The organism is uncultured Dechloromonas sp., from assembly GCF_945957265.1.
GTDB lineage: Bacteria > Pseudomonadota > Gammaproteobacteria > Burkholderiales > Rhodocyclaceae > Azonexus.
The window spans coordinates 1-108884 of the sequence record NZ_CAMFKO010000010.1 but is presented as its reverse complement, the minus strand read 5'-3'; the positions used below and the strand labels follow the sequence as shown (position 1 = coordinate 108884).

Sequence of the window (108884 nt, the reverse complement as noted above, 5' to 3'; positions counted from 1 at the left end):
GAACTACACACTGCATATCGTCGGCAGCGTCAGATGTGTATAAGAGACAGCGAGGGAACTGGTCAGCGCCATCTTCAAGAACGTGCCGGTGCTCGATTCCGGCGCCCGCGGCTCGACCACGACCTTCGTCGAACGCGGCCTGGGCGACGTGCTGATCGCCTGGGAGAACGAAGGCATCCTGGCGGTCAACGAACTGGGCAAGGACAAGTTCGAGATCGTCTATCCCAGCCTCTCCATCCTCGCCGAGCCGCCGGTGGCGGTAGTCGATAAAGTGGTCGAGAAGCGCGGCACCCGGCTGACGGCGCAGGCCTACCTCGACTACCTGTATTCCGAGGAGGGCCAGCAGATCGCCGCCAAGCACTATTACCGCCCGACCCATCCCAAGGTGGCGGCACAGACCGCCAGGCAGTTCCCGAAACTGAAGCTGGTGACCATCGACGATACCTTCGGCGGCTGGCAGAAGGCGCAGAAGACGCACTTCGCCGACGGCGGCACCTTCGACCAGATCTACCTGAAGAAATAGGCCGCGCCATGCCCGTCGAAGACCTGATCCGCTACTTCAATGCCGCCGACGCCAGCGGCGACAGCACCCTGTACGTCGCCGGCGACCGCGTCGAGGCCTGGCATGGCGGCCTGCACCTCGGTTCGCTGTTCCAGCCGATCGCCGACTTGCGCAGCGAACGCGTGCTCGGGCATCGGGCCAGCCTGACCGTGCGCCGCAGCGACGGCGCCGGCCTGCCGCCCGAAGCGCCTTTCGATGCCTGCGAGAGCGGACCGGCCATCGTCCATCTCGACCGCCTGTGCCGCACGCTGCACGCCCTCAACTTCCTCGCCCAGCGCCAGCACGCCGGCGGCTATCTGCAGGTCGCCATCCATCCGCACCACCTGCAGGCCGTCAGCAACCAGCACGGCCTGGTCTATGAAGCCATCCTCAAGCGCTGCGGCCTGGGGCCGGCCGATATCGTGCTCGACATCGACGCCGATGCCAGCGAGCTGGGCAGCCACGGCGCGCACGCCCTGGCCAGCTACCGCCAGCGCGGCTACCGGCTGGCCCTGCACGGACCGGAACAGCCCCCGGCCCTGCCCGCCGTACTGGCGCTGGAACCCGACATCCTGCGCATCGCCGCGGCCGATCCTTCCGCCTGCGCCGCGGTGCCGTGCTCGGCGACACGCATCGAGATCGCCGGCATCGACGACGGCGACGCGCTGCGCCAGGCGCTGGCCAGCGGAGCGGACCTCGGCACCGGGGACCTGTTCGGCGAACCGGCCCGCGCCTGCCGCCCCACACACACCGGGGCGAGAAACCCCTACAATCCCCCTTCTTCGTACGGAACCCGTCCATGAAAATCGCCAACAACGTCACCGAACTGGTCGGCAACACGCCGCTCGTCAAGCTCAACCGCGTTACCGCCGGCAGCGGCGCCACCGTCGTCGCCAAGCTGGAATTCTTCAACCCCGGCCACAGCGTCAAGGACCGCATCGCCGTCGCCATGCTCGACGCCGCCATCGCCGCCGGCAAGATCGGCCCGGACACCGTGGTCCTCGAACCGACGTCCGGCAACACCGGCATCGGCCTGGCCATGGTCTGCGCCGCGCGCGGCATCAAGTGCGCCTTCACGATGCCCGAGACGATGAGCCGCGAGCGCAAGCTGCTGCTCAAGGCCTACGGCGCCGACCTGATCCTGACCCCGGGCCCCGAAGGCATGGGCGGCGCCATCGCCAGGGCCAAGGCACTGGCCGACGGCGATGCCAAGTATTTCATCCCGCAGCAGTTCGAGAACCCGGCCAACCCGGAAATCCACCGCAACACCACGGCCGAGGAAATCTGGCGCGATACCGACGGCCAGGTCGACATCTTCGTGTCGGGCGTCGGCACCGGCGGCACGGTGACCGGCGTCGGCGAAGTGTTGAAGGCGCGCAAGCCGGGCGTCCGGATCGTCGCCGTCGAACCCGATGCCTCGCCGGTGCTGTCCGGCGGCCAGAAGGGCCCGCACCCGATCCAGGGCATCGGCGCCGGCTTCGTGCCGGGCGTGCTGAACACCGGCATCTACGACGAGGTGATCCGCGTCACCAACGACAACGCCTTCGCCACCGCCCGCCAGATGGCGACCGAGGAAGGCCTGCTCGTCGGCATTTCCTCCGGCGCCGCCACCTGGGCCGCGCTGGAACTGGCCAAGCGGCCGGAAAACGCCGGCAAGCTGATCGTCGTGATCATCCCGTCCTTCGGCGAGCGCTACCTGTCGACGGCGCTGTACCAGCACCTCGAGGTCTGAGGCGCACGGCTTGAGTCCCTTCGATATCGTCATCGACCGCCGCGACTCGGATTCCGAAAAGTGGCGGAAATACGCCGACCAGGACATCCTGCCGCTATGGGTCGCCGACATGGATTTCGCGGCGCCCCCGGCGGTCCTCGCCGCCCTGCACCGGCGCCTCGAGCATGGCGTGCTGGGCTATGGCAGCCCCTGGCCATCGCTGACGGAGTCGGTGCTCACTCACCTCGAAAGCGAGTACGCGTGGCGCATCGAGCCGGAGTGGATCGTCTGGCTGCCGGGCCTGGTCAACGGGCTTAACGTCGCCTGCCGCAGCATCGACGGCGAGGTGCTGACGGCGGCGCCGATCTACCCGCCCTTCCTGTCCGCCCCCCATCTTTCCGGCCGCAAGCTGAACCGGATCGACCTGAGCTGCACCGGCACCCGCTGGCACTGGGACATGGACGTCCTGCAAAAAGCCACCAGCCCCGCCACCCGGCTGTTCCTGCTCTGCCACCCGCACAACCCGGTCGGCCGCTGCTGGGGCCGGGATGAGCTGCTGGCCCTGGCCGGGCATGTCGAAGCCAACGACCTGATCGTCTGCTCCGACGAAATCCACTGCGGGCTGATCCTCGACGAGGACAAGCGGCACATCCCGTTCGCCAGCCTGTCGCCGGCCATCGCCCAACGCACCATCACCCTGATGGCGCCGTCCAAGACCTTCAACATTCCCGGCCTCGGCTGCGCTTTCGCGATCATTTCCGACCCCGCCCTGCGCCGCCGCTTCGAGCGGACCATGCTGGGCATCGTCCCGCATGTGAACGTGCTCGGCCTCGCCGCCTGCGAAGCGGCCTTCCGCGACGGCGGCGACTGGCACCGCGAACTGATCGCCTACCTGCGCGGCAACCGCGACCGCGTCGCCGCCACGATGTCCGGCCTGCCCGGGGTGCGCATGGCCCCCGTCGAAGCCACCTACCTGGCCTGGCTCGACATCCGCGACCTGCGGCTGGACCACCCCGCCGCCCACTTCGAAGCCCACGGGCTGGGCCTCTCCGACGGCGCCGCTTTCGGCTGCCCCGGCTGGCTGCGCCTCAATTTCGGCTGTCCGAGAGCGACGCTGGACGAGGCGTTGCGCCGCTTCGAACAGGCCTGCCGCGCCGCATGAACAGCTACACGCTGACCCTGGCCATCCTGCTCGCCGCGTCCATCCTGCAAATCTGGACCAGCGCGCTGGCCATCGAGGAATGCCTGCGCCGCAAACGGGATGGCGGCCGGCGCCGCATCTGGCTGGCCGTCGCCGGTACGGCCATGCTCTTCGCGCTGCACGACGGCTATGCCCTCGAACTGGCTTTGCGCACCGGCATCTACGACCAGCGCCAGGCCATCCTGGTCGGCCTCGCCGCGCTGACCATGGCCTACGCCATCCGCGGCTTCAGGCGGCAGGAAGCCTGAGCGCCCCGGCTTCGGTGACCAGCCAGTCGAGACGCTGGTCGTGCCGCTCCGGGCGGATGGTCGGCAGGCGATTGATCTCGAAGCCGACGCCCACCGCCAGCGGGCGAGGGGACAGCGCGGCCAGCGTGCGGTCGAAATAGCCGCCGCCGTAACCCAGCCGGTAACCGTCGCCGTCGAAGCCGTTGAGCGGCAGCAGCAGCATGTCGGGCTGCACGAATTCACCGCCGGTCGGCGTCGGAATGCCGTAACGGTCGGCGGCCAGCGGCGTATCCGGCGTCCACAGCCGGAAGGCCAGCGGCGCGTCTTCCCGGACCACCACCGGCAAGGCGGCCAGCACGCCTTGTGCCGCCCAGCGGGGGATGACCGCCCGCACATCGGGTTCGTGCTTGATCGGCCAGCAGAAGGCCACGATGCGCGGCAACGGCAAGGCCGCCTGCAGATGGGCGACGATGTGCGCCGACCAGGCGTCATGCTCGGCATCGCTCAATGCCGCCCGTCGGGCCACCATGTCGCGCCGCAATGCCCGGCGCCAGGCCGTGTTATCCTCGTTCGCTTCTTGCATCACCGTAATCTAGCATGAAGTTTCACGCCCGCTTCGCCCCCCTGACGCTTGGCCTCGCGCTCTCGCTGTCCGTCTTCGCCCAGAACGGCGACATGGCCTTCCTGACGGCCCGCGACGCCTTCCGCGCCGGCAACCTGAACAAGCTGGAGCAGGCCATCGGCCAGCTCGGCAACCACGAACTGGCGCCCTACGCCGAGAGCTACCGGCTGCGCATGTGGATGGACAAGGGCGATCCGGGCAACCTGCGCGATTTCCTGCAACGCCACGAAGGCAGCTACGTCGCCGAGAAACTGCGTGCCGACTGGATCCGCCTGCTCGGCAAGCGCGCCTCGTGGAACGAGGTCGATGCCGAGTTTTCCAAGCTGCTCGCCCCCGAACCCGACGTCACCTGCTACAGCCAGCAGGCCCGGCTGGCCCGCGACGACCGCAGCGTGCTGGCCGAAGCGGAAAAGCAGTGGCTGACCATGCTGGAACCGCCCGAACCGTGCCGGCCCATCCTCGATGCCGTGGTCGCCAGCCAGAAGATGAACGCCGACGACGTCTGGGCGCGCGCCCGCCGCCAGGTCGAGGCCAACCGCCCGGGCTGGGCCAAGACCACGCTGAATTACCTGCCGGACAGCCAGATGCCGGACAGCCGTTCATTCGACAGCGCCCTCAACAGCGCCATGAGCCACCTGGTCAAGCAGGGCGTCGGCAACGGCAGCCGCGCCGGACGCGAACTGGCAGCCTTTGCCATCGCCCGCATTGCCGCCAACGATCCGCGCGCAGCCGCCGACGAACTGGAACGGATCAAGGGCAAGCTGAACGACGGCGAACGCCAGTGGGCGTGGAGCCAGATCGGCCTGCAGGGCGCCAAGAAGCACCTGCCGGAAGCGGTCGGCTGGTATAACCAGGCCGCCAAGGCCCTGCTGTCGGAAGACGGCGCCCAATGGAAGGTGCGTGCCGCGCTGCGCGCCCAGGAGTGGGGCGTCGTCCGCAACGCCATCGAAGCCATGCCGGCCGAGCTGGCGGCCAAGCCCGAATGGATCTACTGGCTGGGCCGGGCGCAGCACGCCGGCGGCCGCAGCAGCGAAGGCAACGCGCTGTTCGAGAAAATCGCCGGACAGCCCAGTTTCTACGGCAATCTCGCCGACGAGGAACTCGGCCGCACCGTTGTCCCGCCGCCCAAGGCCAAGGCGCCGACCGCCGAGGAACAGCGCGCCGCCCGCGACAACCCGGGCATCCGCCGCGCCCTGGCCTTCTTCCGCAACGACATGCGGACCGAGGCGGTCAAGGAATGGAACTGGTCGCTGCGCGGCATGGACGACCGCGAACTGCTCGCCGCCGCCGATCTCGCCAAGCGCAACCAGATCTGGGACCGCGCCATCAACACCGCCGACCGGACCAGGAACGAGCACGACTACACCCTGCGCTTCCTCGCCCCCTACGGCGAAACGGTGCGGCCCGCCGCCCAGAACCAGGCGCTCGACGACGCCTGGGTGTACGGCCTGATGCGCCAGGAAAGCCGCTTCATCGTCAGCGCCAAGTCCACCGTCGGCGCCTCCGGCCTGATGCAGTTGATGCCGGCCACCGCCAAGTGGGTCGCCAAGAAGATCGGCCTGCGCGACTTCAGCCAGGGCCGGGTCAACGATACCGAGACCAACGTCCTGCTCGGCACCACCTACATGCGCCTGGTCATGGAAAACCTCGACAACCACCCGGTGCTCGCCTCCGCCGCCTACAACGCCGGCCCCGGCCGCGCCAAGAAATGGCGCGCCGACCGGCCGCTGGAAGGCGCCATCTACGCCGAGACCATCCCGTTCAGCGAAACGCGCGACTACGTCAAGAAGGTGATGAGCAACGCGGTCTATTATTCAGCCATCTTCAACGGCAAACCCGATTCGCTGAAAGCCCGCCTCGGCACCGTCGGGGCCCGCACGGCGGACGCGCCCAAGGACGCCGACCTTCCCTGACCCGCCATGGCCATGCATTCCGACTCGTTCGAGGTACTGCGCAACTGCCGAGCCCTGTTCGTCAGGCATCTCGGCGCCCTGCTGCAGGATAGCCACCTGGTTTCCGGCCCGGCCATCGCGGCCGTCCAGGACGGCGCCGGCGCCTACTTCGACGAAGTCGTCGCCACCGACAAGCGGGGCAGCTTCGCCGACGAGGTCGACGGCCTGACCGCCTCGCGCATCACGCTGCTCGCCGAGGACGACCTCGAGCTGGGCATCCGCCTCGACAACCTGACCGCCCGGCTCTTCGAGAACTCGGGCGACAGCCTGTGGAAGCTGCACCTGCGCTTCGTCACGCTGCTGCGTCGCCCCGACCTGCCGAAAAGCGACAACCCGGTCGGGCCGAAGAGCATCTGCCGGGGTCTCGACACGCTGTTCGCCGCGGCGGGTGCCGGCAGCCTCGACGACAAGCTCAACCTGCTCGACCAGTTCGAGGCCTACCTGCGCCAGAACCTGCCCGGCCTCTACGCGGAACTGAACGCCTTCCTGGAAAAAGCCGGCATCGACGCCGCCCAGCCGGCCATCATCACCGCCCCGGACAGCCCGACGCAGGCCCGCGAAATCCCGGCTGCCCCCGCCGGCAACGCCCTCGAAGGCCTGCAGCAACTGCTGGCGGCCCGCCTGCCGGCGATGCCGGAAGGCGCCGCGGCGTTCTCCGGCGGCGCGGCGGCCAGCCTGCTCAGCCAGTCCTCCCTCGAACAGCTGATGTTCCGCCTGGAAGCGCTCGAACGGGTAGGGCGTTTCGGCCCCCCGGTGATCCCCGGCAGCGCCCCCGCCGGCGAACCCATGATGCCGGCGCTGTTTGCCGAAGGCTCGCCCTCCGCGGCGCCGAAAATCATCCGCTCCGGCGAGCTCGGCATCCCGAAAACCGCCACCGAAAGCGTCGCCATCGACACCCTGGCGATGATCTTCGAAGCCATCTTCGCCGACCCGGAACTACCCGATGCGCTGAAAGCCATCGTCTCCAGCCTGCAGATCAAGGTGCTCAAGGTGGCGATGAAGGACAGCGCCCTGTTCACCGACAGCGCCCATCCGGCCCGCCTGGTCCTCGACCGCATGGCGCAGGCCGCCCTGGGACTGCCTCTCGACGTGTCGCCGCGCCACCCGGTATGCCGGCGCCTGTTCGAACTGGCCTCGCACCTGCGCCTGGAAGCGGGCAGCGACCCGGGCCCGTTCGCCGCCACCGTCGGCGAACTGGATGCGCTGATCGCCAGCCGTCACGAGCAAATCGCCGCCGAGGCGGCACGCTACCTTCCCCTGCTCGAACAACTGGACCGGCAAGACGCGCTGGTCACGCGCGTGGCGCAAACCATACGGGCCGCGCTGCACAAAAACCCGCCCGAAGCGATTGCCCGCTTTCTCGACGGGACCTGGCGCCAGGCGATGCTGGACATCGGCCGCGAAGCCGGCCCCGACAGCCCGTCGTGGCAGGAATACGCCGCCGCCATCGACGGATTGCTGTGGTCCTTCCAGCCCAAGACGGCCGCCGAGGACCGCAAGCAGCTGGCCCAGCGCGTGCCGCCCATGCTCCGGACGCTGAAAGCCGGGATGGAACGCGCCGGCTTGCCCAGCGGCGAGCAGGAAGCCTTCCTCGATACCTGCTTCCAGCTGCAGACCCAGGCGCTGCGCGCCACCGCCAGCGCCGACAATGCCGGCGTCCCGCCGGTCGAGGCCGCGCTCCAGGCGCCTGGCCGGCCGGTCGGCGGCCGGCTGCAATCCGGCGACCTCGTTCTGCTCACCTTCGATTTTCCGGAACCCCATTCGCCGCCGGCACGCCCACCGGCCTACGCGCCGGGCGACTGGATTTCCACGGCGCTCGGCGACGGCGCAACCCGCAGCGGCATGGTCGGCCACGTCAGCCCGGGTACGCAAAGAGTCCTCCTGCTCAACCCGGAAAGCGGGTTCGCGGCCGCCGTCCACCCGGCCATCCTCGACCGCCAGCTCCGCGACGGCAGCGCCGAAATCCGCTCCGGCCGATCCCTGTTCGAGCTGGCGGCGCAACGCGTCCTCGGCCAGGCCGGCGGGAATTCAGGCAATTGATAGCCGCCGGCCGGCCATCCGGCCGCCCGAAAATGGTCAAATTGCCTTAAAATCCGACTTTTACGAACGATTCAAGTTTCCGGGGTTCCACATGGACATCAAAAAGGTCTTGCTGCTGGGGGGTAGCGGTTTCATCGGTACCTACATCGCCAATCGCCTGTCGCAGCGCGGTATCGAGCTCACCATCCCGACGCGCCGCCGCGAACGCAACAAGGCGCTGATCATCCAGCCGGGCGTGGAGATGCCGGAAGCCGACATCAACTGCGAAAAGACCCTGACCGAACTGATGCGCGGCCACGATGCCGTGATCAACCTGGTCGGCGTCCTGCACAGCCGCGACGTCGTCCTGCCCTACAGCCGCGACTTCGCCGAAGCCCACGTCGAGCTGCCGAAGAAGATCGTCGCCGCCTGCAAGGCCACCGGCGTCCGCCGCCTGGTGCACATGAGCGCCCTCAACGCCGATCCCAAGGGCCCCTCCGAATACCTGCGCTCCAAGGGCGATGGCGAAGCCGTCGTGCTCGCCGCCCAGGGCGAACTGGACGTCACCGTCTTCCGTCCGTCGGTCATCTTCGGCCTCGGCGACTCCTTCCTGTCGATGTTCGCCAACATCCTGAAGAAGGTGCCGTTCTTCCCGCTCGGTTTCGGCCATGCCCGCTTTCAGCCGGTATGGGCCGCCGACGTCGCCGACGCCTTCGTCGACGCGCTGGCCGACGTGAACACCTACGGCCAGGCCTACGAGCTGGCCGGCCCCAAGGTCTACACCCTGCGCGAGCTGGTCGACTACGCCAAAGAGCTGACCGGCAGCAGCGCCACCATCGTGCCGCTGTCGGAAGGCTGGGCCTACCTGCAGGCCGGCCTGATGTGGCTGGCCCCGAGCCCGATGCTGTCGCCCGACAACCTGCGCTCGATGGAAAAGGACAGCGTCTGCGAAGGCGCATCCAAGGCGCCGGCCAACTGGCAACCGACCGCGCTGGAAGCCATCGCGCCGACCTACATTGCGTTGAACACGCCGAAAGGCAAGCTGGACAGCTTCCGCTACCGCGCCGGCCGCTGAACAAGCGGCCCGCCTCGCCAGCCGTGCAGACCTACCTCGTCGGCGGTGCCGTCCGTGACGAACTGCTCGGCCGGCCCAACGCCGACCGCGACCACGTGGTCGTCGGCGCCACCCCGGAAGCCATGCTGGCGCAAGGCTTCCGGCCGGTGGGCAAGGATTTCCCGGTATTCCTCCATCCGCAAAGCCATGAGGAATACGCGCTGGCCCGCACCGAGCGCAAGACCGGCCGCGGCTACCACGGCTTCGCCTTCCACGCCGCGCCCGACGTCACGCTCGAAGACGATCTCGCCCGCCGCGACCTGACCATCAATGCCATGGCCAGGGCCGGCGACGGCAGCCTGGTCGACCCTTTCCACGGCCAGGCCGACCTGCGGGCCAAGGTATTGCGGCACGTCGGCCCGGCCTTCGCCGAAGACCCCGTGCGCATCCTGCGCCTGGCCCGTTTCGCGGCCCGCTTCAGCGACTTCACCATCGCACCGGAAACGCTCGACCTGATGCGCGGCATGGTGGCCGACGGCGAAGTCGATCACCTGGTCGCCGAGCGCGTCTGGCAGGAACTGGCCAAGGGGCTGATGGAAGAGCGGCCGTCGCGGATGATCGAGGTGCTGCGCGATTGCGGCGCCCTGGTTCGCCTGCTGCCCGAGGTCGACAAGCTGTTCGGCGTGCCGCAGCGCGCCGACTACCATCCGGAAGTCGATACCGGTATCCATACGCTGATGGTCATCGACCAGTCGGCATTGCGCGGCTTTGCGCTGCCGGTGCGCTTCGCGGCGCTGACCCACGACCTCGGCAAGGCGGAAACCCCGGCCGACATCCTGCCGCGCCACCTCGGCCACGAGGAGCGCAGCGTGCGCCTGACCGAGCAGCTCTGCGCCCGGCTGCGCGTGCCCAACGACTGCCGCGACCTGGCCCTGCTGATGGCCCGCTACCACGGCAACGTGCACCGTGCCGCCGACCTCAAGGCAAGCACCCTCGTCACGCTGTTCGAGAAAACCGACGCCCTGCGCCGGCCGGAACGCTTCCAGCAACTGCTCGATGCCTGCCTGTGCGACTATACCGGGCGCCTGGGCTGGGAAAACCGCCGCTACGACAGTCCGCAGCGCCTGCTGGCGGCGCTTGCCGCCGTGCGCTCCGTGCCGGCCGGCGACATAGCGGCCGCCTGCGCCGACAAGGGCGGGATTCCCGAACGCATCCACGCCGCCCGGGTTCTTGCCGTCAAGGCCGCCTTAAATGAGCCGGGAGAGCAGCCAGAGCAATAGCGAAAAGATGATCGTCGTGGCCACCGGAAAGACATAGTTCCGGCCACGGAAGCGGAAGGCGAAGTCGCCCGGCAGTTGGCCGAAGCGAATGAAGCGCGCCAGATGCGGGGCGATGATGCCCAGCAGGAAAATCGCCACCACCAGCGTCACTAACCACTTCAGCATATTGCCCTGCTTCGCCCCAAAAACCGCATTAGAACACGGCCCCAACCGACCCCATGCTAAAAACACAAATCATCGCCGGCCTCGAAGTCTTTTCCTGCACGCCCGACCGCAAGACCGGCAAGCCGCCCTTGCTGTTCGTACACGGCGCCTTTGCCGGCGGCTGGATGTGGACCGAAACCTTCATGCCCTTCCTGGCCCAGGCCGGCTACCCCTGCCACGCGCTCTCCCTGCGCGGCCACGGCGGCAGCGAAGGCCGGGATCATATCAACTGGCACTCGGTCGCCGACTATGTCGACGACCTGAAGAGCGTGGTCGACTGGCTCGGTGAAGAGCCCGTCCTGATCGGCCACTCGATGGGCGGCTTCATCGTGCAGAAGTACCTGGAACACCGCCCGGCCCGGGCTGCCGCGCTGATCTGCTCGGTGCCGCCGCAAGGCCTGATCGCCTCCCAGTTCCACCTGCTGTTCAGCAAGCCGCACCTCTTCCTCGAGCTCAACCGCATCCTGAGCGGCGAATATACCGATACGGCAACGCTGCGCGAAGCCTTGTTCGCCGGCGATGCGGACGAGGCCATGCTGGCTGCCTGGATGACCCGGATGCAGAACGAATCGCAGCGCGCCATCCTCGACATGACGATGTTCAACCTGCCCAACCTGTTTTCCATGCACCGGCCGCCGATGCTCATCCTGGGCGCCGAAGACGACGTGCTGGTGCCGGCTTTCCTGGTTCAAAGCACGGCCAACACCTACGGTCAGCGCGCCCACATTTTCCGTCGCATGGGACACGCCGTGACCCACGAAAAGGAATGGCCGCTCGTGGCGGCCTGTCTGCGCGACTGGCTGGAAGAGCTCACGCCCTGACGTCGATGCTGTTGCCGAGGTTGGGCGGGTTATTGGTGACCGACGGCAAGGCCTGAAGCAGCTGCAGCGCGCCCTGCGCCTGGATATCGATGGCCTTGCGGAGTACCGCGGTACTGACCGCTTCCGACAGCTGCGTCTGGGTCAGTGTCGAGGCCTGTCCGGAAATCGATGCAACGTCCATCTTGCGCAAGCTCCATTTAGGACACATTATTGAGCCAGTGTAGCTGACCCTGCGACAAGTTCAATGAGCAATTCCGACCCTGCCAGCCAACTCTCCGCGATCAGTCAGGCGATTCGCGCCAAGCGCGAACGCAAGAGTCCGACGACGCAAGACATCGAGGCGCTGGAAGCGGCGCTGGTCGCGGATATCGAAGCCTTCGACCTGGACGCCGCCGAGCGCCGTGCCCGCCGCGAATACCTGGCCAGCAGCGGTGCCGGAATGAGCGACTCGGAACTGGTGTTTCCCGAAATCGCCCCCAAAAAGCTGTCCGCGGCGCAGCCCGCGCCGGCGAGCGAACCGCCTCCTGCCGAGCCGGCGCTGGCCGAGGCGCCGCTGCCCACCATCGCCGCGGGCGGCCTGCTCGATCAGTTGCGGCGCCAGGCGGAAATTCGCCAGCGCGAAATCCACAGCGCGCTGGCCGAACGAACCGCCATCAACGAAGCGATCGACCAGGCCCTGAAGCACATCTTCTTTTTCCTGCACGAACTGGTCCAGCAGCTGAACATCGTCAAGCCGGGCATCCCGCGCGACTACCCGCTGCTCGAGCAGCACCAGCTCAGCCGGCTGGACTGGCAGGAGGGATTCGCCGACTACCGGACCCAGAGCCAGAGCGCCGGCGCGCTGGTCGAGCTGGTCAGCTTTTCGTACCGCCTGAACGGGCCCGGCTTGCTGGCGATCGGGCGCGACGGCCCGGCCGTCGAGCGTTTCCGCAGCATGCTCTTCGATTTCGGATTGCCGTTCACCTGCAAGGAATTCAAGAACGAACGCCAGTATGTCGAACATGCCGAATTCGAGATTCGCAGCGATGTCAGCGTCAGCGTTCGCTGGCGGGCCGATTTCGCCAAGGGCGCCATCATCGTCGAGGCGCGCAACCTCGAACGCCTGGGCAGCACGCTCTATACCTTGCGCCCCGAGGCGGTCGACCAGGCCCTGCTCGACGACTTCGGGCACGTCGTGCTCGGCCAGCCCAATCGCTTCAGGGAACTGGCCAAGCGTTAAGCAAGCCTAGAGCCGCCAGCCCTGGTCGCCGCTGGCAAAGCCGAGGAGGGCGTCGTCAATGCCGCGCCCGATGGCGATGACCTTGAACAGCTCCCCCATCTCGTGCGGCATCAGGAGCGTATTGACGGCACCGGCCGCCCGAATGTACTCCGGCGTGCCGTTGGGAAGATCGGCCAGCAAGTCGAGAATGCCGCAATTGAGCAGGAACTGCCCCTGGCTGGCATAGCCGAGCAGATCGAGCCCGGCGCCATGCGCCCCGGCGATCACCGCCGTGAAATCGACATGGACGGTGACGTCCTGCAGGCCGGGCAGGTAGAACGGATCGGGATGGGCATGGTGGCGGTAGTGGCACATCAGGGTGCCGCGACCGCGCTGCTGGTGGTAAAACTCGCGGCGCGGGAAGCCGTAGTCGATCAGGAGCAGGGCGCCCCGGTCGAGGCGATGCCCCCATTCGGCCGCCCAGGACGATACCGCCAGGCTGATTTCGCTCTCGAAACCCGGCGGCAGCTGGCATTGTTCGCCGATTTGCCGGGCCGCGGCGAGCAGGGCGCCGGTCGCCGGGCGTTCCTGCCAGGTAAAACCCCCGTCCGCATCGAGCGCGACACCCCGGTCGAAGATGCCGTCCTCCCGCCAGGCCACGACATGGGCCGGCATGGCGTCGAGCAGTTCGTTGGCCAGCACCACCCCGGAAAAACGCGCCGGCAAACGATCCAGCCAGCTCACCCGCGACAGCAAGTGAGGGGCTGCCGCCGCGATGGTCTGTTGCTGCCGCTCGCGCAGGTCGGCCGACAGGTCGAGGATGAAATAGCGCTCCGGCAAGCCGCCCAGGCGTTCCAGTTCGAGCAGGAGATCCGCCGCCAGTCGCCCGGAGCCGGCGCCGACCTCCAGCACGCACGGCGCCGACCGGGCCAGCACCTGCATGACCTGGCGGGCCACCGCCCGCCCGAACAGGGCGGACATCTCCGGCGCCGTCACGAAATCGCCGGCCGCCCCGAATTTGCGGGCGCCGGCCGTGTAATAGCCCAGGCCAGGGCGATACAGCACCTGCTCCATGAAGCGGGCGAACGAAATCCAGCCGCCGGCAGCCGTGATGTCGTCCGCGATGGCCTGGGTCAGACGCTGGCTATGGACGATCGCTTCGGGTGCGGGGGCAGGGAGGTTGTTCATCGCAAATGAAAAAAATATCGATTTTAAGATCAGCGCAAGGCGAGCGCCGTATGTTATTTTTGTAGCCAGATCATACAGGGGAGAGCACCCGTGCAGATCACTCAAGTCATCAGCCGCCAGCCCAGCGAGCTTGGCCGCGCCCTTGCTGTCCTGGCCGGTCGTCCGCTCGATCTGCTGCTGGTCTTCGGCGCCATCGATCATTTTACCCATCCCGCCTTCCGCCAGGCCCTGAACGAACTGCCGCCGGGCACCGCCTTGCTCGGCTGCTCCACCGCCGGCGAGATTTCGGCCGCCGGGGTCGACGACGGCACCTGCTGCATCACGGCCATCGATTTCGACAAGGTTGGCCTGAAACCGGCCAGTACGACACTGAACGGCATGGACGATTCGTTTGCCGCCGGCGAACGAATCGGCCGGCAAATCCAGGCCCCCGACCTCAAGGCCGTCCTCGTTTTCGGCCCGGGCGTGCGGATCAACGGCAGCGCCCTGGTCGACGGCATCTCCAGCATCATCGGCATCGCCGTTCCCATCACCGGCGGCCTGGCCGGCGATGGCGGCGCGTTCAGGGAAACCTTCACGCTCGGCCGGGACGGTGTCAGCAACAACGCCGTGGTGGCCGTCGGCCTGTGCGGCGACGGCCTGCGCTTCGGGCATGGCTCCTTCGGCGGCTGGGAGCCTTTCGGGCCGGCACGCAAGGTGACGCGCAGCGAAGGCAATATCCTGTACGAACTCGATGGCGAGCCGGCGCTGGAAATCTACAAGCGCTATCTCGGCGACCATGCCCGCAGCCTGCCGGCCTCGGGCCTGCTGTTTCCGTTCGCGATGCTCGGCGACGACCACAACGCCATCGGCCTGATCCGCACCATTCTCGGCGTCGATGAAAGCCTGGGCAGCCTGATCCTGGCCGGCGAGATCGATGCCAACGGCTATCTCCGCCTGATGCACGCCAGCACCGACAAGCTGGTGAATGGCGCCGAAGCGGCCGCCGAGGCAGCCGCCGGCATGTTCCGGTCGGCCGGGGAGACGCTCGCCATCCTGGTCAGCTGCGTCGGCCGCAAGCTGGTCATGGGCAGCCGGGTCGACGAGGAGGTCGAGGCGGTGGGCGACGTGTTCAGCAACAAGGCGACGCTGACCGGATTCTATTCCTATGGCGAGATCAGCCCCTTCACCCCGGGATCTTCCTGCAAATTGCACAATCAGACGATGACCATCACCTGTCTCGGTGAAACCTGAGCTGATTCGACATGCAGAAAACCCTCCTGCGGCAGCTGAAACGCAGCCTTGGCGTCACCGACGAAGCGGCTTTGGCGGCCTTGCTGGCCGCCATGCAGGCCAACGCGGCCGGCGTCGACCCGGCGCTGCGCCCGGTGCTGGAGGGCCTGGGCGATTTTCTGGCGAAGGTCGATGCCACTTACGAGCAATACGAGCGCGACCTCGAACTGCGGACACGCAGCCTCGAGATCTCGTCTTCCGAGCTGAGCACCGCCAACGAAAGGCTGCGCCAGTCGCTGAACGGTCGCGAGAACGCGCTGCGCTCCCTGCGCCAGACCATGTACGAGCTGCTTCCGGAAGGCGCGGCGGGCGGCTCCGGGCAGCTGGCCGATGAAGACATTACGGTGCTTTCCGGGCGCATCGCCGCCGTCGTCGCCGAAAACGAGCTGAGCCGGCGCGAGCTGGCCAACCAGAAATTCGCGCTCGATCAGCACGCCATCGTCAGCATCACCGACACCCAGGGCACGATCCTGTACGCCAACGACCGCTTCTGCGAAATCAGCGGCTACCCGCGCGAGGAATTGCTGGGGCAGAACCACCGGATCATCAAGTCGGCGCGCCACCCCCCCGAGCTGTATCGCGACATGTGGCAGACCATTTCGGAAGGCCGCGTGTGGCGCGGCGAAATCTGCAATCGCACGCGCCAGGGGAAGAATTACTGGGTAAACGCCACCATCGTGCCCCTGCTCAGCCCGCAAGGCCTTCCCGAACGCTACATCGGCATCCGCACCGACATTTCCGACCGCAAGCACATCGAGGCCCAGCTCTCCGAACAGCTGCACCTGGTCGAGGAACTGATCGAGACCGTTCCGTTGCCGATCTACATCAAGAATGCTGAAGGGCGCTACGTGCGCGTCAACCGGGCTTTCGAGGCGTTTTCCCATATCCCCCGCGAAGCCGTGCTGGGGCGCACGCTGCACGACCTGCTCCGCCCCGAGGATGCCAGACTGCATATCGCCAAGGATGCCGAACTGTTCGCCCAGGGCGGGACCCAGTCATACGAGGCGCAAATCCACCTCAAGGACGGCTCCCACAACACCATCTACAACAAGGCGGTGCTGACCCGCCCCGACGGCAGCATTTCCGGCCTGATCGGCACGATCATCGACATTACCGACCGCAAGCAGGCCGAAGCCGACATGCTGCGCGCCAAGGAAATCGCCGAAGCCGCCAGCAAGGCCAAGAGCGACTTCCTGGCCAACATGAGCCACGAGATCCGGACGCCGATGAACGGCGTCATCGGCATGACCGACCTCGCGCTCGACACGCCCCTCAATCCGGAACAGCGGGAGTACCTGACCATCGTCAAGTCTTCGGCCGAATCCCTGCTGACCGTGATCAACGACATCCTCGACTTCTCGAAGATCGAGGCCGGCAAGATGATCGTCGAGGATATTCCCTTCGACCTGCACCGCCTGATTTCCGACACGCTGAAACCGCTTGCCCTGAAGGCCCACGAGAAGCAGCTCGAACTGCTGAGCGACCTGCCGGTGGATATTCCGCGCTTTGTCCGAGGCGACCCCGGCCGCTTGCGGCAGGTGCTGGTCAACCTCATCGGCAACGCCATCAAGTTCACCAAGCAGGGCGAAATTTCCCTGACCGCCGAGCTGACGGAACTTCGGGACGCGCACGCCGTTCTCCATTTCGCCGTCCACGACACGGGCATCGGCATCGCGCCGGGCAAGCAGGAGATCATCTTCGACGCATTCGCCCAGGAAGACACCTCGACGACCCGGCAATACGGCGGTACCGGGCTCGGCCTGTCGATCTGCCGGCGGCTGGTCGAACTGATGCGCGGATCGATGTGGCTGCACAGCGAAGTCGGCAAGGGGAGCGTATTTCACTTCTCCCTGCAACTCCGGCTCGCCGACAACGCGGGGCTCGAGGCGCCGGCCGTCGTCGATGTCAAAGGCCGCCACCTGCTCGTCGTCGACGACAACGCGACCAATCGCCGGATCCTCAAGGCCATGCTGGGCGCCATGCAGATCACCGCGCACTGCGTCGATTCCGGCGCCGCCGCGCTGGCCGCGCTGCGCGATACCGACCAGCCGATCGACTGTATCCTGCTCGATGCGCAGATGCCGGAAATGGACGGTTACGAACTCGCCAGCCGCTTGCGCGCCGAACACCAGGCGCTGCCGCCGATGCTCATGCTGTCTTCCGGCGCCTTGCGCGGCGACGCCCTGCGCTGCGAGGAGTCGGGAATCGCCGGTTTCTTCGCCAAGCCGATTTCGAGCGACGAACTGCTGGCCACCCTCGGGCGCCTGTTCGCCAGCCCGGCCATGGCGCCGAATACGGATGGCAAACCCCTGCTCACCCGCCACGCGCTGCGCGAATCGCAAGAGTCGCTGCGCATCCTGCTGGTCGAAGACCATCACACCAACCAGAAGCTCGCGCTGGGGCTGCTCGCCAAGTGGGGGCACGAAGCCATGCTGGCGCAGAACGGCCAGGAGGCGCTGGATATTCTCACCAGCCACCGTTTCGATCTCATCCTGATGGACATGCAGATGCCCGTCATGGGCGGCATCGAGGCGACGCAACGCATACGCGAGCGCGAAAGCGCGCAGGGGCTGCCCCGGACACCGATCATCGCGATGACGGCCGCCGCCATGCAGGACGACAGGGATGCCTGCATCACCGCCGGAATGGACGACTATCTCGCCAAGCCGATCAAGGTCAGGGAATTCCAGCAAAAACTCGCCGCCTACGCCAGAACTACCTGATTAAACATCGAAAATTCTCTGTCCGACCGCCAAGGCAGAGGGTAAACTTGCGGCTTTTCGCACTCGCGAGTCGGTTTACACCGCCAGCCACCATGAACAGCTCCAACACCCTGCAAAAACTCCGCAAATTTCTCGAAGGCCGCACCGGCAAGGCCATCATCGACTACAACATGATCGAGGATGGCGACACCGTGCTCGTCTGCGTATCCGGCGGCAAGGACTCCTACACCCTGCTCGCCATGCTGATGGCCCTGCAGCAGCGCGCCCCGGTCAAGTTCCGCCTGATCGCGATGAACCTCGACCAGAAACAGCCCGGGTTTCCGGCCGATGTCCTGCCCAACTACTTCAAGTCGATCGGCATCGAGCATCACATCATCGAGTCCGATACCTACTCCATCGTCAAGGACAAGATTCCCGAGGGCAAGACCACCTGTTCGCTGTGCTCCCGCCTGCGCCGCGGCATCATCTACCGCACCGCGAAGGAGCTGGGGGCCAACAAGATCGCCCTCGGCCACCACCGCGATGACATGGTGCACACGCTGTTCCTGAACCTGCTGTTCGGCGGCAAGATCAAGGCCATGCCGCCCAAGCTGGTCACCGACGACAAGGCGCACATCGTCATTCGCCCGCTCGCCTACTGCGCCGAATCGGACATCGCCAAGTTCGCCCGGGGCATGGAATTCCCGATCATTCCCTGCAACCTGTGCGGCTCCCAGGACAACCTGCAGCGCCAGAAGATCCGCGAGATGATGCAGGATTGGGACAAGCGCTACCCGGGACGGACCGAGTCGGTGCTCACCGCCATGCAGAATGTCGTGCCGTCGCACCTGGCCGACCTGGACCTCTTCGACTTCCACGGCCTGACGCTCGACACCCCGGTCGACGAGGGCGATATCGCCTTCGACAGCCCCGAATTTTCGGTCAGCGGAACCATCCCGATAAGCCTAAAGGCATAATGCATAATGAGGGCATGGCAGCATATAATGGGGCTTCGATAATTTTTCCACTTTTGGTCCTGACTAGCCGATGAGCGCCACGCAACGCAGATTGACGGTCATGTTCGCCGACGTTTCCGGCAGTACCGCGCTTTTCGAAAAGCTGGGCGACCGCGAAGCCATGCATGCCGTCGAGCGCTGCCTGAAGCGCATGAAGCGCTCCATCGACGGCTACAAGGGGAAAACGGTCCAGATCGTCGGCGACGAATTGCTGGCCTCCTTCGCCACGGCCGAGGAAGCCTGCCAGGCGGCAATCGACATGCAACAACGCATTGCCGACCTACCCCCCGTCTCCGGCCTCAAGCTGACCATCCGCATCGGCCTCCATTGCGGCGTCGTGGCCGAAAGCGAGGACAAGCTGAGCGGCTCGGCCGTCAGCACGGCGGCGCGCATCGCCGGCATTGCCCGACGCGACCAGATCCTGTGCAGCTCCGACCTGGTCGGCGAGTTGCCGCAACCCGGCATCATCACCGTCGACCCCATGCCCAAGCTGGGCACCGTTGCCGAGGGCGGCAACGAATTGTCGCTGTTCCAGGTGCACTGGCCCAGCTATCAGGGCACCTCGTCGCCCCACTCGACTTTCGGCGAACTGAGCCGCCTGCCGGTCGAACGCCTGTGCATCCGTTATCGCGGCAAGGCTTTTCTGGTCGATGAAAAAACCCCGGTGCTCACGATCGGTCGCGACCTCGGCTGCAAACTAACCATCGACGACCGCAAGGCCTCCCGCCAGCACGCCCGCGTCGAACGCCGCAACGACGGCTTCTACCTGGTCGATACCAGCACCAACGGCACCTTCGTTACCCTCTCCGGGCGCCAGGAGATCATGGTCCGGCGCAACGAGATGCAGCTCGAGGGCAAGGGCAAGTTCGGCTTCGGCAGCTCCGCCAACGACCCGCAGTCGGACCTCGCCGACTTCGAACACCTGTAAACGACAATCGGCCGCCCGAAGGCGGCCGACGTTCAATCGTTCTCCCCCGGTCGGGATTACTTCGCGGCGGCGTCAGCCGAGCATTTCTTCATGAAACTGTTCTTGGCCGCGCCAGCCAGCTTCTTTTCCTTGGCCTTCATGGCGCATTCGGCGTTTTCGGCGGGAGCGCCGGCATCGGCCTGGCACTTCTTCATGAAACTGTTCTTGGCAGCACCGGCCAGCTTCTTTTCGGCTGCGCGGGCGGCGCAATCGTCAGCGGCATAAACGGCATTGGCGGAAAACGCGACGAGCAGCAGAGCGATCAGTTTTTTCATGGTGGATGTCCCTCGTAGTGTGCAAAAACGCCGACGTACTATCAGCGATTCATGCGTCATCGTCAAGCATCATGCGCTGCTGGCGATCCATGAAATCCTGCAGGCTGTCGATACCGCGCAATTGCAGGATGGTGTTGCGTACCGCCGCTTCGAGCAGGACCGCCAGGTTGCGCCCGGCGGCGACGGGAATGACCACCTTGCGCACCGGGACCCCCAGCACTTCCTGGGTCTGGGCATCGAGGGGAAGGCGGGGCGCATCGGCGGCGGCGGCGGTTTTCTGCAGATGGACGATCAGCTTCAGCTTCATCTTCCGGCGCGAGGCCGTTTCGCCAAAGATGGTCCGGATGTTGAGCAGGCCGAGCCCGCGCACCTCGAGGAAGTCGCGCAGCATGCCGGGACAGCGGCCTTCGATGGTGGTCGGCGCGATCCGCGCCATTTCGACCACGTCGTCGGCAACGAGGCCATGCCCGCGGGAAATCAGCTCGAGCGCCAATTCGGACTTGCCGACGCCCGAATCGCCGGTAATCAGCACGCCCATCCCCAAAACGTCCATGAAGACGCCGTGCAGGCTGACGGTATCGGCGAGGCGGGCCGACAGATAGATGCGCAGCAGATCGATGATCGCCGAGCAGGGCTTGGGCGAATTGATCAGCGGAGTACCGGTCTGGGTACAGGTTTCCACAACCTGGGCCGGCGGCGTCAAGCCGTCCGCGACGATGACGGCCGGCGGCTGGGCGCTGAGCAGGTCGACGAACATCGCGCCGAAGCGCCGCTCGCCAATGCGCATCGCCCAGTCGTACTCGGCCAGGCCGAGTACCTGCAGGCGCTCGGGGTGGATGATGTTGATATGGCCGACCAGATCGGCCCCGTAGCTGTTGGAGCCCTTGATCTCGATGCGGCGGTCCGCGTTCTGGCCGATATGCCAGTTCAGCAGCAGCTTTTCCCGATTATCCTCATAAAGCTGAACCAGGCTGACGTGACGCACGACGGGAACTCAGGACTGGAATAGCGCGAGCACTGCGTTCGGGTCGCCGGCGGCCTGGAGCTTTTCCCGGAAAGCCCGGTCCGAAAAGCGCTGGGCAAGCTCCGACAGGATCTGGAGGTGTTGTTCCGTGGCCTGCTCGGGCACGAGCAGGACAAACAACAGGTCGACCGGCCGGCCATCCGGGGAGTCGAACGGCACCGGCGTCGTCAGGCGCATGAACGCGCCGGCAGCCTGCTTCAGGCCCTTGATGCGGCCGTGGGGAATGGCGACGCCTTGGCCCAAACCGGTGGAACCGAGTTTTTCGCGGGCAAACAGGCTGTCGAAAATGGTCGAGCGGGCCAGGCCCAGGCGGGTCTCGAACAGGATGCCGGCTTGTTCGAAAACGCGTTTCTTGCTGCTGGCTTCGAGATTCAGCAGCACCTGGTCGACGCTCAGTAGATTGTTGAGAGGGTTCATAGGAGCGGATAAAACAAGGCCGCAGCTTGCGCTGCGGCCATGGGGCGCTTATTCAGCGGCGGCATGCAGCCCGGGCTTTTCACCGCGATGGTGATCCTGGACCTTTTGCTTGTGCTTCTGGACCTGACGATCCAGCTTGTCGAACATCGAATCGATGGCGGCATAGAGGTCGTCGCCGGACTCTTCGACATGCATGTCCTTGCCCGGGACGTGAACGGTGACTTCGGCCTTCTGCTTCAGCTTTTCGACCGACAGCACCACGTTGACGCCGCTCACTTTGTCGAAGTGACGGATCACGGGATCCAGCTTGTTTTCCACGTATTCGCGCAGGGCGGGGGTAACTTCGATGTGATGACCACTGATCTGCAGATTCACTTTTTTCTCCTCTCTCTACAGGGTCTTACGTAAATTGACCGGGGGGATGTTGAGCGACTCGCGGTATTTGGCTACCGTACGTCGGGCAACTACGATTCCCTGCTGGCCTAGTATTTCGGATAATTGACTATCCGACAAGGGCTTCTTGCCGTCCTCGGCTCCGATCAGTTGCTTGATCAGGGCGCGGATGGCCGTGGCAGAACAAGCCCCACCGGTGTCGGTGGCGACATGGCTGCCGAAGAAGTATTTCAGTTCGAAAATGCCGCGCGGCGTGGCCATGTATTTCTGGCTGGTCACGCGCGACACGGTCGATTCGTGCAGGCCGAGGATGTCGGCGATTTCGCGCAGGACCAGCGGCCGCATGGCGACTTCGCCGTGCTCGAAGAACTGGCGCTGGCGGTCGACGATGGCCTGGGTGACGCGATGGATGGTGTCGAAGCGCTGCTGGACGTTCTTGATCAGCCAGCGGGCTTCCTGCAACTGGGTGGACATGTTGCCGTTGCCGCGCCGCTGCTTGGCGAGAATCTCGGCATACAGGCGGTTGATGCGCAGGCGGGGATAGGCGTCCGGATTGATGTAGGCCGTCCACTTGCCCTTGAGCTTCTTCACGATCACGTCCGGCGTGATGTAGCGGGCTTCGTGCTGGGCGTAGCCGGCCGCCGGGCGCGGATTCAGGCTGGTGATCAGCGATTGGGCGGCCTTCAGGTCTTCGTCGTCGTAGCCGGTGACGCGGCGCAGCTTGGCGAAATCGCGGGCGGCCAGCAACTCCAGGTGCTTGTCGACGATGAGCAGCGCCACGTTGCGATCGTATTCGTCCGGCAAGGCCTTCAGTTGCAGGCTCAGGCATTCCTGCAGGTTGCGCGCGCCGATCCCGGTCGGATCGAAGTTCTGGATGTGGCGCAGGGCGATTTCGAGCTCCTCGAGCTCGATTTCGTATTCCGGCGGCAGGGTTTCCCACAGCTCCAGCAGCGGCGCCGAGAGGTAGCCGTCGTCATCGAGCGCCTCGATCAGGAAGCGGACCAGGCTGCGGTCGCGCTCGTTCAGCTGGGTCATCCCGAGCTGCCAGCCGAGATGCTCGCGCAGGCTGACGTTGGCGGCATGGATGTCGTGGCTGTCGCTGTCGTCGTCCTCGTCGCGTCCGGCGCCGGTGAAGGTGCCGGCATCGGAGGCCCAGCGATCGTCATCGACTTCGGAAGGGGAACTCGGCGGCTCGGCTTCGCGGTCCTCGCGCGGCTCGCGCTCTTCGCTGCTTTCGCTGCGCGACTCCTCGTTGCGCGGGGAATCGAACTGCTGGGCGTTGGCAAAGGACTCCGGCCCTTCGTCTTCGCGCTCCAGCATGGGATTCTCGAGCAGGTAGCGCTCGATTTCCTGTTGCATCTCGATGGTCGACAGCTGCAGCAGCTTGATCGACTGCTGGAGTTGCGGCGTCAGCGCCAGGTGCTGGGATAGTTTGAGTTGGAGTGCCGGCTTCATCGGTTGGGGTCTGGTGCGACTCGATCAGAGCTTGAAGTGCTCGCCGAGATAAACCTTGCGCACGCTTTCATTCTCCACGATTTCGGCTGGCCGTCCAGCGGCAAGTACATTTCCGGCGTTGATGATGTAGGCGTGATCGCAGATGCCCAGCGTTTCGCGCACGTTGTGGTCGGTGATCAGCACGCCGATGCCGCGCTCCTTCAGGAAGCGGATGATCTTCTGGATTTCCAGCACGGCAATCGGATCGACGCCGGCGAAGGGTTCGTCGAGCAGGATGAAGCGCGGGCTGGTCGCCAGCGCCCGGGCGATTTCGACGCGGCGCCGCTCGCCGCCGGAAAGGGCGGCGGCATTGACGTGGCGCACGTGGTCGACGTGCAGTTCCTTGAGCAGGCCTTCGAGACGGTCGTTCAGCTCGGCTTCGGGCAGCTTCTGCAGCTCGAGAACGGCGCGGATGTTTTCCTCGACATTGAGCTTGCGGAAGACCGACGCCTCCTGCGGCAGGTAGGACAGGCCGAGGCGCGCCCGGCTGTGCATCGGCTGGTGCGTCAGGCGGTTGTCGTCGATATGGACTTCGCCGCCGTCGGCGGCCACCAGGCCGACGATCATGTAGAAACAGGTGGTCTTGCCGGCGCCGTTCGGGCCAAGCAGGCCGACCACTTCGCCCGACTTGACCTCGAAGGAAACGTCCTCGACGACGGTCCGCGCCTTGTAGCGCTTCTTCAGGTTGTTGGCGGTCAGTTTGGCGGCGGACATGGTCATTGCTCGACTCCGCGCAGGACGCGACGGATGGCTTCGCTGGAAAAACCGCGATATTGCAGGAAACGCATCTGTTTGGCACGTTCTTCCGGCGAGTGCGGCAAGTCCCTGAACTTGCGCTGCCAGACGCTGCGGCAGCGTTCGGTTTCGTCGCCGCCTTCCGGCAGGGCGTTCGCGATGTCGTCGTCGGCGACGCCTTTCTGCCGCAATTCCTGCTTCAGGCGCGCATTGCCATAGCGGCCGGCCCGCGCCACGACGCGCTGGGCGGCGTAGCGGGTATCGGACAGCAGACGTTCGCTTTGCAGGGTATCGAGCACGGCGTCGAGTTCTTCCTCGGATTCGGCATGCGCGGCGAGCTTGCCTTTCAGCTCGGCCCGGCTGTAATCGCGCCGGGTGAGGAGTTGCAGGGCTCGCACGCGCAGGTCAGGCATGTCGGTCAGGCATCGGCCTTGGCTTTGGTCGGCTTGATGACGGTGGTGCTGGCCGCTTCGCGGATGCCGGCTTCGATCTCGGCGGCGATTTCCGGGTTGGCCTTGAGGAATTCGCGAGCGTTGTCCTTGCCCTGGCCGATCTTCTCGCCCTTGTAGGCGTACCAGGCGCCGGACTTGTCGACCAGCTTGTGGGCGACGCCCATTTCGACGACTTCGCCCTGGCGGGAAATGCCCTCGCCGTACAGGATGTCGAAAATGGCTTCGCGGAAGGGCGGCGAGACCTTGTTCTTGACGACCTTGACCTTGGTTTCGCTGCCGATGACCTCGTCGCCCTTCTTGATCGCGCCGATGCGGCGGATGTCGAGGCGGACGGAGGCGTAGAACTTCAGCGCGTTGCCGCCGGTGGTGGTTTCCGGCGAGCCGAACATGACGCCGATCTTCATGCGGATCTGGTTGATGAAGATGACCAGGGTGTTGGTCTTCTTGATGTTGGCGGTCAGCTTGCGCAGGGCCTGCGACATCAGGCGGGCGTGCAGGCCGACCATCTGGTCGCCCATCTCGCCTTCGATTTCGGCGCGCGGGGTGAGGGCGGCGACCGAGTCGACCACGATGATGTCCACCGAGCCGGAGCGGACCAGCATGTCGGCGATTTCGAGGGCCTGCTCGCCGGTGTCCGGCTGCGAGATCAGCAGGTCGCCGACATTGACGCCGAGCTTCTGGGCGTACTGCGGATCGAGCGCGTGTTCGGCGTCGATGAAGGCGGCGGTGCCGCCGAGCTTCTGCATTTCGGCGACGACCTGCAGGCAGAGGGTGGTCTTGCCGGACGATTCCGGGCCGTAGATCTCGACGACGCGGCCGCGCGGCAGGCCGCCGACGCCGAGGGCGATGTCCAGACCGAGCGAACCGGTCGACACGACCTGGATGCCTTCGTCGATTTCGGCATCGCCCATCTTCATGATGGAGCCTTTGCCGAATTGCTTTTCGATTTGTTGCAGTGCGGCGGCGAGTGCCTTTGCCTTGTTGTCGTCCATGGGGTGACCTCGAAAATTTGAGCGGATTATGGCACAGGGGCCAAGGATGGAATAGAAATTGCTGGAAACCCTGCATCCGTGCCGGCCCAAACGCGGTATATTCGCCACCGCTACCGGCCAGTCGGATACTGTGTATACGTACAGTACATTGACCCGCCTTTTCTTGGCAAGAAAATTCTTCATGTCGATCAGACGTTTACCCATCGCTCTCCCCGCCGTTCTCCTGCTGCTGGCCAGCGCCGCCGCCAGCGGCGCGCCGGCTCCGTGGTATTGGTGGGTCAGCAAGCTGGACGGCAGCCGGGTCTGCCGCCAGAGCGGCCTGGGCGAAGGATGGACGCAGGAACCGGTGGCTTTCAAGGACGCCCGCTGCCGAATTCGCCTCGATCCCCGATGACTGCCTACCTGCCCCCGCCCCCCGGCGCCTCGCCGGTCGTTTTTGCCGACGACTTCCTGATCATTGCCGAAAAGCCCTGCGGCCTGCTGTCGGTACCCGGCCGCGGCGAACACAAGGCCGACTGCCTGCTCAGCCGGGTTCAGCAGGAATACCCGGATGCGCTGACCGTGCACCGGCTGGACATGTCGACCTCCGGCATCCTGGTCTTCGCCCGCGGCGCCGACATGCACCGCCGGCTGTCGAAGATGTTCCAGGAGCGCCAGGTGGACAAGCTCTACGTCGCCGTGCTGGCCGGCCTGCTGCCCTACGACGAGGGCGGCGTGGACCTGCCGCTGATCGTGGACTGGCCGAACCGGCCGAAGCAGAAGGTCGATTTCGACGAGGGCCGGCCGTCGCAGACGCGCTTCCGCGTGCTCGGCCGCGATACCGAAAAGCAGACGACCCGCGTCGCGCTCGAACCGGTCACCGGCCGTTCGCACCAGCTGCGGGTGCACATGATGTCCCTGCAGCATCCCATCCTTGGCGACGATCTGTACGGCGGGCCGGCGGAAAAAATGGCTGATCGCCTGCTGCTGCACGCGATGGATCTGGGCTTTATGCACCCGGCAACCGGCGAGCGCATGGATTTTCACAGCGAGCCGCCTTTTTGACGCCGCGAAAACGCGCAATAACCTTATAATCCGCGCAATTTCAACCCCTTAGCTTGTCGGTTGCGCGCCCATGCTGATCTGGTTCGTCGTCCTCTACCTGCTGCTTTCCATCGGCATCGGCCTCTACGCAGCCACCCGCGTCCATAGCGCCAAGGACTTCGCCGTCGCCGGCCGCCACCTGCCGCTGCCGGTGGTCACCGCCACGGTTTTCGCCACCTGGTTCGGCGCCGAGGCCGTGTTCGGCGTCTCCGCCACCTTCGTCAAGGAAGGCCTGACCGGCGTCGTCGCCGACCCCTTCGGCTCCTCGATGTGCCTGATCATCGCCGGTTTCTTTTTCGCCCGGAAACTCTACAAGCTCAACATCCTGACCCTCGGCGACTACTTCCGCATGCGCTACAACCGCAGCGTCGAAGTGCTGACCACGCTGTGCATCGTCGCCTCCTACCTGGGCTGGGTATCGGCCCAGATCAAGGCGCTGGGCCTGGTCTTCAACGTCGTGACCAACGATTTCGTCAGCCAGACGGCCGGCATGATCCTCGGCGCCGCCATCGTGCTCACCTACACCACCTTCGGCGGCATGCTGTCGGTGGCCATCCTCGATTTCGTGCAGATGGGCGTGATCATGGGCGGCATGCTCTACATCGCCAGCGTCGTCGCGGTGCCGGCCGGCGGCGTCGAAACCGTGATCCAGCACGCCTCGGCCGCCGGCAAGCTCGACTTCTTCCCGCCGCCCGACCCGTGGCTGTGGCTGACCTTCCTCGGCGCCTGGATCACCATGATGCTCGGCTCCATCCCGCAGCAGGACGTCTTCCAGCGCATCACCTCGGCGCGCAGCCAGAAGATCGCGCTGTGGGGCTCGGTCATCGGCGCCACGATCTACTTCTGCTTCACCTTCGTGCCGATGTTCATCGCCTATTCGGCGACCTTGATCGACCCCGAGCTGTTCAACGGCCTGCTCAAGACCGATTCGCAACTGGTGCTGCCGACGCTGGTCCTCCAGCACACACCCGTCTTCGCCCAGGCCATCTTCTTCGGCGCCGTGCTGTCGGCCATCATGAGCTGCTCGTCGGCAACGCTGCTGGCCCCGTCGGTCGCCTTCTCGGAAAACATCGTGCGTGGCTTCTACCCGAACATGGGCGATCACCAGTTCCTGAAGGTCATGCGCGCCTCGATCGTCTGTTTTGCCATGGTCGTGCTCGGTTTTGCGCTGTATTCCAACGCCAGCATCTTCAAGATGGTCGAAAACGCCTACAAGGTGACGCTGGCCGGCGCCTTCGTGCCGCTCTTCTTCGGCGCCTTCTGGAAGCGGGCGACGACGCAGGGCGCGCTGGCCGCCATTTTCGGCGGCCTGACCTCCTGGCTGCTGATCGAAACGCTGATCGGCGAAGCCAGCCTGGTGCCGCCCCAGCTGATCGGCCTCGGCGTCAGCATACTCGGCATGGTCGTCGGCTCGCTGCTGCCGCAATGGGTCGGCCACCGGCAGGCGGCGGAAGACATACACGAGGCGCTGCACCACCGGGCCGCCGCCGAAACGCACCACGCCGTCGAGCCGCCGCATCGCCACTGATTTCAGTCACACTGTGACCGGAAAACGGGCATTTCGCCGTTCGCCGGAAACCTGTGTTTCCAGACGGCGAAGCTGACGCCTTCCCGGAAAGCCCCTAAAATCAAGGCATGCCCCATTCCAGCCTTGGCCCCGTCCGTTTCGCCACCTACCTCGCGCTCGCCTGGTTCGGCCTGGTCGTCTACGGCAGCCTGCACCCGTTCAGCGGCTGGCGCGATACCGGCGTCTCGCCGATCGCCTTTCTCGAAGGCGGCTGGCCGCGCTACTGGACGGCCTTCGACCTGGCCGCCAACGTCGCCGTCTACCTGCCGCTCGGCTTTTTCCTGACGCTGGCACTGAGCCGCCTGCCCGGCCGCTACACGGCCCTGGTCGTCGCCACGCTGCTCGCCGCCGGTGTCAGTTTCGGACTGGAAACCCTGCAGACCTGGCTGCCGTCGCGCGTGCCCTCCAACCTCGACCTCGCCTGCAACAGCCTCGGCGGACTGCTCGGCGCGCTCTGGGCGAAGGCGGTCGGGCCGCGCATCTTCGCCCGCGTCGCCGCCCTCGAACACCGGCTGATCGCCCCCATCCCGCACGCCGAACTCGGCCTGACCCTGCTCGGGCTGTGGCTGCTCGTGCCGCTGTCGCCCGAAACGCTCCTCTTCGGCGCCGGCGATGTCCGCCAGCTGTTCGGCCTGACCGGCGCCGTACCCTTCGCCGCGGAAAGCTTCGTCATGATCGAAGCCAGCATTACCGCCTTCAACGCGGTCGCGGTCGGGCTCATCGTGCGCATGCTGAGTGCCCGCCTGGCCGTGGCCTACGCCGTCGTGCCGCTGTTCCTGCTGCTCAGCCTGGTCGTCGCCACGCTCGCCACGGCCGTCCTGGTCAGCCCGGCCGACGCCTTGTCCTGGCTGACGCAGGGCTCCCGCCTCGGGCTGCTGGTCGGGGCGGCCATCCTGGCCATCGCCATCGCCCTGCCGCCGACACCGCGGCTGATGATCGCCGCCCTGTCGCTGATGGCGGGCACCGTGCTGGTCAACCTGGCGCCGCCCAACCCCTACTCGGCCGCCGCCCTGGCCACCTGGCGCCAGGGGCACTTCCTCAATTTCAACGGCCTCACCCGCCTGGTCGCCACGGCCTGGCCCTTCCTGACGCTGCCCTTCCTGCTCCTGGCCAGCCGGCGCGGCTAGGGCAGGCTGCGCTAGACTGGCGTCGAGGCCTTTGCATAAAAGGACAGCGATGCTTGTTGATGACAACGACACGCGCCGGGACGGCAGTGCCTCCCGGGACACGGCGTGGCACGCCCGCTCGGCCGCTTCGGCGGCGCAGGAAATGGGCGTCGACGGCGCGCAGGGACTTTCCGAAGCGGAAGCGGCGGCGCGTCTCGCCCGCCACGGCCCCAACCGGCTGAGCGAACGCCCGGGCAAGCCGGCGTGGCGGCGCTTCGCCGCCCAGCTCGGACAGCCGCTGGTGCTGGTGCTGCTCGCGGCCGGCGCGATCACCGCCGCCCTGGGCGAAACGGTCGACGCCGGGGTGATTTTCGGCGTCGTCCTGGTCAACGCCCTGATCGGCTACTGGCAGGAAGCCAAGGCCGAGGGCGCGCTCGCCGCGCTGGCGCGCAGCGTGACGACGCCGGTCACCGTCCGGCGCGACGGCCATCGCCGGCAGCTCGATGCCGGCCAGCTGGTACCGGGCGACATCGTCATGCTGGCGGCCGGCGACCGGATTCCGGCCGACCTGCGCCTGCTGCTGCAGCACGAACTGCACACCGACGACTCGCTGCTGACCGGCGAGTCGCAGCCCGTCGGCAAGCATGCCCGGGCGCTGCCGGCCGATACCGTGCTGGCCGAGCGCGCCAACATGGCGTGGGCCGGGTCCACGGTGGTCATGGGGCAGGGCAGCGGGCTGGTCGTGGCGACCGGGGATGCCACCGAAACCGGGCGCATCGCCGGGCTGATCGCCGCCGCCCCCGAGCTGGTCACGCCGCTGACGCGCAAGATGGCGCGCTTTTCCAACTGGCTGCTGTGGGCCATCGCGGCGCTGGCCGGGCTGACCTTTGCCGTCGGGCTGGCCCGCGGCGAAACGGGCTTCGACATGTTCATGGCCGCCGTCGCGCTGGCCGTCGGCGCCATACCGGAAGGACTGCCGGCCGCCGTCACCGTCACCCTGGCCATCGGCGTCGCCCGCATGGCCAGGCGCCGGGCGATCATCCGCCACCTGCCGGCGGTCGAGACGCTGGGCAGCACGACGGTGATCTGCTCCGACAAGACCGGCACGCTGACCGAGAACGCGATGACCGTCCGCGTCCTGTGGTGCGCCGGCGAAGGCTATGCGCTGGGCGGCCAGGGCTACGCGCCGAGCGGCGACATCCGCCACGACGAAATGCCCGCCACCGTCGCCGGCGCCGTTCGCGAATGCCTGGTCGCCGGCGCCTTGTGCAACGACGCCTCGCTGCGCCAGGAGCACGGCCGCTGGCTGATCACCGGCGACCCGACCGAGGCCGCGCTGCTCGTCGCGGCACGCAAGGGCGGCGAGGACGAGCACGCCTTGCGCGCCCGCCATCCCCGCCGCAACGAACTGCCCTTCGACGCCGGCCGGCAATACATGGCCACCGCCCATGGCGACGACGCGGCCTGCGTCCTCTACGTCAAGGGCGCGCTCGAGAAACTGCTGCCGCAATGCGTCGACCGGCTGGCCGCCGACGGCACCGGCCGCCAGCCGCTCGACGCGCCGGCCGTCGAACGCGCCGCCCAGGCCTACGCCGAGCAGGGCATGCGCCTGCTGCTCATCGCCCGCCGCACGCTGGCCACGGCCGACCAGTTGAGCGATGCGTCCATCGCCGGGCTGACCCTGATCGGCCTGGCCGGCATGATCGACCCGCCGCGCAAGGCCGTCGTCGGCGCCATCCGCAACTGCCATTCGGCCGGCATCCGGGTCAAGATGATCACCGGCGACCACGCCGTCACCGCCCTCGCCATCGCCCGCCAGATCGGCATCGACGCCGGCCGGGCGCTGACCGGCCGCGAACTGGCGGCGCTCGACGATGGGCAGCTGGCCGAGGCGGCCCTGGGCACCGACGTCTTCGCCCGCGTCGAGCCGGAACAGAAGCTGCGCCTGGTGCGCGCCCTGCAAGGCCGGGGCGAGGTCGTCGCCATGACCGGCGACGGCGTCAACGACGGTCCCGCCCTGAAGCAGGCCGACATCGGCGTCGCCATGGGCCTGGCCGGCACCGAGGTGGCCAAGGAAGCCGCCGCCATGGTGCTCACCGACGACAATTTCGCCAGCATCGAAGCCGCCGTGGAAGAGGGCAGGGGGGTCTGGGACAACCTGGTCAAGTTCATCACCTGGACGCTGCCGACCAATTTCGGCGAAGGCCTGGTCATCGTCGTCGCCATCCTGTTCGGGGCGACGCTGCCGATCACCCCCTTGCAGATCCTGTGGATCAACATGACCACCGCCGTCCTGCTCGGCCTGCCGCTCGCTTTCGAGCCGATCGAGCGCGGCATCATGCATCGCCCGCCGCGGCGGCTCGACCAGCCGGTGCTCGACGCCGCCCTGATCCGGCGCATCGTGCTCGTGGCGCTGCTGTTGCTGGCCGGCTCCTTCGGCCTCTTCCTGCGCGAGCTGGGGCAGGGCCATAGCCTGGCCGAAGCGCGCACCGTCGCGGTCAATGTCTTCGTGATGGTCGAGGCCGCCTACCTGTTCAACTGCCGCTCGCTCAGCCAGGCTTTCTGGAAGCAGGGCCTGTTCTCCAACCCGTGGATCTGGGCCGGCATCGGCGCCATGCTCGCGCTGCAGATGGCCTTGACCTACCTGCCGTTCATGAATGCCCTGTTTCAGACCGCCCCGATCGGGAGCGAGGAATGGCTGAGCATCCTGGCGATCTCGGTTCTCAGCTCGCTGCTGATCGGCCTGGAAAAGGCGCTCGCGATGCGCCGGCCCTGATCACCGCCGGCGCGCCCGGAGACGGAAGCGCCCCGATGCCGATGCTTGGCTTAGAATGGCGTAAGCTAGTCGTAAACATAGAAAAACAATAACCAGCAAAGCGGAGGAGATGCCTTGGGAAAACCATCCTTGCTCGCGGGGGCGCTCGCCCTGGCCTGGGCGCTGGCCGCCTGCGCCCCGCCCGAACCCATACGCATCGGCCTGCTGGCCGGCCTCTCCGACCGCGGCTCCGACTTCGGCGAGAGCGTCCGCAACGGCGTGATCCTGGCCATTGAGCAACAGAACGAGGCGGGCGGCATCAACGGCCGCAAGATCGAGCTGATCGTCCGCGACGACGGGCAGGACAAGGCCAAGGCCGAGCTCGCCGCCCAGGAGCTGATCGCCCTGCGCCCCGACATCATCATCGGCCCGGTCACCAGTTCGATGGCCACCGTCGTGCTGCCGCTGATGGACAAGGCCGGCCAGGTGATGATCAGCCCGACCGTCGCATCGACCAATTTCTACGGCAAGGACGACAACTTCTTCCGCGTCAATTGCACCACGCGCGAAGCCGCCATCCAGCATGCCCGGGTCGTTTACGAGCGCGGCGCGCGCCGGGCCGGGCTCGCTTTCGATGCCTCCAACCTGCCGTTCAGCGGTACCTGGATCGAGGCCTTCTCGGCCGAGTTCGAAAAACTGGGCGGCAGCACCAGCGCGACCGCCGGTTTCGAGTCGGCCGGCGGCACCCGCTTTTCCGATGTCGTTGCCCACCTGCTCGAATCGAAACCCGATGCGCTGGTGCTGGTCGCCAGCACCCTCGACACCTCGCGGCTCGCCCAGCAGGCGCGCCGGCAGGCCCCCGGCCTGCCGCTCAGCTCGTCCGAATGGGCGGCCTCGGCCGAAGCGCTGGTCGAGATGGGCGGCAGCGCCGTGGATGGCCTGCTGATGACGCACGCCTACAACCGCAGCGACGACAGCGCGGCCTACCTGAACTTCCGTAACGCCTTCAAGACACGCTTCCAGCGCGAGTTCGGTTCGTTCTCCCTGCTCGCCTACGACACGGCCAACATCGTGTTCGCCGCCATGAAGAAGCGGGAGGCCGGCGAAGGCATGAAGCCGGCCCTGCTCAAGTACGGCCCCTACCAGGGCGTGCAGCAGGAAATCCGCTTCGATGCCTATGGCGACGCGACGCGCAAGGTCTATTTCACCGAGATTCGCGGCGATGCGCCGGTACAGGTCAAGTGATGCCAACCCGACAGCGTGAATGGCCCCTGCATGCCTACCTCGGCGTGCTGCTGGCCGTCACGTCGACGCTGACCTTCCTGATCGTCGGCTCCATCTTTCTGCTGATCCGCATTCCGCAACTGGAGTCCGAGATTCGCACCCGCGCCGAAAGCGATGCCCGCGAACTGGCCTTCCGCATCGAGATGCAGATGCTGGCGCAGCAGGAACAGCTGGCCCTGGTCGCCACGGCGCTGCTCAACAGCGAAGCGCCGGCCACCCTGATCAGCCAGGCGGTGGTCGGCGGCAAGGTGTTCCGGGCGCTGTACCTTCTGTCGCCGGAGGGCGACGTGATCAACGCCGGACTGACCCCCGAATATCGCCACCTGGAGCGCGAAGTGCTCGGCAGCGACCTGTCGGCGACGCCGCTCTTCCGCGAAGCCAGCCAGCGGGGCGCGCCGGTGTGGAGCGACAAGTACCTCTCGTCGCTCAGCGGCGTCGTCACCGTCGGCCTCGCCGTGCCGGCCAGCGGCGGCCGCGTGCTGCTCGCCGAGATACCGCTCGACTACCTGCTCAACATCCTCGACCGCAACCCGGTCGACAAGCAGCGGGCCATCTGGGTCATCGACCAGCGGGGCGAACTGCTGGCCGACACCGAATCGACCAAGCTGCTCGGCGGCCTCAACCTCTACAACTCGCCTATCCTCAACGCCGTGCTCAAGGGCACGGAACTGCCCACCCAGTTCAGCTTCGCCGGCCGCCAGTACTACGTCGGCGGCGCCCGCTCGCAGGCGCTCGGCTGGTCGTTCATCGCCCGCCTGCCGGCCGGTTTCGCCAACCCGGAAATCCGCATGACGGTGCTGATCGTGGTCGGCGGCTTCGTGGCCTCGCTGGCCATCGGCGCGCTGCTTTCGCTCTACGCGGCCCGGCGCCTGATGCGGCCGCTGTCCGGCATCGTCCGCCGGGCGCACCAGCTCGCCCTCGGGCAAACGGCCAACCAGTGGCCGCGCGGACGGATCGTGGAATTCAACCGCCTGTCTTCCGACATCGGCCACATGGCCGGCGCCATCCTGGCCCGCGAGCAGGAGCTGCGCGACCTCAACACCCAGCTCGAGGCGCGCGTCGACGAACGGACCGTCGCCCTTTCCCTGGCCAAGGAGGCCGCCGAGCAGGCCAATCTCGCCAAGAGCATCTTCCTGGCCAACATGAGCCACGAAATCCGCACCCCGCTCAATGCCATCAACGGCATGGCGCTGCTGATCCGCCGCGGCGGCCTGGCGCCGGAGCAGAGCAGCCGCCTCGGCAAGCTGGAGGCCGCCAGCCAGCATCTGCTCGAAGTCATCAACATGGTGCTCGATCTCTCCAAGATCGAGGCCGGGAAGCTGGTACTGGAGGAAGCGCCGTTCGAACCGGCGACGCTGTTCGAGAACGTCCGCTCCATGCTGCACGAGCGCGTGCTCGAAAAACGCCTGCACCTGATCTGCGAATTGCCTGCCGATCTGCCGGCGCGCCTGATCGGCGACCAGACGCGCCTCCAGCAATGCCTGCTCAACTACGCGTCGAATGCGGTGAAATTCACCGAGCGGGGCACCGTCGCATTGCGCATGCGCGTTCAGGCCGACGAGACGGAACACGTGATCCTGCGCTTCGAGGTCGAGGATAGCGGCATCGGCATCGCGCCCGAAGCCCAGGCGCGCCTGTTCAACGCCTTCGAGCAGGCCGACGGGTCGACCACCCGGAAATACGGCGGCACCGGCCTGGGGCTCGCCATCACCGCGCACATCGCCACGGCCATGGGCGGCGAGGTCGGGGTGTACAGCGAGCCGGGGCAGGGAAGCCGCTTCTGGTTCACCGCCCGCCTGGGGAAATCGGCGGATGTCCCGATGCCCGAGCCGGAGCATCCCGACGATTGCGAAGCCACGCTGCACCGGATGTATGCCGGGATTCCCGTCCTGCTGGTGGAGGACGAGCCGGTGAACCGCGAGGTGGCGCAGATCCTCCTCGAAGATATCGGTTTCCATGTCGACACCGCCGAGAACGGCGTCGAGGCGGTCCGCATGGCCGGCCAGCGCCGCTACGACCTGATCCTGATGGACATGCAGATGCCGGAAATGGACGGCCTCGAAGCGACCCGCCATATCCGCGCGCTGCCCGGGGGAGGCGATCTGCTGATCATCGCCATGACCGCCAACGCCTTCGCCGACGACCGGGAGCGCTGCCTGGCGGCCGGCATGGATCACTTCGCCACCAAGCCCATCGATCCGGACAGCTTTCTCAAGCTCCTGCTGACCAGCCTGTCCCGGCCGCGCGCCCGAACGGCGGAGCAGGCAGGCGCATAAGCGCCCACGCCCCGACCCCTCGCCTATAATGCGGGTCTGCACAGGAGAACCCGCATGAGCCATTTCAAACACCACGTCTTTTTTTGCTGCAACCAGCGCGAGCCCGGCGAGACTTGCTGCAATGCCCTGGGCGCCAGCGAAATGCAGGCCTATGCCAAGGATCGCATCGCCCAGCTCAAGATGAAGGGCGAGGGCAAGGTCCGGATCAACAAGGCCGGCTGCCTCGACCGCTGCGACAACGGCCCGGTCATGGTGGTCTACCCGGAAGCCGTCTGGTACACCTATGTCGACAAGGAAGACGTCGAGGAAATCATCCAGGAACACCTGATCGGCGGCAAGGTCGTCGAACGCCTGAAGATCTGACGCCATGAGAGCACCCGAAGAAAAACTCCTGATCGACGGCCCGGCCGGCAAGATCGAGATCATCATGGAACGCCCGGACGCGCCGAAAGGCATCGCCCTGGTCGCCCACCCGCATCCGCTCGGCGGCGGCGCCAATACCAACAAGGTCGCCTACACCCTGGCGCGCACCTTCGTCAGCCTCGGCTATGCCGCCTTCCGTCCCAATTTCCGCGGCGTCGGCGACAGCGAGGGCGTGCACGACGAGGGCCGCGGCGAGACCGAAGACCTGCTCGCCGTGCTCGAGGAAGCCAAGCGCCGCTGCGGCGACCTGCCGGTGGTCCTCAGCGGCTTCTCCTTCGGCGCCTACTGCCAGAGCCGCGTCGCCAAGCGCCTCAAGGAAGCCGGCCACCCGGCCCAGCGCCTGGTGCTGGTCGGCACGGCGGCCGGCTACGTGGAAGACACCCGCCACTACGACACCGAGGCCGTGCCGCACGACACCATCGTCATCCACGGCTCCGACGACACGCTGGTACCGCCGGGCAACGTCTTCGCGTGGGCCTTGCCGCTCGACCTGCCGGTGGTCATGGTGCCCGGCGCCGACCACTTCTTCCACCGCCGCCTGCACGTCATCCGCGACATCATCACCCGGGCGTGGCGACACTAGACGTCCGCGACCTGCGCAAGGCCTACGGCGACCAGGAAGTGGTCGCCGGGTTGTCCTTCGCGGTCGCCGCCGGCACCTGTTTCGGCCTGCTCGGCCCGAACGGCGCCGGCAAGACGACCACGCTACGCCTCTGTCTCGGCCTGACCGCCCCGGCCAGCGGCGCCATCGCGCTCAACGGGCGCGCCATTCCCGCCGAGGCGCAGCAGGCCAGGGCGCGGGTCGGCGTCGTGCCGCAGTTCGACAACCTCGATCCCGACTTCACCTGCGCCGAGAACCTGCTCGTCTTCGGCCGCTATTTCGGCATGGCCGACGCCGACATCCGCGGCCGCATCCCGCAGCTGCTCGACTTCGCCGGCCTCGGCAGCAAGGCCGATGCCCGCATCGCGACGCTCTCCGGCGGCATGAAACGGCGGCTGACCCTGGCCCGGGCCCTGATCAACAACCCCGACGTCGTCTTTCTCGACGAACCGACTACCGGCCTCGACCCGCAGGCCCGGCACCTGATCTGGGACCGCCTGAAGCAGCTCAAGTCAGCCGGCAAGACGCTGATCCTGACCACCCATTTCATGGACGAGGCGGAGCGCCTGTGCGATTCGCTGATCGTCATCGATCACGGCCGAAAGATCGCCGAGGGCAGCCCGCGCGCGCTGATCGCCGAGCACATCGAGCCGCAGGTCGTCGAAGTCTTCGATGAAGCGCGCGGCCAGCTGCCGCCCTTCGTCGAGCGCCACCGCCTGCTCTGCGAGCGCGTCGAGACCAGCGGCGAAACCGCCTTCTTCTACTGCCGCGACCCGCGCCCCCTGCTCGCCGCGCTGGCCGAAGCCGAAGGCCTGCGCTACGTGCACCGCGCCTCCAACCTCGAGGACGTGTTCATCAAGCTGACCGGCCGCGAACTGCGCGACTGAGCGCCGCCCGCTCCCGCCCGGCAATCTGTCGCGCGCCCACGCCAATCTATGACATAAGGCATATAATCGGCGGCTCATGACCTTGACCGAGCCTCGCGTGGAAGACCTCCAGCACAATCCCGCCGACACCCGCACGGCTGCGGCCGATGCCGTCGAATCCCGGATGAAGATCGAACTCCGCGATATCGGCATCCCGCCGCGACCGGCCATTCTGGTCGCCATCGAAAAGGAAACGGCCAGGGACGACCCGGATTTCATCCATCTGGCCAAGCTCCTCAGCCAAGATGTCGCGCTGTCGGCCGGCGTGATCAAGATCGCCAATTCGCCGTTCTTCTCGTTCGGCAAGAAGGTGCCGACCGTGCAGGAAGCCCTGCTCGTGCTGGGGCTCAAGCAGGTCCTCCGGACCATCGCCGGGCTGTCGCTGCAGCAGGTCTTCAAGCACGTCCCGAACATGGACCGCTTCTGGGATGCCTCGGCGACGACGGCCGAAGTCTCGGCCATGCTGGTCAGGCAGATCGGCAAGGGCATCGGCATCCGCCCGGAAGACGCGCACACCTTCGCGCTGTTCCGCGACTGCGGCATCCCGATGCTGATGATTCCCTTTCCCGAGTACCGCGATGTCCTGGTCCAGGCCAATCGGGAAGAAGCCCTGAGCTTCACCGCCATCGAAGAGCAAGCCATCGGCCTCAACCATGCCGTGCTCGGCGCCCAGCTGGCGGAAGACTGGCTGCTCCCGGAGGAAACCTGCCAGGCCATCCGCCATCACCACGACCGCGCCGCGCTCGAAGGTGGAGCGGAGCTCACCGGGCGCAGCCGGCGCCTGATCGCCGTGGCGCAACTGGCCGAGTACCTGATCCAGCAGAAAACCGCCCAGTCGCAGACCTGCGAATGGCAAAAACTGGGCGACGCCAGCCTGGCCTGCCTCGAGCTGACCCCCGAACAGCTGCCCGAGCTGGCCCAATCCTGCCTGCCCGAAAGCACCGGCTGAACGGCCCCGCCGTGCGCCGTCACAAAGCATTACGGTCGGCGCGGCGCGGCACCCCTAGAATGGCGGCTTATCCTCGCCGCCCCCTTGCCGAACCGCCTACCCGATGCATGCCACCTCGCCCGCCCATCGCCCGAGCCTGACCGGCTTCCTGCCGGTGTGGCGACGCAACTTCCTGGTCTGGCGCAAGCTGGCGCTGCCGTCCATCCTGGGCAACCTGGCCGATCCGCTGATCTACATGCTCGGCCTCGGCTACGGCCTGGGCGCCATGCTGCCCAGCGTCGACGGCCAGCCCTACGTCGCCTTCCTGGCCGCCGGCACGGTCTGCGCATCGACCATGAACGCCGCCACCTTCGAAGCCCTGTATTCGGCCTTTTCGCGCATGCACGTGCAGAAGACCTGGGACGCCATCCTCAACACGCCGCTCGGGCTGGCCGACGTGGTCGCCGGCGAACTGTTCTGGGCGGCGACCAAGTCGCTGTTCTCCGGCGCCGCCATCCTCGTCGTCATCACCGCCATGGGCCTCACCAACGGGCCGCTGATGCTGTGGGCGCTCCCGGCCATCGTGCTGACCGGGCTGGCCTTTGCCGCGCTGGGCCTGATCTGGAACGCGCTGGCGCCGAGCTACGATTTCTTCATGTACTACTTCACGCTGTTCATCACCCCGATGACGCTGATTTCCGGCGTCTTCTTCCCGACCGACCAGCTCCCCGCGTGGCTGGCCGCCATCGGCGGCTGGCTGCCGCTGGCCCAGGGCGTGGCGCTGGTGCGCCCGCTGCTCGCCGGCCAGGTGCCGGCCGACGCCCTGATCCACATCATGGCGCTGCTCGCCACCGCCGGCGTAGCCTTCGCCATCGCCCTCCACCTGACCCGCCGCCGGCTGCTCAAGTAGAATCGTCCGCCCATGGAAACCCTGATCGTCATCACCAACTGCCCCGACGAGGAAACCGCCAACGCCATCGCGCTGGCCGTCGTCGAGGAACGGCTCGCCGCCTGCGTGAACATCCTGCCGCGCGTGCAATCCCTCTACCGCTGGCAGGGCAGCGTCGAGTCGGCGGCCGAAATCCCGCTGCTGATCAAGACGACCGCCGGCAACTACCCGGCGCTCGAAGCCCGGATCACCGCCCTGCACCCCTACGAGGTGCCGGAAATCGTCGCCCTGCCGCTCGCCCGCGGCCTGCCGGCCTATCTGAACTGGGTCGCCGCCGAGACACTCCAATGACCATGCGCGTTTTTCTCTTCCTGTTTGCCCTGCTCGTCCCGCTTGCCCACGCCGACGAGTTCCTCGATCCCGCCGTCGCCTTCAAGCCCTCGGTGCGCGCCATCGACGGAGAGACCCTCGAAGTCCGCTACGAGATCGCCAAGGGCTACTACCTCTATCGCGACAAGTTCCGCATCGCCATCGACGGCGACGCCGCCCGGCCGGGCACGACAACCTACCCCAAGGGCAAGGAAAAGGAAGACGACACCTTCGGCAAGGTCGAGGTCTATTACAAGTCGGTCGCCATCCGCGTGCCGGTCGAAAGGGCAGCCTCGGGCGTGCTGACGCTCGACCTCAAGGTCACCGCGCAGGGCTGCGCCGACGCCGGCGTCTGCTACCCGCCGCAAACCCAGCCGCTCAGCGTCACACTGCCCGACCCGGCCAGCACGCCGAGCGCGGCCGCGCTCGGCGAAGCGGGCGAGGGCGACGAGAGCGGCCTGATCGCCGCGACGCTGAAGAACGCCGGCTTCTGGGCCATTCTCGCCTTCTTCTTCGTCGCCGGCCTCGGCCTGTCGCTGACCCCCTGCGTCTTCCCGATGATTCCCATCCTCTCCGGCATCATCGCCGGGCAGGGCCACAAGGCGTCGCACGCCCGCGGCTTCGCCCTGGCCCTGGCCTATGTGCTGGGCATGGCGGTCACCTACGCCGCCGCCGGCATCGCCGCCGGCCTCACCGGCACGCTGATCTCCAGCGCCCTGCAGAACGCCTGGGTGCTCGGCGGCTTCGCGCTGGTCTTCGTGGTGCTCTCCTTCTCGATGTTCGGCTTCTACGAACTGCAGCTGCCGACCGCGCTGCAGAGCAAGCTGTCGGAAGAATCCGGCCACCTGCAGGGCGGGCGCGGCATCGGCGTCTTCCTGATGGGCGCGCTGTCGGCGCTGATTGTCGGCCCCTGCGTCGCCGCGCCGCTGGCCGGCGCGCTGCTCTACATCGGCCAGACCGGCGACGCGGTGCTCGGCGGCACGGCGCTGTTCGTCATGGCGCTGGGCATGGGTGCGCCGCTGCTTGCCGTCGGCCTGGCCGGCGGTTCGCTGCTGCCGAGGACCGGGCCGTGGATGGAAGGTGTCAAGAAAGCCTTCGGCGTGCTGCTGCTGGCCACCGCGGTGTGGCTGGTGTCGCCGGTCGTGCCGCCGGTCGCCGCCATGCTGGCCTGGGCGCTGCTGCTCATCGTGCCGGCCATCTACCTCCACGCCCTCGACCCGCTGCCGCCGCACGCCAAGGGCTGGCAACGCTTCTGGAAAGGCATCGGCATCGTCATGCTGCTCACCGGCGCCGCCCTGCTGCTCGGCGCCCTGGCCGGCAGCCGCGACCCGCTGCAGCCGCTGGCCGGCCTGCGCGGCACGGCGGTTGCCGCCGACGTCAAACACCTGCCGTTCACGCGCGTCGCCTCGGTAGCCGAGCTGGAAGCGAAGATCGCCGCCGCCGGCAAGCCGGTGATGCTCGATTTCTATGCCGACTGGTGCGTGTCGTGCAAGGAAATGGAGAAATTCACCTTTTCCGACCCGACAGTCCAGGCCAGGCTGGCGGCCTACACCCTGTTGCAGGCCGACGTGACCGCCAATTCGGCCGACGACAAGGCGCTACTGGCCCGTTTCGGCCTGTTCGGCCCGCCCGGCATCATCTTTTTCGATGCCAAGGGCCAGGAAAACAAGGCCGTTCGCGTCGTCGGCTTCCAGAATGCCGAGCAATTCGTGAAATCGCTGCAGAAAACCGGCACGGCGGGCTAGCAGTCAGTCACGCAGGTTCGCGTCGATGCCGAGGCACGCATCCGCGCCCCGGTCGCGCGAAGCGAACCGCAGCCATGGCCGTAGCCATGGCGAGGATGAGCGACAAAGCGAGCGGGGATGCGGGGCGTGCCGAACATAGCGGAATCTGCGTGACTGGCTGCTAGATTCGCTGCTCCGGCGCCATGCGCAAGGCATGGCGCAGGCCCCACAGGCCAAAAAGCACCCCGACGGCGGCCCCGGCCAGCACGTCGAGCACCACATGCTGGCGGGTGGCGACGGTCGACCACAGGATGGCCAGGCAATGCAGCCAGCTCAACCAGCGCACGACGGACGGCGCGCCGACGCCTGCGAATATCCGCCCCAGCCAGACCGCGGCGAACACCGCCGAAGCGACATGCAGCGACGGGCAGGCATTGCCGCCGGTATCGACATCCTTGATCACCGCCATTTCCGGATACAGCGTCCAGTCGATGCCGGCCGGCGGCACGCCGCTCGGCAACAGCCAGAAGATGCCCAGGCAGAGCAGGCACATCAGCGCCATCCACCAGCCGAACAGCAGCATGGCGCGGATGTCCTTCATGAAGGCGACGGGCAGCGAGGCATAGACCCACAGCGAGGCATAGAACGGAAAGGCCAGCGAGGTGACCGGTATCGCCGTGTCGAGCCAGGTCAGCGGCATCACCGTGACCGGATTCAGCGGGTTGCGCAGGACGGCGAAATAGGCCCAGAAGAAGGCCATCATGAATGCAGCCGTACCCAGCGCCTTGAGCGGCCACAGGGTGATCATCCGGGCGGCGATCTGGCGATACCAGGGCGATTCGCGAAACAGGTGCATCGGTGGCTCGGCGGCGGTCGGAAAGGAGAAAGGGCGGCGGTATGGTAGCAAATCGGCCCCCGAAGCGCCGGCGCCATCGGAAAAACCCGAGGCCTCCGGGCAAGTCTTTGGAAAACATGGGCTTTCAGCTAAAATCGCGAACCTATGGATTCCATTGGCCTGATTCGCGAATTTCTCAAAGACCGCCTTGGCGTCGAGCCCGACAGCGTCGTGCCGGAAGCGCCTTTGGCAGACCTCGGCGTCGACTCGCTGATGATGCTCGAGTTGATGTTCGAATTCGAGGATCGCTTCAACATCAAGCTCTCCAGCGACCTGAAGACTCCCCAGACCGTCGGCGAAATGGTCGCCTTGATGGACGGCTTGATCGCCTCCCAGAAAAACTGAGCGATGAGCCAGCGGCGGGTTGCGATCACTGGCCTCGGGCTGGTCAGTCCTTATGGCGGCGACCTGGCCGACTTCTTCGCCCGTCTGAGCGCCGGCGAATCGGCCATCCGCTACCTGCTGACCGACGATCTGCCGCGTCCGCTGTCCATTCCCTTCGTCAGCTGCCCGGGCTTCGATCCGGATGCCGTCCTCGGCAGGCCGCTGGCCGCGATGATGGACCGCTTCGCCCAGCTCGGCATGGCCGCCGCCTTCGGCGCCTGGGACGATGCCGGCCTGCCGCGCCAGGCCGACGGCGAATCGCGCGACACCTGGGGCGTTTCCTGGGGCACCGCGCTGGGCGGCACGCTGGCCTATGAAAAGGGCTACCGCGAACTGTGGCAGAAGGGCCGCGAGCGCCTGTCGCCACTCGCCGTCGTGCTCGGCATGAACAACGCCGCCAACGCCCACATCTCGATCCAGCTCGGGCTGGGCGCCATCAGCCAGAGCCACACCGTGGCCTGCGCCTCGTCGGCCATCGCCATCGGCGAGGCCTTCCGCCGCGTCCGTTCCGGCGAGGCGACGATCATGGTCACCGGCGGTTCCGACGTGCCGCAGGCCTACGGCGTCGCCCGCGCCTGGGAAGCCCTGCGCGTCATGGCTCCCGGCGACGCCGAGACCTCGCCGGCCGCCTGCCGGCCGTTCGCCGCCGACCGCCGCGGCCTGGTGCTGGGCGAGGGCGGCGCGGCGCTGGTGCTCGAGGACTGGGACCACGCGGTCGCCCGCGGTGCCCGCATCCACGGCGAAATGGTCGGCTACGGCACGAGTTGCGATCACAGCCACCTGGTCCGCCCGGAAATCGAAGGCCAGGTCCGCGCCCTCAACCTGACCCTGGCCGACGCCGGCCTGACGCCCGACGACATCGACTACATCAACGCCCACGGCACGGCCACGGCGGAAGGCGACCCGGTCGAGGTCGGCGCCCTGAAGGCGGTGTTCGGCGCCCGCGCCGCCAGCCTGCCGGTCAGCGCCACCAAGTCGATGCACGGCCACCTGCTCGGCGCCGCCGGCGCCATCGAAGCCATTGCCACGGTGCTCGCCCTGCGCGAGCAGGTCATCCCGCCGACGGCCAATCTCGACAACAATCTCGATCCGGCCTGCACCGGCGTCGATCACGTGACGACCGGCCGCCCCCAGGCGCTGCGCGCGGCGCTGTCCAACTCCTTCGCCTTTGGCGGCAGCAACGCGGTGCTGGCCTTCCGCGCCGTCACCCCCTGAACACTCGGAAGTCTCGCCATGTCTCAAGCCCCGTCCCCGGAATCCGTCGAAGCCCTGCTGCCGGAAATCGCCGCACTCATCGTCTCGGCTCTCAATCTCGACATCGACGCCGGTGAAATCGAGGCCGACGCGCCGCTGTTCGGCGACGGACTGGGCCTGGATTCGATCGACGTCCTCGAAATCGCGCTGGTCATTTCCAAGAAATACGCCATCCAGCTCAAGTCGGACAACGAGGACAACATCCGCATCTTCTCGTCGCTGCGCGCCCTGGGCACCTACATCGCCAGCCAGCGAAGCCAATGAACACCCGTGCTTTGGCCCCGTGGCTGCGTTGAAAATCCTCGCGACACGCCCGGTATCGCCGTGGTTTGCGCCTTGCCGCAAGGTCAGATGCGGCGACTTCATTAAGTGCCTCGCCGCATGAAACACCACGCTACCCCGGCCCAGCTGCTGCGCGGCCTGGCCATCGTCGCCTTGCTCGTCGCCTGGGCCGTGCTCGCCCATGTCGGCACCGCCGGCGAAGGATCGCCCGACATCTCGGTGCTGCTCGGCGTCTCGCCGATCATCGCGGCCGTCGGGCTGCTTCTCTGGCGCACCCGCCACCCGCTGCCCGCCGTCGGCGGCAACGTGCTGCTGTTCGGGGCCATCGCCTGGCTGTGGCCGACCCTGCGGGAGAATGTCCCGCTGGTCTTTTTCATCCAGCACGCCGGCGCCAATCTCGCCCTCGCCACGCTGTTCGGACGCAGCCTGCTCGGCGGCGGCGAAGCGCTGATCACCCAGCTCGACCGCGCGGTGCATCCCGGCCCGACATCCGAACGCAAAAGACGCTACACCCGCCAGGCGACCCTGGCCTGGACGCTGTTCTTCCTGTCCAACGCGCTGATCTCCGCCGTGCTCTGGCTGTTCGCCCCGCAAGCGACCTGGTCGGTCTTCGCCAACCTGCTGTCGATGCCCCTGCTGGCCGGCATGTTCGTCGCCGAGCACATCTGGCGGATGTTCGCGCTGCCGCCGGAGGAGCGCCCGAGCCTGGCCCAGGTCGTCCGCGCCTATCGCGTGCACAGCAAGCAAAACCAGTCGCCGGCCAAGCCCTCATGAACGCCGTTCCGCTACTCGCCCATGGCGATTCGGCTGCCGTGTTCGCGTGGCGCCCGGATGGCCCGGTAACGGTCGGCGCCTACCTGGCCGATGTCCGCGCCCTGGCCGCACGGCTGCCCGCCACCGGCTACCTGCTCAACCTGTGCCACGACCGCTACCGCTTTGCCGTCGGTTTCGCCGCCGGCCTGCTGCGCGGCATGACCAGCCTGCAGCCGTCCTCGCAGTCGCCGGAGACCTTCCGCCGCCTGCAGGACGACTATCCCGACCTGATCGCCCTGTGCGACAACCCGGCCGACGCCCCCGACCTGCCGCGCTTCGCCTTCCCCGGCCTCGACGATGCGGCGGAAACGCCGGCCGCCGGCGACATCCCGTTGATTCCGGCCGATCACCCGGCAGCCATCCTGTTCACCTCCGGCTCGACCGGCCTGCCCCAGGCGCAGGTTAAAACCTGGGGCAAGCTGGCCTTGAACGGCCGCGCCGAAGCCATCGCCCTGGGCCTCGACGCCAGGCCGCAGGTCCTGGTCGGCACCGTTCCGGTCCAGCACAGCTACGGCTTCGAATCGACCTTCCTGCTCGCCCTGCACGGCGGCTGCGCCTTCTGGTCCGGCAAGCCCTTCTATCCGCAGGACATCGCCGGCGCCCTGGCCGCCGTGCCGCAACCCCGCCTGCTGGTGACCACGCCCTTCCATCTGTCGGCGCTGCTCGCGTCGGGCATCGACCTGCCGGCCATCGACATCCTGCTCTCCGCCACCGCGCCGCTGTCGACGGCGCTGGCCGCCGAGGCCGAAGCGCGCACCGGGGCGCCGATGCTGGAAATCTACGGGTCCACCGAATCCGGCCAGCTGGCCAGCCGGCGCACCACCGACGGCGCGGCGTGGACCCTGCTGCCCGGCGTGCGCCTGGAGCAGACGGGCGACGAAACGACCGCCTGCGCCGGCCATGTCGAAGGACGCATCGCGCTGTCCGACGTCATCGAGCTGCTGCCCGACAACCGCTTCCTGCTCCATGGCCGCCACGCCGACCTGGTCAACATCGCCGGCAAACGCACCTCGCTGGCCTACCTCAACCACCAGCTCGGCGCCGTGCCCGGCGTCGTCGACGGCGCCTTCTTCCTGCCCGACGAGGAAGGCCCGGACGGCATCACCCGCCTCACCGCCTTCGTCGTCGCCCCCGGCCTGAGCGCCCGGCAGATCACCGTCGCGCTGCGCCAGCGGATCGAGGCCATCTTCCTGCCCCGACCGCTGCTGCTGGTCGACAAGCTGCCGCGCAACAGCACCGGCAAGCTGCCGCGCAGCGACCTGCAGGCGCTGTACGCCACAAAGGTGGAAGGGGCAGGGCATGGCCGAGGCTGAATTCCGCTGGACCGTGCCGGCCGACCACCCGGCCTTTCCCGGCCATTTCTCCGGCCGCCCGATCGTCCCCGGCGTCGTCCTGCTCGACCGCGCCCTCCTGTTCGCCGAGGAAATGCTCGGCCGCCCGGGCCTGGCCTGGCAGGTCGGCAACGCCAAGTTCTTCAGCCCGGTCGGCCCGGAGGAAGCGCTTACTTTCTCCTTGACTCAAAAAACCAGCGGGGCGATTGCCTTCACGGTGCGCGCCAGCACGCGCGAAGTCGCCGCCGGCAGCCTGACGCCCCCCGCGCCATGAGCCAGGACAAACCCGCCGAAGCCGCCTGGCTGCGCCAACAGGAACGCAGCAACCTGGCCATCCTGAAGCTGATGGTGTGGATCTCGCTGACCTTCGGCCGCGCCATCGGCCGCCTTGTGCTCTACGGCATCGCCGGCTATTTCGTGCTGTTCTCGCCCAAGGCCCGCCGCTTCAGCCGCAACTACCTGCACCAGGCGCTCGGGCGCTGGGCCGAATGGCCGGACGGTTTTCGCCACGTATTCAGCTTCGCCAGCACCATCCACGACCGCATCTACCTGCTCAACGACCGCTTCGACCTGTTCGACATCGAAGTGATCGGCGCCGAAGCGGTTACCGAGGCGGCCCGCAGCCATCCCGGCGCGCTGCTCATCGGCGCCCACCTCGGCAGTTTCGAAGTCCTGCGCGCCGTCGGCCGGGGCAGGGAAGGGCTGCCGGTGGCGATGCTGATGTACGAGGAAAACGCCCGCAAGCTCAACGCCACGCTGGAAGCCATCAACCCGGCCGCCAGCCGCGACGTCATTCCGCTCGGCCGCATGGACTCGATGCTGCAGGCCCGCGACAAGCTCGACGCCGGCTACGCGGTGGGCATGCTGGCCGACCGCAGCCTGAGCGACGACGCCACCGTCGATTGCGAATTCCTCGGCCGACCCGCCCCGTTCCCGCTCGGCCCCTGGCGCATGGCGGCGATGCTGCGCCGGCCGGTCTTCTTCATGACCGGGCTTTACCTGGGCGGCAACCGCTACCGGCTGCACTTCGAAGCGCTGGCCGATTTCACGCAGACGCCGCGCGAGGAGCGCGATGCCGCGATTCGCGCCGCCATGCAGCGCTACGCCGACCGTTTGACGCATTATTGCCGCTCGGCCCCGTACAACTGGTTCAACTTCTTCGATTTCTGGCAGAAAAAATGATCAAGCGCCTCCTTGCCGGCCTGCTTTGCGTGCTCGTCGCGCTGCCCGCCAGCGCCGCCTTCGATATCGCCCAACTGATGGGCGACCTGGCCAGGCACAAGGGCGGCCGTGCCAAGTTCGTCGAGAAGAAGTACCTCGCCATCCTCGACAAGCCAGTCGTGTCGACCGGCGAAATGACCTACACCGCGCCCGACCGCCTGGAAAAGCGCACGCTGACCCCGAAGGTGGAAACCCTGCTCCTCGACAAGGACATCCTGTCCATCGAGCGCGACAAGCAGAAACTGAGCATCAACCTGGCCAACCAGCCGGAGGCGCTGGCCTTCGTGGACAGCATCCGCGGCACGCTGTCCGGCAATCGCGCGGCGCTGGAGAAAAACTATGCCCTGCACCTGGCGGGAAACGCGGACAAGTGGGTGCTCACCCTGCTGCCCAGCGACCAGAAAATCGCCAGCATGGTCCAGCGCATCACCGTCACCGGCAACAAGAACCAGGTGCGCATCATCGAGTACCTGCAGGCCGACGGCGACCGCTCGGTGCTGAACATCGATCCGGTCGACCCCGGTAACGGCAAATGACCCGCCCGGCCGGTCGCGCGCTCGCCCTGTGGTTGCTGGCCATGCTGGCCGGGGCCGTCATTGTCTGGAACAGCCGTTTCTCGGCCGACATGTCCTTCTTCCTGCCGGCCAAACCGAGCGCCGAGCAGCAGGTGCTGGTCGACCAGCTGAAGGAAGGCGTCGTCTCGCGCCTGCTCATGGTCGCCATCGCCGGCGGCGATGCCGCCGGCCGGGCGGCGGCCTCCCGCGAGCTGCGCGCCCGCTTGGAAAAGCTGCCGGAATTCGTTTCGATCCAGAACGGCGAAACCGGCAGCATGAACGCCGAGCGCGACTTCCTGTTCGCCCACCGTTACCTGCTCAGCCCGGCCGTCACCCCCGAACGCTTCACGGTCGACGGCTTGCGCCAGGCCGTCGCCGACAGCATCGACCTGCTCGCCTCGCCGGCCGGCATGATGCTCAAGCCGCTGCTGCCGCGCGACCCGACCGGCGAACTGGTCGAGCTGATCGGCGGCCTCAACGCCGGCGCCCAGCCCAATGCCCGCGACGGCGTGTGGGCCTCGCGCGACGGCGAGCGCGCCATGCTGCTCATCCAGACCGCCGCCCTCGGCTCCGACACCGACGGCCAGGAGCGCGCCATCGGCCTGGTCCACGGCCAGTTCGCAGAGGCCGCGCCGGGCGGCAAACTCAGTCTGCAACTCTCCGGCCCCGGCCTGTTCGCGGTCAAGTCGCGGGCGACGATCAAGAGCGAAGTCAGCCAGCTGTCCACGCTCAGCACCGTCGCCATCGTCGCCGTGCTGTTCTTCGTCTACCGCTCGCTGCGCCTGATGACCCTCGGCCTGCTGCCGGTCGTCAGCGGCGCGCTAGCCGGCGTGGTGGCGGTCAGCCTGGCCTACGGCACGGTCTTCGGCATCACCGTCGGCTTCGGTTCGGCGCTGATCGGCGAAGCCGTCGATTACTCGATCTATTACTTCGTGCAGTCCGGCCGGCTCGGGGTCGATCACTGGCGCGCCCGTTTCTGGCCGACCATCCGCCTCGGCGTGCTGACCTCGGCCTGCGGTTTCGGCGCGCTGCTGTTCTCCGGCTTCCCCGGGCTCGCCCAGCTCGGCCTCTACTCGCTGAGTGGCGTCGTCGTCGCCGCGCTGGTCACCCGCTTCATCCTGCCGCCGCTGGCCGGCGCCAACCTCGACATGCGCGACCTGAGCCACATCGGCCCCCGCCTCAAGCGCGGCATCGCCGTGCTGCAGGGCCTGCGCTGGCCCATCCTGCTGCTGGCGCTGGCTGCCGCCGCCGTGCTCACCGTCAATCGCGACCACCTGTGGCACCCCAACCTCTCGGCGCTGAGCACGGTCAGCGCGGCCGACGGCGCGGCCGACCAGGCCTTGCGGGCCGACATCTCGGCGCCCGATGCCCGCTACATGGCGGTGATCACCGCGCCCGACCGCGAATCGGCGCTGCAGGCCGCCGAGCGGGCAGGGCAGAAGCTCGACCGGCTGATCGCCGATGGCGTCATCGGCGGCTACGACAGCCCGGCCCGCTTCCTGCCCAGCGCCGCGATGCAGGCCAGCCGCCGGGCCAGCCTGCCGCCCGCGGCCGAGCTGCAGGCACGGCTGCACACGGCGCTGGCCGACTCGTCGCTGGCCTCCAGCAAGCTCGGCGGCTTCGTCGACGATGTCGAAGCCACGCGTCGCCAGGGCCAGCTCAACCGCGACTCGCTGAACGGCACCGCCCTGGCGCTGGTCGTCGATTCGCTGCTGGTCCAGCGCCCGGCCGGCTGGAGCGTGCTGCTGCCGCTGCGCCCGCCGGTCGGCAAAACGGAAAGCGATGCCGGCGTCGATATCGCCATCGAACCGGTGCGCACCGCGCTGGCCGGGTCCGGCGCCCTGTTCGTCGACATGAAGAACGAGTTCGACACCCTGTACAACGACTACCTTCACGAAGCCACGCTGCTCTCGCTGGCCGGCTTCGTCGCCATCGTCGGTCTGCTCGCCGTCACGCTGCGTTCGCCGCGGCGCCTGGGCCGGCTGCTGCTGCCGCTGCTGCTGTCGGTCGTGCTGGTCATCGCCGGCCTGCACCTGGCGGGCCAGCAACTGCATCTGCTGCACCTGATCGGCATGCTGCTGATCGTCGCCGTCGGCTCCAACTACGCGCTGTTCTTCGACGATGCCAGCCAGGCCGCCCGGGGCTTCGAGGATTTCGACGATGCGACGCTGGTGTCGATGGCCGTCGCCAACCTGACCACCGCCATCGGCTTCGGCACGCTCGCCCTGTCCAAGGTGCCGGTGCTGCACGCCGTCGGCGTCACCGTCGGCCCGGGCGCGATCCTCGCGCTGCTGCTCTCGGCCTGCTTTGTCGGCCGAAAGGGCGGGGCATGAGCGCCGCCGTTTCACGTGGAACCATGGCATGAGCGGGCCGTTGCGCACCGTCGGCCGCCCATGCGGCGCCGATACGCTGCTCGTCCTGCTGCCCGGCGCCTACATGACGGCCGACGACTACGCCGCGCAGTTCTTCCCGGCCGTCGAACGGCGCGGCCTGCGGCTCGACCTGGCCGCCGTCGATCTCGGCCTTGATGCCGTCTCCGCCGGCGACGCCCTACCGGCCGTGCTCGACCAGGTTCTCCGCCCGGCGCGGCAGACCCACCGGCAGGTCTGGCTTGGCGGCATCTCGCTCGGCGGCCTGCTGGCGCTGGGCCTGACCACCGACCACCCCGAGGCCATCGACGGCCTGTGCCTGATCGCGCCCTATCCGGGCAGCCGGCTGACCACCAACGCCATCGCCCGCAGCGGCGGTCTCGATGCCTGGCACCCCAGCGCCGAGCAACTGGCCGACCCCGAATTCCGCGTCTATCGCTGGCTCAAGGCGCCGCCGGCATTGCCCGCCTTTGTCGGCTACGGCAGCGAAGACCGCTTCGCGCCGGGCATGCGGGCCATCGCCGAACGCTTCCCGCCCGCCGCCCGGCGTGCCGTTCCCGGCGGCCACGACTGGCCGGCCTGGTGCGATTTGTGGGAACATTTTCTCGACCGCGGCCTCATCCCCACCTGACCATGCCGACACCCTGGAAGCCCACCCCCGCCATCCACGCCACGCTGGCCATCCATGCCGGCGCCGCCGTCGGCTGCCTGCTGGCGCCGGCCCTCTGGCCGTGGGCGCTGGGTGCGCTGGTCGTCAATCATGCGGTGATCACCACCGCCGGCCTGCTGCCGCGCTCGACCCTGCTCGGCCCCAATCTCACCCGCCTGCCGCCCGCCGCCATCGCCCATCGCGAGGTGGCGATCACCATCGACGACGGCCCCGACCCGGAAGTGACGCCGCAGGTGCTCGACCTGCTCGATGCCGCCGGCGCCAAGGCCACCTTCTTCTGCATCGGCTGGCGGGCCCGCGAGAACCCGGCGCTGTGCCGGGAAATCGTCGCCCGCGGGCACCAGGTCGAAAACCACGGCGACAGCCATTCCAAGGTCTTCGCCTTCTTCGGCCCCGGCCGGATGATGGCCGACATCGCCGCCGGGCAGGCCACGCTGGCCGAGATCACCGGCCGCACGCCGCGCTACTTCCGCGCCACCGCCGGGCTGCGCAACCCCTTCCTCGATCCGGTGCTGCACCGCCTCGACATCAAGCTCGCCGCCTGGACCCGCCGCCCCTACGACACCCGCTGCGGCGACCCGGATACCGTCTTCGCCCGCCTGGCCCGCGACCTGGCTCCCGGCGACATCCTGCTCCTGCACGATGGCCACGCCGCCCGCACGCCGCAAGGCCAGCCCGTCATCCTCGCCGTCCTGCCGCGCCTGCTCGCCGCGCTGCGCGACCAACAACTCAACCCCGTCACGCTGAACGACGCCACCACATGACCAAGCGTTTCCTGAGAACCCTGCTCGACGACGCCAGCCGCCCCTTCATCGGCGGCGGCCATTTCGCCTACCGCTACGCGCGCGGCAAGCTCTCCTCCGACAGCATCTTCCGCGAAATCCTCAAGCGCGGCCTGTTCCCCGCCGAAGGCCGCTACCTCGACCTCGGCTGCGGGCAGGGCAGCCTGTTCGCCTGGCTGCTCGCCGCCCAGAAGCTCCACGCCGCCGGCCACTGGCCGAAGGACTGGCCGGCCGCGCCCAAGGCGCTGCAGCTGCGCGGCATCGAACTGATGCAGAAGGACGTCGACCGCGCCGCCCGCGCCTTCGGCGCCGATCATCCGGTCGTCCGCATCGAGCAGGGCGACATGACCCGGGCCGATTTCGGCAAGGCCGACGTGATCACCATCCTCGACGCCCTGCATTACTTCGACCACGCCCACCAGAAGGACGTTCTGAAGCGCATCCGCGCCGCGCTGCCGCCCGGCGGCCTGTTCCTCACCCGCGTCGGCGACGCCTCGGCCGGCCTGCCGTACCACATCTGCAACTGGGTCGACCATGCCGTCACCTTCGTGCGCGGCCACCGCCTGCCGCGCCTCTACTGCCGGCCGCTGGCCGAATGGGTGGCGCTCCTGCAAAGCCTCGGCTTCAGCGTCGAAACCGACCCGATGAACGAAGGCAAACCTTTCGCCAACGTCATGCTCGTCTGTCGCGTTCCGGGCTGACATCACCCCATGCTTCCCGCCTGCCGCCTCGCCCTCCCGCTCGTCGCGCTGCTCGCCGCCCTGGCCGGCTGCTCGACCTTCGACGAAGGCGAGGGCGAAGGCCCGGCGCTGCCGCCCGACATGGCCCGCCGCGCCGACGGCAAGACCGCCACCGCCTGGCCGACCTCGCTCGGCGACGCCGAAGTCCGCAAGCGCATCGCCCAGTTGCTGCCCGGCTACGTAAAGGACAGGGCCGGCTGGGCCGAAGACCTGCACACCGCCTTCAAGACCCTGGAAGTGCCACACGCCGCGCAGACCTATTGCGCCGCCATGGCCGTCATCGAGCAGGAATCCACCTTCCAGGCCGACCCGGTCGTCCCCGGCTTGCCCGGCATCGTGCGCAAGGAGCTGGAAACCCGGGCCGGGCGCTACGGCGTGCCTTCGCTGCTGGTCACCGCCGCGCTGAGCAAAAGCTCGCCGGACGGCAAGAGCTACAACGAGCGCATCGACGCCCTGAAAACCGAAAAGCAGCTCAACGCCCTGTTCGAGGACATGATCGGCGAACTGCCCTTCGGCCGGCAGCTCTTCGCCGACTACAACCCGGTACGCACCGGCGGCCCGATGCAGGTCAGCATCGAATTCGCCAGCCAGCACGTCAAGGAACGCAGCTACCCGTACCCGATGGCCAAAAAGCTGCGCGACGAAGTATTCACCCGGCGCGGCGGCGTCTATTTCGGCAGCGCCATCCTGCTCGACTACGAAGTGCCCTACGACCAGGTGGTGTATCGCTTCGCCGACTTCAATGCCGGCCGCTACAGCAGCCGCAACGCCGCCTTCCAGCTGGCGCTCGCCCGCATCAGCGGCAAGCCGCTGGCCCCGGACGGCGACCTGCTGCGCTACGAGAACGGCCTGCCGGCCAATGTCGCCAGCAGCGTCGAGGACGCCGCGCTGAGCATCGCCTACAAGCTGGACATGAGCCGCCCGCAAATCCGCCGCGACCTGCTCATGGAAAAGACCGCCGCCTTCAGCCGCAGCCCGCTGTTCACACGCGTCTTCGAACTCGCCGACAAGCAGGGCAAGCCCATGCCCCGCCAGGCCATGCCGCAGATCGACCTGAAAAGCCCGAAGATCACCCGCAAGCTGACGACCGAATGGTTCGCCAAACGGGTCGAAGGCCGCTACAAGACCTGCCTGACGCGCGGTGCCGGCCAGCCCGGGTAGCCAGCCAAATCCACCCGGCACCTTACTGCACGCTCAGGCACGCCCGAGAAGCTGGTGCAGTTCAAACGTCATCATTGCCACAAAGCCGGTCAACCCAAGGTAGTAGACGGTGTAGACCAGCTTGTGCTCGGCACCCACCGCGTAGTACGCCGCCTCGTCCGAAGCTGCGCTGTAGCGCAAAGCTTTGACCACCTGCGGCAGAGCCACGATGGCCACCAGGATCAGCATCGGACTCGGGCGCCAGTAGAACCAGGCGAGCAGCACGGGAATCCCGGCCAGCCAGATGCGCGGTGAAAGCACGGCCGTTATTCGTCCGCCATCCAGCGGCGATATCGGGATCAGGTTGAACAGGTTCAGAAAAAATCCAACATAGGCAATGGCCAGCAGCAAGGTGCTATCGGCATGGCGTCCCAGAAAATAGCAGAACAGGGCAGCCAGCGTACCAACAAGGGGGCCGCCGAAGCCGACATAGGCTTCGACTTCCGCGTCATGCGGCATCTCCTTCATTTCGATCCAGGCTCCGACGAAGGGAATGAAGGTCGGTGCTCCGACCTTCATTCCGCGCTGGCGGGCGGCCACGAAATGGCCCATTTCATGTGCGAAAAGCAGGGCGATGAAGCCGGCCGCAAATTTCCAACCATAGGCTAGCGCATAGACCCCCAGCGACACGAACATCGAGCCTGCCGTCGTCAGCAGCTTGCCCGACTTGAGCAGCGTCAGCAGGAGCATCAGGGATTTCATCAGTTACTCGCCGAATCGGCTTTCTTTTTCCTCAGTTTGAAGAAGGCCAGCCCGCCCACGGCGACAGCAATGACTTTCCCCCACTTGACCAGAAAAACAGCGAGCATAGCGAACAAGCCAAGCTTTTTCGCGGCGACGCCGCCGACCAGAGCGGCCAGGCCAATTTCGGCAACCTTGTCGGTGCCCTCCGCGTAATCCTGATAGCGCTTGCCTTCCTTGAACTGGATGCCCGTCAGCAACTCGTTGGCCAACCCCTTGCGTTCATTCAGCTTTGCCGCCTCGGTGCCAAAGGCGAAGATCATCACCCCCTCGCGACCGAGCGCGGCGGCTCCATACAAGGCGAACGCCGTTTCCGGCTTGCCCCTTTCCTGACTCGACGTCGCCCACAGCAAACGGTGGCCGGCATAATCGTAGCGCGGTGCCTCCACCCAGCCGTTCAGTTCCTTTTCCGGCAAGCCTTTTTCGCGCGCTACCGCGTTGCGTTCCTCGATGCCCTTACGCTGAGCATCCAGCAACTTCCCGTGCTCCCAGTTGTTGGCATCGTCATCGCGGACGAAGCCGATCGGCCGGAAGAATACCGCCACCATCCCCCAGTTGTCGGTCGGCATTTCATCGCCCGGCAAGCCGGGAATGACGATTCCGACAAGATCCGGTGCCGACTTGACGCCGGACACGGCGAATATCTTCAAGGCGATATCTGGCGGCATGAAGGCCTGGCCACGTTGCAGGCGCATCGTGCCCTGAAGCCCCAGATCGATGCTGGCCGGCCCGTACACAAAGCGGTTTTCGGATTCCTTGATCAGCGCGTTTATCTGCGCCTCCTGCGCCGCTTTGTCAGCAGCCTGATCGGCAATGGCAAAACCCGCCGGGGCAATCAGCCCCAAGCAAAGCAATAGACAGCAAATGACTCGTTTCACAAGAAACACCAATGGCATGGATGAAAGAAGCGGAGATTATCACAAACGCATATTCAGCCATTCCTGCTCTCCAAAAGGCTTTCCTGTGCAGCTCAGCCGGCCGGCAGATCGTCCAGCTACGACATCAGAAAAAAAACCTGCGCTACACCGCTCGCAACAAGCACCTCACCTGGCCGGCACGGCCGCCTCGATCTTCCGGCGATCCAGGTACTTCTCGAAAATGCTGAACGAGGCCGTCACCTCGGGGTTGGACATCAGCTCCTGCATCGCCAGCCCGCCCAGCGCCCGGAACGCCGTCTGCATGGCAACCTGCCCTTCATTGCGGATCGCGGCCTGCGTCTGCTTGGCGCAATCCTCGCTCAGCAGGCGGGTAACCAGCACCCCCACGGTATTCGATGTCTGGTCGCGCACCTTGTCCGTCACCACCGCAAACTCGCGAATCTCCGGGTGCGTCGACATAGCCGCGAAGACCCACTTGGCGAGATCCTTGCGATCCTTGCCGCTGGTGCTGTCGCTCAGGCAACTGGTCAGCGCGACGGCATCCGGGCCGGCGAGGGCGGGCAGGGCGGCGAAGAGGGAAAACAAGGCAATGGCGAGGGATTTTTTGTTCATGGCGGAAAGCGTAAGTTGGCGGTGGAAGAAGTCTGCAGGCGCAGCTTCCAGGCGCTCCGCTTGCGGTGCGTCCGAGCGATCGAAAGAAGCGTTTTTGAGCGGAGTGTTAAATTTCATTGGGATGCTTTAACCAAGGTTTCCCATTGCTTTTGGTCGGCATCGGATGGGAAGCGATAAGGGTGCGCTTGCTGATGCCTGTGTGCCTCAATAACTTGAGACTTCAATAGTAGCTGCGAGGCGGGACTAGCAGATTTTTGAACAATATCGGATGCGAGAAGTAAGCGGCTGTAATAGCGATGCTGCCCCACCTGTAGAGCAACCTCTGCCTTGTTTTGCTCCAATGCCTCAAGCATGCCAAGGTCGTTATGGGCTTCACGAATCTCCCTTGTGAAAGCTTCCGAGAAAAAATGCTTTTCATATGCGTCAGAGGCGCGCTCCATGCCGAGCCAGTAGCCGGCGATAACAGCGCCAATTACAACTGAGCCACACGCAATAACCTTGAGGGTGCGATTCATTGTGAAGTTCAACGTGGAGGTAACCGGCCTTGTGCGGCTTTATGCGCAAGGTCCGTGTTGACCGCAGGGTTAGGGGTTGGCCAGCAACTTGGCATAGATTGCCTTTCGTTCTTCATCTGTTGTGGCGCCGTCCCAGCGGGGAAAAAGGCTGAAGGAATACAACCTCTCGTTCATGGTCATACCCCCAATTCGGGAAATTGTTTCATCTCGAAATTGAGTCCAGAGGTCAGCAGCCTTCGCGTGCTCAACTGCGGGTGAAGCACCCAAACTGCTAATGAAACGCTCAACGGTACCTTCTAGTTCTTTCACATTCGTTCCGTCGGTCTTCCAGTCAGAGAGAAGAGCTGAGAGTTGCATCGCGGCCGGGCCGTTGGATGTTTGCGCAATAGCAGTCGCCAACTGGTCGAGATCCATTGCAACCCCTAACGTGCAAAATAAATGGCGTCCCGCTTGCGGCACGTCCAAGCACCTACTGGGTGCGATTTGACTGGAGTGTTAGCCATTGACGGCTATGGCTTAGAAACAAAGACGAATCCATAATCTCCGATTCCGAAAAATCGATAGCGCTCAGAGCGCTTAAGAGGCTCGTATACAGAAGGTGATCGGTAAAAACAAATACCGTTTCTAGAAATGGCCGTGCGTCCACTCGCGCTGACATCGAATTTTCCTTTCTTGATTTCGACCCCCTCAAGAAAGTAGAGGGGGTGAGGATCGGTTTGCCCACATTGCAGTTCAGGTAGTGGGGCTCCCATACAGCCTTTACCAGGCTTGTCTCGAATTAGATCGAATACCGTTCCCTCAATTTCCCATTGAGCCTTATTCCTGCATTCTTCTTCGGATGAACATATAGAGGCTTGACATGCGTTGCTGCTATAAGCAGCGCCATAAACCGCGAGAGCCGCTATAGCGACAAGAGCTTTTGACAAGTGCGCGATACGCATAGCGACGGGACTCCGAGAAAAAATGGCTAACGTGCTAAATCACCGGACGGCAAAAGCGCAGCTTTTTGACGGTCGGCTGGAGCGGATTGTTAACGTGTTTGAGCAACCACATTCTTGCTGGTCCATGTGCTCAGCTTGGCTGCTGCAGTAGATGCGTTGCTTGCGTCAGTGGACTCTCCTAGGCAGATGGACGAGAAAACGCCAAGCGAAAGTGAAACGAAGTAACTGGGCTTGTATCCATCACTGTTTGCACCAGAGTAGTGGATACGAATGCACTTTATTCGATCAAAAGAGCAAAGAACTCTTTTCAGGTTAGAGATCGTTCTGGTCCGCCGATTTACGACAAGGGCTTGCACGCTTCCGCGAATGATAAGTTCGTCCTCTGATTCATCAATAATCTCGAAATCGTTGTGCTCCCATGCCGGGAGTGCGATTTCTGGGAATAGTGTTCCTTCATTCTTGATCCAACGAGAACCACGGAAGAGGTAGTAAGTGGCTCCGAGGCCTAGCGCGCCAATTGCTAGCGAATATGACTCCGAGATAACTGCCAAAATCAAGGCAGACCCCATAAAAAAATAGAGCACGCGTACCATTTTGTTAACGCTAGCGTTGAAGGTAAAGGGCGCTGCGCGGTGCTTTATCGCGCAGCGTCCAGCGACCGTAGGGAGCGGCTTTCACCGACCTGTTAGGCATCTGCGTGAATGATCGCAAGTTCATACCAGAATGCCCTATTGACGTTAGTTCCGATTTGGGTGACTAGGTCATTTGTGAGATTTTCAGTATCTCGCCCCTGCTGGTGTGGGTGCAATGAAACCGAACCGAGCCCGCGAAGAAACATGGAAAGGTTGGGCGCAACAAGAGCGCACGATGCCGAACCTTCATCGGCTACGTAAGCAAGTATTCGGCCGGTTGATTGCTCTAACAAAACAACGTGTGGATCGCCTTGCCCGATCATTAGCAAGCCCGGCGGGCGGTCATCCAATTCTTGGTCTTCCCACCATTGAGTGCCGGGAGCTGGCTTATTGCACTGTTTAACTCGCGCGACGAAATCTCCAGTGCGCCCGAAATTAATGCCGGCTAGTTCGAGGCACCCTAGATTCCATTCGCACATTCCAGCGACAAAGGATGGCGGCAGAGCCGAACCGAGGAACTCTGCTAGACGGTCAGAGATATTGGTTGCCTGGGCCTCGGACGACGCCTCAGGAATTAGACTCGCAAAGTGATCTGGGTACTTAAGAGCGTCTTCGGCAAAACGATTACGCAACCCCGAACGTATTTCTTCGACAGTGAGGAGACGGTACATAAGATGCCTAACGTTTGAATTCACAGGACTGGCGCGGCTTGCCGCGACAGGTCCGGTGGAATGATTGGTTGGGCATCTTCCCACCACAGGCACTCGCGCAGCACTTTGTCATTCATGAGCAGTTGCTCGTTGAAGTAGCCGCGCATGAAGAAGGTTAGGCCAGGACAAACCGGTGGTGGGAACTTAATAACGGTTTGAATTGTTGATGCGTAGTCCTCGCAAGCCTTGAGTGTCTCATTCACGAGATATGCAATCGCGGGACGAAGTGAGCAAAGATCGTTTGGAAGGCGATGCTCTTCATTCCAGATGTTAAAGAGCGAAAACGGTTTGGTTGAGGCTTGCACAGCAAATCCTCTTTCTGTAACGAATACCAAGTCCGGCGAATTTCCTCCATGAACGAATTTATCTCGGAACGTGCGCAGTATCTGGAAGAACGCTCCACACCTCACATAGAAGGCTGCGAGTTCTTTCGGAATGAGGAAGCGAGCGACCAATTCGTCCTCGGTTCTCAGTCGGTTTGCTTCTAGGGCAACGGCGGCGAAAGTCTCCGGTAGTTGCCGCTTACGCTTAGTCTCGTCAAGAAGCTTGATGTTCTGCCACTGAGCCGCTACTACCTCTTGTAGGAGGTCAAATATGCTTTTGCACACCATGAACAGGTACTCAAGCTCTGTAATTACTAGCCGAGAAACCCCCGATCGATCTTTTTGAGAGTATTCGAAGAGTAGGTCGAACTTCTTCAGGCACCCGCTTAAGTTGAAGAAGTCTTCCATTAACCCTTGCATCGGTCGCGAGACACCTTGAGAGTTCCCAATTTGAGCGATGAAGTCTAGGAAATGCAGGTATCCATCTTTTTCGGATTCTGGCTGGGCAGCAAAATAGAACCCTTCCGCGGGCCAGCCCTTCATGCGAATCAGTCCGGCGTTGGTTGGGACCCAAAGATGCCACTCACCATCAACGAAGAAAGTCAATGAAGCCAGCCCTCGTCCTCCGAGGTTGGTGTGATCGATCTGCGGAATCTTTGTGAGCTCGGAAAGCTGGATCTGTAGCATGGCGTATCTAGGATGCCCAACTAGAAGTAGACGGCACTTGCACATACCCATATCCAGCCATTTGTTGCCAAACATGGATATTCGTTTCCAATAATGGACAGGCCGTAATTGCCACTATTGGGCATCCTTGACGATGCGTTTTTGCAGCTTCAGGGCGTGGGCGATGTGTCCGGAGACGCGCCACAGTTTGCGCTCGGCATCCCAGACGCCGCCGGCTTCCTTGATCTGCCGGCGGACTACCGTTTCGCCGTAGCCAACCCGCACCCACACCATGGCTGCCGGAGGCCCGGCCCGCTCTTCGACGAGTAGCTCCACGGTGGTAAAGCGTTTGCCGGTACTGCGGTCGATGCGATAACGAACGGAGGTCTGCTCCGTAACGCTGAAGCAGCCGCCGGGTTCCGGGCTTGCCGGGTTTCAGGCGCTGTATCGTGGCCGAGCGCTGGAGTGCGGCAGCCGCCTCGGTGGAGGCAACGGGCGCGGCATGGAACTGCACGATTCCGTCTGGAAGATAGGGGCTTGGCTTATGAACCATGCCCGCCAGCTTACCGCCGCCGCATGACATGAGCAACAAACAACCCGCCCGTCATCCCCAGCGGGCCATGCGCGGCGAGAGGACCAGTCGCTCAGCGCATCAGCCGCCCGGAACTGCCGACGATGGTGACTTCGACGAAGTGCGAGCCGAGGCGGTTCTTGCTGTAGTCGACAATGAAGTTGCCGGTATCGTATTTCTGCAGGCCGGCGAGGGCGGCGAGCAGTTTGTCGCGGGTGGGCTGCGGGCCGGCGCGGCGCAGGCCCTCGGTCATGACCCTGGCGGCGATGTAGCCTTCGAGGACGGTGTAGGTGGGGCCGCTCTTCGGGACGAATTCGGCGGGCAGGGCCTGGAATTCGCGCACGATGGCGGTGACGCCGCTCCACGGGTAGGGGACGACCTGGGCGATGGCGATGCCGGCTGCCGACGGGCCCATTTCGGCCTGCAGCGCCTTGTAGCCGACGACCGACAGGGCGAAGAACTGCGATTGCTTGCCGGCCTGGCGCATTTCGCGGACGAAGGCGGCGGTCGGCTTATAGGTGCTGATCATGACGACGCCTTGCGGGTCGGCGGCGCCGATGGCCTTGACCGCATCGCGCACGTCGTTCCGGGTCTTGTCGAAGGCGCCGACGGCGACCATTTTCAGGTTGCGCTTGGCGAGGGCTTTTTCGACGCCGGCCAGGCCGGATTTGCCGAAGGCGTCGTCCTGGTAGAAGACAGCGATCTTGTTGATGCCCAGCGTGGTCAGCTGGTCGATGATCTTCTCGGTTTCATCGCCGTAGCTGGCGCGCAGCCAGAAGGTGGTCGGCGATTTCTGGGCGCGCAGTTCGTCGGAGCCGGTGTAGGGCGCCAGCGAGGGGATGGCGCGCTCGTTGATCAGCGGCAGCAGGGCGCCGTAGTTGGCCGAGCCGAACATGCCGAGGAAGGCGAGCACGTCTTCCTGGTCGATGAGTTTCTTGGCATTCTCGACGCTGCGCTCGACGACATAGCCGTCGTCGAGGGTGAGCAGCTCGACCCGGCGGCCGTTGATGCCGCCCTTGGCGTTCAGGGCGTTGAAATAGGCGAGCATGCCGTCGCGGTACTCGCTGCCCAGTTCGGCCAGCGGGCCGCTCAGGGGCAGCGACTGGCCGAGGCGGATCGGCCCGCTCTGCGCCTGGGTGCCCAGCGCGAGCAGCGCCAGGGCGGCCAGCGCCAGCCATTGCTTCAGGGTTGCCAACATGTTGTCTCCTCGAGTCGTTTTTATGGACCCCGCAGTCTAGGTCGCAAACCGCGCAGCGCATTGTCATCCGGATGACAAACGGGGGCTTTTCGGGGGCCTCTGCTAAAATCGGCTTTTGCCGATACGGACTGCGAAACCGTGACTCCGCTGCTACTTTCCGCCTACACCGCCACGACCTGTCTCGGGCGTGGCCTGGACGCCACGCGCTCGGCCTTGCGCGCGGGCCGCAGCGGGCTGGCCCCCTGTGCCTTCGAAACGGTGCGCCTCGACACCTGGCTCGGCGAAGTGCCGGGCGTCGATGACGAAAAGCTGCCCGCCGCGCAGGCCGCCTACGACTGCCGCAACAACCGCCTGACCCGCATGGGCCTGGAGACCGACGGCTTCGCCGAGCGTGTCCGGGACGCCATCGCCCGCTACGGCAGGACGCGGGTCGGCGTCTTCCTCGGCACCAGCACCGCCGGCATCCTGCAGACCGAGCTGGCCTACCGCCGCCGCGACCCGCAAACCGGCGCGCTGCCCGACGATTTCCACTACCGCACGACGCATAACTCCTTTTCGCTGGCCGAATTCACCCGCGACTACTTCGCGCTGGAAGGCATGGCGATGGCCATTTCGACGGCCTGTTCGTCGAGCGCCAAAGTCTTCGCCGCCGCCGCCCGCCAGCTCGAACTCGGCACCATCGACGCGGCCATCGTCGGCGGCGTCGATACGCTGTGCCTGACCACGCTGTACGGCTTCGCCTCGCTGCAACTGACCTCCGCCCAGCCCTGCCGGCCCTACGATGCCGAACGCAACGGCATCTCCATCGGCGAGGGCGCCGCCTTCGCGCTGCTCGAACGTGCGAAGGCGCCGGCCACCGGGTCCGTGCTGCTGCTCGGCACCGGCGAATCGAGCGATGCCTACCACATGTCCTCGCCGCACCCGGAAGGGCTGGGCGCCAAGCTGGCCATGGAAGCCGCGCTGCGCTCGGCCGGGCTGGGCACTGCCGACATCGACTACATCAACCTGCACGGCACCTCGACGCCGGCCAACGATGCCGCCGAGGGCAAGGCCGTGGCAGCGCTCTTCGGCCAGACTGTCCCGTGCAGTTCGACCAAGGGCGCCACCGGCCACACGCTGGGCGCTGCCGGCGCCGTCGAGGCGGTGATCTGCGCATTGGCGCTGACCGATGGCTTCCTGCCCGGCAGCCCGGGTACGCAACACCTCGATCCGGCCATTCCCATCGCCTACCTGCACCAGGGCAAGGCCGGCAGCGTGCGCCATGCGCTGACCAATTCATTCGGCTTCGGCGGCAGCAACTGCAGCCTGATCCTCGGAGTCGCGCCATGAGCAAACCCAACCGCCAGCTATCCGCCTGGATCGAAGGCATCGGCTTCCTGGCCCCCGGCCTGCCCGACTGGCCGACCGCCCGCGCCGTGCTGCGCGGCGAGCAGGCTTACGAACATGCGCCGTCGGTGCTGCCCGCCCCGGCCATCCTGCCGCCGGCCGAACGGCGCCGGGCCAGCCGCGTCGTCAAGCTGACGCTGGCCATCGGCCTCGAAGCCGCCGCCCATGCCGGGGCCGATGTCGCCCGGCTGGCCACCGTGTTTTCCGCGTCCGGCGCCGACGGCCACAACTGCCACGCCCTGTGCGAACAGCTGGCCGGCGAGGACCGCCAGATTTCGCCGACCCGCTTCCACAACTCCGTGCATAACGCCGCCGCCGGTTACTGGGGCATCGCCACCGGCGCCATGGCCCCCTGCCAGGTCCTTTGCGCCTACGACGCCAGCTTCGGCGCCGGCCTGATCGACGCCCTCGGCCAGGTCGTCCTCGACCGCCAGCCGACGCTGCTCATCGCCTACGACAGCGAATACCCGGAACCGCTGTTCGCCAAGCGCCCGGTGCCCGATGTGGCCGGGGTCGGGCTGCTGCTGACGCCGGAACGCACGGAACGCTCGCTGGCCCGGATCGCCGTCGCCCCGGGCACGGCCACCGCCGAAACCCTGGCCGATGGCGCGCTGGAAACCCTGCGCACCGCCATCCCGGCCCTGCGCGCCCTGCCGCTGCTGCGCAAGCTGGCCTTGGGCGAGGGCGAGGGCGAGGAAATCTGCCTCGACTACCTGCCGCCGATGCAACTGAGCGTCGCCGTCGAGCCGTGCTAGACCGCGCCTGGATCGCCGCCCACATCCCGCACCAGGGCGACATGTGCCTGCTCGATGCGGTGACCGAATGGTCGGCCGATGCCATCGCCTGCACGGCGACCAGCCATGCCGACCCGGCCAACCCGCTGCGCGCCGCCGGCCGCCTCGGCGCCGCCAACGGCATCGAATACGCGGCGCAGGCCATGGCCATCCACGGCGCGCTGCTCGCCGGCAATGACGGCCAGCCGCGCCAGGGCTACCTGACCAGCGTGCGCGGCGTGACGCTGCACGCCGCCCGCCTCGACGACATGGCGGGCGAACTGATCGTCCGCGCCGAGCGCCTGTCCGGCGACACCAACAACATCCTCTACCAGTTTTCCGTCAGCCACGCCGACCGTTGCCTGCTCGAAGGCCGCGCCGCCGTGGTCCTCGACGCCAGCAGCCTGAACAAGGAACAGCCATGAAACGCGCCCTCGTCACCGGCGGCAGCGGCGGCATCGGCGCCGCCATCTGCCGACGATTGGCCGCCGACGGCCACCACGTCATCGTCCACGCCAACCGCAGCCAGGACAAGGCCGCCGCCGTCGCCGCCGCCATCCGGGAAGCCGGCGGCAGCGCCGAGGCCGTCGCCTTCGACGTCACCGACCGCGCCGCCACGGCCGCCGCGCTGGAGCAGCTGCTTGCCGCCGGCGCCATCCAGATCCTGGTCAACAACGCCGGCATCCACGCCGATGCGGTCTTCCCCGGCATGTCCGGCGAGCAGTGGGACTCGGTTCTCGCCGTGTCGCTGAACGGCTTCTACAACGTCACCCAGCCGCTGAGCATGCCGATGATCCGCACGCGCTGGGGCCGCATCGTCACCATTTCGTCGGTTGCCGGCATCACCGGCAATCGCGGCCAGGTCAATTACTCGGCGGCCAAGGGCGCGCTGCACGCGGCCAGCAAGTCGCTGGCGCTGGAGCTGGCCAGCCGCGGCATCACGGTCAATGCCGTGGCCCCCGGCATCATCGCTACCGACATGATTGAGGGCGCCTTCGACGCCGACACCATCAAGCAGCTGGTGCCGATGAAACGCGCCGGCAAGCCGGAAGAGGTCGCCGATCTCGTCGCCTTCCTCGCCTCGGACGCCGCCGCCTACATCTCCGGGCAGGTGATTTCGATCAATGGCGGGATGATCTGAGCCGCCGCCTTATTTACACGGAATTACGCAATCCCTAGAATGCGCCGGTCACTCCATGGGAAACGCAGAAAATGAATGCCGGAAAATGGCTGGTGGGATCGGCCTTGCTGGTCGCCTGTTCGGGCAGCGCCATCGCCGAAACCTATAAATGCACGCAGAACGGCAAGACCCTGATCTCCGACGCGCCGTGCGCGGCCAATGCCAGCCGCGTCGACCAGCAGCACGACAAGGTCGACCGCAGCCAGCAGCGCCAGGCGGAATCCACCCATGTCCGCAACAGCGCGCAATTGAACGAACTGGAATGGAAGGCCCGCTACGATCGTTCCGTTCCGGGCGGCGTGCAAATCGTGCCCGGCCCGGCCAGCCCCGCCGACACCCCGCGTCGTAGCCGTTGACCATGACCATGCAGAAAAGCCTTTACGATCTGCTCGAAGTGAGCGCCACCGCCAGTCCGGAAAGCATCGCCGTCAGCTACCGCCGCCTGCACGCCAAATTTGCCGAATTGCAGGGCAGCAGCGACGACGAGGACGCCACCAATCAGCTGATCGCGCTCCGCGAAGCCTATTCGACGCTTTCCAACCCCGAACGACGGGCGGCCTACGACGAAAAGCTGGCGGCCCGCGCCACCGCCGAGCGGGGCCAGGAAGGCGAACCGCGTTCCTATGCCAGGCTTCTGGTGCTGCTCGCGCTGATTGGCGCCTGCGGATTCGGCTATACCCGGTATCAAGCCAACCTGGCGCAGCAGGCGGCTCTTGAGCGGGAAAAGGCCGCCGCCGAAGTGCGGCTGGCCGAAATCGAGGCGCAGCGCGAACGGGAGCGGCTGGCCCGCGAGAGCTATGCGGCCCGCCAGGCCGAGAACCAGCGCGAGCAGGAAGAGCGGCGCGCGCGCTACGAACGGGAGCGCGACCAGGAATACGGCCGGCAGATCTCCCGCGACCTGCAGCGCCAGGAAGCGGCGGCGCAGTACGAAAAGCAGCGCGAGGAGCAGCGCAAGTTGCGCGAGGACCAGCAGCGCCAGTCCGACGCCGAACGCCGCCTGGCCCAGGACAAGGCGACCCTGCGCCGGATGGAAGCCGAGAACAACGCCCGCCGCTATTACTGAAGCGCCGGCGTTTCCGCTGCAACCGGGGCAAGGCCGGCGGCCTATCTGCTACATTGGCAGTTCATCACAGCCACGGGAGACGATCATGAGCGAGAAATCCATGCTGAGCCTGCAGGATGCGGCGCTGGCGCTGGGCTGCGCAGCCGGCGATCCGCATGCCCTGGAAGTCGAACTGGCCCACGCCATCGAGCATGGCGACCTGCACGCCAACGTCAAACGCTGGGCAACCGAGCAGTGGGAAGGCCAGCAGCTGCCGGGCAACATCAACCGGCTGGAAACCTGGATCGAACGTTCGGAACTCGACGCCTGGCAGAAACGGCGCCAGCCGGCCTGACCCTCAGCCGGCCAGCAGCCGCCCGAGAGCGGCCGCGACATCGGCCTCGGCGGTCGGCCGGACCAGGCGTTCGACCTCCTGGCCGTCGCGCAGGAAGACCAGCGTCGGCCACAGCTTGACCCGATAGCTGCGCCCGAGGCGCCGGCCCGGGCCGTCCTCGATCTTGATGTGCGGCAGCGTGGGGCAGGCGGCCAGCGCCGCCGCAATGGCCGGCTGCGCGCCCTGGCAGTGGCCGCACCAGTCGGCGCCGAATTCGAGCAGCGCCGGGCCGCTGCGGGCTTCGATTTCCTCGTGCGACGGCGCCAGCTCGGAATAGGTCGGGACGTAGGCCATGGTGGTCTCCTCAGGCGGAACGCTGTATCAGCGATTTCATGCGGGCCAGCTGCGGCGCCACCCGCGGCACGGTCAGCATGGTGCTGGCGACGGCCATCAGCAGCAGGGCGGTGAAGGTTTCGCTGGTGATGATCTGCTTGTCGAGCAGGATGTTGGCGAAGATGATCATGATCAGCGCCTTGGTCTGCAGCAGCCAGCCGATGATGCTGGCTTCGCCCGGCGCCCAGTTGAGGACGCGGCCGGCGAGGCGCACGCCGATCAGCTTGCCGGCAATCGAGGCGAACAGGAGCAGGGCGGCGGCGATGAAGACGGCGGCGCCGCCGACGTTCCAGTTGGTGCGCAGGCCGGTGGACAGGAAAAACACCGGCATGATGACGAGCAGCACGTGGTGGCGCAGCAGGTCCATCTTTTCCTGGTCGAACCACGCGGCTTCCATGCTCGCCCCGGCCAGGAAGGCGCCGACCATGAAATGCAGGCCGGCCCAGTCGGCGCCGAAGGATACGACGGCCAGCCAGATCAGCGCGACGAACCAGCGGTCGCGCTCGGCCAGGCGGAGCATCAGCTTGTGGAAAAGCCAGGCGGCGACCCCGAAGCCGAGCAGGAAGGCGCCCTGGCGGCCGATGCGTTCCCAGTCCATCAGGATCAGCGCCAGCACGCCCCAGATGGCGATGTCGTCCAGGCTGGCGTAGCGCAGGATGCGCTGGCCGATGGGCTGGCGCAGCACGTCCAGTTTTTCCATGAGCAGGATCAGGATGGGCAGGGCGGTCACCGCACAGGCCATGCCGACGCCGACGACGAATTGCCAGGTCAGCGCCCTGGGCCCCATCCAGCCGTCGAAGCCGAGCATCAGCACCGCCGCCGCGCAGCCGAAGAGCAGGGGCACGCCGAGCGCCAGGCCGGCGGTGATGCCGCTTTCCCGGCGATGCGCCCAGGCCTTCTTGAGGTCGAGCTCGACGCCGGCGATCATCACGAACAGCATCACCGCCCACCAGGCGATGCCGTTCAGCGACTGGATCACCGCCGGGTTGAAGACGAAGGCGTAGTAGTCGGGGAACAGCTTGCCGAGTATGCCCGGCCCGAGCAGGATGCCGGTGATGATCTGGACGACGACCAGCGGCGCGTAGTAGTCGGTCCTGCCGAGCCGCCAGATCAGGTAGGGCACGGTGAAGATGATCGTCATCGCGATCAGGAAGATTTCGGTGGTGTTCATGCGCGCTTCAATGACGGGCAGCCGCTGCCGCCTGACGATGGTAGATCGCCGCCAGCAGATCGGTCTGGGTTAATACGCCGGCCAGGCGCCGCTCGGCGTCGACCACCGGCACGATGACCGGGTGATCCTGGGCCGACAGCAGGGCCAGCATGTCGCCGAGCGGCGTCGAAACCGATGCCGTGGCGAAGCGCTGGCTCATGATCTGGCCGACCACTTCCGGCTTGTCGGAATAGGCGCTCGGCGTCGGCCGCAGCAGCCGGCGGATGTTGTCGCCGATGCTCTGGCCGTTGTCGGGAACGACATGGCGCAGGTAGTTCTCCAGCGTCAGGACGCCGATCACGCGACCGGCCGGGTCCACCACCGGCAGGCCGTGCAGGTGGTGTTCCTGCATCAGCGCCCAGGCTGCGTTCAGTTCGGTGGCAAAGGTCGCGGACAGCGCCGGGGAGGACATCACCTCGCCGCAGGTGCGCCGCTCGTGGCGGCGATGCGCGTGCGCCGTGGCCAGGTCGTAGATGGTGACCAGGTCGTCCTCGCTGACATCGAGATAGGTGTCGAGCTTTTCCAGCGCGTGCTGCAGGTCTTCGTGCCGGATGCTGCGCCGCGGCGGCCTGGCCGTCGGCGGGCGGACCGGCACGCACTGCGGATAGCGCCGGCCGGGCATCAGGTTGTTGATGGCCAGCACGGCGATCAGCGCGGCCACGGTATTGAGCAGGGCGGTGAACAGCGACACGGTGTGTTGCTGGGCGGCGATGGCGAACACCACGGCCATGGCGCCGCCCGGCGGATGCATGCAGCGGAGCAGGGCGGTCAGCCAGATCGACAGGCCGAGGGCAAGCCCGATGGCGAGCCAGGCCGGCTGCACCCACAGGCCCATGCCGTAGCCGATCAGCGCCGACAGGAGCAGGCCGCCAGCCAGCGACCACGGCTGGGCCAGCGGGCTGTGCGGCAGGGCGAACAGGATCACCGTGCTGGCGCCGAGCGGAGCCAGCAGATAACTGACGTGCTCCCCGGCCGGCAGGACGGTGAGGATGCCCTGGATGAGCAGGATGCCCAGGCAGCCGGCCAGCGCGCTGATCCAGCGCTCGCGCGCCGACAGCGGCACGGCATCGGCGATCAGGTAACGGGTAGCGAACTGGCGCAAGGCTTCCATTGCGTCAGGCCATTACATAGCGCGCCAGCAGCATCGGCAGGCGGAGCACGAAGCCGATGAACAGGCGGGTATGCATCCAGGTGAGCAGGGTATTGTCGCGCAGGTATTTGAAGTGCGAGACGCCGCCTTCCTCGGCCGACAGGTAGCGTACCGGGGCATCGAGGTTGAGCGGGCGAACGCCGGCCCAGCAGAGCCGGACCACGGCCTCGGGGTCGAAATCGAAGCGGCGCATGAAACGGTTGGCGCGCATGATCTTGATCAGCGGCGCGACGGGATAGACGCGGAAACCGTACAGCGAGTCGCCAATGCCCATCCACAGCGTTTCCAGGTTGGCCCAGCCGTTCGACACCTTGCGGCCGTTAACGCGCAGGGCCGGTGCCTCGGGGCCGAAAACCGGCTTGCCGAGCACCATCTTCGCCGGCGCGGCCTGCGAAGCGGCCATGAAGGCTGGGATCAGGTCGGCCGGGTGCTGGCCGTCGGAATCCATGGTCAGCGCATGCGTGTAGCCCTGCGCCGCGGCCTGCGAGATGCCTTCGAGCACCGCCGACCCCTTGCCGCGGTTTTCGGGCAGGACGATGACCGTCAGGTCGTCGTCGCCGGCGGCCAGCGCCTGGAGCTGGCCGGCCGTGCCGTCGGTGCTGCCGTCGACCACCACCCACACCGGCGCCCATTGCGCCCGCGCGGCGCGCACCGTGTCGAGCACGCCGGGGCCGGGGTTGTAGCTGGGGATGAGGACGAAATGGGTCGATGAGCGAGGCGGCATGGCGCGATTCAGGCAGGTGCGTGGACGGGCGCCGCGGGCGTTGGGCCCAGTTCGCCCCGGAAATAGGCTTCGATCTCGGCGGTGAAGGCCTGCACATTGCTCGGCGGATCGAAACGCCGGCCCAGGCGCACGCGGCAGGTCAGGGGCAGGGCCGGCCGACGGAAGAGCGGCCAGGCCTTGCCCAGGTAGGGCGTCGAGAACTCGATCAGCACCGTCTGCACCGGCACCCTGGCACGGTTGGCGACCAGGCCGGTACTCGGCGTGCAGGGATCGAGCGGAAAGTTCGCCGTGCGCGTGCCTTCCGGGAAGATCACCAGGCGAGCGCCATCCTGCAGGGCCTGGCGCGAATTGAGGATCATCTCGAGCGGGGCGTCGTTGCGAATGTAGCGGGCCAGGCGGGCGGCGGCGCCGAACAGCAGGTTGTCCATCAGCGAGGCCTTCATCACGCAGACAGCGTTGGGCAGGCGGGAAACGATCATCACCGCGTCGAGCAGGGACGGGTGGTTGGCGGCGACGATCAGCGGCCCGGAGTCGCGCAGCCGGTCGAGTTCCTCCAGGTCGAAACGGCAGGCACAGAAAATTTCCAGGATGCGCAGATAGAAGCGGAAGCCGTTGGAAATGAAGCCGCGCCCGATCGGCTGGCCCCAGCGCTGCGGCAGCAAGGGCTGGAAAAGCAGCGCGAAGGGCAGCCAGCCGAGGCAGATGAGCGCCAGCGTGCCCAGGCCGACGACCATGGCCAGGGTTTCATAGGCAATCCACAGCGGATTCCGGGAACGGCCGCGATCAGTCATCGACCTTAACGCGGGTCGACGATTCTCCGAGAATCCAGGTGATGGCGATGCCGCCGGCGACGTAGTCCTTCTGGCGCACCAGCGGGCTGTTTTCGAAGGCGGCGCCGCTCAGGTTGTCGTAACGGACGAAGGCGCCGACCCAGTATGTCGGGAAACGCTTGGACAGGGCGGCCAGGTACTGCATGCCGGCATAGCCGGAACCGGCCTCGTAGGCCGGGCGGGCGGCCGTCGCGTATTGCGGGGCCACCGAGTAGTAGTAGGCGTGCTGGCGCTTGTCGCCGAACAGCGGGCCGGCGAGCAGGCCGAGGTTCCAGCCGGCCATGCCGGGAATGTCGGTGACGTCCATGTTCAGCTTGGGATGGAAGACCCAGCCGATGTCCCTGGGCGAGCCCTCGACGGTGAAGGCGGCGCGCAGAGGCAGCAGCAGCTTGACGAAGCGGGCGCGGTTGGCCGAGCGCCACAGGGTGAGGTCGATCTGCGGGCCGATCTCGAAGGTCGCCTTGAGATCGGGCATGCCGCTGCGCGCCGTGATGTCGTCGCTGTTGGCCGGCGGCGACAGGGCGGCGGAAACGGTCAGGTCGATGCGGTCGGAATCGAAGAAACTGCCGCGGATGCCGTGCCGGTCGGCCTTCAGGAAATCGCCGTGGTAGTTGAAATGCGGCACCGGCATCAGGAAATTGTTGGTCTGGTCGGAACCGCGGTAGGAGGGGAAGCTGAACGCGGCGACGCCGGCGCCCAGTTCCCACAGCGGCTTGTCCTCGGCGGCCTGTACCGCGCCTGTCACGGCAAGCACGGCCGCCGCCGCCCAGCCCCATTTGCCTGCAAAACGCCTCTTGGCCATGTCAGTTCTCCAGCGCGTGCGAGGCGAAGGCCTCGATTTCGAGCAACAAGTCGTGCCGGCAGATGTCTGCCTGCAGGTAGACGACCTCGGCATCGCCGATCAGCGGCTTCAGCGTGTCGCGAACCTTGTGGAAATCCCGGGCGTGACGAACGTAGACCCGGTACGACAGTTCGCCCAGGGCAAAGGCCGGCGAACGGCACAGGCGGGCGGCTTCGCCGACCACGGCGCCGATGTTGGCCATGGATTCGCGGGTCTGCCCGGCGACGTCCCCGGGATGTACCGTCTGGTGCCCGACGATGCTTGCCGTACCGGATACGAACAGGGTTTCCTGCCCTTCTGGATGGACCAGCACGGCACGCGAGAAGGTCGGGCTGCGCGGGCCATAGTCGGCGGGGTAGTTGTAGGCGCTGACCTGGCGCGGGTTTTCGACCGGGACGGCCGGCGTCGCACCGGCCATGAAGGCGATGTTCAGCGATCCGCCGATCAGTCCGATGGCGCAGGCTGCCGGCACGTTGCCGGTGGCCCCCCGGTGGCATTCGAGAAAGGCATCCTGGCGGCCGATGTTGAACTGGCGATAGCGTTCGAGGCCGCCGGTTTCCAGGTTGATGTTGGCCAGGTAATTCCAGACCCGCCACAGGTGCGGCATGCCTTGCTCGTCGAGCAGGCGGAAAATCCGACGATAGGCCTCGGCGCTCGCCGCCTGCAGCGACGAACAGCCCGATGCACCCGGGAAATCCGCCTCGTTCAGCTCGATCGTCCCATAGAGTACGCCGTCGGCGCGCCGCCAGCCGATGCCTTCGCTGCGGCCGGCCTGCACGGGCAAATCGGTCAGCCAGGTTTCATGGAGGGCGGCCGACGTGGAGCCGAGCAGGGGCGCGAAAATCCGTTGTACCGGCCAGGCTGGCAGGATACCGCTGGCCGGTTCGCCGAGCACGGCGCCACCCAGTTCTCCGCTGGTTTCACGTGGAACCGCGGAAGACGAAGAAGAAAATCGAAGCATTGTCAGGCGTTATAAACGACGTTGTCGTCGACCTTGCGGATATTGAACTTCCGACGTTTCCAGCCCATGAAAGCCCGCCTCGGCTGCGTGAGGTTGGCGATGTAGTAGAGCATCTTGAACGCCCAGATCGACGACCAGATCGGCGTCTTGCCGAAGATATCCCCGGCCAGCATGGAGAGCACGGCTTCCTTGGCGCGGAACAGGTTGCGCGGCCCCATGAAGAAGTCGCGCATGATCGGATTGGTCACGCGATAGATGAACCACGAGAATTCCTTGGGGCCGTGCTTCATCAGGGCATCGAATTTTTTCAGCGCGGCCGCCGCCCTGGCCGGCGTTTTCAGGCAGGTGTCGATCGCTTCGGCGGCGATGACGCCGCTGTTCATGGCCAGCAGCACGCCGGAGGAGAAGACCGGGTCGATGAAGGCATAAGCGTCGCCGAGCATCACGTAGTTGTCGCCGTGATTACGCTCGGACACGTACGAGAAGTTGCCGGTGGCCTCGACTTCGTTGATCAGCGTGGCTCCCTGCAGGCGCTCGGTGAGCTTCGGACACTGGGCGAAGCCGTCGCGCAGGAACTGTTCGAGACTGCGCTCGCCCTTGGTCTTCATGTAGTAGGGCCAGGTCACCATGCCGATACTGGTGATGTCGTTCTGCATCGGGATGAACCAGAACCAGCCGTGATCGAACCAGAAGATGGAGATGTTGCCGGCTTCCAGCCCCGGATTGCGGCGCACGCTGGTGAAATGGCCGTAGATCGCCGAGCTGTTGTGCTTCGGGTTGCGGTGCTTGATCTGGAAACGATTGGCCAGGAAGGTGTCGCGCCCCGAGGCATCGACCAGGAAACGGGCATGCCATTCGGTTTCATGGCCGTCGTCGTGAATCGCGCGAACGACGACCGTGTTGTCGGGCTGGAAGTCCACCGCCTTCGCCTTGCAGCCTTCGTGGACCTCGACGCCCTTGCGCGCCGCGTTGCGGATCAGGATGGTGTCGAACTCGTCGCGCTTGACCTGGTAGGCGTGCGGCATCGACTTGTCCCAAGCCTCGGCAAACCAGAATACCGACGACTGGTCATGGTTCGGCGAGACAAACTCGGCGCCCGGCTTGTGCATGCCGATGGACTTCACCTCCTCGGCGATGCCCATGCGCTCGAAAAGCGGCAGGTTGGCCGGCAACAGGGACTCGCCGATGTGAAAGCGCGGATGATGCGCTTTCTCGAGGATAACCACCCGGTGGCCCTTTTCGGCCAGCATCGGCGCCACCGTCGTGCCGGCTGGCCCACCGCCAATGACCAGCACGTCGCATTGCCGACGCTCTATCGTCTGTGCCTGCTGTTCCATGATTGCAACCTTCTATCGATCTCTGCGGCGGCGATGAATTCTTATTTGCCCTTGTAGGTCATGTAACCCACGGTTTCGGAATGGCCGTCGATCCTGCTGACCGATCCCTTGGCCCAATACACGTAGTACGGACCGAAGCTCGACCACCAGTAGCGCCAGTACGGCCCGTCCAGCTTCGGATTTTCGTTCGTCTGCGGGTGACCGACAGCCATGATGACCTGTTCCCGGGTCATACCCTTCAACAGCTGGCCCTTGGCGATCGCATTGCGCACGGCGGGCGCAAACTTGGCGATCTTCGGCCTGGGATCTTCGAGGACGACGATCTTGGCGACCCATTGCTCGGTCGTTTCCTCGGCCCGGCCATAGTCATGCCCCAGGCGCATCGGCTTGCCGTCGATTTCGACGTAGGCCCGGTAGCCGTCGATCTTCTTGACGCTGATCGGCGTTCCTGCCGCGATGAAGGGCAACTGGGCCAGATTCGAATCGCTGATCCAGTCGCCGGAATAATGGAGGTTGCAGCAGGCATAGCCGTTGCGGATACCGGATTCCTTCTTCGCCGGCTCGGATGCGGCGGCCGGCTTGCCTTCCTCCGGCTTGCTTTCGTTGCTCTTGCAGGCCCCCAGCGCGAAGACGACGCAGCAGGCGGCGGCCAGCAGGCGGACGTTTCCGAATTGCGCGAATTCCTTCATCACCGGCCCCCATTCCCGTACGAAAGACCGGCAATTATACCGCCGCTGTCACAGGCGGCGGCGTGCCGCACGCGTTGCCTTCATAGACGACGGGAATGATCAGCTTGGCGGCGTCGCGCCGTTTCATCTTGACCCCGGACATCGACACGATGTTGTCGATCTGCAGGTCGGTCGACAGTTGCGGCTTGAGCCCGACCGGCTGGCGCGGGTGGAGCTTGAATTCGCGCTTGGCCTTTTCCAGCTGCTCCTTGTTGGAGCTGAAGTAACGGGCCGCGGCGATGGTTTCCGGCAGGTGCTTGAGGATGTGCCACAAGCTCCAGCGGTGCTGCCACAGGCGCCTGGCAAAGCGCCGGCGATAGCCCTTGCTGTCGTAGAAACGCTTGATGTGCCAGTTGTACAGCGCATCCATTTCCTCGCGCGTCTCGAAACCTTCGGGCTTGTAGACGAAATTCAGGCAATTCATCAGGCGCCAGTCCTCGACGAAATCGCCGGTCGGGTCGTTGACGCATTCGTCCCAGATCGGCGCGCCGTGCAGGGGGCTGAACTTGGTCATGTTCATTTCGTCGAGGCCGAGCGAGAGAATGAAATCGCTGGTCGTGCGCACGGTTTCCGGCGTTTCGCCGGGCATGCCGAAAATGAACAGGCCCTTGGCGCGCAGGCCGGCGGCGTGAATCTGGCGCACCGTATCGCGGACCGCATCCAGCGTGACCCCCGCCTTGTGGCGCTCCATCATCACCGGGTCGGCCGACTCGATGCCGATCGAGACCATCAGCGCACCGGCTTTCTTCAACTGGGCGAGCATGTCGTCGGAAGTATGCCCGGCCCGGATGGCGCAGTTGAATTGCATGCCCAGCGGTTTGGCGATGAGCAATGCGCAGAGGTCGAAGACGCGCTGTTTCTTGGCGGTGAACAGGTCGTCGTACATGTTGATGTGCCAGACGCCGAACTTGTCCCGCAGATACTTCATGTGGTCGTAGATGTATTGCGGCGAATTGGTCTTGTACTGGCGCTCGAATACCGTGCGGTCGCAGAAGGAGCAGGTGTAGGGACAGCCGCGCGACGTGATCATCGTCGCGCCATGCTTCTTTTCGTAGGCGAAGAGCGGCAGGTGGTAGTCGTACGGAAAGCCGGCCAGCTTTTCGTAGGCCGGGAAGGGGAGTTCGTCGAGATCGACGATGCGGTTGCGCCGGGGATTGACGACGATGTGGCCGGCTTCGTTGCGCCAGATCAGGTTGCCGACCTCCGCCAGCGGCTTGCCGTCGGCCAGTTCGAGCATGGCGCCTTCGCCTTCGCCCATGACCAGGCAGTCAATTTCCGGAAATCGGTCGAGAATCGAGGCACCCAGCGACGAAACGTGCACATTGCCGAAAACGATCCTGATCTCCGGACGCCGTTCGCGGATATAGGCAGCGATCTCGAAGGCATCCATGAAACCCGACGTCGTTGCCGAAAAGCCGACCATCTCGGGATCGGTCGCCAGCACGATCTCGGCATTTTCGGCCGTTGTCGGCGGGGCGTACGGCCCAAGGCAGTCGTGCAACTGCACGGCATGGCCGAATTTTTCCAGCCACGAGGCCAGCTGCATGATGCCGATGGGCGGCATTCGGTTGGCCAGCACCGAAAAATCGGGCTGTCCCGGCACGAAATTGAAACCAGCTGGATGAACGAGTGTGACGCGCATGAATCTTCCCCGGACGAAGTGGCTGAATTCTATTAGAAATACCCCCATCTTCAGCAGTTCAATAAAGCGTTGTCATCAATGAACCGCCCGCTCATGGCGACGAACATCCGATGCCCGTCCGCGTGAGGAATCGGTTCGCGGATAAAAACATTCGCATAATTCGACCGGCAATTTATGCCATCATACTGGTTGCCGAATTTTCGATCGCATGCCAATGGATCTGTTGATCGTCGCCATCCTCATCGCGTCAGCCATTCTGGTCTATGTGCTGTTGCGGGGCCGCGACCGATTTTCGCCCGACGGAAAGGGGGAGCAATCCCCAGTGCCTCCCGTCACCCGCCCCAGAAATTCCGGATGGCCTCCTTCGACCCTTGAATTCGATCTTCAAGCGCGTCCTGGCGATGCGCCGGCTCCAAAGCCGTACCGCCTTCTCAACGATGCCGAGCAGATTCTCTATTTCCGCTTGTGCGAAGCCATGCCCAGGATGCTGGTATTTGCCCAGGTCGGGGTGGCTCAGCTGGCGCAATTGCGGGGACGCCGGGAAGCCCGGAAATTGAGCGCGATGCTGGGCAGAGGCGTCGATTTCCTTGTCTGCGGCAGCGATTTCAAAATCGTGGCAGCCATCGACCTGGCATGGCCAACGGACGATGGCACTGAAAACTCGCCCGAGGAAGAAAAACGACGGGCCCTTCAATACCTGGGCATTCCGCTGATCGTCTATCGCCCCAACCAATTGCCTGATGCCGATACGCTGAGCAGGGAAGTAGCCAATGCCATCGTGCATCGGAAGCGTCTTGAAGCCGAGCGCAGCGCAGCACAGTGAGCCGGAAGGCGCTGTGCTGGGTTTATATATTTAAACTGTGTATACAGTTACTACTGAGAATATATCAGCGACAACTCTGTGGATAAAATTTATTTTACGTTTATCTTCAGATAGTTGAGTCTGTAAATCGGACTTCGTAAACCCTCTGGATTGCCTGTGGATGAAATCGGGATAGTTTTCGGGAATTTCGAAAACCCCGATTTACCCACATTGCGCGGACAGTTTGTTCACAGGCTTATCGACAGCCGGAAATCGGTCTATTTTCCGATGCAGAAACGGCTGAAAATCACGCCCAGGAGATCGTCGGCAGTGAATTCCCCGGTGATTTCCCCGAGCGCGTGCTGGGCCAGCCGGAGTTCCTCGGCGAACAGCTCAAGCGCCGGCAGGATGCCTTCGACGACAGCGCGTGCCGCGGCGACATGTTCCTGCGCCGTGGCGAGGGCGCGCAGATGGCGTTCACGGGCGATGAATACGTCCTCGGCCTGGTGCCAGCCGGCGATTCTCAACAGTTCCCGGCGCAGCAGATCGATGCCCCGATTAGCCTTGGCCGAGAGCGAAATCGCCACGCCGTCGACTTCGTCGTGCCGCTCTGGCTCGCGTTCGGCGAGGTCGATCTTGTTGTAGAGCGTGATCCGTTGCAGGGCTTTCGGCAGCCGTTCAAGAATCTCCCGGTCGGAATCGGTGACACCGGTTCGCGCATCGACCAGGAGCAGAACGACGTCGGAGCGCTCGATTTCCTTCCAGCTGCGCTCGATGCCGATGCGTTCGACTTCATCGTCGGTCTCGCGCAGGCCGGCGGTGTCGATGATGTGCAGCGGAATGCCCTCGATCTGGATGGTCGAGCGCAGCGCGTCACGCGTGGTGCCGGCAATCGGCGTCACGATGGCCAGGTCGTCGCCGGCCAGCCGATTGAGCAGGGAGGACTTGCCGACGTTGGGTTGGCCCGCCAGGACGACGTGTAGGCCCGATTGCAGCAGCTTGCCCTGGCCGGCCCGGTCGAAGATCTCGGCCAGCTTCAGTTGCAGGCGCTCGAGGCGCCCGAAAGCGTCGGCGGCCTTCAGGAAATCGATATCCTCTTCCGGGAAATCCAGCGTCGCCTCGACCAGCATGCGCAGGTTGATCAGTTCATCGTTCAACTCGCCGATGGCGCGCGAGAACTCGCCCTGCAGCGAACGCACCGCCGAACGCGCGGCGCTGGCCGTGGCGGCGTCGATCAGGTCGGCGACAGCCTCGGCCTGGGCGAGGTCCATCTTGCCGTTGAGGAAGGCGCGGCGGCTGAATTCGCCGGGTTCGGCCAGGCGGGCGCCAAGATCGAGGCAGCGGGCGAGCAGCATCTGCATGACCACCGGGCCGCCGTGGCCCTGCAGTTCCAGTACATCCTCGCCGGTGAAGGACTGCGGATTCGGGAAATAGAGCAGCAGGCCGGTGTCGATGGTGCTGCCGTCGGCCGCCTGGAAATCGGCCAGCGTCGCGTAGCGCGGCCTGGGCGTCTTTCCGGTCAGCGCAAAAGCAAAGGGCAGCAAATTGCTGCCCGAGATGCGGATGACGCCGACACCCCCACGGCCGGGGGCCGTGGCGATGGCGGCGATGGTGTCCTTGGTCACACCTTAGGCTTTCGCGTCGTTGGCAGCCTTGCCGCCGGCGTCGATCATGCGCGTGATCTGCCATTGCTGGGCGATGGACAGCACGTTGTTGACCACCCAGTAGAGGACCAGACCGGCCGGGAACCAGAAGAACATCACGCCGAAGATCAGCGGCATCATCATCATGACCTTGGCCTGGATCGGGTCCGGCGGGGTCGGGTTCAGCTTGGTCTGCACGAACATCGACACCATCATGATGACCGGCAGGATGAAGTAGGGGTCGGCCGAGGCCAGGTCGGTGATCCAGCCGATCCACGGCGCGCCGCGCATTTCGACGGCGCCGAGCAGCACCCAGTAGAGGGCGATGAAGACCGGAATCTGGACCAGGATGGGCAGGCAGCCGCCGAGCGGATTGACCTTCTCGGTCTGGTACAGCTTCATCATTTCCTGGTTCAGACGCTGCTTGTCGTCGCCGAAGCGTTCCTTGAGCTGCATCAGGCGCGGCGTGAGCACCTTCATCTTGGCCATCGACTTGTACGACGCGGCGGACAGCGGATAGAACACGGCCTTGATCCCGATGGTCAGGATCACGATCGCCCAGCCCCAGTTGCCGACCAGCTTGTGGATGGCTTCCAGCGCCCAGAAGATCGGGGCGGCAACCACGGTCAGCCAGCCGTAGTCGACGACCAGGTCGAGGCCGGTGGCGACCTGCTTGAGGGAAGACTGCTCCTGCGGGCCGGCGTACAGGGCGACCGAGGTTTCACCTTTGGCACCCGGGGCGATTTCGGCGACCGGCACGATCACGCCGGCCTGGAAGATATTGCCGCCATCGACCTTGCGCATGTAGAACTCGCGCTGGGTCTTGTCCTTGGGCACCAGGGCGGCGACGAAATAGTGCTGGACCATGGCCAGCCAGCCGTTGTCGGCGGACTTGGCGAACTTGGCCTTGTTGTCGGCGATATGGCCGAAATCGACCTTCTGGTACTTGTCGGCTTCGGTATAGACGGCCGGACCGGTGAAGGTCGACACCATCTTGCTCTCGCCGGCCGGCGCCACGTCGTCGCGCTGCAACTGGAAGTAGGCATGCGGGGCGATGGCCTTGTCGCCGCCGTTGGCGATTTCCCAGCTGACGTCGATCAGGTAGGAGCCGCGCTTGAAGGTCAGGATCTTGGCGACCTTGACGCCGTTCTGCTCGGCTTCGAGACGCACCTTCAGCTCATCGCTGCCCTCGGCCAGCTCGCTTGCACCGGCAACCCGCTTGAAGGTGCTGCGGTGGGTCGGCAGGCCTTCGCCGATCAGGCCGGCCTGGGCCATGTAGTGATGCTTGGCGTCGAAGAGGACGAAATGCTTGTCCTTCTGATCCTGTTCCCGGTATTTCAGCAGTTCGAGACCGACCAGATCGCCACCTTGGGTGGAAATGCTGGCCTTCAGCAGGTCGGTGCTGACCGTGAAGGTTTCGGCGGCCGGGGCCGGCACGGCAGCCGTCGGCGCTTGCGGAGCGGTCTTGCCCTGCAATCCGACCGACGGCGTCGGTGCGGCACCGGCGGCTTGGCCTGCGGCCGCAGCTTCCACGGCAGGTTTCGGCTGGTTGTGCTTCTGCCAGTTTTCCCACAGCATGAAGCTGGAGAAGGTGAAGATCAGAACCAGAATAAGGCGTCGAGTGTCCATGAACTGCCTACAAAAAATTGTTCGTCAGGGTACGGGATCATACCCGCCGGGATGCCACGGGTGACAGCGGCAGATGCGTTTCGCACCCAGCCAGCCGCCGCGGATGGCGCCGTATTTCTGTACTGCTTCCACCGTATATTCCGAACAGCTTGGAAAATATCGGCAACGTCGTCCGAGGAAAGGGCTGATCGCATATTGATAGATGCGAACCAGGCCGATCAACAGCCGTTTCATCATGTTTCCCGCTTTGGCCGGGGTCGTTGCAGCTTGTCGAGCAGAACGAGGAAATCATCGGCCAGCATTTTGCCATCAAGCGGAGACGGTTTTGTTGCAAGCCGGACGACCAGGTCGACGGCCGGCAACGATGGGCGACGCAAGCGAAACTGCTCGCGGACGATGCGCTTGACGCGATTGCGGTCTACCGCACGCTTCAATTGCTTCTTGCCGACGACCAGGCCCAGGCGCGCTTCGGTATGAGCTTCGGGGCGCGGCTGATAGTGCAACATCAGCCATTTGCCACGAATCGCCCTCCTGAAACCAAAAACGGATGAAAATTCATCCGTTTTGGTCAGGCGATAGCGTCTGGCGAAGCTTTGATTCACCTCGCCGTGTCCGGCTTAAACAGCCAGACGCTTGCGGCCCTTGGCGCGGCGAGCGGCGAGAACGGCACGGCCGCCCTTGGTGCGCGAACGGACCAGGAAGCCATGGGTGCGCTTGCGGCGCACGACCGACGGTTGATACGTGCGTTTCATGTCGTAATCCCTTGATGTGCTAAGAAAAACACGCGATTAGACTCTGTTGATGGGGGGTTTGTCAAGATCAATTATTTTTCAAAGCTGTGGATAACTTGTTTGAGGGCAGGTAAAATTGCCAGTTCGTCAGCAACCGAAGGGTTTTTGACGTATCCAGAAAATTGCAAATAAATCATAGATCTAATAACCGCCATCGAGTGAATGTTCGAATGCGCGGGGAGGAGTGTTTTCGTCGATGGCCGGTTTTTGGGAATCCTGTTTGCAACGCTTCGAGCAGGAACTGCCCGCGCAGCAATTCAACACCTGGATCAGGCCGCTTCGGCTTGAAGGTGAAACCACGGCTCTGGAAAACGGTTTGCGCCTGATCGCGCCCAACGGATTCATCCTGAAATGGGTACGCGATCGTTACTTGTCCCGTATCGAAGACTATAGCCGCAATTTTTTCGCCGGCCCGGTCACCATTGCATTGGTTATCGGTTCGGGCAAGGTCGCCCCAGCGCGTGTCGAAGCGACCAGTGCCGAGCCGGCTGAAAGCGCCCCGGCCAAACCGAACGGTCCGGTCGAGCGCAAGGGCAGCGCCCAGGAAAAACCGGGTGCCCGCAAGAACAATTACGAAAAATCCCGCCTGTTCCCGACCTTCACCTTCGACAACCTCGTCGTCGGCAAGGCCAACGACTTGGCCCGGGCGGCGGCCGTGCAGGTCGCCCACAATCCGGGCGGCGCCTACAACCCGCTGTTCATCTACGGCGGCGCCGGTCTCGGCAAGACCCACCTGATCCACGCCATCGGCAACACCATCCTGACGGAAAACCCGGAAAAGGTCGTCCGCTATGTACACGCCGAGGATTATTACTCCGACGTCGTCCGCGCCTACCAGCAGAAGTCCTTCGACACCTTCAAGCGCATGTACCGTTCGCTCGATGTGCTGCTGCTCGACGACGTACAGTTCTTCAACGGCAAGAACCGTTCGCAGGAAGAGTTCTTCTTCCTGTTCAACGCGCTGATCGAAGCCCGCAAGCAGATCATCATCACCTGCGACACCTATCCGAAGGACATCAACGGTCTGGACGACCGGCTGGTCACCCGCTTCGACTGGGGCCTGACCGTACAGATCGAGCCGCCGGAACTGGAGATGCGCGTCGCCATCCTGAAGAAGAAGGCCGAGGCGGAAGGTATACAGCTCGACGACGAAGTCGCTTTCTTCATAGCCAAGCACCTGCGCTCCAACGTGCGCGAGCTGGAAGGCGCGCTGAAGAAGGTGCTGGCCTATTCCTCCTTCCATGGCCGCGCCATTGCGCTGGACCTGGCCAAGGAGGCGCTGAAGGACGTCATCGGCTCGGTGCGCAACGTCGGCATCGACAACATCCAGAAGACCGTCGCCGACTATTACAAGATCAAGGTCGCCGACCTGTTCTCCAAGAAGCGCACCCGCGCCATCGCCCGACCGCGCCAGGCTGCCATGTGGCTATGTCGCGAAGTGACCTCGCACAGCTTCCCGGAAATCGGCGATGCTTTCGGCGGTCGCGACCACACGACGGTCATCCATGCGGTGAAGACCATCGACAGCCTGCGCACCAAGGAAAACGAGTTGAACCACGATCTGCACGTATTGCTGCAAGTATTGAAAGGATGAGGCTGTCGATAATCCTGTGAACAAGTTGGTGGCGCTTTGTGAGTCATCTGGTGAAACCCGCTTTGTGGGAAAATTATCCGGATTTCATCCACAGGCAATCCAGAGACTTTCGCAGACTGCCAAAATCATTTCAATACGTTGAAACAAAAGATAAATTTTCAGTTATCCACAGAATTGTTCCCGATATAGTCTATAAAGGAATTTAATTTATGGTTCTTATTAAAACCCAAAGAGACACGCTTCTTGCCCCGCTGCAGTCTGTGTCGGGAATTGTCGAACGTCGTCATACGCTGCCCATCCTGTCCAACGTTCTGCTGGAAAAGAAGGGCGACCGCCTGACGCTGCTGGCCACCGACATCGAAATCCAGATCACTACCGCCACCGAAGGCGCCGGCGGCGACGGCGATGGCGCGGTGACGGTCGGCGCCCGCAAGTTGCAGGAAATTCTGCGTTCCTTGCCCGATACCACCGAAGTCAGCCTGGTCCTTGAAGACAAGCGCCTGCAGGTGCGTGGCGGCAAGAGCCGTTTCAGCCTGCAGACCCTGCCCGCCGACGACTTCCCGCGGATGACCATCAGCGACGGCGAGACCAAGCAGTTCTCGATTTCGCAAAAGGCCTTCCGCCAGCTGATCGGCAAGACCCAGTACTCGATGGCGGCGCAGGATGTGCGCTACTACCTGAACGGCCTGCTGCTGCTGGTCGAAGGCAAGGAGCTGCGTGCCGTGGCCACCGACGGCCACCGCCTGGCCTACGCCAGCGTCGAGATCGAAACCGAGCTGCCGCGCCAGGAAATGATCCTGCCGCGCAAGACCGTGCTCGAACTGAACCGCCTGCTGGTCGATACCGACGATGCGCTGAACATCACCCTGACGCCGAACCAGGTCCGTTTCGCCTTCGGTTCCGTGGTCCTGGTCTCCAAGCTGATCGACGGCAAGTTCCCGGACTACGAGCGCGTCGTGCCGGCGACCCTGAAGAACCACATGAAGGTCGGCCGCCAGACGCTGATGCAGGCCATGCAGCGTGCCGCCATCCTGACCAACGAAAAATTCCGCGGCGTCCGCGTCGTGCTCGGCGACAACAGCCTGAAGCTGATCGCCGCCAACGCCGAGCAGGAAGAAGCGCAGGAAGAAATCGAAGTCGATTACACCGGCGACGCCATCGATGTCGGCTTCAACGTCGGCTACCTGCTCGACGTGCTGAACAACGTCCATGCCGACGAAGTCCAGTGGAGTTTCAACGACGCCAATTCGAGCGCGCTGATCACCCTGCCGGGCAACGACCGCTTCAAGTACGTCGTGATGCCGATGCGCATCTGATTTTCCGGCAGTAACCCGAAAGAAGGTCTGTCCAGCCGGGCAGACCTTTTGCAGTTTCACGTGGAACCAAAACAATGAGTGAAGAGAACGTCCCGCAAAGCGCTGCGCCGGCCTACGGCGAATCCAGCATCCAGATCCTCGAAGGTCTGGAGGCCGTGCGCAAGCGTCCCGGCATGTACATCGGCGACACCTCCGACGGTACCGGCCTGCACCACCTGGTCTTCGAAGTCGTCGACAACTCGATCGACGAGGCCCTGGCCGGGCATTGCGACGACATCATCGTCACCATCCACACCGACAACTCGATTTCGGTCATCGACAACGGCCGCGGCATCCCGACCGGCGTCAAGATGGACGACAAGCACGAGCCGAAGCGCTCGGCCGCCGAAATCGCGCTGACCGAACTGCACGCCGGCGGCAAGTTCAACCAGAACTCCTACAAGGTGTCGGGCGGCCTGCACGGCGTCGGCGTCTCCTGCGTCAATGCGCTGTCGAAGTTCCTGCGCCTGACCATCCGCCGCGACGGCAAGAAGCACTTCATGGAATTCTGCCGCGGCGTGCCGGTCGACCGGGCCATCGAAACCCGCGACGGCTTCGAAGTGTCGCCGCTGAAGATCCTTGGCGACACCGAAAAACGCGGCACCGAAGTGCACTTCCTGGCCGACGAGGAAATCTTCGGCCATGTCGAGTTCCACTACGAAATCCTCGCCAAGCGCCTGCGCGAACTGTCCTTCCTGAACAACGGCGTCAGCATCAAGCTGGTCGACCAGCGTTCCGGCAAGGAAGAGCTGTTCGCCTTCGCCGGCGGCGTGCAGAGCTTCGTCGAGTACGTCAATCGCACCAAGTCGGTCCTCCATCCCAAGATTTTCTACTCCTCCGGCGAAGCCAAGGTAGGCGATACTGGCGTCACCATCGGTGTCGAAGTGGCGATGCAGTGGAACGATTCCTACCAGGAACAGGTGCTCTGCTTCACCAACAACATCCCGCAATCCGACGGCGGCACCCACCTGACCGGCCTGCGCGCCGCGATGACGCGCGTCATCAACAAGTACATCGACGAAAACGAGATCGCCAAGAAGGCCAAGGTCGATATCAGCGGCGACGACATGCGCGAAGGCCTGGCCTGCGTGCTGTCGGTCAAGATGCCCGACCCCAAGTTCGCGTCCCAGACCAAGATGAAGCTGGTGTCGTCGGAAGCGCGCCCGGCCGTCGAGGAAGTCGTCGCCCAGAAGCTCGCCGACTTCCTGCTGGAAAACCCGATCGACGCCAAGACCATCTGCGGCAAGATCGTCGAAGCCTCCCGGGCTCGCGAGGCCGCCCGCAAGGCACGTGAAATGACCCGCCGCAAGGGCGTTCTCGACGGCATCGGCCTGCCCGGCAAGCTGGCCGACTGCCAGGAAAAGGACCCGGCGCTGTGCGAAATCTACATCGTCGAGGGTGACTCCGCCGGCGGCTCCGCCAAGCAGGGCCGCGACCGCAAGTTCCAGGCGATCCTGCCGCTGCGCGGCAAGGTGCTCAACGTCGAGAAGGCGCGTTTCGACAAGCTGATTTCCTCCGAACAGATCGTCACGCTGATCACCGCGCTCGGCACGGGTATCGGCAAGGACGATTTCAACGTCGAGAAGCTGCGCTATCACCGCATCATCATCATGACCGACGCGGACGTCGACGGCGCGCACATCCGCACCCTGCTGCTGACCCTGCTCTATCGCCAGATGCCGGAGCTGGTCGACCGCGGCTACATCTACATCGCCCAGCCGCCGCTGTACAAGGTCAAGCACGGCAAGACCGAGCGCTACCTCAAGGACGACCAGGAATACAACCAGTTCCTGCTCAACATGGCGCTCGACGAAGCCGTCCTCACGCCGCGTGCCGGCGCCGAAGGCATCAGCGGCCCGGCGCTGGAGGCCCTGGCCCGCTCCTGGCTGGCCACCGAAGCGGTCATCGAACGCCTGTCGCACATCATCAACCCCGAGGTCCTGCAGTCCATCGTCCGCCACAACCTGGCGATCGACCTTTCGTCGGAAGAGAAGGCCCGGGCCAGCGCCGACCTGATCGCCGGCAAGATTGCCGCCGGTACCCGCATCGTGCCCAAGTTCGACGATATCCAGGAACGCTGGATCCTGCGCATCGAGCGCATGCACCACGGCAACCTGAAGGTCGGCCTGATCGACGAGGACCTGCTGCTCTCCGGCGATTTCATGCAGCTCAAGCGCACGGCGGAAACCCTGTCCGACCTGTTCGGCGCGGGTGCCGTGATGGCCCGTGGCGAGAAGAAGCAGGTCGTCACCAACTTCGGCGATGCCATGAAGTGGCTGCTCAACGAAGTCGAGCGCGGGATCAGCAAGCAGCGCTACAAGGGTCTGGGCGAAATGAACCCCGAGCAGCTGTGGGAAACGACCATGGACCCGAAGGTGCGCCGCCTGCTGCGCGTGCAGATCGACGACGCCATCGCCGCCGACGAAATCTTCACCACGCTGATGGGCGAAAATGTCGAACCGCGCCGGGAGTTCATCGAAACCAATGCGCTCAATGCGCGGATCGACATCTGAGGAGTAGCCCGTGCGTGTCCTGATCGCTGCCATCCTTTCCGCATTCCTGCTCAACGCCTGTGCGCTCTACACGCCGGCCGGCAGCGTCGTCGTCGATCCGAACGGCCCGGGGCACCACCCGGGCGGCGGCGGCTTCTGCCCGCCGGGGCAGGCCAAGAAGGGCAACTGCTAGGCGCTGTCGGCGCCTTTGATATGCGGGTCGTCGTTCAGCGCGTCAGCGAGGCTTCGGTCACGGTCGATGGCGACGTGTGCGGCAGCATCGGCAAGGGTTTGCTGGTACTGGCCGGGTTCGAGGCCGACGATACGGACAGCGATCTCGCGTGGATGGCCGGCAAGCTGGTTCGCCTGCGCCTGTTTTCCGACGAGGCGGGGGTCATGAACCGCAGCGTCCAGGAGTTTGGCGGAGAGATTCTCGCCGTCTCGCAATTCACGCTCTACGCCTCGGTGAAGAAGGGAAACCGGCCTTCATGGAGCCGGGCAGCACGCGGCGATGTGTCGGGGCCGCTGTTCGAGCGTTTCGTCGCCAGGCTTTCCGCTGAACTGGGCAAGCCGGTGCCGACCGGAATTTTCGGTGCCGACATGCGGGTGGCGCTGGTCAATGACGGGCCGGTGACGCTGACGATCGATTCCCGGGTTCCGGAATAGCGTTTCAGCCCTTGCCGGTGACCGCCCAGGCGATCCTGGCCCTGCCGGCGACTCCCTTACAAACTGCCCTCGGTACTGGCAATGATCGCCGGGTAACCCTGCGGGTCGTCCTTGTGGTCGTAGATTTCCTTGATGTGGAATTCCAGGTCGGTCAGGGCGCCGTTTTCGTCGGCGTAGATTTCCTTGATGCGCAGGATTTCCGGCAATGCCGACTTGAAGGCGGCGATCAGCGTCGGATCGAAGTGGCGGCCGGTCTGCTCGTCGAAGTACCGGAGGGCGGCCTCGAGGCTGACCGCGGCCTTGTAGGGACGCACCGACATCAGGGCATCGAAGACATCGGCGATGGCCACGATGCGGCCTTCGAGGGGGATGGCTTCGCCGGCGAGGCGTTGCGGGTAGCCGCTGCCATCCCATTTTTCATGGTGGGTGAGGGCGATGATGCGGGCGGTTTCGAGCAGTTCGTTGTCGTGCTTGCCGATGATCTCGGCGCCCATGATGGGGTGGCGCTGCATCACTTCCCATTCGGCGGCATCGAGCTTGCCCGGCTTGAGCAGGATGGCGTCGGGAATGCCGATCTTGCCGATGTCGTGCATCGGCGCCGTGTTGAAGATGATGTTGGCCGACTCTTCCCCCATGCCGTGCGCCAGGGCGATGATGCGGGCGTAGTGGCTCATGCGCAGCACGTGGTTGCCGGTCTCGTTGTCCTTGAACTCGGCGGCGCGCCCGAGGCGCCTGATGATCTGCTGGCGGGTGGTGAGCAGCTCGAAGGTGCGCTGGCGGACCATGCGTTCGAGCTCCCGCGACTGGTCGTAGAGGGCCAGGTGGGTGCGCACCCGCGCCTTGACGATGGGCGGGCTGATCGGTTTGGTGATGTAGTCGACGGCGCCGGTGTCCAGGCCGCGCTGTTCGTCCTCGGTGCTGCCCATGGCGGTGACGAAGATGATCGGAATACGCCGCCGGTCGGGGTTGGCCTTCAGGCGCCGGCAGATTTCCAGGCCGCTGATGCCGGGCATCATGATGTCGAGCAGGATGAGATCGGGCGGCTCGTCGGAATAGACGATCTTCAAGGCTTTTTCGCCGGAGGTGGCGACCCGGACGCGATAGTCGTCGCGCAGCACTTCGCTGAGCAGGTCGATGTTTTCCGGGCTGTCATCGACGACCAGCACGCATTGTTTGGGCAGAAGGGGGGACATGGCTGGCGACTCTCTTTTCGCAGGTCAGGTGTGGTTCCGCTTGGTGGTCATCTGGTGCAGCGTTTCCTTTGCGTCGTCAAAGGCATACTGATTGATCTGACGGGCCAGCCGGTCGACCAGCAGGGGGTCGAACGACTGCTTGAGCCGGATGGCAATTTCGGCGAAGGAGCGCACGGCGGAAGCGTCGTCATTATCAAGCAGGCGATGCAAATTGGATAGTGCGCCGGCCGCCAGTTCGTCGATCGGCAGCGCTGCGGCAGACGGTGTCTGGCTGAGGATTTCGCGCGCCTGGGCGATGATGGCGGCCAGGCTTTCGGCCAGGGTTTTCAAGCCGGCATCGACGTCCGGATGGCTGGCGGCGAGGCCGCTCCTGAGCCCTTCCTCCAGTTCGCCGGCCTGCCTGGCCAGCGCATTGGCCCCGATGTTGCCGGCCAGGCCGCGCAGGGTATGGGCGCGGAGCAGCATCGCACCGGTATTGCCGTTGGCCCGGTCGGCAAGCAGCTGGCTGGCGGCATCGGCCTGGTTGTCGCAAAAACCGGCGAGCAGCCGGTCGTACAGGGCCCGATTGCCGCCGAGCCGGGACAAGGCGGCGGCCGTATCGATGTGGTCGTCGGCGGCGGTGGGGGTTGGCCCGGGTTCCCCGGCGTCCGCGGGCACTTCGCCGTCGACGGACGAATGCTCGCCGAGCCAGCGCGCCAGGGTGTCGTGGAGAACGGCGATGTCGATGGGCTTCGGTATGTGATCGTTCATGCCGATGGCCAGGCAGCGTTCCCGGTCGCTGGCCAGGGCATTGGCGGTCATGGCGACGATGGGCAGGCGCTTGCTGCCGGGCAGCCGGCGAATGGCCTCGGTGGCCGTGTAGCCGTCCATGACCGGCATGTGGCAATCCATCAGCACCAGGTCGTAGGCGGTGCTGCCTGCCTTCTGGACGGCGATCCGGCCGTTTTCGGCGGTATCGACCCGGAGGCCGATGTTGCTCAGCATTTCCTCGGCCAGCTCGCGATTGATCTCGTTGTCTTCGACGAGCAGCACGCGCTGGCCGGCGAAGCGGCGGCCCGGGGTATGCGGCCGGCCGATGACGGCCCGCTGCCCGGTGTCGCGATGGAGGGCCAGCATGATGGCGTCGAACAGCGTCGACGGAGTCGCCGGTTTGCCCAGGATGGCGCCGACCTGCCGCTCGCCCAGCGCCGCCTGCAGTTCCTCGCGGTCGTAGGCGGTCGCCATGACGATCGCCGGCGATTCGACGGCCTCTTTTCGGTCGATCCGGCGGAGCAGTTCGACGCCGTCCATGCCGGGCATCTTCCAGTCGACGATGAGCAGGCCGTAGGGGCGATTCTCCTCCTCTGCGGCGGCGAGGGCGGCGAGTGCCGGCTCGGCGCCGAATACCGCATCGCCTTCGATATCCAGCATGCGCAACATGTGCAGGAAGACGTCGCAGGCGCCGGGACTGTCATCGACGACCAGCGCCCGCAAGCCGTTCGGCAAGCCCATGCGCCGGGGCGCCTCGCTCTCGCCGGAGGGGATGCCGAAGGGGAGACGGAAGGTGAAGCAGCTGCCGACCCCGGGCTGGCTGCGGACGCCGACACTGCCGCCCTGCAGATCGACGATGCGCTTGCAGATGGACAATCCCAGCCCGGTGCCGCCGTATTTGCGCGTGGTCGATGCGTCGGCCTGGGTGAAGGCGGCGAACAGCCCTTCCTGCTGCTCGGCGTTCATGCCGATGCCGCTGTCGATGACCTCGAAGGCCAGTTCGAGGCCTTGTTCGCTGCGCGAGGCCACGGACACCGCCAGCTTGATTTCCCCGACCTCGGTGAACTTGATGGCGTTGCCGACGAGGTTGAGCAAGACCTGTCCGAGGCGCAGCGGGTCGCCGAGCAGGTGGTCGGGAACCTCGCAAGCGATGTCGTAGATCAGTTCCAGCCCGCGGTCGCGAGCCTTCATGCCGCACAGGTCGCCGAGATGGCGCAGGGTGGCGTCGAGGCTGAACGGCACGCACTCGAAGTGCATCATCCCAGCTTCGATCTTGGACAGGTCGAGGATGTCGTTGATGATGCCGAGCAGCCCCTTGGCGGCATTGTCGACCTTGTTCAGGTAGTTGCGCTGGCGTGCGTCCAGTTCGGTCTGCAGGGCCAGGTGCGTCATGCCGATGATGGCGTTCATCGGGGTCCGGATTTCGTGGCTCATGTTGGCCAGGAAATCGGCCTTGGCGGCGGCCGCCGCCTCGGCTGCCTCGCGGGCCCGGCCGGCTTCGCGCTCGGCTTCCTTCAGCGCCGAGATATCGACGATGACGCCGACCAGCCCGTCCGGCCGGCCATCCGGGGCGCTGAAGCCGCTCACCGAGTAGAGGGTGTCGCGCAAGCGGCCTTCGGCATCGACCAATTGTACTTCGCGGCTGACCCGGGCGCATTCGGCGATGACGCGCTCGTCCTCGGCCTGGTAGGCCGCGCGTGCATCTTCGGGGATGTAGCTCAGATCGAGGACGCGCTTGCCGATGAATTCCCGGCGCTGGATGCCGAAGAAGGTTTCGTAAGCCTGGTTGCAGCCCAGGAAGCGGGAACTGGTCCCCTTGTAGAAAATGGGGTTGGGAATGGTATCGAGCAGCGCCTGGAGCAGCGCGAACTGGCGAATCAGCTCGGCTTCGATTTCGCGGCGATCCGAAACGTCGAGAACGGTGACCAGGATGGAGTCGAGCTCGCCGTCGCCCTGGCGGATGGCGGTCAGCTGCACGTCGCCCCAGCGCGATTCGCCGTGCGGCGTGACGAATTCGAACTCGTTACGCAGGCTCTGCTTGCCACCTGGCCCGCCCTGGGCCAGCAGATCGTCCATCCGGCGCTGGATATCGACCGGCAGTTCGATGTTTTCCGGTTGGGCGAGCAGGGGGTCCATCGCCTGATCGACGAAACGGGCGAAAGCCGGGTTGATCAGCGTCGGCTTGCGCTCGCGGTCGAGGCTGACGATGCCGACGGCCGCATTGTCGAAAATGGCGCGGAAGAATGCCTCCCGCTTCTGGAGGATTTCCTGGTTCTGGCGCAATGCCTGGGTGCGGGCGGCGATTTTCAGCTCCAGCGCGATATGGGCGTCCTCCTGTTCCCGGCGGGCGCTCTGCAGATGCTGGCGCATGGCGTCGAGGGCCGCGGCGAGCTGGATGACTTCCCGCCAGCGGGCATCGGTCGTCACCGGGGCATCGAGGTTCATGCCGCCGATCCGCGTGCTGTCGTTGGCCAGCGCGATCAGGGGTTCTCCGAAACGGTTGGCGATGCGGATGGCGACGACCATCCCCAGCGCCAGCGCCGACAGGGTGATCAGGCCGAGCAGGAGCAGGTCCTGCTGGGTGATCGGGACGAAATCGCTTTCCGGAGCGCTGGCGCCGAGCCACACCCCGGTACCCTTGATCGGCCTGAACAGGCTGATCCAGCGACCGTCCGCATGCGCGATGCGGTGCACTCCCTGGGCGGGCTGCGGGTCCGCCTGCCAGGCCTGGAAGGCGCTGGCCAGCTCGGGAAAGCCAAGGTCCTCCGGCGTCTTCAGCAGCGCGTCCTGTATGGCCTGGCGATCGGTGAAGCGCGGATCGTTGGGCAGGGCGATCATCCGGCCCTCCCTGAGGAAGAGCGCGGCTTTGCCATGCGGGCTGATGGCCATGCGGGTGGTGAATTCGGCGATGTCGATCAGCCGGACGTCGTGGGCGATGACATGGCTGGAACCGTCGGCGCCCCGCCAGCGCATGCTTGCCGTGATGCCGGGTTCGCGGGTCGTGAAAAAGATGTAGGGCTCGGTCCAGAACACCGTGTTGTCGTCGGGCTGCGCCATCGCACCGGTGAACCAGGGCCGTTCGCGGGCGTCGTAGTGGCGCTCGCGCATCTCGACGCGCTCGATCTGCCGGTTGGCATCCCAGGTGATCCAGTAGGTCTGGCTTCCCCACGCCTCGGGATTGGAGATCCGGTTGATCCAGCGGCCATCCGCAGTCATCAGCAACAGGATTTCGCGCCCCGATTCGTGCGCGAAGACGACCGAAGCGATCTCACCGTGATGGGCGATGATCGGGAAAAAGAACTCGTTGAAGCGCTGCAATCCGTCGAAATCGAGATCGCCGTTCTTGCCCCAGCCCTGGCTGCTGCGCAGGGTCACTTCGACCGTCTTGAGAAGCCGGGTGTAACGGGCCTCGAGCTGTTCGGCAGCCAGCTCCATCTGCGATCTGGCCAGGCGGTCGACGGTCGGCTTGCCGATCAGGTGGTAGAGCGAGGCCGCGAATGCGAGCAGGGCAAGCAGAATGAGCAGCCCGATACGCACGATCAGGCTGTTCGCGAATCCCGGCATCTTGAAGGAAACGCTGCGCAGCATCCCTTCCCCCCCTCTGGTCACGTTCTCGATAGCGGCCCATCGCTGGAGGCCCGGATTTCATTCTGTGGCGACTTTGTGTCGAGATATACGGTGGGTGTATTCCCGTGTCAACAAATTATGCGATAGGCGTAGTACCTTGTGCCGAAATGGTCCGAAGCGCGCGAACGGGAAAACCGGTTTCCCCCGCTTGCCGGGAGGCCGCGCGCTAGCGGACGACGGTCGCGTCGGGGACTTTGCCGACGAATTCCAGGCGGCGGCTCAGGGCCTCGGTGACGAAGACGCGGCCGTCGCGGTCGATGCGCAGGACGAGGCCGACCGCCATCTGGCGCGCCATGTCGCGCCAGCCGTCGGGTCCGGCGATGAAGACCGGCTTGGAGGAGGCGTCGGACAGGGTGCCGGCGTTCGGGCCGGCGGGAATCAGCACGGTCACCGCCTGCGTGTGGGCGGCGGGGTAGCCGCTGCGCGGATCGAGCAGGTGCGGGTAACGCTGGCCATCGACCTCGAAGAAGCGCTGGTAGTCGCCGGAAGTGCCGATGGCTTCGCCGTCGTCGAGCGTCACGGTGGCGAGCGGGCCGGGCTGGCGCGGGTGCTGGATGCCGACCCGCCATTTCTTGCCTTGCTTGCTGCCCAGCGCCATGACGTTGCCGCCGATGTTGATCAGCGCGTTGCGGATGCCCATGTCGCGCAGGATGCCCGCTGCCCGGTCGAGGGCGACGCCTTTCAGGTAGCCGCCGAAATCGAGGGCGACCTGGCGGTTGCGGCTTTTTACAGTGTTGCCGTCGATGGCGATATCGGCGATCGACGGCTTGCCGGCCAGCCAGGCCTTGATGTCGGCCGCGGGCGGCAGTTCGGCCCTGAATTCGTCGGCCTGGAAACCCCACAGCTTGATCAGGCGGCCGATGCCGGGATCGAACAGGTGATCGCCCTGTTGCGACAGGGCCTGGGCTTCGCGGACGAAGCCGGCCAGTTCGGGGCTGGCCAGGTAGGGCTTGCCGGCGGCGATGGCGTCGTTGAGGGCGCTCAGTTCCGACGGCTGCCAGGCGTGGTAGGCGCGGTGCAGGCGGTCGAATTCGCGCAGCACGGCGGCGATGGCCTGGCGGCCTTGTTCGGGATCGTCGCCGACGACGATGACTTCGACGCGGGTGCCGAAGACGTAGGCCTGCTGTTCCTGCAGCGGCGCGCGGCTGCAGGCGGCGAGCAGCACGGCGGCGAGGGCGAGCAGGAAAGGCCTTACGCCAGTCCGCATGCGTGCTCGAGGGCGGTGATGAAGGCGCCGGCCGCGTCGAAGCCCGACTGCTGGCGGATTTCGACCATGCAGGTCGGGCTGGTGACGTTGATCTCGGTGAGGTGGTTGCCGATGACGTCGATGCCGACCAGCAGCAGGCCGCGCTTGAAGAGGATGGGGCCGAGCGCTTCGGCGATCTGCCGGTCGCGCCCGGACAGTTCCTGGGCGATGCCGGTGCCGCCGGCGGCCAGGTTGCCGCGCGTTTCGCCGGCCTTGGGGATGCGCGCCAGGCACCACGGCACCGCCTTGCCGGCGATGAGCAGGATGCGCTTGTCGCCGTGGGTGATCTCCGGCAGGTAGCGTTGCGCCATGATGGTCCGGCCGCCCTCGTGGGTCAGCGTTTCCAGGATGACGTTGCGGTTGGGGTCGTTGCGGTGCACGCGAAAGATCTGGCTGCCGCCCATGCCGTCGAGCGGCTTGAGGATGACGTCGCGTTCCTCGTCGATGAAATGCTGGAGCTGCGCCATCTCCCGGCTGACCAGGGTTGGCGGCGCAAAGTCGGGGAACTCCATGATCGCCAGCTTTTCCGAATGCTCGCGCAGGGCGCGCGGCCGGTTGAATACGCGCACGCCGTCGGCCTCGGCCCGTTCGAGCAGCCAGGTGGCGGTCAGGTATTCGAAATCGAAGGGCGGGTCCTTGCGCATGACCACCGCGTCGAAGGCCCGAAGCGGCATCCATTCGCGGCCGATTTCGCGGTACCAGTCGTGGTCGTCGGGGCGCAGATGCAGGTGCAGGGCCTCGCCGGAGACGCCGCCGGCATGGATCGCGTCGGCCTTGCGCCAGCCCAGCGTCCGGGCCTCGATGGCGTAGACCTCGTGGCCGTGCTTTTCGGCGGCGCGCATCATGGCCACCGACGAATCCTTCCAGGCCTTCAGTTCGGGCAGCGGGTCGAGGATGAAAGCCAGTTTCAGCGACCGGCTGCTGCCGCCGAGCAGGTGCTTCTGAGTCGCTCCGGCCTGAGGGCCGGAGTCTCCTCGCCACGAGCCAGGGGAGCCGCCGGCTCCGGAAAGGATTGTCTCGCTCACCCCGCCATGAATGGCGGGGCTTGCGCTCGACCCGTGGTCGAAATGCAGCTGCTGCGCCATCAGTCCTCGTCGGTCTCGGGCGCCGTGCGCTCGAGTTCGATGGCGGCAGCCAGGCAGGCCAGCCGGCCGACCACGCCGTAGGCGTAGAAACGGTTGGGCGGCGAATCGGGATTGCCGCAGCGGTAGTCGGGCAGGTTGCAGCCGGTTTCGAAGGCCAGCGGTTCGAAGTGCATGCCCGGCGCGTTGAGGTTCTCATCCTTGCCGCGCCCGGTATGGACGCGGTAGAAGCCGCCGACGACATAGCGGTCGATCATGTAGATCACCGGCTCGGCCACTGCCTCGTTGAGCGTCTCGAAGGAATGCACGCCTTCCTGGATGAGCACCTCGGAGACTTCGAGGCCTTCCTTGACCACGCTCATCTTGTTGCGCTGCTTGCGGTTCAGGGCGATGACCTCGTCGGCGTCGCGCACCGTCATGACGCCCATGCCGTAGGTGCCGGCATCGGCCTTGACCACCACGTAGGGCGTCTCGTCGATGTCGTATTCGCGGTATTTTTCCTTGACGATGTCGAGCACGGCGGCGACGTTGGCGGCCAGGCATTCCTCGCCCTGGCGCTCGTGGAAGTTGATGCTGCGGCACACCGAGAAGGCTGGGTTGATGCGCCACGGATCGATGCCGATGGCCTTGGCGAAGTCGTTGGCGACCTGGTCGTAGGCGGCGAAGTGGTTGGACTTGCGGCGCACCGCCCACCCGGCATGCACCGGCGGCAGCACGACCTGCTCGTTGAGGCCCTGCAGGATGGGCGGGATGCCGGCCGACAGGTCGTTGTTGAGCAGGATGGCGCAGGGGTCGAAGCCGTCCAGGCCGAGGCGGTAGGGCGTGCGGACCAGCGGTTCGAGCAGCAGGCTGTGGCCGTTCGATAGCTCGACGGGGGTCGGCTCGGTGACCTCCGGATTCAGCGAACCGATGCGCACATTCAGCCCGGTCTGCTTGAGGATGGCGGCGATCTGCGCCACGTTCTGCAGGTAGAACTGGTTGCGCGTGTGGTTTTCCGGGATCAGCAGCAGGCTGCGCGCATCCGGGCAGAACTTCTCGATGGCGCTCATCGCCGCCTGCACGCACAGCGGCAGGAAGGCCGGATTGAGGTTGTTGAAGCCACCGGGGAAGAGGTTGGTATCGACCGGTGCCAGCTTGAAGCCGGAGTTGCGCAGATCGACCGACGAGTAGAACGGCGGCGTGTGTTCCAGCCACTGGCCGCGCAGCCAGTGTTCGATTTGCGGACTGGCGGCCAGGAAGCGGCGCTCCAGTTCGAGCAGGGGGCCGGTGAGGGCGGTGGTGAGGTGGGGAACCATGTGCTGTCTCTTTTCCCGGGGAATTTTTATTGTGGCCGCAAATCTTACACCGCAGTGCACAAATAGGGGGCTCCATTCGGCGGTCAACCCGTTGAAAACAGGTAAAATTCGCCCCTTCGTTTTAGCGTTATTTTGAGATCGGAACCGCTGTGCTCGTCGCCGCCAACATCACCATGCAATTCGGGGTCAAACCCCTGTTTGAGAACGTCAACGTCAAGTTCGGCGAGGGCTATCGCTACGGCCTGATCGGCGCCAACGGGGCGGGCAAGTCGACCTTCATGAAGATCCTCTGCGGCGCGCTCGAGGCTTCGGCCGGCAACGTCTCGAAGGACGTCCATGAACGCATGGCCTACCTGCGCCAGGACCAGTTCGCCTACGAGGACATGCGCGTCCTCGACGTCGTGATGATGGGTCACGAGGAGCTGTGGGCGGCGATCCAGGAACGCGACGCGATCTACGCCAACCCGGAAGCCTCGGAAGACGACTACATGCGCGCCGCCGAACTCGAAGGCAAGGTCGGCGAATACGACGGCTACACCGCCGAATCGCGCGCCGGCGAACTGCTGCTCGGCGTCGGCATCCCGACCGAACAGCACGACGGCCCGATGAGCCAGGTCGCGCCCGGCTGGAAGCTGCGCGTGCTGCTCTGCCAGGCGCTGTTCGCCAACCCGGACATCCTGCTCCTCGACGAACCGACCAACAACCTGGACATCAACACCATCCGCTGGCTGGAAGACGTGCTGAACAATCGTGACTCGACGATGATCATCATCTCGCACGACCGCCACTTCCTGAACCAGGTGTGCACTCACATGGCCGACCTGGACTACGGCAAGATCACCACCTACGCCGGCAACTACGACGACTTCATGGAAGCCGCGCAGGCCGCCCGCGAGCGCCAGCAGAACGCCAACGCCAAGGCCAAGGAACGCATCGCCGAACTGCAGACCTTCGTCCGCCGCTTCTCGGCCAACGCCTCCAAGGCCAAGCAGGCGACCAGCCGGATGAAGCTGATCGACAAGCTGAAGCCGGAAGACGTCAAGCCGTCGTCGCGCCAGTACCCGTGGATCCGCTTCGACTACGACGAGAAGGCCAAGCTGCACCGCCAGGCGGTCGAGATCGAAAACCTGTCCTTCGCCTACGAAGGCGGCGAGCGCAAGATCTTCAACAACCTGACGCTGACCATCAATGCCGGCGAGAAGATCGCCGTGATCGGTGAAAACGGCGTCGGCAAAACGACCTTCCTGAAGCTGCTGATGAACGAGTTGCAGCCGCAGTTCGGCACCATGAAGTGGGCCGAGAAGGCCTACCCGGGTTACTACGCGCAGGACCACAGCGCCGAATTCGCCGGCACGCAGAGCCTGACCGAATGGATCGCCGGCTACGCCCGCGCCACCATCGAGGACGGCGGCGACCTGGAAACCCTGATCCGCGGCACCCTCGGTCGCCTGCTGTTCTCCGGCGACGAGGTCAAGAAGCCGGTCAACGTCATTTCCGGCGGCGAGCAGGGGCGCATGCTGTTCGGCAAGCTGATGCTGTCCAAGCACAACGTGCTGCTGATGGACGAGCCGACCAACCACCTCGACATGGAATCCATCGAAGCCCTGAACTCCGGGCTGGAAAAATTCCCCGGCACCCTGGTCTTCGTGTCGCACGACCGCGAATTCGTGTCGTCGCTGGCCACGCGCGTGCTCGAAGTGAAGGGCGATGGCAGCATCGTCGATTACCTGGGCGGTTACGAGGACTATCTGGCGTCGCAGGGCGTCGAATAAGGCCGGATCCGGTCCCGAAGGACGGGGCGCCCCGATCCCGAAAAGCCGAAGGCAGCGCCTTCGGCTTTTTTCATGCCCCGTGCAGGCGCGTCCAGATCGCCAGCAGCAGTGCGGCCGCAACCACCCAGAGCAGCGTGGCGCCCAGCAGGGTGTAGGTCAGGCTGAGGCGGGGCGCCAGGAGGTAGACGGCGAGCAGGTAGGCCGCGTAGGGCAGGAGGGCGCACAGGCCGAACAGCGCCGTTTCGCGCAGCGCGGCGGGGCCGCGCTCCTGCCCGACGAGGGCGTGGGCGATCAGCGCAAAGGTCGGAAACAGCGGCACCAGGCCGGCGATGTAGAAATGGCGACTGCGGGCGAGCAGGGCGATGACCAGAACGGCCAGCGCACCGAGCAGGCTTTTGGCGAAGAGCATCATGGTCGCGATGAGGGTGGGCAGGTGAGGCTGCGCACTGTACGCCTTTTATGGTTTCCGGCGATGGCGGATCAGTTGGGCTGCCTGGCCGGCGGGATGTAAGGCAGCAAGGCCTTCGCAGCCTCGACGCGCAGGGCTGGGCTGGCATTCGGGTCGTTCATGACGGCCAGCAGGAAGCTCTGTGGATCGGCATGGGGGCCGTTCCCGGTCAGCCGGTCGGGAGCGACGGAGTGGCTTTCCGGAGGCCGTGCGTTGCTGGCAAGCGGGGGAAAGGCCGGGGCGAGTCGGGCCAGGGCGCGTGCGAATTCCTGCGGCTTGATGCGTGCAAAGCCGGCCAGCAGCTCGGCCTGTTTGTCCGGGGGCGGTGCCATGTCCAGCCAGGGTTCAGCGGTGAACATGCTGCCCATGCTCGGGTCGATGAAGGCGCTCCACCGTTCGTCGCCGGCCAGTTGGGCGGGCGGCAGTTGGGCCGGGTCAGCGGCCCCGGCCTCGATGCGATCGCTGGGGAGGTCGGCGGCGTAGCGGGCGACCAGGTGCGTCAGGAAGGCATTTCCTTGTGCTCCGGAGACCGGCTCGGCCAGCGAAAACCACAGGCGGAAGCCCTGCCCGTCGACCGATACGGCCGGCGCCGGGAGGTCCAGGTCTTCCTGGACGCCGCGGAAAATAGTCGCCGCCTGTTCCCAGTCGCCCGGTCGGCAGACGGCCACGCAGAACAGGCGATGGCCTTCCGGCGCATCCGGCGTCGGTGCGGGTTTTCCGCCGGCTGGCGGGTGGCCGAAAAGGCGGTGTAGCTCGGAATTGAGTCTGTCCATGGTTGTCAGGGTCGTTTCAGCGCGATTGTACGGCTTATCCGGTTGCCGGTCGGCTGCCGGATGCTTGCGCGCCTATCGTTGCGCAATGCTTTCGAGGCGGTAGCCGAGGCCACGCACGGTGTGGATCAGCGGATCATTGGTCGCATCGTCGATCTTGGTCCGCAGGCGGCGGATGTAGACGTCCACGACGTTGGTCAGGGGGTCCTCGCTGACGCCCCAAACGTTGGCCAGGATGCGTTCGCGGCTGAACAGCCGGCCCGGGGCGCTCATCATCAGTTCGAGCAGCGCCAGTTCCTTCGCCGTCAGCTGCAGTACGCGGCCGCCCCGCGTGGCCTGCATGCGTTCGCGGTCGAACACCAGATCGGCTACCTGCAGGCGGTTGGGCGTCGTCCGCCTGACGTCCCTGCCGCGACGGGCCAGCGACTCCAGACGGGCCAGCAGCTCTTCGAAATCGAAGGGTTTGGGCAGGTAATCGTCCGCACCCAGGCGCAAACCGACGACCCGGTCCTCCACCGCGCCGAGCGCGGAAAGGATGAGGATGGGCAGCGCCACGCCTTCGGCACGCAAGGTCTGGCATATCTCCAGCCCGCTGGTGCCGGGGAGCATCAGGTCGAGCACGATGACGGCGGATTGCCCTTCCATGGCGCATTCGCGCGCCAGTCGGCGTGCCGAGGCCAGGCCGCCGATGCCGTCCCCGGCCGCTTCCACTCGATGCCCTTCTGCACGCAAGCCGCGGCCGAGGAAATCGGCAATGCGGGGATCGTCTTCGATGACCAGGATGTTCATGCGACGTCTCCTTCGAGCATTTCCTGTTGCGCAACGGGGAGACTCAGCATGGCGCGCGTACCGCTGGCAGTGCTTTCCAGCAGCAGGCTGCCGCCGTGCGCCTGGGCCAGCGCCTGGGCGATGCTGAGGCCGAGCCCGCTGCCCTCGGCGCTGTGCAGGCGGGCCTGTGTTCCCCGGAAATGCCGGTCGAAGATATGCGGCAGTTCTTCCGGCGGAATGCCGATGCCTTGGTCTTCGATGCTCAGCAGCACATGGGCCGGGTGGTGGGCCTCGCGTCCCCGGGTCTGTATCTCGATCCGGACACAGCCGCCGGCGCTGGAATAGCGCGTCGCATTGTCGAGCAGTATGCCGAGGAGCTGGCGCAGCCTCAGCGGGTCGCCCTGCACCACATGGCTACCTGTCGCACGGGGCGGGCCGATCAGGCTTACGCCTTGCCGTTCTGCCAGCGGGCCGGCCTGGGCCACGGCTTCGCTGGCCAGCTCGTCGATATCCACCGGGATGCGACGCAGCGACAGCGAGTCGATGTCGTTGCGGGCCATGCTCAGCAGGTCGTCGATGACCGATCCGAGCTGGCGTGCGGTATCGACGATGCGGGCCAGGGCCTGGCGGTATTCGCCGGCCGGTTTATCGACACCGCGCAAGGTGATTTCGGCCTCGCCGCGGATGACCGTGGTCGGGGTGCGCAGTTCGTGGCTGATATCGGCAAACAGTCTGCGTCGCCGGCTATCCGCCTCGCGCAGCGCGGTCAGGGCATCGGCCAGTTCGCCGGTGCGCGCCGCCACCTGTTCCTCCAGTTGCTGGCGCTGGGCCGATTCGCGCTGGCGATGTTCCTCAAGCTCTGCCGCCAGTGCGTTGACGCTGCGCGCCACTTCGGAGAATTCGTCGTTTCCCGCGAGCGGGATGCGATGGTTCAGCTTTCCCGCCTGCAGGGCATCGGCGCCTTCGCTGAGCAGTTGCAGCGGCCGTCTCAGTTCGCGACCGAAGTAGAAGAGGGCGATCAGGGTTACCGCGCCCAGCGCCCCGGCAACCGCCAGCCATAGCCAGCGCACGCCCGCCAGGCGAGCGTCGGCGGCGGCGCGTTCGCGCTGGACGGCGGCCGATTCGCGGGCAATGTTCTCGGCGACCAGCCGGCGCACGTCGTATCCGTCGGCGATGTCGAAGACCCGCGAATGGGCATCCCAGGCGCTGCGCCAGTCGGTGTCATGGGCCAGCGGCCGGGCTTCGTCGACCGATTTGATCAGGGCGGCGACGCTGCGCTCGAGGACGGCCAGCGCTTCGCCGCGCCGCAGATGTTCTTCGCGGGCTTCGCCGCTGCCGTCGAGCTGTATGGCCTGCTCGACCAGGACTTTCAGGCGCTGGACCGTTCCCTGCATGGCTGTCTCGAGTTCGTCGCGCTGCGCCAGGTCGGCCGGTGCGCCCTGCTGCATCTGGGCGACCCAGGTCCGCAGTCGCTGTTTCTGGGCGGACAGCTGGATGAAGCTGGTGGCAATGTCGCTGGCCACCCGGCCGCGCACCACCTGGCGTTCGATGGCGACGAGCGACATCGCGGCGAGCAGGGCGGCGAGGACGATGACTGCGGCAATCAGGCCGAGAACGAAAGTCAGGCGAAGTCGGAACATCGGACTATTCTCCGCGTCGGTCGCGATGCCGACAACCGTTCATCTGGCGTTCATCAAGACGATCCGTATTTCTCATCTTTCGCTCAGGCTGGATTCAACTGCTTCGTTTGGAATAGCGGGGTGGCATGCGCTGTCATGCCTGTTCAAGCAACCATAACCCCCAAAGGAGTTTGCAACATGAAGCGTACGTCAATTGCCATCGCCATGCTTTGCTTCGGTGGCGCCGTCCACGCCCAGTCTCAAGCGATCGTCGTCAACCAGGCCATCAGCCAGGCCGAGGTGCAAGCCGCCCAGCAGGGCTGGTGTCAGGCGCTGCTCGATATCGGCGCCACCTATGCCAAGTCCGGCCAAGCTGCCGCCAAGGCGCTGGCCGAGCAGGTGATCGACAGTGCCTATGGCTACCAGATGGGCGCCGTGCTGTTCAAGCCGACGCTGACGGTCAATCCGCAGACCTTCCGCCCGACCCGGGCCGGCGCCTTGTCCTATTTCGTCGGCGGTGATCCGGCATTCCCCAGGGATAGCGGCTTCGCGCTCAAGGGCTGGACCCGGTGCGAAGTGGCCAACAACGCGATCTTCATCGCCGGCGACAGCGCCACGACCATGGGCAAGGTCAGCTTTACCGGCAAGGATGGCAAGGTGACCACGGTCGACAAGACCTGGAAGTTCGTCAAGGACGATGCCGGCAATCTGCGCATCGTCGTGCACCACTCGTCGCTGGAATACAGCGGCAGCTGAGTCGGGTGGTGGCCGTCAAGCCGGGTAAGGCACTCGGCTTGACGGCGGTTCGGTGGCTGTCGGGCGGTCCCGCCTATTGCGGCGTGCCGCCGGCGGCCAGCGTGCGGATGATGCGCACGCAATCGACGTCGGACTGGTGGTAGGCCGATTTGACATAGTCGATGTAGGCGCGATCTTCGGAGTTCGGGTTGCTGCCGAAACTGGTGGCATAGGCAAAGCGCAGGAAGAGGGCGTCGGGCTCCGGCTCTTCGATGGAAATGGTCAGGCTGCCGCCGGCGTGCTGCTCGCTGGGCAGGATGTCGAAGCGGACCCACTGACGCTCCAGCAGGGTCACCCGGTCATGGATGACCGCGGCGCCGAAATCGAGCTTGCGCAGCAGGTGGTCGGCATGGCGTTCGACGATGGTGCAGCTTTCCAGCCCGGGCAGGAAAGGGACGGCGTTGTCGACGCGGTGGAGAAGGCCCTGCCATAGCTGGTCGCGGCTGAGCGCGACGATCAGCGGATTCTGCAGGTCGTTGATCTGGATGAGGTGTTCGAAATTCATGGGCCGATGTTAGCATTCCGGCCATGCAACTTGAACGACTCCTCCAGAAACACGGCTTCGGTACGCGCAAGGGCTGCCGGGCGCTGATCCGCAACGAACGCGTCGCCGTCAATGGCGAAATCTGCGACGATCCCTTCGCCGACATTCCGACCGCCGGCCTGGTCTTCTCGGTCGATGGCGTCGACTGGCCCTACGCCGAATTCGCCTGCCTCATGCTCAACAAGCCGGGGGGCTACGAATGCTCCCGCAAGCCGCAGCACCATCCGTCGGTGCTCGAACTCCTGCCGGTTCAGCTGCGCGAGCGCGAGGTGCAGCCGATCGGCCGCCTCGACGAAGACACGACCGGCCTGCTGCTGATCACCGACGACGGCCAGCTCAACCACCAGCTGTCGTCGGCAAAGCGCAAGGTGCCGAAAGTCTATCTGGCAACGACCAAGCATCCGCTGGATCAGGCGCAGATCGACCAGCTGCTCGCCGGTGTGCTGCTCAACGACGAGCCGGAGCCGATTGCCGCCGCGGGGGCCGAAATCGCCGGGGAAAACCTGTTGCGCCTGACGGTCACCGAAGGCAAGTACCACCAGGTCAAGCGCATGGTCGCCGCCGCCGGCAACCGGGTCGAGGCGCTGCATCGCGAGGCGGTCGGCGAACTGGCCCTGCCGGCGGACCTCAAACCGGGCGAATGGCGCTGGCTGTCGGCCGACGACCTGAAAAAACTGGGATACGTGAAATGACCCTGACCGAAATGCGCTATGTCGTGGCCCTGGCGCGCGAGCGCCATTTCGGCCGGGCGGCGGATGCCTGCCATGTCAGCCAGCCCACCCTGTCGGTGGCGCTCAAGAAGGTCGAGGGCCAGATCGGGGCGCCGCTCTTCGAGCGCGGCACCAACGACGTCCGCATCACGCCGCTCGGCGAGCGCATCGTCGCCCAGGCGCGCCGGGTGCTCGACGAGGCCGTCAAGCTTGAGGAGATTGCCGAAGCGACGGGCGACCCGATGAGTGGCCAGCTGCGCGTCGGCATCATCTACACCATCGCGCCCTACCTGCTGCCGCAGCTGATCCCCGCATTGAACAGGCAGGCGCCGAACATGCCGCTGTTCCTCAAGGAGGATTTCACCGGCAACCTGATTCCCGCACTGAAGGCGGGCGAACTCGACGTCATCGTCATCGCGCTGCCCTTTGCCGAGCCGGGCCTGGTCGCCCAGCCGGTCTACGACGAACCCTTCCGCGTCGTCGTGCCGTCCGCCCACCCCTGGGCCTCGCGCCGCGAGGTGAATGGCGACGAACTCGACGGCCAGAACCTGCTCCTGCTCGGCCAGGGCAACTGCTTCCGCGACCAGGTCTTGGAGTCCTGCCCCCGCCTCAGCGCGCCGGACGCACTCGAACACGCGCTCGAGGGCAGCTCGCTGGAAACCATCCGCTACATGGTCGCCAGCGGCGCCGGCGTGGCCGTCATGCCGAGCACCGCCGCCGATCCGCTGACCGACAAGGAACCGCTGGTCAAGGTCCTGCCCTTCGCCGGCGTGCAACCCAAGCGCACCGTCGGCCTGGTCTGGCGGGTGACCTTCCCGCGTCCGCAGGCCATCGATGCGGTCAGGGCCGCGCTGCTCTCCTGCCAGCTACCCGGAGCCACGGCAACCCGCTGAAGTTTCACGTGGAACCGGAGCCGACGGGGCATTTCCTCACGCCGCTCCGCTATCGGCCAGCCGGTGCTCAAGCCGGGTGCGGACTTCCGGCCATTCGTCGTCGATGATGCTGTAGCGTATCGAGCTACGTTTGCGCCCATTGGGCATGATCCGCTCATGTCGGATGATGCCCTCCCGAACGGCGCCAAGACGAAGAATCGCCGCCTGCGAGCGTTCATTCAGCACGTCGGTGGTGAACTGGACGCGAATGCAGCGCAGCCGCTCGAACGCGTAGCGCAGCAACAACAGCTTGCTCTCGGTATTGGCGGCGGTTCTTTGCCATGTTTGCGCATACCAGGTGTGGCCGATTTCCAGCTTGCGGTTCTCCCGGTCGATTTTCCACAAGCGCGTCGAGCCGATGACGCGTTGGTCGGCGCTCAGCGTCACGGCAAACGGCATCACGCTTCCTTCGGCTTGACCGCCCAAGGCCTTGTCGATGTAGCCATGAACGCTGTCGGCAGAAGGAATGACGGTGAAAGGCAGCGACCAGAGCTGGCCATCGGCTGCGGCATCGACGAGCGCCTCGGCATCCGAACGAAGAAGGGGGCGCAGGGTGACGAAAGCGCCTTGCAGTGTGGGAGTCATCTTGGGTGGCCTGGCGGTTTCAGATGTTTTTCATGGCGGCGAGCAGCGATGGGCAGCCGCCTTCGGCGCTCAAGCCATCGAGCACGCCCTGACGGTCGGCCGCTTGCCGGTTCTGGCTCATTTTCCACTTGCCCTCAAGCGACAGGATGGGGATTTCGATGCCGACAATACCCTTGAGCTGCGCGGCAACGTAGTCGTCGGGCGCATCGGAAACCTGCCATGGATGCGCTCGCCCCTTCTCCTGCTCGTCGGTCAGTAGCCCGATCTGGGCGAGCAGCCAGTCGGCATCGTCGATGACTCGGGGTTTGCCGCGTGCCTGAACCATCGCAAAGTTCCAGGTCGGTACGACCTTGCCGTGCTCGGCTTTGGCGGGATACCACGAGGGCGTCACGTAGCCGTCCGGGCCGTGAAACACCACCAGCGCCTCGCCCGCTTCCCGGAGCGCATCCAGTTGCCTGTTTCCCCTGGCCAGGTGGGCGCGCAGGATTCCGTACCCGCTGTCGGCGTGCAGCGAGAACGGGATCAGGTTGGCCATCAGGCCGTTGCTTCCCGAGGTGATCAGCGTGGCCAGCGGATGGGCGCCGATCAGGTCATGGAGGCGATCGAGGCGTTCTTCTCGAAATATGGTGGGGCAGTGCATTTCCGGTCCTTTCGCAGAGCAATTAGCGGATGCATTGTTTCGCCAGGGCGGACTATTATGTAGTGCCAGTTATGCACAAAATGACTGGACCGGTTTGATCGCATGGAAGGCTTTGTCGTGTCACGTCGCCAGCTTCTGATAGAAATTCCCGCCCTCGGGAGAATAGACCGCCGCCAGGCCGGGATCGGACGGCAGCTGGTGGACGCGTTGCGCAGCGCGATTTCCGGCGGCGAGCTGGCTGCGGGCGAGAGGCTCCCGTCCTCGCGGATACTGGCGGAGTCGCTGGGCGTGGCGCGCGGTACGGTAACCGAAGCCTACGAACAGCTGGTCGCCGAGGGCTGTCTGGAAGCGCGGCCGGGTTCCTGCACGCGGGTGGCGGCAACGCTTCATCCATCGGCTGCGTCGCTGCCGGGCGGCCCGGCGAACGACGCGGGCGGCAGGCTGTCGCCGCCCGACGCTGCCGCGCAGTACGCCGAAATCGCCGAGCGCTTGCGTCCTCTCCCCTCGCTGCCGTTTTCGATTGCGGTGCCGCAAGGCGCTGTCGCGATGGACGACCACTGGCGGCGGCTCGGCAACCGGGTCCGCGCGTCGCAAGCCGCCGCGCCAGGCGGCTACGGCGATCCCAGAGGGCTGCCCGGCCTGCGCGAAGCCATTGCCGACTATCTGCGCAGGGCGCGGGCCGTTCGTTGCGGGCCGGAGAACGTCATCGTCACCGAAGGCACGCAACAGGGCCTCTACCTGGCGGCCAAGATACTGCTGTCGCCCGGCGCTGCGGCATGGGCCGAAGATCCGGCCTACCCGGGGCTGACCGCGGTACTCGAGGAGCGCGGCATCGCGGTGCGGAGAATTGCCGTGGATAGCCAGGGCTTCGACCTGGCCAGCGCCCTGGACGCATGTCCGGCGGCCAGGGTGGCCTTTGTCACGCCGTCGCATCAATACCCGCTGGGCATGCCGTTGAGCATGCCCAGGCGGCTGGCCCTGGTCGAATGGGCCAGGCAGTCGGGCGGGTGGATCGTCGAGGACGACTACGACAGCGAGTTGCGCTATGCCGGGCAACCTTTCCCGGCCCTGCAGGGCCTGGCGGGCGGCAGGGTGGTCTACCTCGGGACGTTCAGCAAGGTTCTGGCGCCATCCCTGCGCCTGGGCTACATCGTGGCGCCCGATTGCCTGGTAAAGGCGTTCGTCGGTGCCCGCGCGCTGATGGGGCGCGGTTCGCCGCTGACCGAGCAGCACGTGGTCGCGGCCTACATGAAGGAGGGCTATTTCGAGGCCCACATCCGGCGAATCCGCAACATCTATGCCGAACGGCGCCAGGCCCTGATCGATGCCCTGGGCCGCGAACTGCCCGGGCTACGCATTCAGCCGGCCGACCAGGGGATGCATGTCGTCGTCTGGCTGCCCGCCGGCATGGACGACAAGGCCGTTGCCGAAGCGGCCGCCAGGGAGGGCATTGCGCTGCGGGCCTTGTCGCCGATGGCTTCGGAAAATCTCGAACTGTCCGGGCTGATGCTCGGTTTCGGCGGCTTTGGCGTCGAGCAGCTTCAGGATGGCGTACGCAGGCTGCGCGGCATCCTTGAGAACAAGGTGCGCATCGCCAGGTGATCGGGCTTGCCTTGCCGCCGGGATCAGCCGTTCGATCCCCGAAAGGACAAAGTCCCCGGAAAACGCCGGGGACTTTGCATGATTTGACCGCTTCCGTCGCCTAGCCTTCGGCGTCGGCCTTTTTCTTGGCCGGGGCCTTGGGCTTGGCGACCTTCTTCTCGAACTCGAAGCCCACCTTGCCGCCCTGGCTGACCAGGTAAGCGGAGAACTTGCGGCGGGTGCGGTTGGAGACGAACTCCTTGAGCAGGTCGGTCTTGCCGTCGACCAGCAGCTTCTTCATCTGGGCAGCGTCGATCGGCTGTTGCAGGATGATCTTGCCGGAGCGGAAGTCGCAGCTCTTGTCCGGGCCCACGGCCTTTTCGCAGGTGTAGTTGTTGCCGTTGTCGTAGACGTTGGCGGCGCACTTCGGGCATTTGCCCAGGGCTTCCTGGCCCGAGAAATCGACGGCTTCGGCTTCGCCATCCTCGCCCGCCTTGTCCTGGCCGAAATCGAATTCCGGCTGCAGGTCGTCGTTGAGCTTGATGGCGGCGGCGAAGCTGCGGCCCATCTTGTTGCGGAAGCCGGTCAGCGGGCCGACCTGCCTTTCGGTCAGCAGCTGCTCGATCTCGGCCGGCTCGTACTGGCGGCCGGCGACGATCTTCCACAGCGCATAGTCGCAGCCGCCGCACTGGAACTTCTTGTAGGTCTCGCGAATCTGGCCGCCGCACTTGGGGCAGGGCGCGGTCAGCACGCCGAAATCGCCGGGGATGGTGTCGGCTTCGTATTGCTTGGCGCGTTCGACCATGTGGCGGGTCATTTCGGCGATTTCGCGCATGAATTCGTCGCGCGTGAATTCGCCCTTCTCGATGCGGCCGAGCTTCCATTCCCAGTCGCCGGTCAGTTCCGGCTGGGTCAGTTCGTTGATGCCGAGGCCGTTGAGCAGGGTCATCAGCGAGAAGGCCTTGGCGGTCGGGATCAGCTCGCGGCCTTCGCGGTGCATGTACTGCCTGTCTCTTATACACATCTCCGAGCCCACGAGACCGAGGCTGATCTC

The 108884-nt window shown here is 65.5% G+C and carries 110 protein-coding genes and 1 pseudogene; 60 read left to right on the top strand and 51 right to left on the bottom strand.

Annotated elements, in window-relative coordinates; genetic code table 11:
* Positions 1-43: 43 nt before the first annotated feature.
* The 5 genes and pseudogenes from Q0P59_RS07715 to Q0P59_RS07695 all read left to right on the top strand — a co-directional run.
* A pseudogene (locus Q0P59_RS07715) lies at positions 44-523 on the top strand (sulfate ABC transporter substrate-binding protein); the annotation flags it as partial.
* An 8-nt stretch (positions 524-531) separates the two neighbouring features.
* Entirely contained in the window at positions 532-1344 is an 813-nt protein-coding gene (locus Q0P59_RS07710; RefSeq protein WP_295005257.1) for an EAL domain-containing protein, read from the top strand.
* Entirely contained in the window at positions 1341-2273 is a 933-nt protein-coding gene (cysK, locus tag Q0P59_RS07705) for a cysteine synthase A (RefSeq protein WP_295005255.1), read from the top strand. Before Q0P59_RS07710 ends, cysK begins: the two co-directional genes overlap by 4 nt.
* 10 nt (positions 2274-2283) lie before the next feature.
* Complete coding sequence (locus tag Q0P59_RS07700) at positions 2284-3414, top strand: PatB family C-S lyase (protein ID WP_295005253.1); 1131 nt, start codon at positions 2284-2286, stop codon at positions 3412-3414.
* On the top strand, positions 3411-3701 hold the full coding sequence (locus Q0P59_RS07695) for a hypothetical protein (RefSeq protein ID WP_295005251.1): 291 nt from the start codon (positions 3411-3413) through the stop codon (positions 3699-3701). The genes Q0P59_RS07700 and Q0P59_RS07695 overlap by 4 nt, the downstream gene beginning before the upstream one ends.
* Here the strand turns inward: Q0P59_RS07695 and Q0P59_RS07690 are convergent.
* Positions 3682-4263 carry a 5-formyltetrahydrofolate cyclo-ligase gene (locus Q0P59_RS07690; protein WP_295005250.1) on the bottom strand — a complete coding sequence of 194 codons (582 nt, stop codon included), beginning with the start codon at positions 4261-4263 and terminating at the stop codon, positions 3682-3684. The genes Q0P59_RS07695 and Q0P59_RS07690 overlap by 20 nt on opposite strands.
* Positions 4264-4277: 14 nt before the next feature.
* Between Q0P59_RS07690 and Q0P59_RS07685 the strand changes: the two genes are divergently transcribed.
* The 4 genes from Q0P59_RS07685 to Q0P59_RS07670 all read left to right on the top strand — a co-directional run bounded on the left by Q0P59_RS07685 (position 4278) and on the right by Q0P59_RS07670 (position 10607).
* Positions 4278-6215, top strand: a complete 1938-nt coding sequence (locus Q0P59_RS07685) for a lytic transglycosylase domain-containing protein (RefSeq protein WP_295005249.1) — start codon at positions 4278-4280, stop codon at positions 6213-6215.
* Between the two features lie 6 nt (positions 6216-6221).
* Positions 6222-8294, top strand: coding sequence for a DUF1631 family protein (locus tag Q0P59_RS07680; protein ID WP_295005248.1), 2073 nt, complete (start codon positions 6222-6224; stop codon positions 8292-8294).
* A gap of 91 nt (positions 8295-8385) precedes the next feature.
* Complete coding sequence (locus Q0P59_RS07675; protein ID WP_295005247.1) at positions 8386-9348, top strand: complex I NDUFA9 subunit family protein; 963 nt, start codon at positions 8386-8388, stop codon at positions 9346-9348.
* A 23-nt stretch (positions 9349-9371) separates the two neighbouring features.
* Positions 9372-10607, top strand: a complete 1236-nt coding sequence (locus tag Q0P59_RS07670; protein WP_295005246.1) for a multifunctional CCA addition/repair protein — start codon at positions 9372-9374, stop codon at positions 10605-10607.
* Here the strand turns inward: Q0P59_RS07670 and Q0P59_RS07665 are convergent.
* Positions 10575-10772: a DUF2905 domain-containing protein gene (locus Q0P59_RS07665; RefSeq protein WP_295005245.1), complete on the bottom strand. Its 198-nt coding sequence runs from the start codon at positions 10770-10772 to the stop codon at positions 10575-10577. The two genes, Q0P59_RS07670 and Q0P59_RS07665, sit on opposite strands and share 33 nt — an antisense overlap.
* Before the next feature lie 53 nt (positions 10773-10825).
* Between Q0P59_RS07665 and Q0P59_RS07660 the strand changes: the two genes are divergently transcribed.
* Entirely contained in the window at positions 10826-11632 is an 807-nt protein-coding gene (locus Q0P59_RS07660; RefSeq protein ID WP_295005244.1) for an alpha/beta fold hydrolase, read from the top strand.
* Here Q0P59_RS07660 and Q0P59_RS07655 read toward each other — a convergent pair.
* Positions 11622-11813 (bottom strand): YjfB family protein, encoded by a 192-nt coding sequence (locus Q0P59_RS07655; RefSeq protein WP_295005243.1) that lies wholly within the window; start codon positions 11811-11813, stop codon positions 11622-11624. The genes Q0P59_RS07660 and Q0P59_RS07655 overlap by 11 nt on opposite strands.
* Before the next feature lie 63 nt (positions 11814-11876).
* On the opposite strand from Q0P59_RS07655, the gene Q0P59_RS07650 reads away from it, so the two are divergent.
* The gene (locus Q0P59_RS07650; protein ID WP_295005241.1) at positions 11877-12851 is read left to right on the top strand and encodes a hypothetical protein; all 975 of its coding nucleotides are present in this window, start codon (positions 11877-11879) and stop codon (positions 12849-12851) included.
* Positions 12852-12857: 6 nt separating this feature from the next.
* Here Q0P59_RS07650 and Q0P59_RS07645 read toward each other — a convergent pair whose 3' ends face one another.
* Entirely contained in the window at positions 12858-14018 is a 1161-nt protein-coding gene (locus Q0P59_RS07645) for an SAM-dependent methyltransferase (RefSeq protein WP_295005239.1), read from the bottom strand.
* 90 nt (positions 14019-14108) lie between these two features.
* Here Q0P59_RS07645 and Q0P59_RS07640 point away from each other — a divergent pair, with 90 nt between their 5' ends.
* The 4 genes from Q0P59_RS07640 to Q0P59_RS07625 all read left to right on the top strand — a co-directional run bounded on the left by Q0P59_RS07640 (position 14109) and on the right by Q0P59_RS07625 (position 19936).
* Positions 14109-15251 (top strand): FIST N-terminal domain-containing protein, encoded by a 1143-nt coding sequence (locus tag Q0P59_RS07640; protein ID WP_295005237.1) that lies wholly within the window; start codon positions 14109-14111, stop codon positions 15249-15251.
* A gap of 11 nt (positions 15252-15262) precedes the next feature.
* The gene (locus Q0P59_RS07635) at positions 15263-18013 is read left to right on the top strand and encodes a response regulator (RefSeq protein ID WP_295005235.1); all 2751 of its coding nucleotides are present in this window, start codon (positions 15263-15265) and stop codon (positions 18011-18013) included.
* Between the two features lie 92 nt (positions 18014-18105).
* Complete coding sequence (gene ttcA, locus Q0P59_RS07630; protein ID WP_295005233.1) at positions 18106-18969, top strand: tRNA 2-thiocytidine(32) synthetase TtcA; 864 nt, start codon at positions 18106-18108, stop codon at positions 18967-18969.
* A 70-nt stretch (positions 18970-19039) separates the two neighbouring features.
* Positions 19040-19936, top strand: a complete 897-nt coding sequence (locus Q0P59_RS07625) for an adenylate/guanylate cyclase domain-containing protein (protein ID WP_295005231.1) — start codon at positions 19040-19042, stop codon at positions 19934-19936.
* A gap of 56 nt (positions 19937-19992) precedes the next feature.
* On the opposite strand, the gene Q0P59_RS07620 is transcribed toward Q0P59_RS07625, so the two are convergent.
* The 8 genes from Q0P59_RS07620 to recA are packed head-to-tail and all read right to left on the bottom strand — an operon-like array spanning position 19993 to position 25757.
* The gene (locus Q0P59_RS07620; protein WP_150428387.1) at positions 19993-20250 is read right to left on the bottom strand and encodes a hypothetical protein; all 258 of its coding nucleotides are present in this window, start codon (positions 20248-20250) and stop codon (positions 19993-19995) included.
* A gap of 49 nt (positions 20251-20299) precedes the next feature.
* Positions 20300-21235: an HPr(Ser) kinase/phosphatase gene (gene hprK, locus Q0P59_RS07615; RefSeq protein ID WP_295005228.1), complete on the bottom strand. Its 936-nt coding sequence runs from the start codon at positions 21233-21235 to the stop codon at positions 20300-20302.
* A 9-nt stretch (positions 21236-21244) separates the two neighbouring features.
* Positions 21245-21691 (bottom strand): PTS IIA-like nitrogen regulatory protein PtsN, encoded by a 447-nt coding sequence (gene ptsN / locus Q0P59_RS07610; RefSeq protein ID WP_295005226.1) that lies wholly within the window; start codon positions 21689-21691, stop codon positions 21245-21247.
* Positions 21692-21739: 48 nt separating this feature from the next.
* The gene (gene raiA, locus Q0P59_RS07605; RefSeq protein ID WP_295005224.1) at positions 21740-22066 is read right to left on the bottom strand and encodes a ribosome-associated translation inhibitor RaiA; all 327 of its coding nucleotides are present in this window, start codon (positions 22064-22066) and stop codon (positions 21740-21742) included.
* A 15-nt stretch (positions 22067-22081) separates the two neighbouring features.
* Positions 22082-23539, bottom strand: coding sequence for an RNA polymerase factor sigma-54 (locus tag Q0P59_RS07600; RefSeq protein WP_295005222.1), 1458 nt, complete (start codon positions 23537-23539; stop codon positions 22082-22084).
* A 24-nt stretch (positions 23540-23563) separates the two neighbouring features.
* On the bottom strand, positions 23564-24298 hold the full coding sequence (gene lptB / locus Q0P59_RS07595; protein WP_366090430.1) for an LPS export ABC transporter ATP-binding protein: 735 nt from the start codon (positions 24296-24298) through the stop codon (positions 23564-23566).
* Positions 24295-24726, bottom strand: a complete 432-nt coding sequence (recX, locus tag Q0P59_RS07590; RefSeq protein ID WP_295005220.1) for a recombination regulator RecX — start codon at positions 24724-24726, stop codon at positions 24295-24297. The genes lptB and recX overlap by 4 nt, the downstream gene beginning before the upstream one ends.
* Before the next feature lie 5 nt (positions 24727-24731).
* On the bottom strand, positions 24732-25757 hold the full coding sequence (recA, locus tag Q0P59_RS07585; RefSeq protein ID WP_295005218.1) for a recombinase RecA: 1026 nt from the start codon (positions 25755-25757) through the stop codon (positions 24732-24734).
* Between the two features lie 181 nt (positions 25758-25938).
* Between recA and Q0P59_RS07580 the strand changes: the two genes are divergently transcribed.
* The 14 genes from Q0P59_RS07580 to dsbD all read left to right on the top strand — a co-directional run bounded on the left by Q0P59_RS07580 (position 25939) and on the right by dsbD (position 41709).
* Positions 25939-26151 carry a hypothetical protein gene (locus Q0P59_RS07580; RefSeq protein ID WP_295005216.1) on the top strand — a complete coding sequence of 71 codons (213 nt, stop codon included), beginning with the start codon at positions 25939-25941 and terminating at the stop codon, positions 26149-26151.
* Positions 26148-26801: an RluA family pseudouridine synthase gene (locus Q0P59_RS07575; protein WP_295005214.1), complete on the top strand. Its 654-nt coding sequence runs from the start codon at positions 26148-26150 to the stop codon at positions 26799-26801. Before Q0P59_RS07580 ends, Q0P59_RS07575 begins: the two co-directional genes overlap by 4 nt.
* 70 nt (positions 26802-26871) lie before the next feature.
* Positions 26872-28368, top strand: a complete 1497-nt coding sequence (locus tag Q0P59_RS07570; protein WP_295005212.1) for a sodium:solute symporter family protein — start codon at positions 26872-26874, stop codon at positions 28366-28368.
* Between the two features lie 107 nt (positions 28369-28475).
* Complete coding sequence (locus Q0P59_RS07565) at positions 28476-29534, top strand: VanZ family protein (RefSeq protein WP_295005210.1); 1059 nt, start codon at positions 28476-28478, stop codon at positions 29532-29534.
* A 49-nt stretch (positions 29535-29583) separates the two neighbouring features.
* Positions 29584-32289 (top strand): HAD-IC family P-type ATPase, encoded by a 2706-nt coding sequence (locus tag Q0P59_RS07560; RefSeq protein WP_295005208.1) that lies wholly within the window; start codon positions 29584-29586, stop codon positions 32287-32289.
* A 114-nt stretch (positions 32290-32403) separates the two neighbouring features.
* A complete protein-coding gene (locus Q0P59_RS07555) occupies positions 32404-33513 on the top strand; it encodes an ABC transporter substrate-binding protein (RefSeq protein WP_295005206.1) in 1110 nt (369 codons plus the stop codon).
* Positions 33513-35828, top strand: coding sequence for a hybrid sensor histidine kinase/response regulator (locus tag Q0P59_RS07550; RefSeq protein ID WP_295005204.1), 2316 nt, complete (start codon positions 33513-33515; stop codon positions 35826-35828). The genes Q0P59_RS07555 and Q0P59_RS07550 overlap by 1 nt, the downstream gene beginning before the upstream one ends.
* Positions 35829-35882: 54 nt before the next feature.
* Positions 35883-36191, top strand: a complete 309-nt coding sequence (locus Q0P59_RS07545) for an NAD(P)H-dependent oxidoreductase subunit E (RefSeq protein ID WP_295005202.1) — start codon at positions 35883-35885, stop codon at positions 36189-36191.
* 4 nt (positions 36192-36195) lie between these two features.
* On the top strand, positions 36196-36834 hold the full coding sequence (locus Q0P59_RS07540) for an alpha/beta fold hydrolase (RefSeq protein ID WP_295005200.1): 639 nt from the start codon (positions 36196-36198) through the stop codon (positions 36832-36834).
* Positions 36822-37739: an ATP-binding cassette domain-containing protein gene (locus Q0P59_RS07535; RefSeq protein ID WP_295005198.1), complete on the top strand. Its 918-nt coding sequence runs from the start codon at positions 36822-36824 to the stop codon at positions 37737-37739. Before Q0P59_RS07540 ends, Q0P59_RS07535 begins: the two co-directional genes overlap by 13 nt.
* A 97-nt stretch (positions 37740-37836) precedes the next feature.
* A complete protein-coding gene (locus tag Q0P59_RS07530) occupies positions 37837-38727 on the top strand; it encodes an HDOD domain-containing protein (RefSeq protein ID WP_295005196.1) in 891 nt (296 codons plus the stop codon).
* 103 nt (positions 38728-38830) lie between these two features.
* Complete coding sequence (locus Q0P59_RS07525) at positions 38831-39616, top strand: ABC transporter permease (RefSeq protein ID WP_295005194.1); 786 nt, start codon at positions 38831-38833, stop codon at positions 39614-39616.
* A 12-nt stretch (positions 39617-39628) separates the two neighbouring features.
* Positions 39629-39946: a divalent-cation tolerance protein CutA gene (cutA, locus tag Q0P59_RS07520; RefSeq protein ID WP_295005192.1), complete on the top strand. Its 318-nt coding sequence runs from the start codon at positions 39629-39631 to the stop codon at positions 39944-39946.
* On the top strand, positions 39943-41709 hold the full coding sequence (gene dsbD, locus Q0P59_RS07515) for a protein-disulfide reductase DsbD (protein ID WP_295005190.1): 1767 nt from the start codon (positions 39943-39945) through the stop codon (positions 41707-41709). The genes cutA and dsbD overlap by 4 nt, the downstream gene beginning before the upstream one ends.
* Positions 41710-41869: 160 nt before the next feature.
* Here the strand turns inward: dsbD and Q0P59_RS07510 are convergent, their stop codons facing one another.
* Entirely contained in the window at positions 41870-42544 is a 675-nt protein-coding gene (locus Q0P59_RS07510) for a phosphatase PAP2 family protein (RefSeq protein WP_295005188.1), read from the bottom strand.
* A gap of 144 nt (positions 42545-42688) precedes the next feature.
* On the opposite strand from Q0P59_RS07510, the gene Q0P59_RS07505 reads away from it, so the two are divergent.
* The 13 genes from Q0P59_RS07505 to Q0P59_RS07445 all read left to right on the top strand — a co-directional run bounded on the left by Q0P59_RS07505 (position 42689) and on the right by Q0P59_RS07445 (position 54144).
* Entirely contained in the window at positions 42689-42928 is a 240-nt protein-coding gene (locus Q0P59_RS07505; RefSeq protein WP_295005186.1) for an acyl carrier protein, read from the top strand.
* A gap of 3 nt (positions 42929-42931) precedes the next feature.
* Entirely contained in the window at positions 42932-44182 is a 1251-nt protein-coding gene (locus Q0P59_RS07500) for a beta-ketoacyl-[acyl-carrier-protein] synthase family protein (protein WP_295005184.1), read from the top strand.
* An 18-nt stretch (positions 44183-44200) separates the two neighbouring features.
* Positions 44201-44485: a phosphopantetheine-binding protein gene (locus tag Q0P59_RS07495; RefSeq protein ID WP_295005182.1), complete on the top strand. Its 285-nt coding sequence runs from the start codon at positions 44201-44203 to the stop codon at positions 44483-44485.
* Positions 44486-44602: 117 nt separating this feature from the next.
* The gene (locus Q0P59_RS07490) at positions 44603-45277 is read left to right on the top strand and encodes a hypothetical protein (RefSeq protein ID WP_295005180.1); all 675 of its coding nucleotides are present in this window, start codon (positions 44603-44605) and stop codon (positions 45275-45277) included.
* A complete protein-coding gene (locus Q0P59_RS07485) occupies positions 45274-46629 on the top strand; it encodes an AMP-binding protein (RefSeq protein WP_295005178.1) in 1356 nt (451 codons plus the stop codon). The genes Q0P59_RS07490 and Q0P59_RS07485 overlap by 4 nt, the downstream gene beginning before the upstream one ends.
* Complete coding sequence (locus Q0P59_RS07480; RefSeq protein ID WP_295005176.1) at positions 46616-46921, top strand: hypothetical protein; 306 nt, start codon at positions 46616-46618, stop codon at positions 46919-46921. The genes Q0P59_RS07485 and Q0P59_RS07480 overlap by 14 nt, the downstream gene beginning before the upstream one ends.
* The gene (locus tag Q0P59_RS07475; RefSeq protein ID WP_295005174.1) at positions 46918-47829 is read left to right on the top strand and encodes an acyl-CoA synthetase; all 912 of its coding nucleotides are present in this window, start codon (positions 46918-46920) and stop codon (positions 47827-47829) included. Before Q0P59_RS07480 ends, Q0P59_RS07475 begins: the two co-directional genes overlap by 4 nt.
* Complete coding sequence (locus Q0P59_RS07470; protein ID WP_295005172.1) at positions 47826-48404, top strand: LolA-related protein; 579 nt, start codon at positions 47826-47828, stop codon at positions 48402-48404. The genes Q0P59_RS07475 and Q0P59_RS07470 overlap by 4 nt, the downstream gene beginning before the upstream one ends.
* Entirely contained in the window at positions 48401-50755 is a 2355-nt protein-coding gene (locus Q0P59_RS07465; protein ID WP_295005170.1) for an MMPL family transporter, read from the top strand. Before Q0P59_RS07470 ends, Q0P59_RS07465 begins: the two co-directional genes overlap by 4 nt.
* A gap of 28 nt (positions 50756-50783) precedes the next feature.
* Entirely contained in the window at positions 50784-51422 is a 639-nt protein-coding gene (locus tag Q0P59_RS07460; protein WP_295005168.1) for an alpha/beta fold hydrolase, read from the top strand.
* 2 nt (positions 51423-51424) lie between these two features.
* On the top strand, positions 51425-52225 hold the full coding sequence (locus tag Q0P59_RS07455; protein WP_295005166.1) for a polysaccharide deacetylase family protein: 801 nt from the start codon (positions 51425-51427) through the stop codon (positions 52223-52225).
* Positions 52222-52944, top strand: coding sequence for a class I SAM-dependent methyltransferase (locus Q0P59_RS07450; RefSeq protein WP_295005164.1), 723 nt, complete (start codon positions 52222-52224; stop codon positions 52942-52944). Before Q0P59_RS07455 ends, Q0P59_RS07450 begins: the two co-directional genes overlap by 4 nt.
* Before the next feature lie 9 nt (positions 52945-52953).
* Positions 52954-54144, top strand: a complete 1191-nt coding sequence (locus tag Q0P59_RS07445) for a DUF1615 domain-containing protein (RefSeq protein ID WP_295005162.1) — start codon at positions 52954-52956, stop codon at positions 54142-54144.
* Positions 54145-54177: 33 nt separating this feature from the next.
* Here Q0P59_RS07445 and Q0P59_RS07440 read toward each other — a convergent pair whose 3' ends face one another.
* The 11 genes from Q0P59_RS07440 to Q0P59_RS07390 all read right to left on the bottom strand — a co-directional run bounded on the left by Q0P59_RS07440 (position 54178) and on the right by Q0P59_RS07390 (position 61970).
* Positions 54178-54885, bottom strand: coding sequence for a site-2 protease family protein (locus tag Q0P59_RS07440; protein ID WP_295005160.1), 708 nt, complete (start codon positions 54883-54885; stop codon positions 54178-54180).
* Positions 54885-55802 carry a DUF2167 domain-containing protein gene (locus Q0P59_RS07435; RefSeq protein WP_295005158.1) on the bottom strand — a complete coding sequence of 306 codons (918 nt, stop codon included), beginning with the start codon at positions 55800-55802 and terminating at the stop codon, positions 54885-54887. The genes Q0P59_RS07440 and Q0P59_RS07435 overlap by 1 nt, the downstream gene beginning before the upstream one ends.
* A 165-nt stretch (positions 55803-55967) precedes the next feature.
* Positions 55968-56414, bottom strand: a complete 447-nt coding sequence (locus Q0P59_RS07430; RefSeq protein WP_295005156.1) for a hypothetical protein — start codon at positions 56412-56414, stop codon at positions 55968-55970.
* A 113-nt stretch (positions 56415-56527) separates the two neighbouring features.
* On the bottom strand, positions 56528-56929 hold the full coding sequence (locus tag Q0P59_RS07425) for a hypothetical protein (protein WP_295005154.1): 402 nt from the start codon (positions 56927-56929) through the stop codon (positions 56528-56530).
* A gap of 69 nt (positions 56930-56998) precedes the next feature.
* Positions 56999-57343, bottom strand: coding sequence for a hypothetical protein (locus tag Q0P59_RS07420; protein ID WP_295005152.1), 345 nt, complete (start codon positions 57341-57343; stop codon positions 56999-57001).
* A gap of 95 nt (positions 57344-57438) precedes the next feature.
* Positions 57439-57870 (bottom strand): hypothetical protein, encoded by a 432-nt coding sequence (locus tag Q0P59_RS07415; RefSeq protein WP_295005150.1) that lies wholly within the window; start codon positions 57868-57870, stop codon positions 57439-57441.
* Positions 57871-57959: 89 nt separating this feature from the next.
* Positions 57960-58463, bottom strand: a complete 504-nt coding sequence (locus Q0P59_RS07410; RefSeq protein WP_295005148.1) for a hypothetical protein — start codon at positions 58461-58463, stop codon at positions 57960-57962.
* Between the two features lie 92 nt (positions 58464-58555).
* Positions 58556-59173, bottom strand: coding sequence for a hypothetical protein (locus tag Q0P59_RS07405; protein WP_295005146.1), 618 nt, complete (start codon positions 59171-59173; stop codon positions 58556-58558).
* A 20-nt stretch (positions 59174-59193) separates the two neighbouring features.
* Positions 59194-60222: a hypothetical protein gene (locus tag Q0P59_RS07400; protein ID WP_295005144.1), complete on the bottom strand. Its 1029-nt coding sequence runs from the start codon at positions 60220-60222 to the stop codon at positions 59194-59196.
* A gap of 114 nt (positions 60223-60336) precedes the next feature.
* Positions 60337-60537, bottom strand: coding sequence for a hypothetical protein (locus tag Q0P59_RS07395; protein ID WP_295005142.1), 201 nt, complete (start codon positions 60535-60537; stop codon positions 60337-60339).
* A gap of 308 nt (positions 60538-60845) precedes the next feature.
* Entirely contained in the window at positions 60846-61970 is a 1125-nt protein-coding gene (locus Q0P59_RS07390) for an ABC transporter substrate-binding protein (protein ID WP_295005140.1), read from the bottom strand.
* A gap of 138 nt (positions 61971-62108) precedes the next feature.
* Here Q0P59_RS07390 and Q0P59_RS07385 point away from each other — a divergent pair, with 138 nt between their 5' ends.
* From Q0P59_RS07385 to Q0P59_RS07355, 7 genes are all read left to right on the top strand, one after another.
* Positions 62109-63299 carry a beta-ketoacyl-[acyl-carrier-protein] synthase family protein gene (locus Q0P59_RS07385; RefSeq protein WP_295005138.1) on the top strand — a complete coding sequence of 397 codons (1191 nt, stop codon included), beginning with the start codon at positions 62109-62111 and terminating at the stop codon, positions 63297-63299.
* On the top strand, positions 63296-64111 hold the full coding sequence (locus Q0P59_RS07380; protein WP_295005137.1) for a beta-ketoacyl synthase chain length factor: 816 nt from the start codon (positions 63296-63298) through the stop codon (positions 64109-64111). Before Q0P59_RS07385 ends, Q0P59_RS07380 begins: the two co-directional genes overlap by 4 nt.
* Entirely contained in the window at positions 64105-64554 is a 450-nt protein-coding gene (locus tag Q0P59_RS07375; RefSeq protein WP_295005135.1) for a hotdog family protein, read from the top strand. Before Q0P59_RS07380 ends, Q0P59_RS07375 begins: the two co-directional genes overlap by 7 nt.
* Positions 64551-65270, top strand: coding sequence for a 3-oxoacyl-ACP reductase FabG (fabG, locus tag Q0P59_RS07370; protein ID WP_295005133.1), 720 nt, complete (start codon positions 64551-64553; stop codon positions 65268-65270). Before Q0P59_RS07375 ends, fabG begins: the two co-directional genes overlap by 4 nt.
* A 71-nt stretch (positions 65271-65341) precedes the next feature.
* On the top strand, positions 65342-65665 hold the full coding sequence (locus Q0P59_RS07365) for a DUF4124 domain-containing protein (RefSeq protein ID WP_295005131.1): 324 nt from the start codon (positions 65342-65344) through the stop codon (positions 65663-65665).
* A 2-nt stretch (positions 65666-65667) separates the two neighbouring features.
* Positions 65668-66372 (top strand): DnaJ domain-containing protein, encoded by a 705-nt coding sequence (locus Q0P59_RS07360; protein WP_295005128.1) that lies wholly within the window; start codon positions 65668-65670, stop codon positions 66370-66372.
* Between the two features lie 85 nt (positions 66373-66457).
* Positions 66458-66706: a hypothetical protein gene (locus Q0P59_RS07355; protein WP_295005126.1), complete on the top strand. Its 249-nt coding sequence runs from the start codon at positions 66458-66460 to the stop codon at positions 66704-66706.
* A 3-nt stretch (positions 66707-66709) separates the two neighbouring features.
* Here the strand turns inward: Q0P59_RS07355 and Q0P59_RS07350 are convergent, their stop codons facing one another.
* The 10 genes from Q0P59_RS07350 to Q0P59_RS07305 form a co-directional block, all read right to left on the bottom strand.
* On the bottom strand, positions 66710-67039 hold the full coding sequence (locus Q0P59_RS07350; protein WP_295005124.1) for a thioredoxin family protein: 330 nt from the start codon (positions 67037-67039) through the stop codon (positions 66710-66712).
* Between the two features lie 10 nt (positions 67040-67049).
* Complete coding sequence (locus tag Q0P59_RS07345; protein WP_295005122.1) at positions 67050-68249, bottom strand: cation:proton antiporter; 1200 nt, start codon at positions 68247-68249, stop codon at positions 67050-67052.
* Between the two features lie 7 nt (positions 68250-68256).
* The gene (locus Q0P59_RS07340) at positions 68257-69399 is read right to left on the bottom strand and encodes an HPP family protein (protein WP_295005120.1); all 1143 of its coding nucleotides are present in this window, start codon (positions 69397-69399) and stop codon (positions 68257-68259) included.
* Between the two features lie 4 nt (positions 69400-69403).
* Positions 69404-70162, bottom strand: a complete 759-nt coding sequence (locus Q0P59_RS07335) for a glycosyltransferase family 2 protein (protein WP_295005119.1) — start codon at positions 70160-70162, stop codon at positions 69404-69406.
* Positions 70163-70170: 8 nt separating this feature from the next.
* Positions 70171-70953 carry a lysophospholipid acyltransferase family protein gene (locus Q0P59_RS07330; RefSeq protein ID WP_295005116.1) on the bottom strand — a complete coding sequence of 261 codons (783 nt, stop codon included), beginning with the start codon at positions 70951-70953 and terminating at the stop codon, positions 70171-70173.
* Positions 70946-71794 (bottom strand): MipA/OmpV family protein, encoded by an 849-nt coding sequence (locus Q0P59_RS07325; RefSeq protein WP_295005114.1) that lies wholly within the window; start codon positions 71792-71794, stop codon positions 70946-70948. Before Q0P59_RS07325 ends, Q0P59_RS07330 begins: the two co-directional genes overlap by 8 nt.
* 1 nt (position 71795) lies before the next feature.
* Positions 71796-72728 carry a hypothetical protein gene (locus Q0P59_RS07320; protein ID WP_295005112.1) on the bottom strand — a complete coding sequence of 311 codons (933 nt, stop codon included), beginning with the start codon at positions 72726-72728 and terminating at the stop codon, positions 71796-71798.
* A 68-nt stretch (positions 72729-72796) separates the two neighbouring features.
* A complete protein-coding gene (locus Q0P59_RS07315; protein WP_295005110.1) occupies positions 72797-74131 on the bottom strand; it encodes an NAD(P)/FAD-dependent oxidoreductase in 1335 nt (444 codons plus the stop codon).
* 41 nt (positions 74132-74172) lie between these two features.
* On the bottom strand, positions 74173-74820 hold the full coding sequence (locus Q0P59_RS07310) for a hypothetical protein (protein WP_295005263.1): 648 nt from the start codon (positions 74818-74820) through the stop codon (positions 74173-74175).
* 34 nt (positions 74821-74854) lie between these two features.
* Positions 74855-76501, bottom strand: a complete 1647-nt coding sequence (locus tag Q0P59_RS07305; RefSeq protein WP_295005108.1) for a radical SAM protein — start codon at positions 76499-76501, stop codon at positions 74855-74857.
* A 214-nt stretch (positions 76502-76715) separates the two neighbouring features.
* Here Q0P59_RS07305 and Q0P59_RS07300 point away from each other — a divergent pair, with 214 nt between their 5' ends.
* A complete protein-coding gene (locus Q0P59_RS07300) occupies positions 76716-77324 on the top strand; it encodes a DUF2726 domain-containing protein (protein WP_295005106.1) in 609 nt (202 codons plus the stop codon).
* Between the two features lie 257 nt (positions 77325-77581).
* On the opposite strand, the gene mnmE is transcribed toward Q0P59_RS07300, so the two are convergent.
* The 5 genes from mnmE to rpmH are packed head-to-tail and all read right to left on the bottom strand — an operon-like array spanning position 77582 to position 81327.
* Positions 77582-78928 carry a tRNA uridine-5-carboxymethylaminomethyl(34) synthesis GTPase MnmE gene (gene mnmE / locus Q0P59_RS07295; RefSeq protein WP_295005104.1) on the bottom strand — a complete coding sequence of 449 codons (1347 nt, stop codon included), beginning with the start codon at positions 78926-78928 and terminating at the stop codon, positions 77582-77584.
* A gap of 3 nt (positions 78929-78931) precedes the next feature.
* Complete coding sequence (gene yidC / locus Q0P59_RS07290) at positions 78932-80575, bottom strand: membrane protein insertase YidC (RefSeq protein ID WP_295005102.1); 1644 nt, start codon at positions 80573-80575, stop codon at positions 78932-78934.
* A gap of 24 nt (positions 80576-80599) precedes the next feature.
* Entirely contained in the window at positions 80600-80809 is a 210-nt protein-coding gene (gene yidD, locus Q0P59_RS07285; RefSeq protein ID WP_295005261.1) for a membrane protein insertion efficiency factor YidD, read from the bottom strand.
* Positions 80809-81177 (bottom strand): ribonuclease P protein component, encoded by a 369-nt coding sequence (rnpA, locus tag Q0P59_RS07280; RefSeq protein ID WP_295005100.1) that lies wholly within the window; start codon positions 81175-81177, stop codon positions 80809-80811. The genes yidD and rnpA overlap by 1 nt, the downstream gene beginning before the upstream one ends.
* Positions 81178-81192: 15 nt before the next feature.
* Positions 81193-81327: a 50S ribosomal protein L34 gene (gene rpmH, locus Q0P59_RS07275; protein WP_027457001.1), complete on the bottom strand. Its 135-nt coding sequence runs from the start codon at positions 81325-81327 to the stop codon at positions 81193-81195.
* A gap of 235 nt (positions 81328-81562) precedes the next feature.
* Here rpmH and dnaA point away from each other — a divergent pair, with 235 nt between their 5' ends.
* From dnaA to dtd, 5 genes are all read left to right on the top strand, one after another.
* Positions 81563-82960 (top strand): chromosomal replication initiator protein DnaA, encoded by a 1398-nt coding sequence (gene dnaA, locus Q0P59_RS07270; RefSeq protein WP_295005096.1) that lies wholly within the window; start codon positions 81563-81565, stop codon positions 82958-82960.
* 209 nt (positions 82961-83169) lie between these two features.
* On the top strand, positions 83170-84276 hold the full coding sequence (dnaN, locus tag Q0P59_RS07265) for a DNA polymerase III subunit beta (RefSeq protein WP_295005094.1): 1107 nt from the start codon (positions 83170-83172) through the stop codon (positions 84274-84276).
* 74 nt (positions 84277-84350) lie between these two features.
* The gene (gene gyrB, locus Q0P59_RS07260) at positions 84351-86828 is read left to right on the top strand and encodes a DNA topoisomerase (ATP-hydrolyzing) subunit B (protein ID WP_295005092.1); all 2478 of its coding nucleotides are present in this window, start codon (positions 84351-84353) and stop codon (positions 86826-86828) included.
* Positions 86829-86838: 10 nt separating this feature from the next.
* Entirely contained in the window at positions 86839-87000 is a 162-nt protein-coding gene (locus Q0P59_RS07255) for a hypothetical protein (protein ID WP_295005090.1), read from the top strand.
* Positions 87001-87020: 20 nt separating this feature from the next.
* A complete protein-coding gene (dtd, locus tag Q0P59_RS07250) occupies positions 87021-87473 on the top strand; it encodes a D-aminoacyl-tRNA deacylase (protein ID WP_295005088.1) in 453 nt (150 codons plus the stop codon).
* A gap of 56 nt (positions 87474-87529) precedes the next feature.
* Here the strand turns inward: dtd and Q0P59_RS07245 are convergent, their stop codons facing one another.
* The 5 genes from Q0P59_RS07245 to gshA form a co-directional block, all read right to left on the bottom strand.
* Positions 87530-88666 carry a two-component system response regulator gene (locus tag Q0P59_RS07245; protein WP_295005086.1) on the bottom strand — a complete coding sequence of 379 codons (1137 nt, stop codon included), beginning with the start codon at positions 88664-88666 and terminating at the stop codon, positions 87530-87532.
* A 24-nt stretch (positions 88667-88690) separates the two neighbouring features.
* On the bottom strand, positions 88691-93004 hold the full coding sequence (locus tag Q0P59_RS07240) for a response regulator (protein ID WP_295005084.1): 4314 nt from the start codon (positions 93002-93004) through the stop codon (positions 88691-88693).
* A 205-nt stretch (positions 93005-93209) separates the two neighbouring features.
* The gene (locus tag Q0P59_RS07235) at positions 93210-94250 is read right to left on the bottom strand and encodes an FAD:protein FMN transferase (protein WP_295005082.1); all 1041 of its coding nucleotides are present in this window, start codon (positions 94248-94250) and stop codon (positions 93210-93212) included.
* Positions 94235-95200: a glutathione synthase gene (gene gshB, locus Q0P59_RS07230; RefSeq protein WP_295005259.1), complete on the bottom strand. Its 966-nt coding sequence runs from the start codon at positions 95198-95200 to the stop codon at positions 94235-94237. The genes Q0P59_RS07235 and gshB overlap by 16 nt, the downstream gene beginning before the upstream one ends.
* Before the next feature lie 173 nt (positions 95201-95373).
* Positions 95374-96666, bottom strand: coding sequence for a glutamate--cysteine ligase (gene gshA, locus Q0P59_RS07225; protein ID WP_295005080.1), 1293 nt, complete (start codon positions 96664-96666; stop codon positions 95374-95376).
* A 149-nt stretch (positions 96667-96815) separates the two neighbouring features.
* On the opposite strand from gshA, the gene Q0P59_RS07220 reads away from it, so the two are divergent.
* Positions 96816-98438: an ABC-F family ATPase gene (locus Q0P59_RS07220; protein ID WP_295005078.1), complete on the top strand. Its 1623-nt coding sequence runs from the start codon at positions 96816-96818 to the stop codon at positions 98436-98438.
* A 70-nt stretch (positions 98439-98508) separates the two neighbouring features.
* Here Q0P59_RS07220 and Q0P59_RS07215 read toward each other — a convergent pair whose 3' ends face one another.
* The 4 genes from Q0P59_RS07215 to Q0P59_RS07200 all read right to left on the bottom strand — a co-directional run bounded on the left by Q0P59_RS07215 (position 98509) and on the right by Q0P59_RS07200 (position 102064).
* On the bottom strand, positions 98509-98847 hold the full coding sequence (locus tag Q0P59_RS07215; RefSeq protein ID WP_295005076.1) for a GlpM family protein: 339 nt from the start codon (positions 98845-98847) through the stop codon (positions 98509-98511).
* A 71-nt stretch (positions 98848-98918) separates the two neighbouring features.
* Positions 98919-99659 (bottom strand): hypothetical protein, encoded by a 741-nt coding sequence (locus tag Q0P59_RS07210; protein ID WP_295005074.1) that lies wholly within the window; start codon positions 99657-99659, stop codon positions 98919-98921.
* Positions 99660-99731: 72 nt separating this feature from the next.
* Positions 99732-100445, bottom strand: a complete 714-nt coding sequence (locus Q0P59_RS07205) for a response regulator transcription factor (RefSeq protein ID WP_295005072.1) — start codon at positions 100443-100445, stop codon at positions 99732-99734.
* Positions 100442-102064: an ATP-binding protein gene (locus tag Q0P59_RS07200; protein ID WP_295005070.1), complete on the bottom strand. Its 1623-nt coding sequence runs from the start codon at positions 102062-102064 to the stop codon at positions 100442-100444. The genes Q0P59_RS07205 and Q0P59_RS07200 overlap by 4 nt, the downstream gene beginning before the upstream one ends.
* A gap of 177 nt (positions 102065-102241) precedes the next feature.
* Between Q0P59_RS07200 and Q0P59_RS07195 the strand changes: the two genes are divergently transcribed.
* Positions 102242-102799, top strand: coding sequence for a hypothetical protein (locus Q0P59_RS07195; RefSeq protein WP_295005068.1), 558 nt, complete (start codon positions 102242-102244; stop codon positions 102797-102799).
* Positions 102800-102872: 73 nt separating this feature from the next.
* Here the strand turns inward: Q0P59_RS07195 and Q0P59_RS07190 are convergent, their stop codons facing one another.
* Positions 102873-103343 (bottom strand): SRPBCC family protein, encoded by a 471-nt coding sequence (locus Q0P59_RS07190; RefSeq protein ID WP_295005066.1) that lies wholly within the window; start codon positions 103341-103343, stop codon positions 102873-102875.
* A gap of 23 nt (positions 103344-103366) precedes the next feature.
* On the opposite strand from Q0P59_RS07190, the gene Q0P59_RS07185 reads away from it, so the two are divergent.
* Together Q0P59_RS07185 and Q0P59_RS07180 are read left to right on the top strand one after the other, a co-directional pair.
* Complete coding sequence (locus Q0P59_RS07185; RefSeq protein ID WP_295005064.1) at positions 103367-104074, top strand: 16S rRNA pseudouridine(516) synthase; 708 nt, start codon at positions 103367-103369, stop codon at positions 104072-104074.
* Positions 104071-104985 (top strand): hydrogen peroxide-inducible genes activator, encoded by a 915-nt coding sequence (locus Q0P59_RS07180; protein ID WP_295005062.1) that lies wholly within the window; start codon positions 104071-104073, stop codon positions 104983-104985. The genes Q0P59_RS07185 and Q0P59_RS07180 overlap by 4 nt, the downstream gene beginning before the upstream one ends.
* A 36-nt stretch (positions 104986-105021) precedes the next feature.
* Here the strand turns inward: Q0P59_RS07180 and Q0P59_RS07175 are convergent, their stop codons facing one another.
* Positions 105022-105609, bottom strand: a complete 588-nt coding sequence (locus Q0P59_RS07175) for a GNAT family protein (RefSeq protein WP_295005060.1) — start codon at positions 105607-105609, stop codon at positions 105022-105024.
* Between the two features lie 19 nt (positions 105610-105628).
* Complete coding sequence (locus Q0P59_RS07170) at positions 105629-106249, bottom strand: FMN-binding negative transcriptional regulator (RefSeq protein WP_295005058.1); 621 nt, start codon at positions 106247-106249, stop codon at positions 105629-105631.
* 198 nt (positions 106250-106447) lie between these two features.
* Here Q0P59_RS07170 and Q0P59_RS07165 point away from each other — a divergent pair, with 198 nt between their 5' ends.
* On the top strand, positions 106448-107851 hold the full coding sequence (locus Q0P59_RS07165) for a PLP-dependent aminotransferase family protein (RefSeq protein ID WP_295005056.1): 1404 nt from the start codon (positions 106448-106450) through the stop codon (positions 107849-107851).
* Positions 107852-108884 lie beyond the last annotated feature (1033 nt).

Bases quoted from the DNA above. Each gene is read 5' to 3' on its own strand.
- Q0P59_RS07690 (WP_295005250.1), bottom strand. From the start codon at position 4,263: ATGCAAGAAGCGAACGAGGATAACACGGCCTGGCGCCGGGCATTGCGG.
- Q0P59_RS07680 (WP_295005248.1), top strand. From the start codon at position 6,222: ATGGCCATGCATTCCGACTCGTTCGAGGTACTGCGCAACTGCCGAGCC.
- Q0P59_RS07380 (WP_295005137.1), top strand. From the start codon at position 63,296: ATGAGCAAACCCAACCGCCAGCTATCCGCCTGGATCGAAGGCATCGGC.
- yidC (WP_295005102.1), bottom strand. From the start codon at position 80,575: ATGGACACTCGACGCCTTATTCTGGTTCTGATCTTCACCTTCTCCAGC.
- Q0P59_RS07645 (WP_295005239.1), bottom strand. From the start codon at position 14,018: ATGAACAACCTCCCTGCCCCCGCACCCGAAGCGATCGTCCATAGCCAG.
- Q0P59_RS07330 (WP_295005116.1), bottom strand. From the start codon at position 70,953: ATGACTGATCGCGGCCGTTCCCGGAATCCGCTGTGGATTGCCTATGAA.
- Q0P59_RS07695 (WP_295005251.1), top strand. From the start codon at position 3,411: ATGAACAGCTACACGCTGACCCTGGCCATCCTGCTCGCCGCGTCCATC.
- Q0P59_RS07190 (WP_295005066.1), bottom strand. From the start codon at position 103,343: ATGAATTTCGAACACCTCATCCAGATCAACGACCTGCAGAATCCGCTG.
- Q0P59_RS07565 (WP_295005210.1), top strand. From the start codon at position 28,476: ATGCCCCATTCCAGCCTTGGCCCCGTCCGTTTCGCCACCTACCTCGCG.
- Q0P59_RS07660 (WP_295005244.1), top strand. From the start codon at position 10,826: ATGCTAAAAACACAAATCATCGCCGGCCTCGAAGTCTTTTCCTGCACG.
- Q0P59_RS07345 (WP_295005122.1), bottom strand. From the start codon at position 68,249: ATGAACACCACCGAAATCTTCCTGATCGCGATGACGATCATCTTCACC.
- Q0P59_RS07455 (WP_295005166.1), top strand. From the start codon at position 51,425: ATGCCGACACCCTGGAAGCCCACCCCCGCCATCCACGCCACGCTGGCC.
- Q0P59_RS07450 (WP_295005164.1), top strand. From the start codon at position 52,222: ATGACCAAGCGTTTCCTGAGAACCCTGCTCGACGACGCCAGCCGCCCC.
- Q0P59_RS07600 (WP_295005222.1), bottom strand. From the start codon at position 23,539: ATGAAGCCGGCACTCCAACTCAAACTATCCCAGCACCTGGCGCTGACG.
- Q0P59_RS07480 (WP_295005176.1), top strand. From the start codon at position 46,616: ATGGCCGAGGCTGAATTCCGCTGGACCGTGCCGGCCGACCACCCGGCC.
- Q0P59_RS07635 (WP_295005235.1), top strand. From the start codon at position 15,263: ATGCAGAAAACCCTCCTGCGGCAGCTGAAACGCAGCCTTGGCGTCACC.
- Q0P59_RS07325 (WP_295005114.1), bottom strand. From the start codon at position 71,794: ATGGCCAAGAGGCGTTTTGCAGGCAAATGGGGCTGGGCGGCGGCGGCC.
- Q0P59_RS07340 (WP_295005120.1), bottom strand. From the start codon at position 69,399: ATGGAAGCCTTGCGCCAGTTCGCTACCCGTTACCTGATCGCCGATGCC.
- Q0P59_RS07625 (WP_295005231.1), top strand. From the start codon at position 19,040: ATGAGCGCCACGCAACGCAGATTGACGGTCATGTTCGCCGACGTTTCC.
- Q0P59_RS07495 (WP_295005182.1), top strand. From the start codon at position 44,201: ATGTCTCAAGCCCCGTCCCCGGAATCCGTCGAAGCCCTGCTGCCGGAA.
- recA (WP_295005218.1), bottom strand. From the start codon at position 25,757: ATGGACGACAACAAGGCAAAGGCACTCGCCGCCGCACTGCAACAAATC.
- Q0P59_RS07210 (WP_295005074.1), bottom strand. From the start codon at position 99,659: ATGGACAGACTCAATTCCGAGCTACACCGCCTTTTCGGCCACCCGCCA.
- Q0P59_RS07185 (WP_295005064.1), top strand. From the start codon at position 103,367: ATGCAACTTGAACGACTCCTCCAGAAACACGGCTTCGGTACGCGCAAG.
- Q0P59_RS07360 (WP_295005128.1), top strand. From the start codon at position 65,668: ATGACCATGCAGAAAAGCCTTTACGATCTGCTCGAAGTGAGCGCCACC.
- Q0P59_RS07620 (WP_150428387.1), bottom strand. From the start codon at position 20,250: ATGAAAAAACTGATCGCTCTGCTGCTCGTCGCGTTTTCCGCCAATGCC.
- cysK (WP_295005255.1), top strand. From the start codon at position 1,341: ATGAAAATCGCCAACAACGTCACCGAACTGGTCGGCAACACGCCGCTC.
- Q0P59_RS07215 (WP_295005076.1), bottom strand. From the start codon at position 98,847: ATGCTCTTCGCCAAAAGCCTGCTCGGTGCGCTGGCCGTTCTGGTCATC.
- Q0P59_RS07180 (WP_295005062.1), top strand. From the start codon at position 104,071: ATGACCCTGACCGAAATGCGCTATGTCGTGGCCCTGGCGCGCGAGCGC.
- Q0P59_RS07335 (WP_295005119.1), bottom strand. From the start codon at position 70,162: ATGCCGCCTCGCTCATCGACCCATTTCGTCCTCATCCCCAGCTACAAC.
- Q0P59_RS07420 (WP_295005152.1), bottom strand. From the start codon at position 57,343: ATGGATCTCGACCAGTTGGCGACTGCTATTGCGCAAACATCCAACGGC.
- Q0P59_RS07315 (WP_295005110.1), bottom strand. From the start codon at position 74,131: ATGGAACAGCAGGCACAGACGATAGAGCGTCGGCAATGCGACGTGCTG.
- Q0P59_RS07235 (WP_295005082.1), bottom strand. From the start codon at position 94,250: ATGCGGACTGGCGTAAGGCCTTTCCTGCTCGCCCTCGCCGCCGTGCTG.
- fabG (WP_295005133.1), top strand. From the start codon at position 64,551: ATGAAACGCGCCCTCGTCACCGGCGGCAGCGGCGGCATCGGCGCCGCC.
- Q0P59_RS07415 (WP_295005150.1), bottom strand. From the start codon at position 57,870: ATGCGTATCGCGCACTTGTCAAAAGCTCTTGTCGCTATAGCGGCTCTC.
- Q0P59_RS07205 (WP_295005072.1), bottom strand. From the start codon at position 100,445: ATGAACATCCTGGTCATCGAAGACGATCCCCGCATTGCCGATTTCCTC.
- rpmH (WP_027457001.1), bottom strand. From the start codon at position 81,327: ATGAAACGCACGTATCAACCGTCGGTCGTGCGCCGCAAGCGCACCCAT.
- dtd (WP_295005088.1), top strand. From the start codon at position 87,021: ATGCGGGTCGTCGTTCAGCGCGTCAGCGAGGCTTCGGTCACGGTCGAT.
- ptsN (WP_295005226.1), bottom strand. From the start codon at position 21,691: ATGAACCCTCTCAACAATCTACTGAGCGTCGACCAGGTGCTGCTGAAT.
- Q0P59_RS07175 (WP_295005060.1), bottom strand. From the start codon at position 105,609: ATGACTCCCACACTGCAAGGCGCTTTCGTCACCCTGCGCCCCCTTCTT.
- Q0P59_RS07560 (WP_295005208.1), top strand. From the start codon at position 29,584: ATGCTTGTTGATGACAACGACACGCGCCGGGACGGCAGTGCCTCCCGG.
- Q0P59_RS07365 (WP_295005131.1), top strand. From the start codon at position 65,342: ATGAATGCCGGAAAATGGCTGGTGGGATCGGCCTTGCTGGTCGCCTGT.
- Q0P59_RS07525 (WP_295005194.1), top strand. From the start codon at position 38,831: ATGCATGCCACCTCGCCCGCCCATCGCCCGAGCCTGACCGGCTTCCTG.
- Q0P59_RS07510 (WP_295005188.1), bottom strand. From the start codon at position 42,544: ATGCACCTGTTTCGCGAATCGCCCTGGTATCGCCAGATCGCCGCCCGG.
- Q0P59_RS07485 (WP_295005178.1), top strand. From the start codon at position 45,274: ATGAACGCCGTTCCGCTACTCGCCCATGGCGATTCGGCTGCCGTGTTC.
- Q0P59_RS07440 (WP_295005160.1), bottom strand. From the start codon at position 54,885: ATGAAATCCCTGATGCTCCTGCTGACGCTGCTCAAGTCGGGCAAGCTG.
- Q0P59_RS07665 (WP_295005245.1), bottom strand. From the start codon at position 10,772: ATGCTGAAGTGGTTAGTGACGCTGGTGGTGGCGATTTTCCTGCTGGGC.
- Q0P59_RS07355 (WP_295005126.1), top strand. From the start codon at position 66,458: ATGAGCGAGAAATCCATGCTGAGCCTGCAGGATGCGGCGCTGGCGCTG.
- Q0P59_RS07655 (WP_295005243.1), bottom strand. From the start codon at position 11,813: ATGGACGTTGCATCGATTTCCGGACAGGCCTCGACACTGACCCAGACG.
- Q0P59_RS07350 (WP_295005124.1), bottom strand. From the start codon at position 67,039: ATGGCCTACGTCCCGACCTATTCCGAGCTGGCGCCGTCGCACGAGGAA.
- Q0P59_RS07425 (WP_295005154.1), bottom strand. From the start codon at position 56,929: ATGAATCGCACCCTCAAGGTTATTGCGTGTGGCTCAGTTGTAATTGGC.
- Q0P59_RS07195 (WP_295005068.1), top strand. From the start codon at position 102,242: ATGAAGCGTACGTCAATTGCCATCGCCATGCTTTGCTTCGGTGGCGCC.
- Q0P59_RS07500 (WP_295005184.1), top strand. From the start codon at position 42,932: ATGAGCCAGCGGCGGGTTGCGATCACTGGCCTCGGGCTGGTCAGTCCT.
- Q0P59_RS07710 (WP_295005257.1), top strand. From the start codon at position 532: ATGCCCGTCGAAGACCTGATCCGCTACTTCAATGCCGCCGACGCCAGC.
- Q0P59_RS07245 (WP_295005086.1), bottom strand. From the start codon at position 88,666: ATGTCCCCCCTTCTGCCCAAACAATGCGTGCTGGTCGTCGATGACAGC.
- ttcA (WP_295005233.1), top strand. From the start codon at position 18,106: ATGAACAGCTCCAACACCCTGCAAAAACTCCGCAAATTTCTCGAAGGC.
- dnaN (WP_295005094.1), top strand. From the start codon at position 83,170: ATGGTTCTTATTAAAACCCAAAGAGACACGCTTCTTGCCCCGCTGCAG.
- cutA (WP_295005192.1), top strand. From the start codon at position 39,629: ATGGAAACCCTGATCGTCATCACCAACTGCCCCGACGAGGAAACCGCC.
- Q0P59_RS07390 (WP_295005140.1), bottom strand. From the start codon at position 61,970: ATGTTGGCAACCCTGAAGCAATGGCTGGCGCTGGCCGCCCTGGCGCTG.
- Q0P59_RS07675 (WP_295005247.1), top strand. From the start codon at position 8,386: ATGGACATCAAAAAGGTCTTGCTGCTGGGGGGTAGCGGTTTCATCGGT.
- dsbD (WP_295005190.1), top strand. From the start codon at position 39,943: ATGACCATGCGCGTTTTTCTCTTCCTGTTTGCCCTGCTCGTCCCGCTT.
- recX (WP_295005220.1), bottom strand. From the start codon at position 24,726: ATGCCTGACCTGCGCGTGCGAGCCCTGCAACTCCTCACCCGGCGCGAT.
- Q0P59_RS07310 (WP_295005263.1), bottom strand. From the start codon at position 74,820: ATGAAGGAATTCGCGCAATTCGGAAACGTCCGCCTGCTGGCCGCCGCC.
- Q0P59_RS07540 (WP_295005200.1), top strand. From the start codon at position 36,196: ATGAGAGCACCCGAAGAAAAACTCCTGATCGACGGCCCGGCCGGCAAG.
- Q0P59_RS07580 (WP_295005216.1), top strand. From the start codon at position 25,939: ATGTCGATCAGACGTTTACCCATCGCTCTCCCCGCCGTTCTCCTGCTG.
- Q0P59_RS07470 (WP_295005172.1), top strand. From the start codon at position 47,826: ATGATCAAGCGCCTCCTTGCCGGCCTGCTTTGCGTGCTCGTCGCGCTG.
- Q0P59_RS07550 (WP_295005204.1), top strand. From the start codon at position 33,513: ATGCCAACCCGACAGCGTGAATGGCCCCTGCATGCCTACCTCGGCGTG.
- Q0P59_RS07430 (WP_295005156.1), bottom strand. From the start codon at position 56,414: ATGAACAAAAAATCCCTCGCCATTGCCTTGTTTTCCCTCTTCGCCGCC.
- Q0P59_RS07490 (WP_295005180.1), top strand. From the start codon at position 44,603: ATGAAACACCACGCTACCCCGGCCCAGCTGCTGCGCGGCCTGGCCATC.
- gshA (WP_295005080.1), bottom strand. From the start codon at position 96,666: ATGGTTCCCCACCTCACCACCGCCCTCACCGGCCCCCTGCTCGAACTG.
- Q0P59_RS07465 (WP_295005170.1), top strand. From the start codon at position 48,401: ATGACCCGCCCGGCCGGTCGCGCGCTCGCCCTGTGGTTGCTGGCCATG.
- Q0P59_RS07405 (WP_295005146.1), bottom strand. From the start codon at position 59,173: ATGTACCGTCTCCTCACTGTCGAAGAAATACGTTCGGGGTTGCGTAAT.
- Q0P59_RS07570 (WP_295005212.1), top strand. From the start codon at position 26,872: ATGCTGATCTGGTTCGTCGTCCTCTACCTGCTGCTTTCCATCGGCATC.
- dnaA (WP_295005096.1), top strand. From the start codon at position 81,563: ATGGCCGGTTTTTGGGAATCCTGTTTGCAACGCTTCGAGCAGGAACTG.
- Q0P59_RS07575 (WP_295005214.1), top strand. From the start codon at position 26,148: ATGACTGCCTACCTGCCCCCGCCCCCCGGCGCCTCGCCGGTCGTTTTT.
- Q0P59_RS07650 (WP_295005241.1), top strand. From the start codon at position 11,877: ATGAGCAATTCCGACCCTGCCAGCCAACTCTCCGCGATCAGTCAGGCG.
- Q0P59_RS07410 (WP_295005148.1), bottom strand. From the start codon at position 58,463: ATGGTACGCGTGCTCTATTTTTTTATGGGGTCTGCCTTGATTTTGGCA.
- Q0P59_RS07305 (WP_295005108.1), bottom strand. From the start codon at position 76,501: ATGCGCGTCACACTCGTTCATCCAGCTGGTTTCAATTTCGTGCCGGGA.
- Q0P59_RS07445 (WP_295005162.1), top strand. From the start codon at position 52,954: ATGCTTCCCGCCTGCCGCCTCGCCCTCCCGCTCGTCGCGCTGCTCGCC.
- Q0P59_RS07460 (WP_295005168.1), top strand. From the start codon at position 50,784: ATGAGCGGGCCGTTGCGCACCGTCGGCCGCCCATGCGGCGCCGATACG.
- Q0P59_RS07200 (WP_295005070.1), bottom strand. From the start codon at position 102,064: ATGTTCCGACTTCGCCTGACTTTCGTTCTCGGCCTGATTGCCGCAGTC.
- Q0P59_RS07240 (WP_295005084.1), bottom strand. From the start codon at position 93,004: ATGCTGCGCAGCGTTTCCTTCAAGATGCCGGGATTCGCGAACAGCCTG.
- Q0P59_RS07170 (WP_295005058.1), bottom strand. From the start codon at position 106,249: ATGCACTGCCCCACCATATTTCGAGAAGAACGCCTCGATCGCCTCCAT.
- Q0P59_RS07505 (WP_295005186.1), top strand. From the start codon at position 42,689: ATGGATTCCATTGGCCTGATTCGCGAATTTCTCAAAGACCGCCTTGGC.
- lptB (WP_366090430.1), bottom strand. From the start codon at position 24,298: ATGACCATGTCCGCCGCCAAACTGACCGCCAACAACCTGAAGAAGCGC.
- Q0P59_RS07545 (WP_295005202.1), top strand. From the start codon at position 35,883: ATGAGCCATTTCAAACACCACGTCTTTTTTTGCTGCAACCAGCGCGAG.
- Q0P59_RS07685 (WP_295005249.1), top strand. From the start codon at position 4,278: ATGAAGTTTCACGCCCGCTTCGCCCCCCTGACGCTTGGCCTCGCGCTC.
- Q0P59_RS07400 (WP_295005144.1), bottom strand. From the start codon at position 60,222: ATGCTACAGATCCAGCTTTCCGAGCTCACAAAGATTCCGCAGATCGAT.
- gyrB (WP_295005092.1), top strand. From the start codon at position 84,351: ATGAGTGAAGAGAACGTCCCGCAAAGCGCTGCGCCGGCCTACGGCGAA.
- Q0P59_RS07300 (WP_295005106.1), top strand. From the start codon at position 76,716: ATGGATCTGTTGATCGTCGCCATCCTCATCGCGTCAGCCATTCTGGTC.
- yidD (WP_295005261.1), bottom strand. From the start codon at position 80,809: ATGAAACGGCTGTTGATCGGCCTGGTTCGCATCTATCAATATGCGATC.
- Q0P59_RS07475 (WP_295005174.1), top strand. From the start codon at position 46,918: ATGAGCCAGGACAAACCCGCCGAAGCCGCCTGGCTGCGCCAACAGGAA.